The following is a 115343-nucleotide window of genomic DNA, read 5'->3' as shown; positions in this document are numbered from 1 at the left end:
ATATCCGTGTGGTGCGTTTTGCAGACAATATGAGAAACGTAGCAGTAACGGAAGGAGATAAGGTAGAGGCTCAGGTTAAATTCGGCTGGGAGATCGATGCTTATCCGGTGAATGAAGCTGCTGAGTATGTTCAGGATGTAAAAGCGGGAGATGTGTCTGCACTTGTGGAAGAGTATTATGACCGCTATGACATATTGCTGGATGGAAGAGATCCTGAGGAGTTTAAAAAACATGTGGCAGTTCAGGCGCAGATTGAGCTTGGATTTGAGGCATTCTTAAGAGAAAAGGATTATCAGGCGATTGTTACCCATTTCGGCGATTTAGGGTCCTTAAAACAGCTTCCTGGTCTTGCAATCCAGCGCCTGATGGAAAAGGGGTATGGCTTCGGCGGAGAAGGCGACTGGAAGACCGCAGCTATGGTGCGTTTAATGAAGCTGATGACGGAGAGCAAAAAGGATGCAAAAGGAACCTCTTTCATGGAGGATTATACATATAATCTTGTTCCTGGAAAGGAAGGGATTCTTCAGGCTCATATGCTGGAGGTCTGCCCATCCATCGCAGAGGGAAGATCAGCCATCAAAGTGAATCCATTGTCCATGGGTGACAGAGAAGATCCTGCAAGACTTGTATTCACTGCAAAAGAGGGCAGAGGAGTTGCTGCTTCCCTGATCGATTTAGGAACACGGTTCCGCCTCATTATCAATACCGTTCATTGCAAAAAGATAGACAGACCGATGCCAAAGCTTCCGGTTGCAACCGCATTCTGGACACCGGAGCCTAACCTGGTTACTGGCGCAGAGTGCTGGATCTTAGCCGGAGGAGCCCATCATACGGCATTTTCCTATGATCTGACTGCAGAACAGCTGGGTGACTGGGCGGAAGCCATGGGAATCGAAGCAGTTTATATTGATGAGAATACAAATATCCGGGATTTTAAGAATGAACTGAGATGGAATTCGGCGGTATATCGCTGATACTGATAGAAAGTTTGAGGGGGTTTCTATGGATAACGAAAAAATTATAGCAGCAATCCGGGAAGGAAATACAGCACTGGGAATCGAGCTTGGATCCACAAGAATCAAAGCAGTTCTGGTGGATGAAAATCATAATCCCATTGCTTTAGGCGGTCATGACTGGGAAAACCGCTATGAAAACGGAATCTGGACTTATGGTATAACTGATATATGGGAAGGTGTTCAGGACAGCTATCAAAAGATGGCTGAAGAGGTGAAGGAAAAATATGGGGTGACTCTTACTTCCATCGGTGCCATTGGTTTTTCTGCCATGATGCATGGATATATGGCATTTGACAAGAACGGGGATTTACTGGTGCCTTTCAGGACATGGAGGAATACCATGACGGAAGAGGCTGCCAGCCGCCTGACAGAGCTGTTTTCGTTCCATATTCCTCAAAGATGGAGTATCGCACATTTATACCAGGCAATTTTAAATGGAGAAAGTCACGTTTCTAAAATTGACTATCTGATTACCCTGGAAGGGTATGTTCACTGGAAACTTACCGGTAAGAGGGTTTTAGGTATCGGAGACTGCGCCGGAATGTTTCCCGTGGACAGTGATACAAAGGATTTTAATGAGCGTATGATTCATCAATTTGATAAACTGGTTTCTGACAGGAAACTGCCGTGGAGGCTGAGGGATATTATGCCTGGGGTGCTGACTGCTGGAGAGGAGGCAGGCACGCTTACAAAAGAGGGTGCCGCTCTTTTAGATGTAAGCGGGAATCTAAAGCCCGGTATCCCTCTGTGTCCACCGGAAGGGGATGCTGGAACTGGTATGACAGCAACCAATTCTGTGGCGAAAAGAACCGGTAATGTATCTGCAGGGACCAGTGTGTTCGCTATGGTGGTACTGGAGAAGGAGCTTTCCAGGGTTTATGAAGAGCTTGATCTTGTCACTACTCCGGCAGGAGATCCGGTTGCCATGGTACACTGCAATAACTGTACCTCTGATTTAAATTCCTGGGTTTCCCTGTTTGAGGAGTTTGCTGAGACAATGGGTATGAAGCCGGATAAGAATGAGCTTTTCACCGCACTTTATAGAAAGGCTTTAGAGGGCGATAAGGATGGAGGCGGTCTTTTGTCCTTTGGGTATTTGTCAGGAGAACACATTACTCATTTTGAAGAGGGAAGGCCATTGTTCGTCCGAACTCCAAACAGCAGGTTTAACCTGGCGAATTTCATGAGAGTTCATCTTTACACTGCATTGGGAGCTTTACATATAGGAATGGATATACTGTTTAAAGAGGGCGTGAAGCTTGATGTGCTTCTGGGGCACGGCGGTCTGTTTAAGACCAGAGAAACGGGTCAGAGGATTATGGCTGCGGCTGTGGGAGTTCCTGTCTCTGTAATGGAGACGGCTGGAGAAGGCGGAGCCTGGGGAGCAGCACTGCTTGCATCTTATCTTATCCGCAAGAAGGAAGGGGAGTCCCTGGACCAGTACCTTTCTGACCATGTATTTCAGGATATGGCGGGAGAAACCATGGAGCCGGACCCGGAAGATATAACCGGATTTGATGCATTTATGGAACGTTATAAAGACGGGCTGGCAATTGAACGCGCAGCTGTGGATTGTTTACACGCATAGAGAAAGGATTTGGTCGATAACATGCTGGAAGAACTGAAATTAAGTGTATATGAAGCAAATATGGAACTGCCGCGGAGAGGGTTGATAACCTACACCTGGGGAAATGTCAGCGGCATTGACAGGGAAAAGGGGTTGTTTGTCATTAAACCAAGCGGGGTGGATTACGATAAGCTGAAACCAGAGGATATGGTAGTCATGGATTTAGATGGCAACCAGGTGGAGGGGGAGTTAAATCCCTCCTCTGATACCGCCACTCATCTGGAATTATACCGGGCATTTGATGAAATTGGGGGGATTGTACATACCCATTCTCCAATGGCAACTTCCTGGGCCCAGGCAGGCAGAGCTCTGCCCTGCTATGGTACCACCCATGCGGATTATTTTTATGGAGAGATTCCGTGCGCAAGAAATTTAACGCAGGAAGAGATTGACGAAGGCTATGAAAAAAATACGGGAACTGTGATTATAGAGACCTTTAAAGGTCTTGATCCCATGCATGTTCCAGCGGTATTGTGCAAAAACCATGGTCCGTTCACATGGGGAACGGATGCAGCCAATGCAGTTCACAATGCAGTAGTGTTAGAAGAGATTGCCAAAATGAATTTAATGACAGAGTTGTTAAATCCGGCAGTGAAGCCGGCACCCCAGTCCATGCAGGATAAACATTTTATGAGGAAACACGGACCAGATGCCTATTATGGGCAAAAAAAATAGCAAGGAGTTTTTACAGTGTCGGACAGCGGAAAAACAAAGTATTTCGTATTAATGGAGGAACTGAAAAAAGAGATAATTTCCGGAGAGAAGAAGCCGGGTGACCGGCTTCCTTCGGAGAATCAGCTTTCGCAGGCCTTTCATATCAGCCGTCATACGGTGAGAAAAGCCCTGTCCATACTGGAACAGGAAGGCTACATTGAAGCGGAACATGGCAGAGGTACTTTTGTGTCAAGAAAAGCGGGAAGAAAAAAAGGGTCGGGCAATATAGCGGTGATTACTACCTATTTGTCCGACTATATTTTCCCGCGGCTGATACAGGGAATCGACCGTGTGCTGACAGAAAACGGTTACAGCATTATACTGAAAAACACGGGGAACAGCAGGTTAAAAGAGAGCCGGTGCCTGGAAGAGATACTGGAAAAAGATGTAGACGGGCTTATTATTGAACCGAGCAAGAGTGAGATTCTCTGCGGTCACAGGGGACTTTATGACAAGCTGGACTTTTATAAAATACCTTATGTTTTCATACAGGGGTATTATACCCAGATGAAGAGCAAGCCTCATATCAGGCTTGATGACTGCATGGGCGGATATTTGGTAACGAAGTACCTGATTGATCTGGGACATAAGCATATTCTGGGGATTTTTAAAGCAGATGACAGTCAGGGGAGAGACAGGCACAAGGGCTTTGTAAAAGCGCTTCAGGAAGGTGGGTTTTCTTATGATCCGGATCTGGTGATCTGGTATCACACAGAGGACCGGTCTGCCAAGCCGTCTGAAGTGCTGAGAATCATGCTGGAGGAAGGGATATTAGTGGATGGGATTGTCTGCTATAATGACCAGATCGCTTTTGAGGTTATTAAGACCATAGAAAAAGAAGGGCTGTCTGTGCCGGAAGAAATTTCGGTTACCGGTTATGACAATTCCTTTATAGCAGAGAATGGTAAGGTGAAGCTGACCACCATTGCCCACCCGCAGGAACGGCTGGGGGCAATGGCGGCAGAACTGCTTCTGGAAAAAATGAATGGAGTTCCCGACGAGGAAAGCAGGGTGGAACGGGTATTGAAACCGAAGCTGGTGATTCGGGAATCCTGCAAAGACCGGAGGAGGTAACCGGTCAATACTTTTTCAGTTTTCCCATGTAAAGCACACACCCTAAGATCAGGGATCCGGAAAGCAAAAAGAGAATCTGCATTCCGGTGATAGGAAGATTCCCCAGTTGGAAGGAAGGGAGTATGGTCAGCAGACTGGCACCTAAGAGAGTGGAGAAAAAGCCGCAAAGTCCTGCATAGGATGAATTGGCACTGACATATAAAACCCGTTTTTCTTCAGGCGCATAATGATACTGCAGGTTGAAAACGGATATTGCAATTCCGCCCCATGCTGCTCCTGATAAGGCCTGCAAAACCGGCTGAAGGGCGTAACAGGTATCAGGAGTCATAAAAAGCCAGCTGATATGGATGAATCCCAAAAGTCCCATGGAGAGCCTGCCTGCAAGAAGCCAGGAGGTGGCATCTGCCAGCTTTCCCCAAAGCCAGGCTGCAAGAATCCGTACGGTGGATGAAATCAGTCCCAGGAACGTGATATAGGTGTAATCCAGTTTCAGTCCTGTGACCATATATACACTGAAGAACGGGCCGGCAATCTGCAGCGCCAGATTCCAGAATATGTAGGTGATCATGACTTTCCTGTATTTCCGGTCAGCCATAGGGGCCAGGAGAGCATCTGTTAATTTCTGTCTGCGGGGAGTGCTTTCCGGTTCCCGTATGGACGACAGGCACCAGAAGTCCGTACATGCAATAAGAAGAACTGTAGCTCCCACTACGTAAAATCCGGTTTGTTCCATACTGCAGTTTCGAAACCAGTCCATGATTCTGCCCATAATAAGGCTTATAACAGTAGAGGCTGCAAAGGCAAAGGAATCCTTTTTCCCCAGATAATCTCCTCTGATATGCTGGGGTACCAGCTGGAGAATCCAGTTGCCGGTTCCGGTACCAATGGATGCTCCGAAAAAGTGGGCGATTCCATAAAGAACGACCACTGCTGTCAGGCGGATTAACGGCTGTACAATAAACAACGGCAGAAAGAACATCAAAGAGAGCAGCAGTCTGTGAATAAAGGAAAAACTGACAATCAGCCCTTTCTTTCTCCTTAAGTTTTCTAAAAGAATGGAAGAGAACATCTGCAGGCTGCAAAGAAGGATCGGAATGGATCCAATAATGCCATTTAAAGAGTCTTCAGCTCCCAGTGAACTGGCGTAACCGGAGAGAAAGGCACCTGTGGTGAGTGTAACGATTCCATTGGCGCAGCAACCTTCTGCAATAAAGAGATTTCTTCCTCTTGAAAAGTCAGCAGCTGTCATAGGTGCAGCTTCGTGGCTTGATAGTGCGTGTTTTTTTGTTATCAATTCTATAACCATATTTTCTAAACGGCAAATCTGCCGTATTCCCCTTTTCATTTACTCATAGATCTGCTATGCTTTTAACAGTAATAAAAATACTTTCTCTATATTGCCAGTATCATTGAAAGGTTACAAGAGGAAAAAGACGAGAAAAACTGGATGATTCCGACTTGAATACGACAAGGGGGCGGCACATGGAACATTACTTACATCTAAAGGCAGTTCTTCCAGTGAGGGCATTGAATGCAGGGTATCTGGTTACGGAGGGAAAGGGACGGCATGCAGACCGTGTCATGGATTCTTTTGAAATCATTTATGTGAATTCCGGTGTACTTGGAATTGCAGAAGAGGATGTGGAATATGAAGTGGAAGAGGGGGAAGCCCTGATTCTGTTTCCAGGCAGACATCACTGGGGGACCAGGGAGTTTTCTAAAGACTTGAATTTTTACTGGCTTCACTTTCATCTGGAGGAGAAGGCGGAAGAAACGGGAACAGACATCATGTCTCTTCCCCAGCTGATACGGATCGGAAAACCCCAGCAGTTTGAAGAATTGTTCCGCCGGTTTATTAAGAGACAGAATGTGTGCAGGGAAGACCGGACCATATTAAATCTGGTTCTTTTGGAATTGCTTTGTGAATTGAGCGATTCATTATCTCCTATGGAGATAAACGGGCAGAAGGTACTTCTTGCCAATCAGGCGGCACAGTATATCAAATACCATTTAAAGCAGCCATTATCAGCCTCCATATTGGCTGAGCAGCTGGAATGCAGTCCCGATTATTTAGGGCGTACATACCATGCCGTTTATGGAAAGACGCTGACGGAAGGAATTCACGAAGCCAGACTGAATAAGGCGTGTGGAATGCTGATTGAAACCAATTTAACCGGAAGTGAAATCGCCTACCGGTGCGGTTATGAGGATGTGGATTATTTCAGAAGAATTTTTAAAAAGTATATGGGAATGACGGCTAAGGAATATAGGCAGACGTATAGTGTAATTGAACGGTAGCTAAAAGGCGGCAGGGAGATGTTCTTACCTTGCCGCCTTTCTGTATTCAGCAGGAGAGACTCCGGCTGTTTTTTTAAATATACGGCTGAAATAGAGCGGATTCTCATATCCAATGATTCCTCCTATTTCACCGACGCTGTAATCAGTGCTTTCTAATAGTTCCTTGGCTTTTTTAATCCGTATTTCGGTCAGGTATCTTCCAGGAGGCATTCCCGCATATTCCCGGAAGCTTCGGATAAACCAGCAGGTACTCATATGGAGCTGCCTGGCATATGTCTCGATTTCGATATTATTTGCCAGATTCTCATGAAAATACCGGACTGTTTTTTCCATTTGTTTCTGGAGCTCTGTTTTTTTTACTCCGCCTTCCTCTCTGATCCGTCTCAGAAGGAGAAACAGCTGCTTTAAATAAAGGGCTGAGAGCTCCTCGAAGGAGGGGCGGGTAAGCTGCACTTCCCGGATTATGGACAGAAACAGTTCCTGGTATCTGGAGGAAATTCCGGTATACAGTAACCGGTTATTAAGAAAGCCGGCTTCTTTGGTGAGGGGCTGTGCTTCACTGCCGGTGAAATGGACCCAGTAAACTTCCGGTTTATTATTGATATAATAGGAATATTGCTGGGGGGTATGGGGGGGAAATAAAACCATGCTGCCCTCTGAAATTTCAGTAACGGTACCGTCTATGGTGAAAAAAGCTTTTCCTGCCGAAATATAAAGCAGCTGATAGTCTGAACGGCCAAGAGGACGAAAGGTTGACATAACAGGTAGAGAGACCAAGCGGTAAACGCCGCAGCTGTTGACTCTTAAGGGGATTATATTATTTTCCAGTTCATCTTCTGTTAAATTCATATAACCGGTGTTTGTATACATGGAAGGATTCTCCTTTCAGCTATAGAAACTATCTGTAACTTCCTGAAATAAATTATTTTCCCATATCTTTAGAATTGGTAGCTGATATTACTTCACCAGTATCAGAATTTATAAATTTCACAGTAATATTGTCAACAGCTGTTCCATTAAATACATGATACATTCCTCCATACATATAGAAAGCTAATACAGAAAAAGATTCTGCCATTGCTAATTCAGAAGATTTTGTGGTTATTTCGAATTCAGTAAAGTCTTCATTGGCTGTAACGTCAGTATAATTAGGGTAATCTTCAGAACCAACCATTTCTGCCATGGTTGAGTTGATTGTATTTTTTAATTCCTCCATCATTTCTTTGTGCTGCTGTTTGGTCAATACATATGTAGCACTTCCATCGTCGTTTAATGTAATGGATTTATACCCTTTTTCTTCACACATTTTATTTAGTTCTTGCTGCGTTTGCTCACCGACGAAATTAGCGGGTATGGTCAGCTCAACATTAAACAGGCCTTTTTCTACATCTACCTTTCCTACATCTTCCAGATCATTATTAGTTTCAACACTTACATTATTATTTGAATCAGCAATACTGGTTGTTTCAGATGTGGCAGATACTGTATTAGTATGTTTGCTGCAACCTGTGGATAAAAATAATGATGAGATAAGGAGTGCGGTAGTCAGTAGTTTTAATTTTTTCATAGTCATTAAGTCCCCTTTATAATGGTAATATTTTATTAATAGCCTTAGAGTGTCATTTATTATTATAGCTGATAAGTGATATTTTACAAGAAATAAAAAATAATTGAAGTTACCTCCTCATTTTTAATACCCAAAACGACAGTTATCCACAATAATGTGGAAACATTTGTGGATTAATTGTTAGTATCTGAAAATACGACATAAAACCACAAATTATTCCAGTATAAGTATCTCTAAATGTTGATGCTAGTCAGGCGCGGCTTAGATTTGCTTGAAAAAACGGAGGAATTGGTTTTGACTACATTTAAGTGGTAAAAGCTGGTGATACTAAAAGTCTTGAAAACCTCGGTTTTAAGCCATAAACCACCATTTTACAGGGAAAAATAAAATCAGCGGTATCATTTTGTGCATGTTTTGTCTAATCAAGGATATGGATTTTTCGCCCTGTTCTTCTATAATGAAAGATAAGAAAAAAAGGAGGAGTCGACTATGATCGTACCCAGACATTATGAAAATCTGCATCTGCTTCATGAAAATACAATGCCGTACAGAGCTTACTATATCCCTGCTTCTACAGCACAGTTTGATTTGACGGATAAAAGAGAAAAATCCGACCGGTTCTGCCTGTTAAACGGAAACTGGAAGTTTCAATATTATGACAGCATCTATGATGTAAAAGAAGAATTTTATCTGGAAGGTTATGATACATCCAGATTTGATGAGATTCTGGTGCCCAGCTGTTTTCAAAATTATGGCTATGATAAGCACCAGTATACCAACACCAGATACCCTTTCCCCATGGACCCGCCATATGTTCCTGCAGAGAATCCATGCGGCGCGTATGTCCATCATTTTGTCTATAAGAGAGAGGATGATGCTCCCAAAGCTTACTTAAACTTTGAAGGAGTGGATTCCTGCTTTTATGTATGGTTAAACGGCAGCTATGTGGGATACAGCCAGGTTTCACACGGAACCAGTGAATTTGATGTAACAGGTGTGATCCGAGACGGGGACAATACACTTTCCGTTCTGGTTTTAAAATGGTGTGACGGGAGCTATCTGGAAGATCAGGACAAATTCCGCATGACAGGAATCTTTCGGGACGTATATCTGTTAAAGAGACCGGAAGAAGGTATTTTTGATTACTTCCTCATCACATCTGTCAGGAATGGACAGGCTCATGTTGCGGCTGCGATTACCTTTATTGGAAAAGAGATTCCGGTGAAAGTAACCGTAACAGACAGAAACGGGAAGACGGTTGCCAGAAAAGAGGGAGTTGCTGCAGAAGGAAAGATAGAATTTAGTATTGAAAATCCTGTGCTCTGGAATGCAGAAAACCCATATCTTTATACGGTAGTATTTGAGACAGGCCAGGAAGTAATCGTTGACCGTCTGGGTATCAGGGAAATCACCGTTCGGGATGGCGTAGTGTATTTAAATGGTGAGAAAATTAAGTTCCATGGTGTTAACCGCCACGACAGCGATCCTGTTACCGGATTTACAATCAGCCTGGATCAGATGAAGCGTGATTTGCGTCTGATGAAGCAGCATAATGTTAATGCTATCCGTACCAGCCATTATCCCAATGCACCACAGTTCTATCAGCTTTGTGATGAGTATGGATTTTATGTCATTGATGAGGCAGATAATGAAAGTCATGGAACGGGGTACATCTATATGAAGACCCGTACCACAGAGGTATGGCGTGACCGCTGGAACCGTGCCATTGCAGACAATCCGGAATTTACGGAAGCGACCGTTGACAGGACAAAGCTTTTGGTTGAGCGGGACAAGAATCGTCCATGCGTTGTAATCTGGTCTATGGGAAATGAATGCGCTTATGGGTGCACCTTTGAAGCAGCACTTTCCTGGACAAAGTCATACGATCCCACAAGGCTTACTCACTATGAGGGTGCCAGATACATCGCTGTGGACAAAACTTATGATTTTTCGAATATTGATTTATTCAGCCGTATGTATCCCAGCCTGGATGAAATCATCGAATACACGAAGCGGGAGACAGCAAAGCCTTTCATTCTATGCGAATACAGTCATGCCATGGGAAATGGACCTGGGGATTTAGAGGGCTACTTCCAGGTGTTTGAACAGCACGACAGGGTTTGCGGCGGCTTTGTATGGGAATGGTGTGACCACGCAATTTATCAGGGCAGGACGATTGACGGAAAGCCTATGTATCTTTATGGAGGAGATCATGGGGAGTATCCTCATGACGGCAATTTCTGTATGGATGGTCTTGTATATCCGGACAGAAGACCGCATACGGGTCTGATGGAGTTTAAGAATGTAAATCGCCCGGTACGGGTCGTTTCCTTTGATCAGGATAAAAAAGAGCTGACGCTTCATAATTATCTTCACTTCACCAATTTTAAAGAATATGGATTTATTACCTATGAAGTGACCTGTGATGGAGAATTAAAGGCGAATGGAGTTGTGAAAGATGCAGATATGCCAGAGCTTATGCCCGGGCAGGAGTGCAGACTGCCGCTGAAGTTTGATGTCCCGGCAGCAGGTAAATGTTACTTAAAGGTTAGTTATTATCTGAAGGAAAGCAGCTTTCTTGTGGAAGCAGGAAGCCTTCTTGGTTTTGATGAAATTCTTCTGAAAAATGAAGATATGAGAAACCGGACGGCAGCAGCACTCTTAGAGAAAAAAGAAAAAGACGGAGCTTTTGAAGTATGCGAAGATGACCGTTATATTTATATTAATGGAAAAAGCTTTTTCTATACCTATAGTAAACTGACAGGAACGTTTCAAAAAATGAATTTTGAAAACCATTCCATATTGGAACGCCCCATGGAAATTAATATCTGGAGAGCACCTACAGATAATGACAGTGATATTAAAAGTAAATGGATGGAGGCTCACTATCACCGTGCTTCTTCCAGAGGGTATGAAACTAAATGGGAGGAAAAAGAAGGCTGTCTTCAACTATCCACTGTGATGTCTATGGCAGCAGCCCCCATTCAGCGGATCTTAATGATTGATGCACTATGGACCATTGGAGCGGAAGGCACTATAAGCGGAAGGCTGGATGTTAAGAGAGATACTGAGTTTCCGGAACTTCCCCGGTTTGGCCTCAGGCTGTTCCTTTCAAAACAGATGAATCAGGTGACCTATTTCGGACTTGGTCCTGTTGAAAACTATATTGATAAGAAAAATGCCAGCTATCATGGTCTGTTTTCTTCCAGTGTAAAAGAGATGCATGAGGACTATTTAAGGCCCCAGGAAAACGGAAGCCGCAGTGATTGTGACTTTGTAACCATAGCAGGAGATAATCTTTCGGTCACTGTTGCAGCAGATAAGGCGTTTTCCTTCCATGCATCAGAATATACACAGGAGGAGCTGACGGAGATAGCCCATAATTATGAACTGACTCCCTCAGGTTTAACAGAATTCTGTGTAGACTACCGACAGAACGGAATCGGATCGGAAAGCTGCGGACCGGAACTTCGGAAAGAATATATGTTTGACGAAGAAGAATTTACATTTGAGTTCACTCTGGTACCAGAAAGTAACTAAATAGCTCTATGAATAAAGTGTAAAAAAAGGGGAGATGCATATGCACCTCCTCTTTTGGATGAACGTATCAGTTTGTTCCAGCCAGAAATCATTGATATCAAAAACCCCGTTGATCATACCGCCTGATAAATCAAACAGGATTCCCTGCACAGGAACTGTAATAACAAACTTATTTTAACCAATTCATTTACCAATCAGCTGCCGGATATAGGTAAGCAGACCCAGCCTGCGGAGTGCTTCTAATAGAAATGCCGCAAACACGGTTCCGCATACGGTACTCATCAGAAAAGGGACCACAAAGAAGAACACAGCAACATCCTTACCAAGTATCATCATTGCAACCGGGTAGCTTAATAGTGCGCCGATCAGTCCTGTTCCTGTAATTTCTCCCACATAAGCTAAGAGAAGCTTCCCGGTCTTTTGAAACAGAAGCGCACTTAAGTATGCCCCTACTATACTTCCGGGGAAAGCAAGAAGCGTTCCGGTACCGGATAAGTTTCTGATGAGAGAAGAGACAAAAGCCATGGCAACACCGTAAGCGGGACCTAAAAATACTCCTGCCAGGACATTTACCAGGTGCTGAATCGGAAAGCATTTCGAAGCTCCAATGGGAATGGAAAAGCCGGAGAGTGAAACGGTGAGTGCCACCAGCATTCCACTAACAGTCAGTTTTTTTATGTAAACTATAGAAGGGGTGTGGGTGACAGCTGTCTTATTTAAATTAGTCTTTGAATTCATGATTTTTTCTCCTCCTGATTCAATATCATTCATCATAGATGCTGACAATTTCCCCGTCTAAAATCCGGTTCATATTTTTCATTGCGCAGAAATTACCGCACATGGAACAGGTATCTTCCTTTTCTGGTTTTGAAGATTCACGGTACCTTCTGGCTTTTTCCGGATCAATGGAAAGAGCAAACATTGCTTCCCAGTCCAGCCGTTTTCTTGCGTCACTCATCTGGTAATCCCATTCCTTTGCACCTTTAATGCCTTTTGCAAGATCAGCGGCATGAGCAGCAATCCGGGCGGAGATAATGCCTTCCTTCACATCATCGGCATCGGGAAGCCTTAAATGTTCCGCAGGGGTCACGTAGCAGAGGAAGGAAGCTCCGGCAGCGGCAGCAATAGCACCGCCGATGGCAGCTGTAATATGATCATAACCAGGTGCAATATCCGTAACCAGGGGCCCCAGTACGTAAAACGGAGCACCTTTACAGATTGTCTCCTGGATTTTCATATTGGCAGCGATCTGGTCAAGGGGCATATGTCCTGGTCCTTCAATAATCACCTGTACATCCTTTTCCCAGGCCCTGCGGGTCAGTTCCCCAAGGGTAACCAGTTCTTCAATCTGGGAAATATCTGAGGCATCAGCAATACAGCCCGGACGGCAGGCATCTCCAAGGCTTAACGTCACATCGTGCTCCCGGCAGATCTCCAGAATACGGTCAAAATGCTCATAGAAGGGATTTTCATTTCCCGTCATCTCCATCCATGCAAAGATGATGGAACCGCCTCTGGATACGATGTTGGTCAGGCGTTTTGCTTCTTTAAATCGGTGAGCAGTCTGCTTGTTGATTCCTACGTGAATGGTCATGAAGTCCACTCCGTCAAGAGCATGCATTTCCACAATCTGAATCCATTCCTCAGAAGTGATTTCCTTAAGGGGTTTATGATAATAAACAACGGCATCGTAAATGGGAACCGTGCCTATCATGGCAGGGCATTCGCCTGTCAGCCTTTTTCTGAACTTTCTTGTGTCACCAAAGGAACTTAAATCCATAATGGATTCAGCGCCCAGTGAAACGGCATCCTCTACTTTTTTTAGTTCCAGATCCATATCATTTAAATCTCTGGAAGTTCCAAGATTTACATTGATTTTTGTTTTCAGCATGGAACCAATGGCATTTGGCTCTAAACAGGTATGGTGTTTGTTGGCAGGAATAACTGCTTTGCCTTCAGAAACCAGCCTGATAAGCTCTTCCGGTTTGATTCCTTCTTTTTCTGCTGTAATTTCCATTTCCCGCGTCAGAATGCCCTTTCTTGCAGCATCCATCTGTGTGGTGTAATTCATATGTAGTCCTCCTTCATTATTTGAAGGGATTTACGGCTCAGGACAAAAAAAGAGCCCATACCAACAGGTACAGGCTCAGATAGATACATCCGTCTTGTATAAATCCCTACGTTGGCATTACCCAAATCAGGTTATAAAGGTCGAAGTTTGATAACTTCCTCTCAGCCCGCATACGAGCTCCCTCTTGTGGCACTAGTGTAGCACCGGTACAAATGGATGTCAAGTGAAAATTCACTCAGTGATAGCAGATTTCATTTGTCTTATGTAGCTGCAGATTGGCTCTACACAGTCTTTTCCATGCATGGCGGCCAGCTTCACAATGGCGCTTCCAACGATTATACCATCTGCATATTTACTTAATTCCTTCGCCTGTTCCGGTGTGGAAATACCAAAGCCGATAGCACAGGGAATATCTTTTGAATCCTTAACAAGAGAAACCATATCTTTGATATCAGAGGTAATTTCCTTTCTCACACCTGTTACGCCCATGGAAGAGACGCAGTAAACAAATCCCTCTGCTTTAGAAGCAATGGCTGTAATCCGTTCCTTTGAAGTGGGAGCGATCAGGGAGATTAAATCAATCCCGTACTTTTGACAGATGGGATATAGTTCATCCTTTTCCTCAAATGGCATATCTGGAACGATAAGAGCATCAATCCCGCATTCTGCCGCATTTTTAATGAAACGCTCGCTTCCGTATACAAATATTGGATTAATATAAGTCATAAAAGCCAAAGGGATATTTGTTTTTTGCCGGATTCGTGTGACAGTTTCAAAGATTTTGTCTGTGGTAGTGCCGGCTGCAAGGGCACGCTGGTCTGCTTCCTGGATCACGATTCCCTCTGCAACCGGATCAGAAAAAGGAATTCCCAGCTCTATGATATCAGCACCTGCCTCAGCCATGGCAGGAACCAGCTGCTCCGTAATCGAAAGGTCAGGGTCACCAGCTGTAATGAATGGGATAAATGCTTTTCCTTTTTTAAATGCTTCACTGATTCTACTCATAGATTTCTACCCCCTTGTAACGTGCAATTGCGGCTACATCCTTGTCTCCGCGTCCGGATAAGTTGATGACGATAACCTGGTCTTTTCCCATGGAAGGTGCAATCTTTCTGGCGTAAGCTATCGCATGGGCGCTTTCAATGGCAGGAATGATTCCTTCTTTTCTGGACAAATATTCAAATGCATCCACTGCTTCATCGTCTGTGACAGGAACATAATCTGCCCTTTTGGTATCAAACAGTGCTGCGTGCTCCGGTCCGATTCCAGGATAGTCAAGCCCAGCTGAAATGGAGTAAACGGGAGCAATCTGTCCGTATTCATCCTGGCAGAAGTAGGATTTCATACCATGGAAGATTCCTACGGTTCCGGTGGAAATGGTTGCGGCATTTTTATCAGTATCTATTCCGTGACCTGCTGCCTCACAGCCTACCAGCTTAACAGAGCTGTCACCAATAAAATCATAAAACAGTCCCATGGCATTGCTGCCTCCGCCCACGCAGGCGATCAGCATGTCAGGAAGCTTTCCTTCTGCTTTTAAGATCTGCTCCCTGACTTCCTTTCCGATGATGCTCTGGAAATCCCGCACAATGGTGGGAAATGGGTGAGGTCCCATAACAGAACCTAGGACGTAGTGGGTGTCCTCCACCCGGTTGGTCCATTCCCGAAGCGTCTCATTTACCGCATCTTTTAAGGTCTGTGTTCCGCTGGTAACTGGATGAACCCTTGCTCCCAGAAGCTCCATACGGAATACATTGAGTGCCTGGCGGTCCGTATCTTCTTTTCCCATGTAAATTTCACATTCCATTCCCATTAAGGCTGCAGCAGTTGCAGTAGCTACTCCGTGCTGACCGGCACCGGTTTCTGCGATGACACGGGTTTTTCCCATTTTCTTTGCCAGGAGAACCTGGCCAAGTGCATTGTTGATTTTATGAGATCCGGTGTGGTTTAAATCTTCCCGTTTTAAATAAATCTTTGCACCGCCCAGATCCTCTGTCATTTTCTCTGCATAGTAAAGCAGAGATGGTCTTCCGGTATAGGTTTCATGCAGTGCCTTTAATTCAGCCAGAAATTCTTCATCCTGCATGCAGGCATTGTAAGCCTTCTCCAGTTCCGTCACTGCATTCATCAGCGTTTCGGGGATAAATTGTCCGCCGTGCTGTCCAAATCTTCCTTTTGACATAATTTTCCACTCCTTACTGTTTGTATGATTTTTTTTATTTTTTCCGGGTCTTTTCTGCCGTTTGTTTCAGCCAGACTGCTGACATCCAGGCAGAATGCTTTCGTTTTAAGCGCTTCCTCTATATTTTCCATGCCGATTCCACCAGCAAGAAACCAGGGTTTATTAATCATCGGAATCATGGACCAGTCAAAAGATGTTCCGCTGCCGCCTTTCATTCCTTTGACATAAGAGTCCAGAAGAAGATAGTCTGCAGAAAGCTTTTCCGCTTCTGATATTTCCGCCGAGGACTTGACGCGGATTGCTTTTATAATGGGGACCGGTTGGTCTAATCTGTTTTTCAGTTCCCATATATCCGCCTCACTTTCCTCACCGTGAAGCTGAATCATCTGGATTACGTTACTTTTCACAAGGGAAATGATTTCGTCTGCAGGGCTGTTTACGAAGACTCCCACGGCGGGTATTGCAGGGAGAAGCTCATTTCTTAAAAGTTCCGCCTGTCTGAAATTAAGCTGCCGCTTTCCCGGAGCAAAAACAAACCCTGCGTAATCCGGCTTATAGCAGTTGACAGCCAGCACATCTTCTTTTCTGGTGAGGCCGCAGATCTTGATTTTCTTTTCAAAATTTATCATTGGCAGCCTTCCTCATTTCCAAAAGAATCTTTTTCTTGTCAGGAGAGCGCATCAGGCTTTCTCCGATCAGGACTCCGTTTACACCGGCCTGATACAGCCGCTTTACATCATCCGGGGTCTGTATTCCGCTTTCTGCAATGAACGCAGTCCCTGCAGGCACCAGGCTTCTTAAACGGATAGAATTTTCAAAGTCAACCTCGAATGTCTTTAAGTTCCGGTTATTGACTCCGATCAGTCGCGCTCCTGCAGAAAGTGCGCTGTGGATTTCTTTCTCATCGTGCGCTTCAACAAGAGCACTGAGCCCAAGGCTGTCACAGAGTTTGATGTATTCTTTCAGTTTTTCAGTATCCAAAAGAGCACAGATAAGAAGAACTGCCGAAGCACAAAGTACCTTTGCTTCCAGGATCTGATAAGGATCTACGGTAAAATCCTTTCTTAACAGAGGGAGGGAAACAGACCGGCTGATTTCGGTTAAATATTCCCCTTTTCCCAGGAAATATTCCGGCTCTGTCAGTACGGAAACAGCGTCTGCACCGGCTGCTTCATACTCCATGGCGATTTCCCTGTATGGAAAATCCGGTGCGATCATTCCCTTTGAAGGAGAGGCACGCTTCACCTCGCAGATAAAGGAGATTCCCGGAGAGGAGACTGCCCGTTCAAAAGAGAAATCAGATTCCCTTTGTCCCGCATCAAAAGCAGTGTATGCCATCTCCTCCATCTTATCGATTGGAATCACGTTTTTCGCCTCCTCCGCCCGTTTTTTAGAGGCTGCGGCCAGAGTGTCAAGGATCATAAAGCCACCTCATTCACTGCACTTACAAATTCTTCCAGTTTTGCAGCTGCCTTTCCGGAATCAATTAAGTCAGAAGCAGTCTGAATGCAGTCAGATATAGTGCAGTTGTCAGTGCCAAGATAAAGACTGAGGGCGGAATTTAAAACCACAATATCCCGTTTTGGACCGCGAAGTGTTCCGTCTAAAATCTCCTTTGTAATTTTGGCGTTATCTGCAGGAGTTCCGCCCAGTAAGTCGGAAAGGCTGCTGCGGCTTAAGGAAAACTGTTCCGGAGTAATTTCATATGGAATCAGTTCCCCGAAACGGATTTCACAGACATGGGTAGGGCCCGTTACGGTTGCTTCGTCCAGTCCGTCTGATCCGCAGACAACAAGCCCCCGCTTCACTCCTAAGTTGCTTAAAACCTGGGCGAGGGGTTCCACCAGCTTTTTATCGTAGACACCTAACAGCTGCATGGTGGCACCTGCCGGGTTTGATAAAGGGCCAAGTATGTTAAATATGGTTCTTACTCCCAGCTCTTTTCTGACAGGACCTGCGTACTTCATGGAAGAATGATGGACCTGTGCAAAGAGAAAGCACATTCCGGTTTCTTTTAAAACCTTGCCAGACTGCTCTGCGGTAAGGTTTAAGTTAACTCCCAGCTGCTCCAGAACGTCTGCAGCGCCGCTTTTGCTGGAAACGCTTCTGTTCCCGTGCTTTGCAACCGGGACGCCTCCTGCAGCCACTACAAAGGCGCTGGTAGTGGAGATATTAAAGGTTCCAGCCTCATCTCCTCCAGTACCTACGATATCAATGACGGGAAAATCCGGCTCCAGCTTCATCGCCTTTTCTCTCATAACTGTGGCGCATGCGGTGATTTCATCAATGGTCTCCCCCTTCATGCGCAATGCTGTTAAAAATGCTGCCATCTGGGCCGGAGTGGTTTCCCCGCTCATAATTTCATTCATAACCTCTCTGGCAGCCTGAAAGCTTAGGTCCTGACCTTCAATTACATCATGGATTGCTTTTTGAATCATTGGGTTTGCCTCCTTTATATAATGGTCATAAAATTTTTTAATATTTTCATTCCATCTGGTGTAAGTATGGATTCCGGGTGAAACTGCAGTCCGTAGACCGCGTACTCTTTATGTTTCACTGCCATGATCTCGCCGATTGAGTCGGTACCGATCACTGACAGGCAGTCAGGAAGGGAGTCCTTTTCGGCTATCAGGGAATGGTATCTGGCAGCAGGTATTTTATCTGGAAGTCCCTTAAAAATGGGATCTGTAGTATCAATGTCAATCAGGCTCTGTTTTCCGTGCATCAGTTTTTTTGCGTGGGTGATAGCTGCCCCGTAAACCTCACAGATACCCTGGTGCCCCAGACAGACACCAAGAATTGGAACGGTTCCGGCAAGCTCCTTTACCACAGCCTCGCATACACCGGCATCCTTTGGATATCCCGGACCTGGAGAGAGTACGATGTGGGCTGGATATAATAGACGGATTTCCTCCACAGTCAGTTCATCATTTCTTATGACTTTAATATCCGGTTCAAGGGAACCAAACAGCTGAACCAGATTATAGGAAAAGCTGTCATAATTATCAATCAGCAGTATCATCAGTCATTCACCTCCCCGGCCGTTTCAATTGCATGGATGACAGCCTTTGCTTTGTTTCCCGATTCTTCATATTCCAGCTCAGGAACACTGTCAGCCACAATCCCTCCGCCTGCCTGAACGGTTACCGTTCCATTTTTCTTTACAGCCATTCGTATGGCAATGCAGGTATCCATGTTTCCGGTGAAATCAATGTAACCCAGCGCACCTCCGTAGATACCTCGTGGTTCCCGTTCCAGTTCCTCGATAATCTCACAGGCGCGGATCTTCGGTGCACCGGAGAGAGTGCCTGCAGGAAGTACCGCTTCGATTGCGGAGAGTCCGTCACAGTCTGGTCTTATGTCTGCCTCAACCTGGGAACAGATGTGCATAATCCTGGAAAACCGGTGGATCATCTTATATCCGGTGACCTCCACGGTGGAAAACTTTGCTGTTTTCCCTAAGTCATTCCGTCCTAAATCCACAAGCATGTTGTGCTCGGACAGCTCCTTTTCATCGGCAAGAAGCTCTTCTTCCAGCTGTCTGTCTTCCTCCTCACTGCATCCCCGGGGTCTGGAACCGGCTACAGGGAAGGTAGTCAGTCGGCCATCCTTGAGACGGACTAAAGTCTCAGGAGAAGTGCTGATAATCTCTGTCTCATCCATGTGGAGATAGACCATGTAGGGGGAAGGGTTGGTGGTCCGCAGCACCCGGTAAGCATTTAAGAGGCTGTCGTGATATTCACTTTTAAACTGTCTGGATAAGACAGCCTGAAAAATGTCTCCGTCCACAATGTATTCCTTTGCTTTTTCCACCATTTGGCAGTATTCCTCTTTGGAAACATTGCATAGAAAATCTGGTCTGCTCTGTACGGCTGATTGTTTCAGGGGAGTATTTTCCCCGATCATCCGTGCGATATTTTCCAGTCTTGCACAGGCGGCTCCATAATTTTCCATAATCCGGTCGGTCTTCATATTTACCACGATGCTTATTTTCTGCTTCAGATGATCATAAGCAATCACTGTGTCAAACAGCATCAGATCAAAGTCGCTGCAGTCTCCCTTTTTTATGGACAGTACAGGTTCTGCATAACCAATCATGCTGTAAGCGAAATAGCCGACAAAGCCTCCCGTAAAGGGCGGAAGTCCGGGAATCTTCGGGGAACGGTATTCCTTTAACAGTTCCCGGAGAACCTCAAAGGGAGTATCCGATCTGAAAACCTCATCCTGCCCGGTTCCTGTGATGCTGTCATAACGGCGTATGGTGACCACATGGTCCTGGCAGCTGACTTTCAGGACAGGGTCATAGCCAAGAAAAGAGTAGCGTCCCCAGGTTTCGCCGCCCTCGATGCTTTCTAACAGAAAGTGTTTTCTGCTTAATGCCCCGATTTTTCTCAGCAGAGTGATTGGGGTTACAATGTCTGCGAAAATTTCCCTGCAGACTGGTATGACAGGGTAGGAAGCGCCAAGCGCTTCAATCTCCCTGCAATCCGGTGTGATAGTCATAATACTGGCTCCTTTCCTGAATAAAAATTTTTGTAATAAAAAAAGCTCCCGTCCCTCTTCCATAGTTCTATGGATAAGAGGGACGGAAGCTTGTAGTGACTCGTTCCGCGGTACCACCCTGATTGGAGAAGATAGACTTCTCCCGCTTATAACACACCAACATGTGCCTCCCCTTGATAACGGATAGGAAACCCGTCGGCATCTACTACCGGAGACGAACACCGGTTTCAAGCCGCCCTCGCAGGTCCATTCAGACCAGACATCAACGCTTCCTTTCACCAACCGGAAGCTCTCTGTGCATGATGAAGAGATCTTACTTACTCCTGCTCAACAGTTTATTACTTTGCTTTGCTACAGTATATGAGATCAAAAAGAAAATGTCAATACGTAATTTAAAATTTAATTTCCACGTCATTGACATTTGATAAAATGGTGTTAGAATGGTGCTAATCGATAGCAGTAAAAAAGCAGGAGGATATCAGATGGCGAAAATAGGAATCATTGGAATCGGAAATATGGGATATGCAATTGCAAAAGGTTTGCTGAAACAATATGAGAAAGAGGACATAGTCTTTACTGATGTAAATAAAGACCGCTGCAGGGAAGTATCAGAAGAACTGGGGATTGACTGGGTGGAATCCAACTGCGAATGTGCAGGTCTTGCAAAATATATCGTTCTGGCGGTAAAGCCCCAGTATATGGATCCGGTTTTGGCGCAGCTTCGGGATCTGGTAACAGAGAAGAATGTTATGATATCCATTGCGCCCGGAATCACCACCGACCAGTTACAGGAAAAGCTGGGAGAGGGGAAAAGAGTGGTTCGTGCCATGCCCAATACCCCTGCGCTGCTGGGCGAAGGCATGACCGGAGTCTGCTATGAAGAAAAAGCTTTCACAGAGGAAGAGAAAACTGCCATTGCCGGAATTTTCAGTTCCCTGGGCAAGATGAGGATAGTGGAAGAGCGTCTGATGAATGCAGTGGTCTGTGTCAGCGGCAGCTCTCCTGCTTATGTCTATATGTTTATTGAGGCTCTGGCTGACAGCGCCGTAAAATATGGTCTTCCGCGGGAGGCAGCCTATGAGATGGCAGCACAGGCAGTGGCAGGAAGTGCCAGAATGGTGCTGGAAACAGGAGAGCATCCCGGAGCACTGAAGGATAAGGTCTGCTCTCCGGGAGGAACCACGATTGTCGGAGTTTCTGCTTTAGAGGAATACGGGTTCCGCAATGCGGTCATTAAGGCCTCTGATGCCTGTTATAAGAAATGTGAGAAACTGTAGGACAAAGGCCGAAAGGAGATGCGATATGGATCAGATACCGGTAAAACGATTGGATAGAATCTTAAAATATGAGGGGAGCATTTTAAAGATTTACGAAGACACAGTGGATGCAAACGGGCATCTGGCGCACTGGGATTTCATTCATCATAAAGGGGCAGCAGCTGTTGTTCCGGTTACAAAAGATGGAAACCTCCTTATGGTCAGGCAGTACCGCAATGCATTGGACAGGTATACTCTGGAGGTCCCGGCGGGAGCGCTTGATTCTCCTGAGGAACCAAAGCTTGACTGTGCACACAGGGAGTTAGAAGAGGAGACCGGCTATAAAACAGAAAAACAGAAGATGGAATTTCTGATCAGGGTTAATACCACGGTTGCATTCTGTGATGAAGTGATTGATATTTTTGTGGCACGGGATTTAGAGCCTTCCAGACAGAACTTAGATGAGGATGAGTATATCGAAGTGGAGGAATGGGCAGTAAAGGATTTAGAGGAAAAGATCTATCAGGGTGAGATTACCGATGGAAAGACCATTGCAGCGATTTTGGCATATGCCAGAAAGTACTGTGTAAATTAAGGGAATAAACAGACCCTCTGCAGGCATAAATTATGACAAGACCTGTAGGGGGATTTTTATGGCTGGTTATATGCTGCGATTAAGATCCATACTAAAGAGGAGAGCTGCAGGAAGCAGCCGTTATATTCCTGTATCAACGGGAATCAGGGCAGATGACCGTTATCTGGTCTGCTTTTTTATCGGACTGATGGCCGGAACTGTAATTGCGAATTTCTGGTACTCTTCATTTGAGAATGAAGCCGTTTACTATTTAGGGCTGTTAGACAGAAGCAGAAGTGTCAGCGGACAGGAGAGTATCGGGCTTTTTGCAGCAGTCTTAAGGCAGAGACTGATTGAGATTTTTATAGCCTGGCTCATAGGCATGACTGCGTATGCCGTTATTTTATATTGCCTTCTTACGGCAGGGCTTGGATTTTCCATGGGATTTGTCATGTCTGTCATCACCGTACAAAAGGGTCTGATGGGGCTTCCCTTTTTCTTTATGACAGTGATGCCGCAGTGGCTCTGCTATCTGCCGCTATGGGTACTTATCCTGTATTGGGGAGTGCAGAAGGGAAAACGATTTCGTTCAGCTGCTCTTATTTTCATCCTGCTTTTTTCCGTAGCGGGAAGTGCCCTGGAAACCTGGATTAATCCCATTTTCGTAAAATACGTCCTGTAAACAGGGAAATCTAAAAAAAAATAAAGTAAAATGATTTACCGAAAGTTACCATATCTTGCGAAATTTGGGAGCATGCCACCAATATCTGGTATATATTATGTTAAGTGCTTTTTTTGCTAAAAAAATGTGTTTGATTTTATCGAAAATAGTCTATATAATGTTAGGAAGAAGCCTTATTTTAGGGCATTTTTTGAAACCGGAAGGTCAGGGGATATTGAAATGGTAGCCGAAATTAATCATTTTATAATTTATTTAAGAGATATCAAAAAAACATCAAAAAACACTGAGGTGTCATACCAGAGAGATTTAATTCAGATGGCTTCTTTTTTAGGGCAGCAGGGAATTAAGGAAGTGGACAAGGTGACGAAGACCAGTCTGAATTCCTATATTCTGTTTCTGGAAAAAGAAGGCAGGGCTACCACTACCATTTCACGCTGCCTGGCTTCCATGAAAGCATTTTTCCATTATGAGTGCAGAGAAGGATTGATTTCCAAAGATCCGGCTGAGCTATTAAAGGCTCCTAAGGTTGAAAAGAAGGCGCCTACCATATTGACTGTAGATGAGGTGAACTGCCTCTTAAGCCAGCCAAGCGGGGATTCTCCCAAAGAACTGAGAGACCGTGCCATGCTGGAGCTTTTGTATGCGACGGGGATTCGGGTATCAGAGCTGATTCATCTGACCAGCAATGATGTGAATCTGACTGTGGGCTATATTACATGCAGGGACGAGCATAAGGAGCGGATGATACCTTTTGGAAAGGTGTCAAAGCTGGCTTTATCTGCTTATATGGAACGGGGCAGACATGCTCTTTTAAAGGGACAGGAATCAGAGTGGCTGTTTACGAACTGCAGCGGGAAACCCATGAGCCGCCAGGGATTCTGGAAGATCATTAAGTTTTATGGAGATAAGGCTGGCATTCAGTCCGATATTACCCCTCATACATTAAGACATTCATTTGCCGCCCATCTGCTGCGCAACGGCGCGGATATTCACGCGGTACAGGCTATGCTTGGACATTCTGATATGGCTACGACGCAGATGTATATGAATTATGCCCAGAAGGAGACGGTACGCCGTACCTATGCCGGTGCGCACCCAAGAAGCTAGACGGAATATAATAAGAATATAAAACAATATTTGCCTGTAAAGACTCTTTGCGCTATAATAGGTAAGTCGGCGTGATAAGCTGCAGGAAAATTTATGATTATGAGGGATAAAAGATGAAGAAATTAGAAGATTATGTCACAAGCATTCCGGATTTTCCGGAGGCAGGAATTGTATTCCGTGATGTGACTACCATTCTGGAAGACCCGGACGGACTTTCCATCGCTGTGGACGGAATTCGTCAGATGTTAAAAGGAGTGGAATATGATTCTGTAATAGGGCCTGAGTCCAGAGGCTTTATTTTTGGTGTGCCGGTAGCCTATGCAGAACACAAGGGCTTTATACCTGTCCGTAAGAAGGGAAAGCTTCCGCGAGAAGTTCTTTCTGCTGATTACGAACTGGAGTATGGCAAAGCAACCGTAGAGATCCATAAGGACTCCATTAGACCAGGACAGAAGGTAGTTATCATTGATGACCTGATTGCAACCGGAGGAACCATTGAAGCCATCATTAAGCTGGTGGAAGAGCTTGGCGGTGAAGTGGTTAAAATCTGCTTTATCATGGAGCTTGCGGGATTAAAAGGCAGAGACAGACTGACGGGATATGATGTGGAAGCTATGATTACGTACGAGGGTAAATAATCACGTTATAAGAGAATTTAAGGTTTTTTGCTACCCGCTTTTACGGGGGAACAAAGGCTTTGGATTCTCTTTTTTTCAATCAAAATCTCCATACAACCTATTGCTTTTCTGATTTTGAGTGTGATAGAATGAGTTCAACACATTGAATTGTATACAATGTGCAACATAAAAACAATGGTACCGGAAAGAATGATAGAGATCACGAAAGAAAGGAAAATAAATTATGGCTGTACACGTTATTGACGAAGCAAACAGATGCCTGAACTGCAAAAAACCCTTATGTATGCAGGGCTGCCCCATACAAACAGCAATTCCCCAGATGATTCAGGCGTTCAAAGAGGGAAACTTAAACAAAGCAGGAGAGATGGTCTTTGAAAATAATCCCCTGTCTCTGGTTTGCTCCCTGGTCTGCAATCACGAAAAGCAGTGCGAAGGGCACTGCATACTGGGAAAGAAAGGACAGCCGGTTCATATCAGCAGTATTGAGAACTATATTTCCGATACTGTATTTGACCAGTTGAAGATTGAATGTATGCCGAAAAATGGAAAGAAGGTAGCGGTGATTGGTGCAGGCCCGGCCGGCATTACCATTGCAATCCTGCTGACAAAGAAGGGCTACAGCGTAACAATTTTTGATGCAAGAGATAAGGTGGGTGGTGTTTTACAGTACGGAATTCCGGAATTCCGTCTTCCGAAATCTATATTGGAACGATATAAGAAAAAGCTTCTGGAGATTGGAGTGAAGATACGTCCTAATACTGCGATTGGAACGGCACTGGAAATTAAGGACTTAATCCGTGATGGCTATCAGAGTATCTTTATCGGAACCGGTGTATGGAGACCAAAAACGCTGGGAGTCAAAGGGGAATCCCTGGGCAATGTCCATTATGCCATCGATTATCTGGCAAATCCTGACGCCTATCATCTGGGAGAAACCATAGCTATCATTGGAATGGGCAATTCCGCCATGGATGTAGCCAGGACAGCCATTCGCCACGGTGCCAGAAAGGTGACTCTTTATGCCAGAGGCATGTCAGGCACTGCCAGTGAACATGAAATGGCCTATGCCAGACTTGATGGTGCGGACTTCCAATTTGGTATGCAGATCGTGGAAATTACGGATGATGGCCCAGTCTTTACGAAAGTTCTCCATGATGAAGAAGGGAGACCGGCAGGACTTAAGGAAGAACGGGTTCAGATTTTTGCAGACTCCACCATAATTTCTGTCAGCCAGGGTCCAAAGAGCAAGCTTGTTAATACAACCGAAGGCTTAAAAGCCAGCCAGAACGGTCTTCTTATGACGGATGACAGGGGACAGACGACTATTCCCGGTATCTTCGCATCGGGGGATGTGGTGCTTGGTGCCAGAACGGTCGTGGAGGCCGTGGCTTACTCAAAGACAGTAGCAGAAGCCATGGATGAATATATGAAATCAAAAGAAGAGTGATAAATATGATAAATAGCAGTTTATTAAACCTGCAGGGTATGCTTTTTTTGCTGGTTGCGTGCGGAGTGGTTTTACGGAAACTGGGAATCCTTCCGGACAGTGCAAAACAGGTGCTGACAGATCTGGTTATTGATCTCATCCTGCCATGCAACATAATAAGTTCCTTTCTCATTGAATTTAATATGGATATTTTAAAGGGGTTCGCAGTCATACTGTTAATAGCCTCGCTGATTCAGTTTGGCTGCCTGATCATCGCAAATACCTTTTATATAAAAGAGCCGGAACGGCGAAAGAAAGTGCTTCAGTACGGAACTGTCTGCTCTAACGCAGGGTTTATGGGAAATCCGATTGCCGAGGGGATCTACGGGGCTGAGGGACTGATGTATGCGTCTATCTTTCTTGTTCCCCAGAGAATTGTTATGTGGTCCGCAGGAGTGTCTTATTTTACGGAAAGTCCGGACAGGAAGACGGTTGTGAAAAAGGTTCTTACCCACCCTTGCATCGTTGCAGTATATATCGGTTTGTTTTTTATGATTACCCAGCTGTCAATGCCGGTGTTTTTAGAAAATACCATTCGAAATGTGGGCAGCTGTACCACAACTGTTTCCATGGTGTTAATCGGAACCATTCTTGCAGAGGTGAAAGCAGGAAGTATATTTGATAAAGGGATTGTGAAATATACATTGATCCGTCTGTTTTTTATCCCTTTTCTTGTTTTTATCTTCTGCCGCCTGTTTCCTGTAAGTCCGCTGATATCCGGAGTATCGGTGCTGCTGACCGGAATGCCGGCAGGAAGCACCACAGCCATACTGGCAGCAAAATACGACGGAGACTATATCTTTGCCACTAAATGCGTGGTAGTGACAACCCTCTTGTCCCTTGTCACCATTCCTTTGTGGTGCCTGGTACTGTGATTTAATAAATGATAAAACGGCACCTTCTTTTTTGGAAGAAGGTGCCGTTGCTCTATAAATAGTCTTATTACAATTATTTAATGGGCCATAGTTCCATGTAGCCCCTTTTGCCGATAGGCTCTAACTGAATGTGGGGGTTTGATAAATCCCACTGTGCGCCGATGACAGAGGGGTCATATTTTTTAACGGCTTCCTGAACTTCTTTAATCGCCTGGCAGTAATCCTCTTCATCAAAAGGTTCCCCTTTAAATATAAGATATCTTGCGGCGGGAAGTTCAATTACATCTATGCCGTCTGGAATCATGCCGTCATAATCTGCCGGTACTTCCACTCCCTGTACATACTCAGAAGTTCCGGGAGTGATATAGGATTTAGGAAGCCAAAGGCAGACCGGTTCGCCGCTTATGGATTTAATACTCTGCAAAAGTCCCCATACATCACATCCCACCTCCTCACAATAGGCAAAATAATCGGCTGCCTTAATACCTCTTTTGATTAATACCTTCCGTTTTGGCTTTTCTATTTCCTGAATAAAGATCGTCTTCACAGTTTCCATTTGCTTCTCCCTTCTTAAGGCTCGATATTTAACACCGTATGGGGTAAACAGATAGAGAGGAACCGGTTTTTTCGCATAGTCTTTGGGATTACAGCCGAATTCCCGAAGGAATGCCCGCTGATAGCCGTCAACACTTCCGAATCCCAGTTCTAACGCTGTATCAATAATTCTGCAGGACTCATCCCTTAACTTAATTGCAGATATGGAAAGTCTTAATCGCCGGATGTAGCTGGCAGGCGTTAAATTCGTATGCTGTAAAAAAAGGCGATAGGAATACCACGGGGAAAAATAAGATACATTTGCCAGAGCGGCCAGTGTGATATCCTCTGATAAATGATCCGTGATATAATCCTGCATCCGTTGGACAGCTTCCAATTGTTCTTCCATCTTTTCACCACCTTACGATATTTATTCTACCTCCCAGAGGGAATTGTTTCTCGACTATTTTTGCTGAGGTGTTTTTATATTAAAACGTATAATCTTTCAGCTCCACTTTATCCGACTCCTGATAAGGTGCAAGAGTGGAAATCATTTTCACGCTGGTCTGAAACGGATTGAAGCAGTAATGGGTTTCTGTAGGTTCAATATGTATGAAATCTCCCTGTTTTAAGTGGTAGGTTACTCCGTCTACAACAATCTTTATCTCTCCTTCCAGGATAAAAAAGTTCTCTTCCATTACATTGTGGTAATGCGCGGTGAAATCCTCGCCGGGCAGAAACTGTACCACTGCAAAATTCATTCGTGGACCTTTCATCAAATATTTGGGTCCGCTGTCTCCGAAGCGGTATTCTTTTTCAGATTCATTTATTATATACATATTTGATTTCTCCTTTTCACGTCTCTTTACAGGCCTGGTGCAATCCACATATTTTTGGTAATCTTACGGTCGCAAAGTGTCAGCTGCGTGCGATAAAAATCTTTCCACGTTTCATAAATTTTCTCGTAGATTCTGTTGTTTTCCATATCTGGTGTCAGGCGTTGCTCTATGATAACAAGATTTTTCGCTGCCTGATTTATGTCCTGATACAAACCAATACCATAGCCTGCAAGAATTGCAGCGCCTAAGGCGGTGGCTTCCTTCACTTTCGGAATGTTAACAGGAATTCCCAGAACATCAGATAAAATCTGTGCCCAGAGACGGCTGTTTGCTGATCCTCCTGCAAAAGTAATTTCTTTTGGAAAATGTCCGGTGGTGCTTTTTACAAGTTCTAAATGCCCTTTTGTAATGAAAGCCGTGTTTTCCAGGATTGCCCGGTAAAAGGTGTAGTGATTAAATTTATCAGAATCAAGTTCAAAATTAGAGAAGGTAGGAGCTGCATGCTTCCAGTTGATAAAATTCATGATATCCGAAAATGCACACATCATGCCGTAACACCCTGGCGGTATTTTTTCGGCTTTTTCATTCATCAGATCATAAACTGATCTGCCGGATCTGGACGCAGCTTCTTTTTCTGCAAGACAGAAGCTGTCCCTGAACCAGCGCATTACCAGACCTGGCTTAAATGCCAGCGCTTCGTACTGCCAGAGAGAGGGAATGGCATGACAGTTGATCCGGACCCTGCAGTCAGGGTCCATAACAGGAGTGTCCGTATTGTATTCATACTGCCAGAAGCTTCCGCCAAATACTGCGGCATCTCCTGAATTTACAACTCCTACCCCGATACAGCCAAGCTGAGCATCCCCGCCTCCTGCTACGACGGGAATTCCCGCAGGAAGTCCGGCAGACTGCTCCAGTCCGGAAATGGTTTTTCCAATCACAGTACCGCATTCTTTTACAGGAGGAAACAAATCGGTCCGTAAGCCGCATCTTTGGTTGATGAAAGGATCCCATGTCCGGGATTTTAAGTTAAACAGTCCGGAGGTGGAACCGTTACTTGGCTCAACAGCAAGAATACCAGTTAATTTATAGCAAAGCCAGTCATTAAACATTCCTAAGTAAGCGGTTTTTTCGTAGATTTCCGGCAGCTTATTCTTTACCCAGAGTAGTCGTGGAACAGCGTCTAAAGCGAAAGACTGCCCGGATTCCTGGTATAAAAGACGTTCCAGTCCGGGATCATGGAGGATCAGCTGTTCTACTTCATCATTGCTTCTTGCGTCGACGTTGGCACAGGCCCAGAGTTCGTTGCCCTCTTTATTATAGAGAACAATGCCTTCTCTCATGCAGGTGGTGGATATTGCGGCAATTTCCCGGGGATTTACAGCGCTGTCGATTAAGACCCGGGAAATACAGGCACAGGCAAGTTCCCAGTTATGTACCCAGTCAAAATCCATGCTTCCAGGATAGAGTGGATTCTCTCTGTGTTCCCATTCCTCCTGAACACAGGCAATCTGTTGTCCTTTTTGATCAAACAATACAGCACGTACACTTCCAGTTCCAGCGTCAATAGCTAAAAGATAATTTGATGACATGCAGATACCTCCATTTTGTTTTGTTATCAGCCGGGATCTTCGGCCAGCAGGCTTAGAGCGGTGGCTTCATCCGTAATCAGTGTATTTAAATATCCACCATTTAAAGAAGCCTGGATTGCTTTTACCTTACTGGTTCCTGCCGCCACTCCGATTACGTTTGGCAGAGCGCGGAGTGTGGTTAAAGGGGTGCTTAAAAGCCGTTCTTCAATATCTGTCTCAACTGGATTCCCATCTTTGTCAATAAAATGACTTAAGAGATCACCGACAGCTCCCTGCATGGATAGATAAAGAAAATCATTTTGGGTGAAAATTCCATTTTTTATAATTGTTGCATCTTCGTTAAGTCCTCCGATGCTGATTACTGTCATCGAAGCCAGATTTACCATTCTGGATATTTCCTGAATGGAGGGCTCGCTTTGCATTGCATTACAAAGCTCCTTCGTTGATACAATTAATGGTGCAGGATACAAATATAGCTTTGCATTAAAGACGCTTGAAAAAGTATTAGGAAGATAATAACTGACTCCGCCGGTCAGAGATACTGCAGAAACAGGTGCTTCCGTTACTGTAGCCAAATGGTTTAAAACCCGGCTTAACGTGTCTCCGTAACCGATATTGATATACGTATTATCTGTGATCCGATCATTGATGTACATGGCTGCAGCTTTGGCAACTGTATCATTTGCAGAGGAATTATCGGGGGAAGCCGGTACTACAAATGCATCTTTTAAATTCCATTTCTTAATCAGTTCCTGTTCGGCTTGCAGGTGATGGCTGCGCTCCTGGGAAATTTTAAACTGTATTACCCCATTCTGCCGTGCTTTATCCAGGAGTTTTATTACTTTCATTCGGGATATACCAAGTCGTTCCGAAATTTTCTGCTGTGTCATATTCTCAATATAATAGTACCATGCTGTCTTGACGATAAGGGATTCTTCGTAATTCATTCTGTTCTTCTCCAGTTCCTTAGATTGTTACAAAAGTTGTTACATAAATAAAATGTTTGCAACTAAATGTAGTATAGCAATTTGCATATCATCTGTCAATAGTGCCGAATTAAAAATAAAAAAAACCAAAAAAACCAAATAAATAAAAATAAATGCATAAAAAATATAGATATAAGATGTAATATTAGTGAATAATCACTATGAATATCTTCGGAGCCTATTGACAAGCTGTATGTTATCATGTATGATGATGACTGTAACAAAAGTTTTTAGTGCAAACAATTATCTCGAAATAGTGGGTGAGGGAAATGACAAAACATTCAGAAGCAGCGTATCAGGATCAAAAACTGTTTGCTGCAAGCAAAATTATAAAAACGTTTGGCCTCAATTCTGTTTTAAAAGGAATTGATATAAGCGTAGGGGAAGGGGAAGTTCTGGCGCTGATCGGGGGAAACGGAGCTGGAAAGAGTACATTGATGAAAATAATCATGGGCATCTATCAGCCTGATGAAGGGAGTGTTTCCATTGCCGGAGAGAAAATGACTGTTTTCAAGCCAAGTTCATCTCTGGCAAAGGGAATCTATATGGTGCCACAGGAACCTTTATTGTTTCCCAATATGACAGTAGAGGAGAATATTCTGATTGGTTTGGGCGAAAAGCCTGGAATTCTTAAAAAGAGACTGAAAGAAATTATGGAGGAAATAAACTGGGATCTGGATATGGGAAGGAAAGCCATGAGTTTGTCCATAGCAGAACAGCAGCTGGTAGAGCTGTTAAGAGGGCTGATGAGACAGGCAAGAGTTCTGATCCTGGACGAACCGACAAGTGCACTTACCTTTGATGAGGTAGAAAGCCTGTTTAAGATCGTGGAAGACTTAAAGAAAAAAGGAATTGGCATGATCTATATCACCCACCGTCTGACGGAGGTGTTTCAAATTGCCACCCATGTGGCGATCATGAGAGATGGTGTTATTACACTGAATGGAAAGATTTCTGAATTCACCAGGGAGATGCTGGTTAAGGGTCTGCTTCCCGATGACTGTAAGGAAGCTAAAAGACAGGAGACAGAGGAACTTAATTATACCGGGCTGAAGCCTGTATTTGAACTGAAAAATTTTTCGGGTTATGGATTTTGGGATATCAGCTTAAATGTCTATCCTGGGGAAGTCCTTGGAGTAGCAGGGGTAGTGGGTGCAGGCCGGACAGAACTGGCTGTAACTGTGTTTGGCAAGGACAAGGTACTTTCCGGAACGGCCATCCTGGATGGCAGGGATGTGACAGGCCTTTGTACCAGGGAGATAATAAAGGCTGGTATTAACTATGTTCCGGAGGACCGCCGCCTGAATGGATTATTTGGAATCAGTGATGTGGCTGCCAATATAACCTCTGCGCTTATTGCCGGGAAATCAATGGGAAAAATATTTGTTAACAGAAAGGCAGAATACAAAATAGCCAGCAGATATGTTGATGATTTCAGAATTAAGATAACAGGACAGGATCAGCCAGCAGGCAGCTTATCTGGCGGAAACCAGCAGAAAATTGTTATTGGAAGGTCCTTAGCGACCAGTCCCAGACTGGTGATCTTAGATGAACCTACAAGAGGTATTGATGCAGCGGCCCGAAAGGATGTATACGGGATTATTCATAAACTTAAAAAACTGGGGGTAGCTGTTATGCTGATTTCTTCTGATATGGAAGAAATTGTAGAATTGTCAGACCGGGCTGTGGTAGTTTACCAGGGGCGGATCAGAGGGGAACTGAAAAAGCACGAAATTACCCAGTCCGGACTGATGTCAGCATCCTTTGGTGTGGGGGAAGGAAAGCAGGTGGAAGTATGAGGGAAATTCTGAAAAACAGGGAAATAAATAGTTTTATGTTCCTGGCAGTGCTGATTTTTCTGGTAGGTCTGATCAATCGAAGCTTCTGGAAACCGGAAACGATTATCAATTGTTTTAATGACAGTGTTGTATTCACTTTTCTTTCAGCAGGGATTGCATTTGTTATCCTGACAGGTGAAATTGATGTATCAATAGGTGCAGTGCTGGGGCTGTCATCTGCTGTAGGTGCCACACTGATGCGGGATGGTTATGGAATTGGAGCAGCTTTGCCTGCAGCAATCTTAGTGGGAGCGCTGGTGGGAATGGTGAATGGAATAGGAGTTGCAGTATTAAATATACCCTCTCTGATCTTTACACTGGGGGTAAATGGAGTTGTCAGGGGGATTATTTATGTATATACAAAAGGTGCCTGGGTAGAAAATCTGCCGGCTGATTTTACCATTTTTTCAAATCGTTATTTAGCAGGCAATGTTACATATTTTTATGGAGCAGCACTTGTTATTGTAGTGATTGGGCATTTGATTCTTACGAAAACCAGGAAAGGAAAATATTTTGTGGCAGTGGGAGACAATGCTGCAGGAGCCACGCTGGTAGGAATACCGGCAGATAAAACCAAGATTACTGCATATGTACTGTGCGGAGTGTTTGCATCAATGGCAGGTATGATTTATGCCTCCAGAATTGGATTTATCACGCCTACCGCAGGGAATGGATATGAGATGAAGGCAATAGCAGCCTGTGTATTAGGCGGCTTAAGCCTGAGCGGCGGTATTGGAAGTCTGTCAGGGGCAGCCATTGGTGCAGTCATCATGTCTTCCATTAGCAGAATTCTTGTGTTTTTGGGATTTTCATCTGATTATGACAATACCATTACAGGCTTTCTGCTGCTGACAATTGTAGTAATTAATACAGCTGTTCAAAACCGCGCAGCGCTAAAGAACCGACACGAAATTTTGTTTGCCAGAACTGCAAAAAAAGGAGGACAAAAGGCATGAAAACTTCTTTTTCCCTGAAAATGAATCAGATATGGAAAAAGTGGGAGTTTATTCTGTTTCTGGTGATTGTACTTGAAATTGTGATTTTTGCAGGTAAAAACAGTAAATTTTTAATGCCCAGAGTATTGTTCGGCAGCATGAATGATATTATTTCTATCTGCATCATTTCTCTGTTTGTAACCTTTGTAATGATTACTGGTGGCATAGATATTCAGGCGGGATCTATAGTTGGGCTGTCATCCATTATTCTTGGCGTTGCCTGGCAGGATGGGGGAGTAAATATCTGGGCAGCTTCTTTACTTGCAATGGCAGCAGCAGGAGTATGCGGTGGTGTTTCAGGCTTTTTTATTGCTTACTGCAACGTTCAGCCTATGGTGGTTACTCTGGGAGGAAGCTTTCTTTATACAGGAATCGGGCTTCTGGTTTCAAAACTGTCTGCAACAGAAAGCTATAAAGGAATTAATGGATTTCCGGAAAGTTTTCTTAGATTGTCCAAATTCAAGCTGTTTGGGGTTATTCCCAGTCAGGTCATAATTTTTTTGTTTCTTGCTGTTCTGGCATATTTCATTTTACATAAAACACGCTACGGCAGAGAAGTATTTTTGGTTGGTGTCAATCAAAATGCAGCAGAATATTCGGGAATCCACACAAAACTGATTATTATGAGTACCTATGTGCTGTCTGCAGTCAGTGCCTCTGTGGCAGGGATTATTCTGACTTCATATCTGGGGACAGCCAAAAGTGATATTGGGGCAACACTGACTTTACCTATTATTACAGCTGTAGTTCTTGGCGGAACGTTAAGTACAGGCGGGAAGGGCAGCGTCCCCGGTACGGCGCTGGCGGCAATTGCAATTGGGACATTAAGGTTTGGCCTTCCTCTTTGCTTTAAGGTGAGCCAGCAGTATCTGGATATACCGGTTGGAATTTTACTTCTGGTGATTATTATTGGGCGGGCAGTGTTCGGCAATCCCCAATTTAAAACGTTTCTTATGAAAAACAAATGGTACGGAAAGGGTAATTAGAGGGTTACGCCTCATTTATAAAGAGCTATATAAAAGAAGGAGGGTTTCTTATGAGAAAGGCAATCGCATTTGTAATGGCAGGAATTCTGATGGTAACTGCAATGACGGGGTGCAGCAAATCAGGAGGGGCAACACAGGCAGCAGCAAAGGCTGCTGATAAGGCTTCTGATATCACCGGAAAGACGGTGGTATTCATACCGAAACTGACTGGTAATGCATTTTTTGAATCAGCAGGAAAAGGAGCTCAGAAATACGGAAAAGAGTGGGGAATAAACGTAGATTACCAGGGAAGTCCCAATGCGGCTGTGGCAGATCAGGTTTCGGTAATTAATAACGCGGTGGCAAGCGGGGTTGATGCAATCTGCGTTTCCTCTGTAGATGCAACCGGACTTGACTCGGCACTGGAGGAAGCGTCGGCAGCAGGAGTGACAGTGGTTACCTGGGATTCTGACGTATCAAATACAGCCCGTACTCTGATGGTATCTCAGGGCACTCCGGACATACTTGGAAAGATGCTGGTTGATATGGGAGCGGATTCCCTGACGAAGAGGGGAACGGATATTAAAGCTGATAAGATTAAATATTGCTGGCATTATTCCCAGGCAACTGTAGCTGATCAGAATTCCTGGCAGGCAGCAGGAGAGGCGTATATTAAGGAAAATTATCCAAACTGGGAAAATGTGGCTCCTGATAATTACTACTCTGAGCAGGATGCAGAAAAGGCGGTTTCCATCGGCGCATCGATTCTGGAGGCTAATCCGGACATTGATCTGATTATCTGCAATGATTCCACAGCTCTGCCGGGACAGTGTAAGGCAGCTCAGAACAAAGGGCTTACAAAAGAGGATGTTACAATCACCGGATTCGCTTCTCCTATGTCCATTAAGGATTACTGTAATGCAGGAATCATCGAACAGTGGGGACTTTGGGATTGCCAGGTTCAGGGAGCAATTGGCAGCTACTTAGCAGCATACATATCAGCAGGAAATCAGTTAAAGGTAGGGGATAAATTAGACATTCCGAAGATCGGGACAGTGGAAGTACTGCCAAATGACTGTCTGGTAGACGGTGCATCGACCGGTGATGTAAATAACGGAGTTGTGCTGCTTCCGGAACGGACCGTATTTAACAAAGATAACATGAACAATTATGATTTCTGATTACCTGTCCTGTTATAAGGCAGAAAGAATAAAACGAGAAGGAGAAAAGAAAAATGGCAGATCTTGATGGCGTAAAAGTTGCACACAATTATTATACAGAAGTTCCCTTTAAAAATAATAAACCGTTCCACGTAAAAGGAGCAAACAATTTAGACTGGGGTATGAAAAAGCATCTGTCTAATATCTTTGATGAGACCAGCCAGAATACGGTCATGTTTGCATTTGACCATGGATATTTTATGGGAGCTGCCGCTGGATTGGAACGTCTTGATCTGGTTGTACCAAAGATTCTTCCTTATGTGGACGTTTTAATGGGTACCAGAGGGGCAATCAGAAGCTGTGTACCTGCTTCAGGAAAGAAAGGAATTGCTCTTAGGACAACCTCAGGCTCCTCTATGCTTGATGAAGATCTTTCCCATGAAATACTGGCGGTTGATATTGAAGATGCAATCCGTATGAATGCAGACTGTCTGGCCGTTCAGACTTTTATCGGAGCAGACGGACAGCTGTCCAGTCTTGACAATCTTTCAAAGGCAGTTAATTCAGGCATCCGCTACAGCATTCCTGTTATGGGAGTTGTGGCAGTGGGCAAACAGATGGAACGCACAGACCGGTTCTTTAAACTGGCTACACGAATTGTTGCGGAGCTGGGAGCAAATATTATTAAAACCTATTATTGTGAGAATTTTGAAGAGGTGGTTGCTGCCTGCCCGGTTCCCATTGTGGTGGCAGGAGGTAAGAAGCTTCCGGAAAAAGAAGCGCTTTTGCTTGCCTATCTTTCCATCAGTCACGGCGCAAAGGGGGTTGACATGGGAAGAAATATATTCCAGAGTGAAAATCCCGTTGAAATGTGCGCAGCAGTCAGGAAAATTGTTCATGAAGGCTTTAATGATAAGGAAGCCTTTGAATATTATCAGGAGATGGTGCATCATTAAAAAGGAAGAACTGTCCGGCAATTTGGGCAGTTCTTCCTTTTCCTTATCTGAAAAGAACGTGAGGCCAAAATAAATAATTGTTGCTTTCCTTATTATATGTTAGAATATTTTCATTAAATGAAGGAGGGATCAATTATGAAGCGACTGGAAACTGACCTCCATCTGCACCTTGACGGGTCCTTATCAATTGACGTGGTAAGGCTGTTAGCGGCGCAGATTGGATATGATTTTGAAGGACAAGATATCAAGGAATGTGTATCAGTGGGGGAAAATTGTGAAAGTCTTGTGGATTATCTCCAATGTTTTGATTTACCAGGGAAGCTTCTGCAGACAGAAAAAGCTCTTACACTGGCCTGTGAGGACTTGACCAGAAGACTGGCTGACCAGGGACTGATTTACAGTGAAATCCGTTTTGCACCTCAGCTTCATATGAAAAAGGGGCTTTCAAAGGAAAGGGCTCTGGAAGCGGTTATAAAGGGCATGAATAAGGGAATGGAAGGTACTTCCCTAAAAGCAGGACTTTTGCTTTGCTCCATGGTAAACGGATCGGATAAGGAGAATGAAGAGACCTTTGAACTGGCTTCTTCCTATCTTGGCAAGGGTGTGGTTGGTGTAGATATTGCAGGACCGGAAGGTCTTGTACCCATGGCTCATTTTGAACCTCTCTTCAAAAGAGCCGGACAGAAGAATATCCCCTTTACCATACACGCAGGAGAATGCGGAGACTGTGAGAACATTATAAAAGCGGTTTCCTATGGAGCCAGGAGAATCGGACATGGCTGTGCGGCAATTCAGTCTAAGTCCTGTATGGACCTCTTAAAAAAGGAAAAAATCACCTTAGAGATGTGCGTAATCAGTAATCTTCAGACGAAGGCGGTTTCATCCATTGAAACCCACCCGTTAAAAGCTTTTTATGACTGGGGAATCCCGGTTACCTATAATACGGATAACATGACTGTATCGGATACCACCCTGGAAAAAGAGGCAGAGCTGATAAAGAAGCATATGGGATTTACAGAAGCGGACTTAAGGCAGATGAACCGTTATGCGCTGGAAGCTGCCTTTATCGGAGCAGAAGAGAAAGAAAAAATAATTGCTTTTTTCGACAATCATACGTATAATGTATGATAACTACGTTTAAAAATCGGTGAAAACAGGAATGTTACAAAAAGGTGACGGTATATGGCAGATAATCCAATGATGGAAAATAACAAAGTGACTGAATTTGATAAAGAACATATAGTGATGAAGAAAGTAGATGTTGATCTGGAAGCACCTGCTGATTTTACAAGTCCGCAGGCGCTTTATGAAGAGCTGGTGGCAAGCATAAAGAGGTATCACCCATCCGACGATATCTCCATGATAGAGAAGGCCTATCATATTGCTGCAGAAGCGCATCAGGACCAGGTGCGCAAATCCGGAGAACCCTATATTATTCATCCTCTTTGTGTTGCCATCATTCTGGCTGATTTAGAGATGGACAAAGAAACAATAGCTGCAGGAATTCTTCATGATGTGGTAGAGGATACCGTCATGTCCTTAGATGAACTGAAAGCAGAATTCGGGGAAGAGGTAGCCCTTTTGGTGGATGGGGTCACCAAGCTGACCCAGATTTCCTGGTCTATGGATAAGATGGAGATCCAGGCGGAAAATTTAAGAAAGATGTTTCTGGCTATGGCTAAGGACATCCGTGTCATTATCATCAAACTCTCAGACCGGCTGCACAATATGCGGACGCTTCAGTATATGAAGCCTGAGAAACAGAAGGAAAAGGCGAAGGAGACCATGGAAATCTATGCTCCCATTGCCCACCGCCTTGGTATTTCCAAAATTAAGATTGAGCTTGACGATCTGTCTTTAAAATACTTAGAACCGGATACCTACTATGAGCTGGCTGAAAAAATATCACTAAAAAAAGGTGCCAGGGAATACTTTGTAAAGAGCATTGTAGATGAAGTGGATGAACATTTGAAGGAAGCCGGGATCGAAGCCAGAATAGACGGCCGGGTCAAGCACTTCTTTAGTATCTATAAAAAGATGGTCAACCAGAATAAGACACTGGATCAGATCTATGACTTGTTTGCAGTCCGCATTATCGTTGACAATGTAAAGGACTGTTACGCTGCCCTTGGTGTGATTCATGAGCTGTATAAGCCGATTCCGGGCCGCTTCAAGGACTATATCGCCATGCCAAAGCCCAACATGTACCAGTCCCTTCATACTACACTGATCGGCAACAACGGTCAGCCCTTTGAGATACAGATCCGTACGTACGAGATGCACAGGACTGCAGAATACGGAATTGCAGCCCACTGGAAGTATAAGGAGAGCGGCAGCGGTCAGGTTGCAGCAGGCAAGGAACAGGAGAAGCTAAGCTGGCTCCGCCAGATTTTGGAATGGCAGAAGGACATGTCCGACAACAAGGAATTCTTAAATATGGTCAAGGGTGATTTAGACTTGTTCTCCGACAGTGTTTACTGTTTCACTCCGTCCGGGGATGTGAAGAACCTTCCCAGCGGTTCCACTCCTATTGATTTTGCATATTCCATACACAGTGCAGTTGGAAACAAGATGGTGGGTGCCAGAGTCAATGGGAAGCTGGTAAATATTGAGTATGTGATTGAGAACGGGGACCAGGTGGAGATTATCACCTCCCAGAACAGCAAAGGCCCAAGCCGTGACTGGCTGAATGTGGTCAAAAGCACTCAGGCTAAGAATAAAATCAACCAATGGTTTAAGACAGAACTGAAGGAAGACAATATTCTCCGGGGCAAGGAGATGGTGGACCGCTACTGTAAAACCAAAGGGATCAATTATTCTGAGATCAACAAGCCGGAATATCAGGGGAAGGTTATGAAGCGATACGCCTTCCGCGACTGGGATTCTGTGCTGGCCTCCATCGGACACGGCGGGTTAAAAGAGGGCCAGGTCATCAATAAGATGGTGGATGAGAAGGATAAGAAGCTAAAGAAGGACGTAACGGACACTACCATATTGAATGACATTGAGGATATGGGAAGCAGATTGCCGCTTAAAAGACGTTCCGGCAGCGGAATTGTCGTAAAGGGAATCCACGACCTTGCGGTCCGTTTCTCTAAATGCTGCTCTCCTGTGCCTGGTGATGAGATTGTTGGCTTTGTTACCAGAGGAAGAGGGATTTCCATACACAGAACAGACTGTGTGAATGTTTTAAATCTTCCGGAAGATGAGAGAAACCGGCTGATCGATGCTGAGTGGCAGGAGCCGGAGGGAGAGAGCGCAAAAGAACGTTATTCTACGGAAATCAAAATTTTTGCCAATAACAGAATCGGTATGTTTGTTGACATTTCCAAGGTATTTACTGAGAGGCAGATTGATATCACTTCTATGAATTCCAGAACCAACAAACAGGGGAAAGCCACCATTACCATGACTTTTGAGACCCATGGAGTGGAAGAGCTTGGAAAACTGGTTGATAAACTGAGACAAATCGAAGGTGTAATTGACATTGAGAGGACTGCGGGATAACGCAGTTTTTCTCTTTTTAATCGGAAAGGTGTTGTGGATTGTGGTATATCCTGTGAAATATCTTCCACAGACAGTGAAAAGTTTAACCAGACTTACCATGCCTGTTACTGGCTCAGAGGAACGGTTTCCCTTTATGCAGATAGACAGGGACAGTTATATCGTGGGAATGGAGATACAGTCGGGATTAAATTTTAATATGGCTGAGGGGGTTCACTGCGTACAGATCGGGAAATATTGCGCGATGGCAGATAAAATCACATTTCTGGTGAATTTAAATCATAATTACAAATCGGTTTTTCAAGGGAGTCCGGCTTTTATGACGCTGCCGGTACCTGACCGGACGAAGAGAAAAGGCTCTGTGCTGATCGGAAATGATGTGTGGATTGGGAATGGAACAACCATTTTAAGCGGCGTTGCCATTCATAACGGAGCAGTAATCGGAGCGGAGAGCGTGGTTACCAAATCGGTGCCTGCTTATGCCATGGCAGCCGGAAACCCGGCTAAAATCATCGGCTACCGGTTTGAGGAAGAGACCAGAAGAGCCTTAAACCGAATCGGCTGGTGGAACTGGACGGAGGAAAAACTGGCTGAAAATCAAAAAGAGTTTCTTCTTCCTGTAGAGGCATTTACTCGGAAATTTGACCAGAAAGAAGACTGGGATCAGATACAACCAGCAATTACGCGATCAGAGAAAAAGACGATATTGCTGATTGCAGACGGTTTATGTCCGTTTCCCCTCTGGAAGAGGATCGTAACGGAATATGCGGCGTCAGGTCCTGACTGGAGCAGGCTTTTCATTTACATCAGTCCGTCTGACGGAGAGGAGAGCTGTCTGGAAGTATTAGAAGTGCTTAAGAATCTGGAAACGGGCGGCAGAGAGATTATGGTGAGAATGGGGAAAGCACAAGACGACGTAAGGTGTCTGTTTGCAGCAGCTGATTATTTTGTTACCACAAGAAGGGAAGACAACATTCTTTTTATGGAGTATGCAGATTATTATCAGGCGAAGCTTTTGTATGGGACCGATATTCCGGTATTTATCATATAATTCGGCAAGACACAGGAAACGATAGAGACAGGAGATAAAAATATGAGCGATTTCAGAATTAGAACATACCATGTAGGGCAGATTGGAACCAATTGTTATATTATTTTTCGGGAACAGTTAAAAAAGGCAATCATTGTAGATCCCGGAGATGAGGGTGCATATATTTTGGAGCAGTGCAGGAAACTGTCTGTCACACCGGAAGCCATTTTTTTAACTCACGGTCATTTTGACCATATTATGGCTGTGGAGGAGATTAAGCAGGCGTTTCCGGAAGTGATTGTCTATGCCGGTGAAGAGGAAAAAATGCTGCTTGCAGATCCGTCTGTAAATCTTTCCGACAATATTGGGAGACTCTGTTCCTTAGCTGCAGACCGGTACGTGGCTGACGGAGAGACCGTTGAAGCAGCAGGTATAAAAGCTGACGTAATTGCTACTCCGGGTCACACACAGGGCTGTGTCTGCTATTATATCAAAGAAGAAGATGTTTTAATCAGCGGAGATACCCTCTTTTTGGAATCGCTGGGGCGGACAGACCTGCCTACAGGAGACCAGTCTGCGATCATTCGTTCCATCAAAGAAAAACTGTTCCCCCTTCCTGGTGATACCATGGTTTATCCGGGACACGGGGACGTAACTACCATCGGTCATGAAAAATCGTATAATCCGGTGGCATTATACAGAGGATAGGGAATAAAAATGATAGGATTAATATTGGATAATCAATCCTTTGAACAGGACATCAGGGAACTGCTTATGGCATTCTATCCAGGAGAACGGTTCCTCCATGAGGAGAACCCGGATGAAGAGTTCCGGCTGATCGTACGAAGTGTGACGGGAGAGGATTTCTTCCAGCTGAGTCTTGAAGACAGGGAACATAAAATTACGAAAACGTCCGGTACAGAGGTGGACTTTTCCGACCGTTTTGAAACGAAAAACAGGATTAAGCGGATGCTTTATGGCATGGCGGGAGAGCTTACGAAAAAAGTCCTTCCATGGGGAACACTGACGGGGATCCGCCCGGTTAAAATAACCATGACAAAGCTGCTGTCCGGAAGCGGAGAAGCGGAAGTATCAGAATATATGAAGGATACGTATTTCACCAGTGATCAGAAGGCGGAGTTAAGCCTGGAAATTGCAAAACGGGAGTTAGAGCTTCTATCTTCCATTGACTATGAAAAGGGCTACAGCCTTTATATCGGAATCCCATTCTGCCCCACAACCTGTCTGTACTGCTCCTTTACCTCCTTTCCCATCAGCCAGTGGGAAAAACGTATGGATGAGTATCTGGAAGCCTTGTGGAAAGAGATGAAATTTACTGCCGGACGAATGTCTGGAAGAATTCTGGATACCGTCTATGTAGGTGGAGGAACTCCAACCTCACTCAGTGCCGGGCATTTAGAAACGCTGATGTGCAGACTGAAGGAAACCTTTGACTTTACAAACGTCAAGGAGTTTACTGTAGAAGCAGGAAGACCGGACAGTATTACAGAAGAGAAGCTGAAGGTATTAAAGAAATACGGGGTGACCCGAATTTCCATTAATCCCCAAACGATGAAGGAAGAGACGCTTAAAGTGATCGGACGCCGTCATTCGGTGGAGATGGTAAAGGACAGGTTTCATCTGGCCAGGTCTTTGGGATTTGATAATATCAACATGGATTTAATCATCGGACTGCCAGGAGAGGACATAGAGGATGTAAGACGAACCATGGAGGAAATCAAATCTCTGGGACCTGATGGAATCACCGTTCATACTCTGGCAATTAAACGTGCGGCACGTCTTAATATGTTTAAGGAACAGTACGGGGATTTAAAAATCACAGGAACCCAGGAAATGGTTGATTTAACAGCAGCCTGTGCACGCAGTATGGGACAGGAGCCTTATTATCTCTACCGCCAGAAGAACATGGCTGGAAACTTTGAAAATGTTGGATACTCGGTTCCTGGAAAAGCCTGTATTTATAACATCCTGATCATGGAGGAAAAACAGACCATAGCAGCATGTGGGGCAGGAACTTCCACCAAGGTGGTATTTCCAGCTGAAAACCGTCTGGAGCGGGTAGAAAACGTCAAGGATGTGGAGCAGTACATCTCCAGAATCGATGAAATGATAGAAAGAAAAGAAAAAATGCTTGCAAAATCAGAAATGTAATTTAAAATAGAAAGCATGATTTGCGATATCCATGATAGATAGAAAATAAAAAAACGGAGTGAAAAAAATGTCATTAAAAAAGAAACCGGTTACCGGAATGAAGGACATACTTCCCGCTGAGATGCAGGTACGGGAATATGTGATGAACCAGATTCGGGAGACGTACGGCGGATTTGGATTTAATTCCATTGAGACTCCCTGTGTGGAACACATTGAGAACCTGACCAGTAAGCAGGGCGGAGACAATGAGAAGCTGATATTTAAGATTATGAAGCGGGGAGAGAAGCTGAATCTGGAAACAGCCCAGGCGGAGAATGATCTGGCTGACAGCGGACTGCGCTACGATCTCACAGTTCCCTTATCCAGATATTATTCTAATAATGCGGCGGTTTTACCGTCCCCCTTTAAGTCCCTTCAGATGGGAAGTGTCTGGAGAGCAGACCGCCCGCAGAGAGGACGTTTCAGACAGTTTGTCCAGTGCGATATCGACATCCTGGGAGATCCCACCAGACTGGCGGAGATCGAACTGATCCTTGCGACCACCACACTCCTTGGCAAGATAGGATTTAAGGGATATACCGTAAGAATCAATGACCGGAATATCTTAAAAGGAATGGCAGCACATTGCGGTTTTTTGGAAGACTCTTATGATCAGGTCTTTATTATTCTGGATAAGATGGACAAGATCGGCATGGATGGCGTGGCACGGGAGTTAAAGGAAGCAGGTTATCCGGAGGAGAATGTGAGTAAATATCTGGCCCTGTTTGAAACTGTGACAAGGGATGCTGCCGGTGTAAGAAGCTTAAAGGATGCGTTGGAGGATGCCATGGATCCGGAAAAGGCAGAGAATCTGGCAGCCATCATTGACAGTGTAAGCCAGATTACAACCAGTCAGTTTAAGATCGAATTCGATCCTACTCTGGTTCGCGGAATGTCCTATTACACAGGAACCATCTTCGAGATTCTGGTGGATGGATTCCCGGGATCAGTCGGCGGCGGCGGACGTTATGATAAGATGATTGGTAAATTCACAGGTCTGGATACACCTGCATGCGGTTTTTCCATTGGTTTCGAGAGAATTATCACTATCCTTATGGAAGAGGGCTTTACCGTACCGGGAAGTGAAGAAAAGCTTGCATTCCTGATTGAAAAGGGAGTGAGCGATTCCGTTATGAATGAGGCTGTGAAAGAGGCCATGAGCGAACGCGCCAAAGGGAAAACTGTTTTAGTATCCCAGATGAATAAAAATAAAAAGTTCCAGAAGGAAAGCCTTCAAAAAGAAGGGTATACCCAGTTTAAGGAATTTTATAAAGAAGCACTAAAGGAAACAAATTAGGAGGAAGTTATGGCAGAGTCAATGTTGGGTTTAAAAAGATCCCATAGATGTACGGAAGTTACAACAGCCTGTGCAGGAAAAGAAGTTACAGTTATGGGCTGGGTTCAGAAAAGCAGAAACAAGGGCGGTATTATTTTCGTTGATTTAAGAGACCGTTCCGGTATTCTGCAGATCATCTTTGAAGAAAGCGACTGCGGATCAGAGGATTTCGCAAAAGCGGAGAAACTGAGAAGTGAGTTTGTTATTGCTGTTACCGGTATAGTGGAGAACAGAGCAGGCAGTGTGAATGAGAATCTGGCCACCGGTGCTATTGAAGTGCGGGCAAAGAGCCTGCGGATTCTTTCTGAGTCTGAGACACCTCCTTTTCCTGTTGAAGAAAACAGCAAGACAAAAGAAGAACTGAGATTAAAATACCGTTATCTGGATTTAAGAAGACCGGACCTTCAGAAGAATATCATGATCAGAAGCCAGGTTGCCACATTAACAAGAGCATTTCTTGCTGAAGAGGGCTTTTTGGAAATCGAGACCCCGACTCTTATTAAGAGTACACCGGAAGGCGCAAGGGATTATCTGGTGCCAAGCCGTGTTCATCCGGGATCCTTTTATGCGCTTCCCCAGTCTCCCCAGCTTTTCAAACAGCTTCTTATGTGCTCCGGTTATGACCGTTATTTCCAGCTGGCGAGATGCTACCGTGACGAAGATTTACGTGCGGACAGACAGCCGGAATTTACACAGATCGATATGGAGCTGTCCTTTGTAGACGTGGAAGATGTACTGGCAGTGAATGAAAGACTGTTAAAGAAGCTGTTTAAGGAAATCTGCAATTTCGATCTGGAGCTTCCGATTACACGTATGACCTGGAGAGAGGCTATGGACCGCTTCGGTTCTGATAAACCGGATATGCGTTTTGGAATGGAGCTTAAGAATGTTTCAGACGTAGTAAAGGATACAGAGTTTGTTGTATTTAAGGGAGCTTTGGAAAACGGCGGATCTGTTCGCGGCATTAATGCAAAAGGACAGGCTTCTATGCCGAGGAAAAAAATCGATGCACTTGTGGAATATGCAAAAGGCTTTGGAGCTAAGGGGCTTGCTTATCTGGCAGTGAATGAAGACGGAAGCTACAAATGTTCCTTCTCCAAATTCATGACAGAAGAGGAACTTGGAATACTGGCAAAAGCCATGGATGGGCAGCCGGGAGACCTTCTTTTATTTGCAGCAGACAGGGACAAGGTTGTTTTTGATGTACTTGGAAACCTTCGTCTGGAGCTGGCAAGACAGCTGGATCTTCTGAAAAAGGATGAATTTAAATTCTTATGGGTAACAGAATTCCCGTTACTTGAGTATAACGAGGAACAGGGACGTTTTACAGCCATGCATCACCCCTTCACCATGCCGATGGAAGAGGACTGGGCTATGATCGATACCGACCCGGGAGCAGTTCGTGCCAAAGCGTATGATATCGTGTTAAACGGTACGGAGCTGGGCGGCGGTTCTGTCCGTATCCACCAGGGCGATATTCAGTCCAAGATGTTTGAGGTACTGGGCTTTACCAAAGAACAGGCAAACGAACAGTTCGGCTTCCTTTTAGATGCATTCCGTTACGGAGTACCTCCTCACGCAGGACTGGCTTATGGTCTTGACCGTGTCGTTATGCTGATGGTTGGTGCTGACAGCATCCGTGACGTTATTGCATTCCCTAAGGTAAAGGATGCTTCATGCTTAATGTCTGAAGCACCGGCTCCTGTAGATCCCAAGCAGCTTGATGATCTGGGGATTCAAGTCAGCGAAGAAGAATCATAAAAAATACAGAACTCTCTGCATAACGAAATGTCGGATGCAGAGAGTTTTTTTATCGAAAAAAAGTATCAGATAAAAGGAAAATATTAACATTATAATATGGAAATTTTACATTGATCTGCTATAATATAGAAAAAAGCATATGTTAAAGGAGGATTCAAGCAATGAAAGGAAGTACTAAAAGAAAGTTTCTGTCTCTTTTTCTGTCCTTGCTCATGGTTTTATCTCTTACTGCCGGCTTCTCGATTCCGGCCAGTGCAGCAGACCAGGACATCGTGATTCTCTATACCAACGACGTTCACTGCGGCATTGATGACAAGATTGGGTATGCAGGTCTTGCTCTATACAAAAAAGAGATGCAGGCCCAGACACCCTACGTGACGCTTGTTGACGCAGGAGATGCCATTCAGGGAGCCCCCATCGGAACTCTTTCGGACGGCGGATATATCATTGACATCATGAATCAGGTGGGTTATGACTTTGCTGTGCCGGGGAATCATGAATATGATTACGGTATGCCCCGTTTCTTAGAGCTGGCAGGTAAATTAAGCTGTGGCTACTACTCCGGCAACTTTATGGATTTAAAAACCAATACCCCGATATTTGCTCCTTACAAAATGTTTACATACGGCAGCACAAAGGTCGCTCTGGTAGGAGCCACCACACCGGAAAGCTTCACCAAATCAACACCTGCCTATTTCCAGGATGGAAGCGGCAATTACATTTACGGATTCTGTGAAGATGAAACCGGCAAAAAACTTTACGACCAGATTCAGCAGTCTGTTAACAGCGCCAGAGCAGAGGGTGCCCAGTTCGTGATTTTAGTGGGGCATTTAGGAGAAAATGGCACAACAGACCGGTGGACCTCTGATAATGTTATTAAGAATACAAATGGAATTGATGTGGTAATCGACGGTCATTCACATGAAGAATACACGAAGGATTTAAAGAATAAGGATGGAAAGGATGTACTCCTTACCCAGTCCGGAACCAAATTAAGCAAAATCGGAAAGCTGACCATACATACAGACGGCTCCATTGCCAATGAACTGGTTGCCCAGGTTCCTGTGACTGCAGTGTCCAGCACCTACACAGTAAAAAAAGGCGATTCTCTCAGCCGCATTGCAAAAAGAGAGTTAGGTTCCTATGACCGCTGGAGAGAGATCTATAACGCCAACCGGGACAAGGTGAAGGATCCGGACGTTCTTACTTTGGGAAGTCAGCTTGTTATACCGGGAAAAACCGCAGTATCAGAGGATGGAAAAGCCCTGGATTATGATACTGACCAGTTTATTAAGAATATTCAGGCCCAGTATCAGGAATCCTTAAAAGCAGTTCTGGGTCATACAGATGTGGATCTCACCATCATCAATCCTGCAACAGGAGAACGGGCTGTCAGAAACGGAGAAACCAATTTGGGTGATCTTTGTGCAGATGCCTATCGCCAGGTGCTTGGGGCAGATGTCGGTATTGTAAATGGAGGCGGTGTCCGCGCAGGGATTAAGCCTGGGAATATTACATATAACGATACCCTTACCGTACACCCCTTTGGAAACATGGGGTGCGTGGTAGAAGCTACCGGACAGCAGATTAAGGATGCCTTAGAGATGTCTTCCCGTAATTATCCTAAGGAAAACGGTGGATTTTTACAGGTATCCGGTTTGACATATACCATTAAGACCTCAGTTCCATCCAGTGTACAGTTAGATGAAAAAGGCAACTTTGTAAAAGTAGCCGGTGCATACCGGGTAGCAGATATCAAAGTAGGAGATTCCCCTCTTGATCCTGCCAAAGTGTATACCGTAGCTTCCCATAATTACATGTTAAAGATGGCTGGTGATGGTATGACAATGTTTAAAAACAGCAAGGTGCTCCGTGATGATGTTATGACCGATGTGGATATACTGTCTGCCTTTATTCGCAGTAACTTAGGCGGTAATGTAGGTGCAGATTATGCAAATCCGTCAGGACAGGGAAGAATCACCATTCAGTAATACCGCAGCAGCAGCTCCATAAGTGAATTAATGCTTATGGAGCTGCTGCTTTTTTCTTGTCTGCAAAACCAGGAGATCCGTGGTACAATGGTTAAAAAAGAAAAAATACGGGAGATAAGAAATGCTGATTGAGAAACAACAGAACTATTTTGAAGAAATATATGCAATCTACCAGGCATCATTTCCTGACCAGGAACGACGCACGAAGGAAGGGCAGTGGGATACCTTTTTCAATCCACGCTATCATATCCGGGCTGTAAAGGAAGGCGGTAAGATCGTGGCGTTTCTTGGATATTGGGATCTGCCCGGCTGTGTATTTTTTGAGCATCTGGCTACGGCTGAGATCTCCAGGGGGAAGGGTTATGGAAAACTTCTGGTGGAAGAAACGGTGTGGGAGACAAAAAAACCAATATTTCTGGAAATTGAACCGGTAACGGAAGATAATCCAATAACAGGCAGGAGGGCTGTGTTTTATGAGCGGATGGGATTTTATATCAATCGTTTTTTCTACCAGCAGATGCCCTTAAAGTCCCAGGATAGTCCCATGCAGCTGTGGGTTACCAGCTATGGGAAACCAGTTTCCGAGGAAGAATTTCTGCCCTATAAAAAAGAGATCTACCAAATCGTATACGGAGTGAAACTAACGTAATCAGGACCAGTTTGTCTTATTTCTATCACAGGACAGGCTTTTTTTGCATATATTGTATCTAGCAATCAGTATATTCTAAAGGAGTTGGTTTGATTGAACCGATATAAGATATGCGTTTATGCGATCAGCAAAAATGAAGAGCAGTTTGTGGACCGGTGGATGGATGCGGTATCTGAGGCAGATGAAGTAATTGTAACAGATACGGGCTCCACAGACGGCACCGTTGAAAAGCTCAGGGCAAGGGGAGCAACTGTTTATGAAGAAACCATTTCCCCATGGAGATTTGACACTGCACGCAATATGGCTCTCAGTCATGTACCGGAGGATGCGGACATCTGTGTATCCAATGATTTAGATGAAGTATTTGTACCAGGGTGGAGAAATATACTTGAGTCTGCCTGGAAACCAGACCAGACCCGTGCCAGATATCTTTTCACATTTTCCTTAAATCCTGACGGAACACCAAAGAAACAGTATCCTATGGAGAAGATTCATAAACGCCATGGCTTCCGCTGGGTCCATCCGGTGCATGAAGTATTGGAATACAGTGGATCAGAGCCTGAAAAAATAGCCTGGGTAAACGGAATTGTGTTAAATCACTATCCCGATGAGTCTAAGCCCAGAAGTCAGTATCTGCCCCTTCTGGAACTATCCGTGCAGGAAAATCCCTTAGATGACAGAGCCGTGTTCTGGCTTGGAAGAGAGTATGTGTTCCATGGGAAATTGGATGAGGCCATACAGACCCTGAATAAACACCTTTCCCTGCCAACTGCAAGATGGGCAGAGGAACGAAGTGCCTCCATGCGATTTATCGCCCATTCTTATAGTCAAAAGGGAAATAAAAGAGAAGAACTGGTCTGGCTTTACCGGGCTCTTGCTGAATGCCCGGAGGTAAGAGAGCCTTATCTGGCCCTGGCGAAATTCGGTTATCTGGAATCCAACTGGGCGTTATGCTTTGCTACGGCTTTAAAGGGCCTGACAATAAAAGAAAGCACGGGAAGCTATCTGGTGGATCCGGCAAGCTGGGGGTATGCATTGTACGATTATGCAGCAATCAGCGCTTACCGGCTGGGAATGTATGAAACAGCTGAGGAATATGCTGCCTGGGCAATAAAAACAGCTCCGGAGAATAAACGGCTTCAGAGCAATCTTTTACTGATTCAGCAGAAAAGCAGAAAACAGACAGCTGAGGAGGAGACCTCATGAAAAAACTGAAAATCTGTGTTTATGCAATCTGTAAAAATGAAGCTTCCTTTGTAGACCAATGGATAGACTCTATGAGCGAGGCTGATCTCATCGTTGTGACTGATACCGGTTCAGAGGATGATACGGTAGAAAAGCTGAAAAAACGGGGCGCTGTGGTTTATATTGATGTAGTAAAGCCGTGGCGGTTTGATGTGGCAAGAAACATTTCCCTGGATCATGTGCCGGAGGATGTGGATATCTGCGTCTGTACAGACCTTGATGAGAGGTTTGAGCCAGGCTGGAGAAGCCGCCTGGAGGAAGCATGGCTGAAATATAAGCCGCGCAGTAAGGGGGCAGTGGCAAAAACCGGCCGTTATCTTTACAACTGGAGCCTAAAGAAGGATGGAACACCGGACATACAATTTTATTATTTTAAAGTCCATGAGCGCAGGGATTTCCGGTGGAAATGCCCTGTTCATGAGTTTATCCAGTACTGCGGGAAAAAGCCCCTCGAAACGGTATATATCGAAGGAATGGTATTAAACCATCATCCGGATCCCACCAAATCCAGAGGTTCCTATCTGCCTCTTCTGGAACTGGCAGTAAAGGAGGCACCGGACGATGAGAGGATGCGGTACTATCTGGGCAGAGAATATATGTATAAGAGTAAATGGCAGGAAAGCATTAATACACTGATGGAGTATTTACAGCTTCCAACCGCCAGATGGTGTGATGAGCGGTGTGCAGCTATGCGCTGGATTGCCAAATCCTATTACAGAATGGGAAGCAGTAAGGAAGCATACCGGTGGTATTTTAAAGCAATTGCAGAGGTCTCGGATATGCGGGATTCTTATGTGGAATTTGCCAAAATGTGCTATGAGTTAAAGGATTGGCCGATGGTTTACTTTTTGACACTGGAAGCTCTGAAAATAAAACAAAAGTCAAGAACCTTTGTGAATATGGGCTATTCCTGGGACTATACACCAGAAGATCTCTGCGCCATAGCATCCTACCGTCTGGGATTGTTTACTGAATCTCTGGAACATGCGAAAGCAGCGCTTTTGACCGCCCCTGATAATGAACGGCTGAAAAGTAATTTAAAACTGATTCAGGCAGCACAAATCAAATAGAAACAGCATTCCGGATGGAAGACACAGGTTTCAAAACAGGGAATTTGTGTCTTTTTTCTGGAATTTTTTTAATTGTTTAAATTTTGACAAATACTTTATAACGTAAGCAACGGAATCAATGAGATCTCCGCAGTCGTCCAGAGCAATGCAGCAACCGCTCAGGAAAGTTCCGCATCCAGCGAGGAATTATCCGCTCAGGCAGGACTTCTGCAAAAAGAAGTGGATAAATTTAAAATAATCCAATAAGATGTTGAATTAAAAACTGCCTTATGATACCATGAAGGTGGTCAGTTATTTCAAATACAAATAAGGAGGCTTTTAATAAATGGATATTCGTTACTCTGCAAATCAGAAAGATTTCAAACGTTATACAACAGAAGAAACCAGAAACGAATTTTTAATTGAGAACTTATATGTTGCCAATGAAGTGGTAGCTGTTTACTCCCATGTGGACCGTATGGTGACACTGGGCTGTATGCCAACAACAGAAACTGTTTCTATTGACAAAGGAATTGATATCTGGAAAAACTTTGGTACAAGCTTTTTCCTTGAAAGACGTGAGATCGGTATCTTTAACATCGGCGGATCCGGAAAGATCAAGGCAGATGGAGAAGAATTCAGCATGGGATATAAAGACTGTTTATATATCACAAAGGGAACCAAAGAAGTATTATTCTCCAGTGATGATGCATCAAACCCTGCAAAATTCTATATGGTAAGTGCTCCGGCTCACAAGTCCTGCAAGACAACCTTTATTCCCATCGAAAAGGCTGCCAAGAAGCCGCTGGGTGCAATGGAAACTTCCAATAAGCGCGTGATCAACCAGTTCATCCATCCGGATGTACTTGAGACTTGCCAGTTATCCATGGGAATGACCGTTTTAGATCCGGGCAGTGTATGGAACACCATGCCGTCTCATACTCATGAAAGACGTATGGAAGTTTATATGTACTTCGAGATTCCGGAGAACAATGTGGTATTCCACATGATGGGCGAAGGCAATGAGACCAGACATATCGTTATGCAGAATGAGCAGGCAGTAATCAGCCCATCCTGGAGCATCCATTCCGGAGCAGGTACAAGCAATTATACCTTCGTATGGGCAATGGGCGGTGAGAACCAGGCATTTGATGATATGGACACCATTCTTACAACTGAATTAAGATAAAAAATAATTGGACAGGCAGATGCTTTTATATGGGCATCTGCCTGTTTTTTTCATTTCAGGAAGGAAATTGGCAAATGGTGTGAAATCTCTGTGAAAATGTAGATATTCTGCTATCAATTTGGTACAATATGTTTCAGAAATACTGGAAAACAGTTGAGATCTGATTTCGGGAGGTTTTTATGGAACAGTTAAAAATATTAGTGGTAGATGATGAAGCCAGAATGCGAAAACTGGTTAAGGATTTTCTCAGTGTAAAAGGATTTACCGTTGTAGAAGCAGCCAATGGAGAAGAAGCTGTTGACATATTTTTTGAGCAGAAGGATATTGTGCTGATTATCCTGGACGTGATGATGCCCAAAATGGATGGGTGGGAGACCTGTAAGACCATCCGCAAATATTCCCAGGTTCCCATCATCATGCTGACAGCCAGAACAGAGGAGCGTGATGAGCTTCAGGGCTTTGAATTAGGCGTGGATGAATACATTGCAAAACCGTTCAGCCCCAAGATCCTGGTTGCCCGTGTAGAGGCCATATTAAGGCGCAGCAATGCTGTTAATACAGATTCTGTGGAAATCGGCGGCATCTGCATTGATAAGGTGGCTCATCAGGTTACAATCGATGGAAAGGACATTGAATTAAGCTATAAAGAATTTGAGCTTCTGGCATATTTCCTGGAAAATCAGGGAATTGCTTTATCCAGAGAGAAGATTTTAAATAATGTATGGAACTATGATTATTTTGGTGATGCAAGAACCATTGATACCCATGTAAAGAAGTTAAGAAGCAAAATGGGAGATAAAGGAGATTACATCAGGACGATCTGGGGAATGGGCTATAAATTTGAGGTAACATAATCGTTAGAGGTGAGTGAATGAAGCATTCCATAAAAGCACGTTTCGCCATCGTGTTTGTCTGTCTGATGGCATTTGTCCTTCTGTGCACCTGGTGTGTGAATAACTTGTTTTTGGAGAGTTTCTATACCAGAGCCAAGGTTCATATACTGGAGATGGCCTACACAGAGATCGACAAGGTGGTTGACCAGGCCAACGAAAGTGGGAAGGGGATCATCCAGTATTACTATGATTCCTATGATCCTGATTACAAGAATGAGGGTCCAGTACAGAAGATGTTCCGGACTATGGGTGAAAAATACAATTTAATGATGGTTTTAATTGACAGCACCACCGACAAGTTCCTGATGTCCACAAGCGGAGACCCCCAGTTCTTAAAAAACAGGGTGGAGGATTATATATTCGGTAAAGATATGCCCCAGGCCAGCGTGTTAAAAAAACACGAAAATTATATTATTCAGAAAGCCTACGACAAACGTTCGGATTCCTATTACCTGGAAAGTTGGGGATATTTTTCTGATAATAAAACTATTTTTTTGATCTCCATACCGTTGTCTAGCATCCGGGACAGTGTGGCTTTGTCAAATCAGTTCCTGGCTTATGTGGGGTCTATAGCTTTGATTATAGGCAGTTTATTTATCTATTTTACGACAAAGCGGATCACAACCCCCATCCTGCAGCTGGCAAATTTATCCGAGAAGATGTCTGGTCTGGACTTTGAGGCGAAATATACCGGCGATGAAAAAGATGAAATCGGTATTCTGGGCAACAGCATGAACCAGCTGTCCGATCGGCTTAAAGATACCATCGGACAGCTTCGCAGTGCCAATGAGGAATTGCAGAAGGATATCGAAGAGAAGGTAAAGATCGATGAGATGCGGAAGGATTTCATTGCCAATGTCTCCCATGAGTTAAAAACCCCAATTGCCCTCATTCAGGGATATGCGGAAGGCTTAACAGAGGGAATGGCAGAAGATCCGGAGAGCAGGGATTATTACTGTGAGGTAATCATGGATGAGGCCAATAAGATGAATAAAATGGTCCGCCAGCTGTTAAATCTCACAGCTCTGGAATTCGGCAATGATGATCTGCAGCTGGAATGCTTTGATTTAACAGAACTGATTCGTGGAGTGATTGGTTCTTCCGGAATATTGATTCAGCAAAAAGAGGCGAAGGTGAAACTGGAGACCTTTGATAAGATCCGGGTTTGTGCGGATGAATTCAAAATAGAAGAAGTAATCACCAATTATATAAATAATGCACTCAATCACCTGGGCGGAGAGCGGGAGATTATTATTACCGCAGAAGAAAACGGAAAAGAGGCACTTGTAACTGTATTTAACACAGGACAGAACATTCCGGAAGAAGATATCCCCAAACTCTGGACGAAATTTTTCAAAGTCGATAAGGCTCATACCCGGGAATATGGTGGCAGCGGCATCGGGCTTTCCATTGTAAAAGCCATTATTGATTCCCATAATAAAACCTGTGGTGTCCGCAATGTAAAAGGCGGGGTAGAATTCTGGTTTACCCTGGACTGCTATCAGGAAAAGGGATAATGACTTATGTGCTGAGTGAAAAATGCCGATATAAATAGTGTTGAACCATGATTTCTTAAGACATGCGATGTGAAAGGAGAATGATATGGATATTGCAGCAATGAGTATGCAGCTAAGTTCTGCTAAGCTTCAACAGAGTGCCAGCTTAAGTGTTACCAAAAAGGCAATGAATAACCAGGAAGCACAGGCAGCCGATCTTTTAAAGATGATGGATGCGGCAGCTCCAAACCAGATTAAGGCAACTGGTTTAGGACAGTATGTTGATGTAAGAGTGTAAAGAAGTATCAGCCGTTAAGGAGTTGGACCAGTGAACCGGTCTGGCTCCTTAACGGCTTTTTTAGTTGAATAGAGGGGGCGGTTACCCCTGTTTTTCACAGATTAGGAAATAGCGGTCCAGATGTTCCGTATAACCGCCTTTTTGTTCTTTTGGCGGTGTAGCGTCCAGTATGGCTCTCAGCTGGGGCTTTAAACTGAGGCTGTTAAGCAGTGACATCAGCTCCTGAAGATTAATGAGTAACAGGGAAGGTTTTCCATTTAGCAGCCTTTCTTCCGCCATCTCCTGTTTCAGATGGAAGGCGTAGGGATTTGCCATATAGAAATACATGATTCCGCCAGTTTCTAAATGCTCCGAGCATGTGCCAAGAAGCTCCTTGTAATTAGGATAAAGGGATAAATCTCTGCCCAGGCTGATATAGTTGTATCTGCCTTCCGGAATCTGTTTATGTGTTTCAAAAATGGAAGGAGACACATAAACAGGGCTGTGAAATGGACGCAGATCATCTGCAAGAGCAGCGTCATTGATAAGGAAGGTAAAGGAGCTCTCTTTTTTCATTCTCCTGAACTGGGTTTTTAGCTGCAGCACATCTGCACCATAGCCGGGATCAATGGCGAGCATGGATATATTCTCCGGCTGCTGTGCAATGGTAGGTTCTATATGAGTCAGCTGGTAAGGGTCATAACAGAAGTTATTTCCCCATGGATCGAGATTGTATTTAAACTGAAACAGAGCCCGCCCGTTAAAAATAGAATGATGGTGGACCTGGTCCTCTTTTCCGGTAACACTGCCAAAATGGTAGCACCACGTGTCCTTGCAGAGAATCTGCTGAAATCCCGCCCTTCTTGCCCGCAGGCTGAAATCATCATCCCAGAATTCCATGGTATGAAAATACCGGTCTGCAAATCCAATGGTATTCACTTTCTCCACATCATACAATGCGATCACAGGCATGAGTCTGCATTTTTCCTCCCAAAGGTATGGACAGGTCTGATTATGGCTTTTGGCTGTCGCCTCTGCATTTTCCGGTTTAAAATCAGCGATCATCCCCTGGCGGTTGCTGGTATTTGGAGTGCTGGGAACCGCCATGACAGCATTAGGGTAATGCTGCAGGCAGGTGAACAGATTATCCAGCCACCTTTCTGTAAGAATGGTGTCGTTGTTAACAAATGCAGCATATCTGCCTTCGCATACGCGGTATAACAGAGTAAAGATCATTGCTTTAACATTCTCTTTTAGTGTTATAACTTTTGTGATTCCAAGGCTTTCAAAGTATTCCTCTGTTCCATCGGTGGAACCGTCGTTTAACAGGATTAGTTCACATGGGTATTTGGTTAAGTCTGTATTCCGGAAAAGACTGTCCAGACATTTTTTGGTATATTCCAGTTTGTTGTAAACGGGTATCATGATGGAAATCAGGTATTTTTCTCCTCTGTCGCTGTACGTGTTTTGGTGGTTCTCAGCAAATTCGGTATTATAGTATTCATTCATTTTTGCTTTATCCGGATAGATGATCATCCAGAAGTAGGTGTCTTCCAGCCATTCCTGAAGAAATGGAATCAGCTGATATTCAGTCAGCGCTGCAGCCTTTTCCCTGTTGTTGATTAGGACTAGTGTTGTGAGTTTGTCGATTGTCCAGCTTATGTTGTGATACATGGCCTGAAAGGAGATCGGGATTTTTTGCAATGCCGGGTCGTTTAATGCGGGTTCTAAATCAGCCAGCAGGGACTTAATAATCTGAAACTGGCTTGTCAGGAGGCGAGTCTCCTGACTGGGCAGTGTGGGGAGCAGTGTTGTGGCTATATGCAGCAGGAATTTCTGGTTCTGAATCACCCGCTTCCATGAATTTAAGGGGTCATCGGCAGATATCCTATCTAAGGCTAAAAATTTGTGCGTCATAATGGGTTCCTTCTTAAATTATAGGCGGCATCATGCAGGAAAAACGGACTGATGGTGCTGCCTGGTATGCGGTGTCACTTTATTATATGGCTGATGTCCGGATTCTTTGAATGAAACAAAAAATATTTAAAAATTTACAAAAAATGACTTAACTTTTTAAGCTATCGACTCGATAAAGTATGTGAAAGGAAGATGTTGGTGAGCTTCTTCTGCAAAGAGGGTTTTTCCTGATTTTGTAGCGGCAGTTCATTGGACAGGCTTCTTGCAGACACAAGTGTCAGATTTTTACGAAACCCGCCACGCGGCTGGTACCCCGCAGAGGTTTCAAATATCTTTAACGCTTATCTGGAAACCAGTAAGCGTCCTATCATCCAGGGAAAAGGATTTCCCTGATACATATTCAAGGAGGAAAAACACATGAGAATTCAGCACAATATCGCAGCTTTAAACTCTTACAGACAGTTAGGAAGTAACAACACATCCGTAGCTAAGAACCTTGAGAAATTATCTTCTGGTTACAGAATCAACCGCGCAGGTGATGACGCAGCTGGTCTTGCTATTTCTGAGAAGATGAGAGCACAGATCACAGGTCTTGAGACAGCACAGAAGAATGCAAACGATGGTATCTCTTTAGTTCAGACAGCAGAAGGTGCTTTAACAGAAGTTCACTCAATGTTAAACCGTATGACTGAGCTTGCTACCCAGTCTGCAAACGGAACTTATCAGGATAACGTTGACCGTGAGAATCTTACAAAAGAGGTTAATTCCTTAAAAAGCGAAATCGACCGTATTTCTGAAGGAACTAACTTCAACGGAATTAATCTGTTAGATGGTAGCCTTGGTAAGTCAACTGGTGTACCAGGTACAGCTATGGTAACTACCGGAGATGCCCTTGGTGCTGCAGCAACTGTTTTAGAAGCATCTGGTGCTTCTATTGCACCTAATCAGGACGTATCAATTGCCGATGCTACAGGCGGAAAGATTTCAGTTACAGTTACCAATACTGACGATGGTTCTGCTAAGACAACAGTTATTGATCTTGCAGAGGTAACTAAACGTACAAATGGTACAAATACAGGAGCAGCTTTAGGAGGAACAGATACTTTGGCAGCAGGTGAAACAGCTACCATTGATCTGACCAGTGTAGGACTTGGTAAAATTGATATTGTCGGTAACGGCGGGAATGCAGCAGCTCTTGCTACTGGCTTAGCAGGTACGATTTCCGGTGTGGGAACACCTGTAGGAGGTGGAACTGGAACTGGATTGGCATTGCAAATTGGAGATACTGGTGATGATTTCAATAATCTGACTGTTAGCGTTGGTTCCATGAGCTCTAAGGCACTTGGTCTCGATTCTATAGATGTGAGCACTCAAAGCGGTGCAAAGAATGCTATTAAGACAATTAAAGATGCAATCAATACTGTTTCATCTACTCGTGGTGATTTAGGTGCTTTACAGAATCGTCTTGAGCATACTATCAATAACTTAGGTGTAACCTCTGAAAATATGTCTGCAGCAGAGAGCCGCATCCGTGACGTTGATATGGCAAAAGAGATGATGAACTATACTAAGAACAACATTCTGGTTCAGTCTTCTCAGGCTATGCTTGCTCAGGCAAATCAGCTTCCTCAGGGAGTTTTACAGTTATTAAAATAATATAATTGTTTAATTATCTTGATTTATATCCCTCGAAAGGCTTAGTTCCTTTTGGGGGATATTCTATATAAATGAAAAGAGGTTTATCTTTTATGATTCGTAATGTGCGGTTATCTCAATGCATGATAGTTAAAAACGAGGAAAAAAACATAAGAAGAGCTCTGGAGTGGGGGAAAGGAACTGTCTTTGAACAAATTGTTGTTGATACAGGGTCTGATGACCACACTGTTGAGATTGCCAGGGAATTGGGGGCAACTGTTTTCCAGTTTCCATGGATTGATGATTTTTCGGCTGCCAAGAATTTTGCGATAGACAAGACAAAAGGGGATTGGATCGTATTTTTAGATGCGGACGAATATTATACATCTGAAAGTGCTGCAAAGATAATTCCTATTCTGCTACAAATAGAAAATGGGCATTATGAAACGGTGAAACCTCATGCAGTAAGAAGCTTGTTAATTAATTTAGATGACCAGGGACAGGCTATTTCAACTGGTAATCAGGAACGGATTTTTCGTAATACTTCTGTTTTACGTTATCATAATCGAATACATGAAACGTTATATATATCAGATGGTAATGAGTTAGTTATTGTAGATGCCTCTAAAGATCTAAAAATTTGTCACACTGGTTATACGAGACAGATTTATCAAGAAACCGGTAAACGCGAACGTAATATACGAATACTTCAACATGAGGTGGAGGAGTGCCCGGATAATTATAATGCATGGTCATATTTAGGGGATGCCTTGTTAGCCTTGGAATCATATATGGAGGCGGAACAGTCTTATTTACATGTAATTAAAAATGCGGATAGAGTTCTTTCTAAGGCAAGAATGGAAGCAGCATTTTGTAATTATTTAAAATTGAAGTTTTTATGCGATACAGGTACGGAAAAGGAACTATTTGATATATATCATGCTGGTAAAGCCTCTGGGTGTGAATCTCCTGATTTGGAATACTGGTTTGGATATTGGTATTATAAACGAGATAATAAAAAGAATGCAGTTGTATATTTTGAAAAAGCATTAAAAATACTAGATCAATATAATGGCAGCAGCTTTTTGGATATAGCGGGTGGTTTATTGGAAGTTTATCAAATGCTTTTTTGTGCTTACAAAGAGTTTGGAATGATTTCTGAAATGATGAGGTATGGAGTGCTGGCACTTAGACTTAATCTATACTTAATGCCAATTATTCAGGACATACTGCATCTTTTTAAATTGGAAAAAGGAGAGGCTCTAACCGGGGATATAACTTTTGAATTTTTGCAAAAGCTCTATCAACCTGTTTCTTTGAAAAATAAATTGTTTTTATTGAAAGCATCTAAGATGGCGGATTTTCCTGCATTGGAGAACAAGATATATGGTTTGTTTTCGGCAGAAGAACTAAATGCTTTGGAGAATAATAATTAAATCTTAACATATGCATTACTGACGATTAAGGTCAGCTTTGCTTCTGTCGGTGGTATATAACGTTCTTAAAAGCCACTATTATCTAGCTATATATAAACTACATTAGTTATCGTGTAATTTACAATACATTTTATTATCAGGAAGGTGATTATAATGTTAACTCCTTATATTTGTAGTAACGATATTTTTAGACTTTTGAAACAACAAAAGGCTAAACGTATCTTGTATATTAATGAATCGGGGAAAAAGAATGATGAATTATTCATTTTCTTGTCAAATAATTTGGGGCGTTCTGTCAAAATCGATACAATTTCATTTTCACATAATGATAGTACAAAGCTAACGTATGGATGGCATGTTATATTAATCAGAGGTGAAATACTTAGTAAAAATCAAAATATAAATGAAATATTAAAAAATTTAATAAACTACGCCAAACAGTCAGTTATGGTTGTTTCCCCTGTTTATATATGCGATAACGGTGAACCTGCAGATTTAACAAGTGGTATACGTTACTTATATCCAACCCGTTTTCACGAATTTGATTTTACATATCAAGAATATTATGATGAAGTAAATGAAAAAAAATGGCAAATATATAATTTTTATACGCAGAATGATTTCAAATCACCTTTATCTTTTGACAAGATTTCATATACAGAAGATACTTTTTTAAATAGAAAATTAAATATAGTATATGTTCTACCGCACCTTAAGCTTACCGGTGGATTAAAATATCTTTTAACTCACGCTAAATTTTTATTTGAAAGAGGACATAATGTTTATTTGATGTATTTAGGTGGTGGAGATGCAATTCCTTCATGGAGTGAATTAAGTCAAGAAAATATAACTGGACAAATATGTGTATCTACAGATGAAGAAATTTCTGTTTCTTTGAAAAAGCATAAGATTGACGCTATTGTAGTTGGCTTTTATACACAATTGAATCGGATGGTGAACTTTGAAGTACCTATTCTTTATTGGGAACAAGGCTCTGAAAATTTATTTGGTGATTGGGGAACCGTACAATCACATAATAGTCCTTCATTAAATGAAATCCGTAACATATATCGTTTGCCAATTGCAATAGCTTCTGTCTCACCTATCGTTTCTAGTGTTTTAAAAGCACGTTATGGCAGGTTTTCGCCATTATTGTATACAGGGATCGATACAGAATTCTACAAACCCCTCAATGAAAACTGTGAAAAGCAACATGATGGATTTTTGAAAATTCTTCTTGTAGGGCAACCAGGTCTATTATTCAAAGGATTTTTTATGATAGTAGAAGTTCTAAGACAATTATGGAACAGTGGATATAGGTTCCAAGTTACTTGGGCTTCACAGGTTGAATTTACAATAAATGCTCCTTATCCAGTTGAAATATTAGTAAATACATCTCAAATTGCCTTGACCGAACTTTATCGTGAAAGTGATATTTTAATTAGTGGTTCTGTTTATGAATCTTTTTCAATGCCACCTATGGAAGCGTTCGCATCAGGCACTGCTGTTGCATCAACTGATAATGGGGGGATTCGTGTTTATGCAAAACCAGGTGAAAATATTCTGTTAGCTGAACAAGGAAATTTTTTTGATTTATATACTGCTATCGAATATCTGATTAGATATCCGGAAATTAGAAATAAATTAGCTAAGGAAGGGAGAAAGGATTCATTAAGTTTTTCGATTAATAATTCTATTGATCAATTGGAAAATATTTTATATCATATTGTATCTCATCATTATAAAGAAGCTGGCACTTCGTCAAGTATAGATATTTCCTGATATTATAAAACATTTAGCGGCTCCCTAGAGGTTTAATTTTGATAATCTGCCAAGATATTTCTATATAGAGGCGACAATTCTATCAGCTGGTCACTTTCCGGCTGATTATTTTTGTGTTAACATTTCCACCGTATACACAGGAAGATTTATACGTAAAGGCTTCTAATTACAAAGTGCGGATATTGTTATACGCGTAAAATTATCGTAAAAATTAATAAAAATGTTACAAATGTCAATATAATAGAATAATATAATTGGAAAGAGTAACTGAAAAACGTTTAAAATGAGCAAAATCTGCCAATAAATTAACCCATACTTACCCACCTCCCATAAAAATCATGATAAAATTTAGCTTTCCAAATCCCAGAAAACCCCGTAAACACGGGGTTTTTCACAATTTCATAAATTTTCCTTACGAAAAACCGTGTCGAATCCTTATAACTTTCTTGACAATATTTGTAATAAAATGTAAAATGGAGTAAGAAAATTACAAAAAATGAATGATTTTGCATTTGACTGTTAAAATTTAACTATTTTTTCCATTTTGTAACAGTCTGAATACGTCATAATGGCAGATTGCCGGAAGAAATGAAAGTGAGGAACAAATCCGATGAATGCAATTTTTGGGAACAGCATTTCCATGGCGGAAAAATCTCTGGATTATTTGTGGGCAAAGCAGCAGACGACACTTAATAATATCGCCAATGGCGAGACCCCCGGCTATAAAGCCAGATATGTGACTTTCGAAGATGAATTTCGCAGCAGGCTTTGGGCAGCGAAGAGGGGAACTTCTGCAGATGTCGGTAAGGCAATTAATGGCTCCAGATATTATGTGCGAAATACCAATGAGGAATCTGCAAGGCTTGATGGTAATAATGTCAACATGGATGTAGAGAACGTGGAACTGGCAAGGACTACTCTGCAGTATCAATATGAACTGAATTCATTAAACAGTGATATCAGCAGACTTCGTACGATAATTAAAGGTTAAAACAGGAGGCATATAAGATGGAACAGATGTTCATAACACCCATTCGCACATTGGACTCCATTGCGGATATAGGAACAGCAAAAAAGGTAGGATCCGGACAGAATGCGGGTCCTGCATTTCAGGATATTTTTAAAGAAGCAGTTGAGAATGTAAAAACAACGGAATCAGACTTAAGCAGACAGCAGTACCTTTTGTCAACCGGACAGATAGATGACGCACATACAGTGCCTGCTGCAGCGGCAAAAGCCCAGTTATCCGTAGAACTTTTAACGGCGCTTAGGAATAAGGCATTGGAAGCTTATACGGAAATTATTCGTATTAGTATTTAAAACAGATAGCAGGGCGGACGTACGGGATGGAAAAAATTAAGGATTTATTGGGTAGACTGAGTGATAAGACGAAGAAGATTATTATTGCGGCAGTAATTGGCGTGGTGGTAATAAGCGGTGCAGTGTTTGCAGCACTGTCCATGCGGCAGAAGCCGTATGAAGTTATGTTTACCGGGGTGAGTAGTGAAGAAGCAAAACAGATTATTGGAAAACTGCAGGAGGACGGGATTGATTACCAGTTTGACGACGGTGATATAAAAGTTCCGACTGAGAATATGGACACCACGAGAGCGAAACTGGTGTCAGAAGGATATCCCAAGAGCGGTTTTACATACGATGTTTTTAAAAACAATGTCAATCTTATGACTACAGATTCCGATCGACAGACATTTAGGCTGTACGACCTGGAGACAAGAATTGGATCTACGATTCAGATTTTTGATGGAGTAAAAGAAGCATATGTTACAATAGCCCTGGGAGATACTTCTAAATATGCATTGTCTGAAGACAGCGCGAAGGAAGCAAGTGCCCAGGCTGTTGTCGTTATGAAAGACGGCGGAGCTCCGACGGAAGAACAGGCCAATTCCATTCAGCTTTTAATATCAAGAAGTATTCCGGGAATGGTTATTGACAATGTATCTGTTTTTGACGGCAACGGACGTGAAGTATCAACCAAAGCCGGAGATAGTGATTCCGATTCCGGTAAAGCGGCAGATGAGATAGAAAAGCTGATTGAAGATCAGATTTCAGCAAAAGTAATGAACGTACTGGGACCGGTCTATGGCAATGGCAATGTCCGGGTATCTGTAAAAGGTACCGTTAACATGGATAAACTGATCCGGGAAAGTATTGTCTACAATACACCGGAAAAGATCGACGAGAAGGATAAAACAGGTCTTACTTCTGAAGAATCCATTACCAAGGAATTTTCAGGAGATGGGCAGGCAGCATATGGAGTTGCCGGCTCAGAAGCCAATGCTGACATTCCCCAGTATAATGCCGGTGGACAAAATGCGGATAATGCATATGCCTCAAGCAGCTTAAATAGAAAGTATTTATTAAATCAGATCAAAGAACAAGGGCAGATAAATCCCGGAAGTATTGAGAATCTTACCGTATCCGTTGTGGTGAATGGAAACGATTTTGGTTCGCTGAATATAGAGGATATACGCAATCTTGCAGGAAATGCTGCGGGAATTGCCCAGGCTGACAGGGCGGAAAAAATTACTGCTGTAGCGGCACCGTTCTATACCATTGATGTTCCCAAAGAACTTGAGGAACCTGCAGAAGCAAATACAAACGGCATACTGATTAATCAGTGGATTCTGATTGGAGCACTGGCTGGAATACTCCTCCTGCTGCTTATTATCATTCTTGCTGTACGGCGCAGAAGAAAGAAAAAAGCGCTTGCAGAAGGGCTGGAAGACAGTCAGGAAGATGTACCGGGCATTCTCCCTATGCCTGGGAATGAAGACCAGGAAATGGAGATTCTTGTTCCGGAAGAAGACAAAGTTGCAGAACTGCGAGACAACGTTCGTGAATTTGCAGAGCAGAATCCTGAAATTTCAGCACAGCTATTAAAGACCTGGTTAAATGGAGGAAACAATAATGACGACTAATCTAACGCCGGAACAGAAAGCGGCAACAGTTATTGTTTCACTCGGCGTGGATAAGGCTTCCAAAATATATAAGTATCTGAGTGAAGATGAGATAGAGAAATTAACCGTCGAAGTTGCAAAGCTCGGACATGTTGAGTCAGAAACCACACAGGCCGTATTGGATGAGTTTTATAAAACCTGTTTAACTCAGAAGGTGGTAACAGACGGCGGACTGGAATATGCAAGAACTGTTCTGGAAAAGGCATTTGGGGAAAGTACTGCCAACAGCCTGCTCCAGAAAGTCACCCAGTCCCTTAAATCCAGATCCTTTGGCTTTATCCGAAAGAGTGATTCCAAGAATCTTTTCTCAATTCTCCAGCATGAGAGAGCACAGACCATTGCACTGGTATTATCCTATACCAATGAGGAGATGACAGCGCAGCTGATATCGGAGCTTCCTCCTGAGAAGCGGCTTAAGGTGGTGGAATCCATTGCAAGAATGGAAAGTGCTTCTCCGGAAGCTATTAAGATAGTAGAGAATGAGATTAAGAAGAAGTTCTCCGGTATTCTTACAACTGATTACACAACAGTTGGCGGTATCGATTACATAGCAAACGTAATGAACCATATGGACAGAGGAAACGAAAAACTTATCTTCGACGAGTTGGGAAGAAAAGACGCAGAACTGGCAGATACCATCCGCAAGAAGATGTTCGTTTTCGAAGACATTATTACGATGGACGACAGATCCATTCAGCGTTTTATCCGCGAATGCGATATGAAAGATATGGTTTATGCGCTTAAGAATGCAAATAAACAGATTACAGATGTTATTTTCTCCAATATGTCAACCCGTATGAAGGAAAGTATTCAGTCCGACATGGAAGTTACAATTAATGTCCGTCTGAAAGATGTCGAAGAGGCACAGCAGAGAATTGTTAGTATTATCAGGCGTCTGGAAGAAGAAGGCGAGCTGATAATCAGCAAGGGCGGAAAGGATGATATCATTGCCTAATATTATCAAAGGTCCCCAGGCTGCAGATCTGGTTCTGGAATATGGATTTCAGCAGAAATTTGAAGATGTAGTGGTGAAACAGGAAACAGCCGGACCGGAGGAAGAACAGCTGCATCCGGAGCATGAAGATAACAATATTCGGATCGAAGAGATATACGAAGAGGCGTATAACCGGGCAGAGGACATTGTGAAACAGGCAAGGGAAGAAGCCGAAAAGATACTGGCAGATGCCAGAGAAAACGGTTATCAGCAGGGCTATGAGGCCGGATTGCAGGAAGGACGCACAGCTGCGTACGAAGAGCATAAGGAAGAACTGGATTTACGTATGAATGAATTCCGTGAATCCATCCGGTCAACCATAGAAAGTGTTACAGAAGAGAAAAACAGGATTATTGAGACATACATTGATGATTTAAAACGGGTAACTTTAACCATAGCGGAAAAGGTGATACAGACCAGCTTAAAATCAAGCGGTGAGATCATTAAACGTATGATAGTGGCTGCAGCAGGTAAACTGAAAAAAACGCAGTGGGTGAAGATTTATGTATCTCAAAAGGACGCAGGAATGATGATCCAGGGAGATGTGGGACTGTTAAATGAACTTTCCCATATATCAGGCAATATCAAGATCGTTGCTATGGAACATTCCGAAGAGGGTACATGTATTATAGAGCTTCCAGAAGAGATTATTGATGTCAGCGTAAATACCCAGATCGAAAATATTAAGGGAATCCTTAATAACGCAAGACTGTAGCAGGAGGAATCCGTATGTTCAAAGATTTATCGGACTTAATCAGGAAAACAGAGACCATAGACCATATCGGCAAGATTGAGAATATTGTTGGTATGTCTATGGAAGCCTCCGGTGGAAAGGCCAGCATTGGAGATATTGCCTATATTTACAATGAGGACAGAAAAGAACAGATTCCAGTGGAAGTGGTTGGATTCAAAGATGATAAGATTCAGCTTATGGCCTATGAGAACATGAGCGGAATTGCTGCGGGAAGCTTTGTAAGAAATACAAGAAGACGTTTGAAGATACCAGTAGGGGATTTTTTAAGGGGACGGATTATTGATGCAAAGGGAGAGCCCATGGATGGGATGGGACCTTTTGAAAATCCCAGATATTATTATGTGGAAAATCCCTACATTAATCCAATGTCCCGGCCGCCTATTACAGATACATTGGAATTCGGCGTTAAGGCAATTGATGGCATGAATACCATCGGCAAGGGGCAGCGTATCGGTATCTTTGCAGGCAGCGGTGTCGGAAAAAGTACATTGCTTGGAATGATAGCCAGGAATGTAAAAGCCGATATTAATGTTGTTGCACTGGTGGGAGAGCGTGGCCGGGAGGTAAGAGAGTTTATTGAAAAGGACTTAGGTCCGGAAGGAATGAAACGCTCGGTTTTAATTGTTGCCACATCGGATCAGCCTGCCATGCTTCGTATGAAATGTCCGCTTGTTGCCACCACGATTGCAGAGTACTTTAAAAATCAGGGAAAAGATGTACTCCTTATGATGGACTCCCTGACCCGTTTCGCCATGGCACAAAGAGAGATCGGCCTAGCCATTGGAGAGCCGCCTGTAGCCAGAGGTTATACTCCTTCTATCTATGCGGAATTTCCAAAACTACTGGAAAGAAGCGGTAATTTTAAAGAAGGCTCCATTACTGGAATTTATACCGTTCTGGTAGAGGGAGATGATACCAATGAACCCATTGCCGATACAGTGCGGGGTATTGTAGACGGTCATATTGTACTGAGCAGAAAACTGGCCAACGCCAACCATTTTCCGGCAATCGATGTAAGTGCCAGTATATCCCGACTTATGACTAACATTGTATCGGATGAACACAGGAAGATGGCTTCTGAAATCAGAGATATTTTAAGTTTGTATGAAAAGAATGAAGATTTAATATCAATTGGCGCCTACAAATCGGGGACCAATCCCAAATTGGATGTTGCCATTGCCAAGATAGAAAAGATCAATCAGTTTTTGTGTCAGGGGATCAATGAGAATGACAGCTATGAAGAAACGCTTGAGAAAATGAGACTAATTTTAAAGTAAACTTTGTGAAAGAAGGCTGAAGATGAAAAAATTCAATTTTCCTCTTGATACTGTTTTAAATTATAAGGATCAGGTACTGGAAAATCTCAAAACAGAGCATGCACAGATTCTTGCTGGGATAGCACAGCAGGAACAGCGGATTGAAGAGCTGATGGTTAAGAGCCGGCTTGCGGCTGTAAGGTACAGAGAAGATACACTGTGTGGAGTGACTGTTAATATCATGAGAGAATATGAGCGCTATATCACTTTCATTCAGCAAAGAATTATTACGGAACAGGGTGTCCTCTTAAAGATGAAGAAAAAAGAGGAACAAAAGCGCACAGAAGTGATTGAGGCCAAAAAAGAAAAGGCGTCCATTGATAAATTAAAAGAGAAGAAGATGGACCAATACAACAAGGATATGCTAAAAAGTGAAGAGCTGTTTATTGAGGAATTTGTTTCCAATACCATGTCAGTTCGCAGCAGCAGGTAGTCCTGCCGGATTCATACACGGCAGTTACCATAAAATCAATGCCTTAAGGCAGAACAGAGAAAGGGGGGAAAACAATGGAGATGAAAACAAACAGTGTAGATCTTATAATCAGACAGATGCCAAAATCCCAGAAGACGGAAGAATCATCAACAAGTGACAGATCCGGATTCAAGAAGATGATGAGAGAAAAAGATTTAAAGAAAGACACTGGAAACAAAGACAAAAAGGATTTAAACAAGGAGCTGGAAACTGCAGCATCGAGTGCAGGGGTACCCCAGGCGCCACGGGATCAAAAGTCTGATGCAGCAGAATCTAAGGATCAACAGGAAAAAGATGCAATGATCCAGGGCCTGAAATCGTTAAACGGTCAGATGCCAGATGTATTGAAGTCAAAGGAAGATGCTGCAGATACAAAAGCAATGGATTCTTTTCAGCTGCTTAAGGAGTTTCGCCTTAAGAACTGGAACCCGAAAGATGATAGTACTCTGATTCAGGAAAAGTTAGACTTCAATATATTAAATAGTCAGATGCCCAAAAAGACTGTACCTGATTCCCAATTAGGGCTGGAGGTTCAAGGCAACCCTCTTGCACTTCCAAAAGATGAAGAAAAGAAGGAAGTGAAGGGACCTGGAGAAGCTCTTATGAAAATGAGCGAACAGAAAGGACCTGGATCAGAGAAGTTACTTTCTGAGAAAGGACCAGGAGTATTGACAGCAAAAAAAGGAATACATGCAGATGGACCTGGATACCGTTTAAAAACAGATGAGAAAGACAATCTGACAGACGAAGATGCCGCACAGGAAAAATTCCCTGGTATGCTTCAGGATAAGCTTATTGAGCCAGGACATATGTCTGAAATGAGTACTCATAAAACCCAGTCTGCTGATGTTACCTTACCGGTTCAGAATCTGGAAGAACTGAATGCAAAACTCTCGGAACAAATCATGTCACAGATTAAGACGGACAAAAAAAGTCTGGAAGTTCAGCTGGAGCCTCATAACCTGGGAAAGATCCTCATTAAAGTTGCTTATGAGAAAGATCAGATGAGTGTATCCGTCGTCTGTACAGAGAGCAAAACCTTAAAACTATTGTCCCAGTCAGCCGGAGAATTAGGCAACATTCTGGAGAACAACCTGGAGCGTCCGGTTCATGTAATCGTAGACAAGCATCAGGCGGATTACTTAAATAGCGGACAGGAACATCAGGGAAACGGAAGAGAGCAGCAGGAGCACCGGCAAAATCAATCCGATGATGTAGGGGATGATTTTATCCAGAAACTGAGACTCGGTATTTCAGATCTGGATTCTGATGATATGAATGAGTGATTTACGATAAGGAGATAAATAATGGCTAGTACGGATGCAATAGGCGGAGCTGGAAATCTGTTATATAACTCGGCTGCGACTGGTACGGATTCCAATGTGGAAACGAAAAAAAACAGCGAAGTATCTATAGAAGGTTTTTTTAAACTTCTGGCTGCGCAGCTTGAGAACCAGGATATGTCCAACCCAATGGATAACTCTGAGATGATGACTCAGATGACTCAGATTGCCATGATGCAGGCAATGGATAATTTCTCCACATCAATGGATGACTTTGCCCAGGTTAATACAATCAATTACGGCACCTCCATGATGGGAAAGACTGTATTAATCGGATCATTAGACAAGAATGGTAATATGGAAAAACATAATGGTACGGTAACCCGTGTAGATATTTTTAATGGTATTCCGACTCTTTATCTGGATGATGATACGACGACAGGATATCCGGTATCTGGTGTAATGTCTGTTTATGAAAAGGGACATGCTCCGGCTGATGATAAGCCTGGGGACGGAGATACAACTACGGGAACAGAGGATAAGCCTGCGGGCGGAGATTCGACTACGGGAACAGAGGATAAGCCTGCGGGCGGAGATTCGACTACGGGAACAGAGGATTAGCCTGTGGACACAGTTCCTTCTGACAGTACAGAGGGTAAAACTGCTGTTTAAACAGATGATATGGTTGGTGATTGAGGATGATAGGAAAAATAAATCAGTATGAAGATGTCCGGCAGCTAAAACTGCGGAGTGCAGCAGCGGTATCGGAATGCAGCAGCTTCAGCGATGTTCTTAACAGCCGGATCGGAGAAGAAAAACTTCATTTTTCCAAGCATGCCACAGAACGGGTGAATCAACGGGGAATTGATGTAACTCCTTCATTTTTAGATGATTTACAGTCTGCTGTGGAAAAAGCCCGTTTAAAAGGTGCGAAAGATGTTGTTATTATCAGTGAGCGAGGGGCATTCATTGTCAATGTACCCAATAACACAGTGGTAACAACGATGTCAGGAAATGAAATGAAAGAAAATATTTTTACCAATATTGACAGTGCCGTTTTATTATAGCCGGACCATTTTATGGAGGCGCAGCCTGTATGTCTGACTGACATCAGGTGACGGCAGTTTCAAAAGAGAAAGGATAAAAATTATGGTTAGATCAATGTTCGCTGGTGTTGCAGGTCTAAGGGCACATCAGGCAAAGATGGATGTTATCGGTAATAATATTGCAAATGTAAATACATGGGGGTACAAGGCAGGGAGCATGTCTTTTAAAGATGCCATGTACCAGAACACCAGCTCCGGATCAGGTGGAAATACGGAAGCTGGTGGAGTTGGTGCGGTGAATGCCAACCAGGTAGGCTATGGTGTTACAACAGGTGCGATAACATATGATTTTTCTAAAGGAAGTATGGCACCTTCCGCAAGTGGTCTGGATTGTATGATAGATGGAACCGGGTTCTTTATAGTAGGGCCTATGCTGGATTCACCTCTTTCTTTGAGCGGTGAAGATGCAGTAAAATCAAGTGGTCTTTATTTATCAAGAGTTGGTAAGTTTAAGGTAGATCCAAATGGTTATCTGACTGATGACAGTGGTAACTATGTATATGGCTTTAGCTATAATCAGGATGATGATACATATGATACTGCAACATTAACACCGTTAAAATTACCATCGAAAGCGGATTTAGCGAGTGCTGCAAGTAAGCAGAATGGTGAAAATGTAGCGAAGGCTTTAAAGGCTTTAAACGATGCTAAAAATGCATATAACACACAGAATTCCGCTTACGTTGCGGCTAAAGATGCGTACATAGCTGCTCAGAAAGATTATGATTATATATCTACTACAGCAGGAATTGATACACAGAAAACTATAGTTACTGATAAAAAGAAAGTAATGGATGATTTTTATGCTGCATGGCAAAGTGATCTTACAAATGTAACTAAAAGGGAAGATTATTATACGGCATCAAATGAATACGAGGAGGCAAATTATAAGCTTATTCGATTACAGGCTCAACTACAGGCTCCTAAAGCTTTGGCTAGCTATACATCACCAGATCCGGAAACTGAACTCACCAAATATTATACGGACTATTTAAACGATTTGACGACATTAAGGAATACAGATAAAGTTACAAATCCAGGGGGGTATGAAACTGCCAAGAACAATTTGGACGCAACGAAAGCCACATGGCAGAATGCTCAGAACAAACTCTCAGAGTTGGAAGATGATTCACCCCTAAGTATACGTGATGCAGCCAAAATTTCAGTTGATACACAAAAGGCTAAGCTATCTGCAGCATCTGTTGCTGTTGATAAGGCGCAAGCTTCATTAGATGCAGCTCAGAAAACAGCATCTAATTCAGAAAAGGATAACTCCAAATCAGATGATTCACTGGGCGAATTCTCCGGTTACACGATCCAGCAGGATGGAACGATTGTGGGTATATCTGCTGATGGCATAAAAATGGTCATAGGAAAAATAGCCCTTGGTAGTGTTCCGAACTTAGGAGGTCTTGAAAAAGATTCCGGTTATTATTACACACCAGGTGCCAGTGCTGGAAATGTAAGTGTATATGAGGCCGGAGGTACGGAAGGCCGTATCATGGGAAATTACCTGGAGATGGCAAAGGTAGACCTTGCCACAGAAATGACAGATATGATTACCACACAGAGAGGTTTCCAGGCGAACTCCAAAATCATCACTGTTACCGATCAGATGCTGGAAGAACTGGTTAATATGAAACGATAATTAGTTTTATTGTAATCCGGGGAGGCATGACTCCGCCTCCCTGGACTTAAGGAGAGGCATTATATGATTCGTCTTACAAGACTGAATGATGAGGAATTCATTATAAACTGCGCACAGATTGAGCGGGTGGAATCCATACCGGAATCCAATGTTATCCTGGTAAGCGGGAAGCATTATGTAGTGAAGGAAAGTGTTGAGGAAATTATAGAACGGGCGATAGATTACAATGCCCGAATCTATGCACGCGGGAAGAATATGAAAGATTAATCCGGGACATGCCTGGACGGTTGGAGGTTATTCATGGACATATCGTTGATTGTAGGCTGGGTAGTTGGTTTTGCTCTGATAATAAATGGAATTGGCATGGCTAAGCTGGGTAATTTTATTGATATTAACAGTGTAATTATTGTAATAGGAGGCACAATTGCTGCACTGGTAGCAAGTTTTCCGTTTAAAACGCTGGCACAAATTCCCAAGCACATTGCAATCATGCTCAATCCAAAAAGATACGATTCTGAAAAAGTTATTGATACTATGGTTGACATGGCAAAGACAGCCAGAAAAAAGGGATTACTGGTTCTGGAAGAGCAGGCCAATGGCATTAAGGATCCATTCTTAAAACAGAGTATTATGCTGATTGTAGATGCAATGGATGCGGAAAAGATAAGAGAGATGCTGGAAAGTGAAGTTTCAGCCATGTCAGAGCGTCATGATCAGGACGTCAGCGTGTATGAAAAAGGAAGCTCACTGGCACCTGCTTTCGGTATGATTGGAACCCTGGTGGGACTGGTAAACATGCTGAAAGGTATGAACATGGATGGCAACGGATCCAGCAGTATAGGAGCGGATATGTCAGTCGCCCTGATTACCACGTTCTACGGCAGTGTTTTATCAAACCTGGTATTCGTGCCTATGGCCAAGAAACTTCGCCTTAGAAATGAAGAAGAGCTATTGTACAAGCAGATCATTATTGAAGGGGTTTTATCGATCCAGGCAGGAGATAATCCTAAATACCTGGAGGAAAAGCTTTTATCTTATCTTTCCCAGGCACAGCAGAATAAGATCTTAAAGAAACGGTCAGGCGGAGGCAGCACAAGCAGTGATGCAACCTGATGAGGCAATAAATATTACAGCAGTAATTTTTATAGGGAAACAGGTGGTGAATGATGAAGAAAAATAAAAAGCCGGAAGAGCTTGGAAGCTGGATGGATACATATGGAGACATGGTTACATTGTTACTGTGCTTTTTCGTTCTTCTGTATTCAATGTCCTCCATCGATCAGACGAAATGGAAGATTCTGGTTCAGAGTTTTAATCCCAGCGCTGTTCAATCATCAGATCAGATTGTGTTAGATGCCGATGCCTCGGAGAATAACAGTGACTTACAGGGAAATCCTCCGCCTGACAGTGGAGAAACTACAGATTTTGATGATTTGTATCTGATGCTGAAAAAAATAGTAGAAGATCGAAATATGCAGGATAATGTCGAAATTACCAAGGGAGACGGCTTCACATTTATATCATTTCGTGATAAAGTATTTTTTGACGGAGACAGTTCTGTCTTAAGGCAGGAAGGTAAAGATATTCTGGGTGAGTTTGCAGCGGTAATGGCGCAGGCGAATAACAGTATTAAGGAAGTTCAGGTTTTGGGACATACCTCTCAGGGCAGTCCGGAAAGACCGAATAATATCCGGAATGACCGAATGCTGTCTGCTCAGCGTTCCGCAGAGGTTATTATCTATCTGCAGAGTAAGAATGCTGTCACACCGGAAAAACTGGTTGGAATGAGTTTTGGACAGTTCCGCCCAATTGCACCATTTAATACAAATGAAGGACGTGCAAAAAACCGTCGTGTGGAGATCTTAATAACTAAAAATGATACGGTTGAAAAGTCCCTGGAGGAATATTACAATCAGGTGTATCACAACGATCAGACTGATGCGGGCAATTAAATAAAAAGCGGGAGTGAAACAAATGGCTGAAGTATTATCCCAAAGTCAAATCGATGCGCTTCTCAATTCCCTGAGCGGAAATGATGAGCCTATTGAGGAGATAGAGAAAAAGGAAAATGAAGCAAAATACCGGAAATATGATTTTTACAGTCCGAAGAAATTTACAAAGGACAGACTGAAAATTTTAAAAAGTATATTCGACAATTATTCCAGAATAGCAGGCTCCCAGATCAGCAGTTTATTTCGGACTACCAGCGAATTGTCCGTAGTTACAGTGGAAGAACAGCGGTATTATGAGTTCGGTAATGCACTTAGCGATAATGACGTTCTTACAGTTGTCAACGTAACGCTGCCAAATAACAGTAAAAATCCTCCGCTGCTTATTAATGCAAGTATGACACTGATGCTCAATCTGATTGACCGTATGCTTGGAGGCATAGGGGAGGATATAAATATTGACGGGTCCTATACATATACTGAAATCGAGATAGCGTTATACCACAGAGTCATTCAATATATTATTGGTGCTTTGAGAGATTCCTGGTCCAGCTATATCAACTTAAACTTTGAACTGACCAGGCTGGAAGAGAATCCAAGTATGTTTCAGGAAATTGGTGTGGATGAGACCATCGTTATTGTAGTGATGGATGTAGATATGAAGGAGTGCTCAGGAAGACTGAATGTATGCATTCCCGGCTCCCTTCTTACGAATATATTTGACATTATGGATAAGCGCAAACACAGCGCCCTGGGTGAAGAGGCAAACAGTCAGGATAATAAGAGAGAGATTATGCAGAGCATTAAATCCTCAGATTTACTTGTCCAGGCACAGCTGGGTGATACCATAATTTCACTTGATGATGTATACAATCTTCATGTTGGAGATGTAATCAATTTAAATACGCCCAAAGATTCTGATGTCAAGCTTTATGTAGAAGGTCAGCCATGGTTCAAAGGCCAGCTGGGTGTTCATAAGCGGAATGTGGCTGTTAAAATTGATGAAATGGCTGAGAATGGAAATTACCAGACCAGTGAAAGCTGAGTCAGGGATTACATAAAGAATTATAGGATAATAAAGGAGATGTAGAAAATGGCAAAAATATTATTGGTAGATGATGCGGCATTTATGAGAATGATGATCAAGGACACGCTGACAAAGAACGGATATACCGATCTGTATGAAGCAGCTGACGGCGCTCAGGCTGTTCAGATGTTTACAGAGATAAACCCGGATCTGATCATCATGGATATTACCATGCCGAATATGGATGGACTGGAAGCATTAAAGGCTATCAAGGCAAAGGATCCCAATGCAGTTGTGGTTATGTGTTCAGCGATGGGTCAGGAAAGCATGGTAATTGAAGCGATTAAATCAGGAGCAAAGGATTTTATTGTTAAGCCATTTAAACCAGACAGAATTTTAAAGACAGTAACTGGCATTATCGGTTAATCTGATTCATTGAGGAGGGTACAAATGTCGTTTTTAAGCTCGATGAATATCAGTGCGTCTGCTATGACTGCGCAGCGTCTCAGACTTGATATTGCATCACAAAATATCGCCAATATCGATACCACCAAAACGGCTTCCGGTGACCCGTACCGCAGAAGAATGGTGGTACTCGAAGCGCAGAATGAAAACAATTTCCGCAGAACTCTAATGAATGCAGCAGGAAAAAGCCGCCAGCAGAGTGTGGGCGGAGTCAGGGTATCTCAGGTCGTGGAAGATACCAGTCCTTTGAAATCCGTTTATGACCCGGAACATCCGGATGCAGATGAGAATGGCTATGTCCAGATGCCAAATGTGGATTTAATAAAGGAAACGGTAGACAGCATGTCTGCGACCAGGTCCTATGAAGCCAATATAACCGCATTTAATGCCATAAAAATGATGGCTTCCAAGGCATTGGAGATTGGGAAATAAGGGAAAATATGGCATAGAGGGCTAAATGAGTATAAAGGGAGAGAAGTTGTATGGATTCGAAGAATTTTAGCGCATTTGAGATTGATGCCATAGGTGAAATACTAAACATAAGCCTGGGAGCCTCAGCCACTGCAGTATCTACCATGCTCAATGCCAGAGTTGATATTACCACACCTGTAGTAAGGGTATTGACGAAAAGTGAGTTTGAGATATCAAACCTGGAACCGGCAGTAGGGGTGGAGATTACTTATATTGCGGGTCTTAGCGGAAGCAATATTATGCTCCTGAAAAAGCATGATGTTAAGGTTATCGTAGATATGCTGATGGGAACAGAAACCCCGGAAGTGGATTTTGAATTAAATGAATTAAATATCAGTGCAATCTGTGAAGTAATGAATCAGATGATGGGTGCTTCAGCAACAGCTCTCAGCGAGTTTTTAAGCAAAGCGGTTAATATCTCAACTCCGAGTTCTTTTGAGATTGAAGATGTGGGAGACTTTAAAGAAAAATATTATCATGACGAAGATTTAATGGTTGTAGTTGGCTTTAATTTAAAAATAGCGGATCAGATGGCAAGTGAATTTATTAATGTGATGCCGCCTACTCTTGCGAAAGAGCTTGTGGCAGGTTTCTTTCCTCAGGAAAGCGGTGAATCTGTGGAAGAAACGCTACCGGAGGCAGCACCAGAACCTGATACTTCTCCGGCACCGTCAGGCGGCCTTTTATCTCAGGAAGAAATTGAAAAGCTGCTGGCCGGAAGTTCAGAACCCGCCCCCCAGCCTCAGCCGGAAGTTAAGCCGGAACCTCAGACACCGCCGAAACAGGAGTCCGCAGGAGGGATCTTGTCTCAGGAGGAAATAGAGATGCTCTTAAACGGAAGTATGGCTGCGGATACTGCGCCAGCACCTGAACCGGCACCTGCACCTGCAGTACCACAGCCGGCAGCTACAGAACCTAAAACAACGAGTCAGATGGAGAATACAGACAATTCTGCGATTCAGCAGATGATGAACCAGATGCAGATGCAGCAGCAAATGATTAACCAGATGCAGCAGATGATTCTGCAGATGCAGAATTCTCAGATGAATATGCCGAAAAAGGATGCTCCGGAACCAAAAACCATCAATGTGAAACCAGTGCCTCAGAATATTCTGACAGAAGGTCAGTTAAGCTTTGAGGAACAGGAAGAAAACCGGGAGCTGATTATGGGAGTACCGCTGGAGGTATCTGTTGAAATCGGCAGAACCAGAAAGCTGGTAAAGGAAATACTGGAATTTACCAAAGGTTCTCTTGTTATATTGGATAAACTGGCTGGAGAGCAGGTCGATCTGTATGTAAACGGCAGATGTATTGCAAAAGGTGATGTAGTAGTAGTTGATGATAATTTTGGTATTCGTGTTACGGAGATAATCAAAAGGAACGTAGAATAGAGAGGAAGTGCCTGTAGATGAACAGTGTGATCAGTCTGGTGTCGGTACTGATTGTTACCATTCTCATTCTGTACTTGAGTTATATTTTTACGAAAAGTATTGGAAAAGGGTTTGGCTTAAAACGCGGGGGGAATTATATGCAGATGTTAGACAGGCTTCCCCTTGGGCAGGATAAGGCGATTGCGGTTGTTCGTGCAGGCAGTCATTATTTTCTTATTGGTATTGCTTCTTCACAGATTACAGTTCTGGCAGAACTGACGGAGGAGGATATTCAAAATAGCCTGAATATCCCAAATCCTCAAGACAAAGATGGATACCCGGATTTCATCAGCATTCTGAAAAAATATACAGATAAAAACCGGAAAGACAGTTAGGAGGAGCAGAATGAATACAGATGCCTTAGTTAACATAAATGGAGGCAGGGTGCCTACCCTGGAGCTTTTCCTCATTCTGACCATCATATCACTGATGCCTTCTATTCTGGTTATGATGACTTCCTTCACCAGAATCATCATTATCCTTTCTTTTACAAGGAATGCCCTTGGGGTTCAGCAGACGCCGCCTAATATTGTCCTTGTTGGCATTGCGTTATTTTTAACGCTGTTCATCATGGATCCGGTTATAAAGGACATCAATACACAGGCTTACCAGCCTTACATAAAAGAAGAGATAAACCAGACTGAGGCGCTCAAACGGGCCCAGTTACCCATGAAGCGTTTTATGCTGAAACAGACCGAAACAAGTACACTCAATCTGTTTATTGATTTATCCAATACAGAGAAAGCGGAAAATATTGAAGATCTGCCAATGACAGTCATTATACCATCATTTATGACATCGGAATTAAAACGGGCTTTTACAGCAGGCTTTATGATATTTCTGCCATTTATGCTGGTGGATATTGTTGTTTCCAGTACATTGATGTCAATGGGTATGGTGATGCTGCCGCCTGCCATGATATCACTCCCATTTAAGCTGCTTTTGTTTGTTACAGTGAATGGCTGGGAGTTACTATTTACAAACCTTGTTAAAAGCTTTCACTAAGGACAGGAGGAATTCTTATGACAGACGTTGCACTCAGCAGCCTGATGTATGAAATGTTCGGAGCGGCTGTTAAACTGGCTGGACCGGTTTTGGTGGTCAGCATGATCGTTGGTATCCTTATCTCCATACTCCAGGCAGCAACTCAGATTCATGAACAGACCATTACCTTTGTACCAAAGCTGTTTGTTATAGGGCTCATGCTTTTGATGCTGGGCAGTAATATGATGAAAACGCTTAGCGATTTCACAATACGTATATTCAACACCATGCTGGGGTGAATTCGGACAGATGAAAGGAAAAATTAAATGCCGGATATAGGACAGATGATGCTTTTCTCTCTGATTCTCATGCGGATGTCAGGTTTTATACTTCTGAATCCCATTTTAGGAAGACGTAATATACCCGGTTATGTGAAGGGCGGTTTTGTTATGGTATTCACCCTTCTTTTATATTCGTTTTCTTCTGCACAGGTCCCGGAACCAGTTACTTCGGTGGAATATGCAGTACTTCTTATCAGAGAATTTGCCATGGGGTACGCCATTGGTTTCGTCATGGAACTGTTTGTCATGGTTATTACATATGCAGGAGCCATTATCGATTTCCAGATGGGACTTTCCATGGCTACGGTATTTGATCCGCAGAGTAACGCTCAGGTAGCAATTACAGGAAGTATCTTTCATGCATATTTTATTTTACTATTTTTTGCGGTAGATGGTCATTTGGCACTCTTTAAGCTTCTGATCCAGTCATCGGAACTTGTGCCTTACGGGCAGGCTGTGATTGGGACAAAAGTTGCATGGGCGATTCTTGAAGTATTTATTCAATGTATCGTAATGGCACTGAAATTTGCTTTTCCGATCATGGCAATTGAGTTTATAACGGAAATGGCAGTTGGAATTCTCATGAAAGTTATTCCACAGATTAATGTATTTGTAGTTAACATTCAGGCGAAGGTTTTAATTGGTTTATTGATGCTCGTATTCTTATTTTCTCCAATGTCTGATTATGTGGGTGTCATTATCAGTCAGATGCTTCTGGCAGTTGAAAGTATGATCAGAACTTTATAACGCAAAGGATGTGATGAACGGAAATGGCAGGTGATTCAAAAACCGAGAAGGCCACACCGAAAAAGCGGCAGGACGAACGAAAAAAGGGTCATGTTGCAGTCAGTAAGGATGTGGTCATGATCGCTACTCTTCTTGGTACTTTCATAATGCTGAAAGCGTTATTTCCGCTTATGTACCGGACCATGCGGGATTATATGATCAAATATGTGAGTCTGGCTCCGGCAGCAGATACATTGTCAGATTATACAACAGGTGTTTACTGGGACACGGTGATTGCTGTTTCCAAAGCAGCTATTCCAATTATTCTTGTTTCTACCGTATTGGCAATTCTTGGAACAGGAATACAGACAAAATTTTTGTTTACGAAAAGTAATATGGTTCCCAAATTTGAAAGACTGAATCCAATTAAAGGGATTAAAAATCTTTTTTCTTTAAAAAGTCTGGTGGAACTGATCAAGAATCTGATTAAAATTACCATTCTTTCTATAATTTTATATCAGATCATAAAAAGTGATTTAAGAGCAGTGGCCAGAACCATTGATAAGAATATAATGGATTCGGCAGTTTTCGTTTTAGATTCCATTATGGATATGGTAGTAAAGGTATCAATTGTATTTTTGGCAATAGCCGGCTTTGATTATTTCTACCAGTGGTGGGAATATGAACGTCAGATTAAGATGTCAAAGCACGACATGAAAGAAGAATACAAACAGACAGAAGGAAATCCGGAAATTAAAGGGCGGATCCGGAACTTACAAAGAGAAAGAGCCCGCAGCAGAATGATGCAGTCAGTTCCAACTGCAGACGTCATTATTCGTAATCCGACCCACTACGCAGTAGCACTGCGTTATGACATAGAAAAGGACAGCGCGCCTGTTCTGGTTGCCAAGGGTCAGGATGAACTTGCTTTAAGGATTGTAGCCGTAGGCGATGAACATGGAGTTTATGTGCTGGAAAACAAGCCTCTTGCAAGAGGAATTTTTGCCAGTACCAAGGTGGGGGAATCTATCCCTTCGGAATATTATGGTATGGTCGCTGAGATTCTGGTATACGTATACCGTATGAATAACAAGATCATAGAGTAGAAAATGCTGCATAGATACTTGAAAGAAATGGTGTAAAAGAATGAAGACTTTACTGAAGAATTCCGTTGTAGTATTTGTCATTACAATTGTGCTTCTCTTGATCATCCCATTGCCTCCGTTTTTTATGGATGTAATGATTATAATAAATATTTCCCTTTCCATGATTATTCTTTTGATAACCATGAATATTAAGGAGCCGCTGGAATTTTCCATATTTCCATCGTTGCTGCTGGTTACCACACTGTTACGTCTGGGTCTTAACGTTTCTTCCACCCGTAACATCTTAACAAGAATGGGATCTTCAGGTCTTGTAATTAAAGCCTTTGGTGATTTCGTATTACAGGGAAATGTTGTAGTTGGTTTTATTATATTCCTGATTATTGTTTTAGTTAACTTTCTGGTTATTACAAAGGGTACGGAGCGTGTATCTGAGGTAGCAGCAAGATTTACGCTGGATGCCATGCCAGGTAAGCAGATGGCCATTGATGCGGATTTAAGTTCCGGTCTGATCAATGAGCAGGAAGCAAAGTTAAGACGTTACAAAATCCAAAAAGAAGCAGACTTTTACGGTGCCATGGATGGTGCCACTAAATTTGTAAAAGGTGATGCAATTGTTTCTCTGATTATTACTGCTATTAACTTTATTGGCGGTGCGATCATTGGTATGCTTCAGTCCAATATGCCTTTCAATGAGGTACTGACTGTATATAGTATTGCAACGGTAGGTGACGGGCTGGTATCCCAGCTCCCCTCGCTTATGATAGCGGTAGCAACCGGTATGATTGTAACCAGAGCAGTATCAGACGGAAGCTTAAATGAGGATGTATCCGCTCAGTTTCTGGCCCAGCCAAGAGCCATAATGCTTACAGGCGCTGTTATGGCAGTGCTCATGATGGTTCCGGGTATGCCGAAATTCCAGCTTGGCCTAATGGCAATTCTTCTGGTAGGAGTCGGTTTTCAGCTGGAACGAAAAGTTAAGCAGGCGGCCATCCGGGAAGTGGTTTCGCAGCAGAACGCGTTAATGGAAGATACCAGTCAGCAGATGCCTTCCGATGAAGAATCCTTTTACAGAGATGTAAACAATGTTTACTCCCTGATTAGTGTAGAACCAATTGAACTGGAATTTGGCTACAGTTTAATCCCTCTGATAGATGAAGGCAGTGGAGGAAAAATGATTAACCGTATTGTCATTTTCAGAAGACAGTACGCACAGGACATGGGATTTGTCATTCCCTCCGTCAGACTGAGAGACAGCTCCAGCCTAAATACTAACCAGTATGTTATTAAAATCAGAGGCGAAGAAGTTTCAAAGGGTGAAATTCTTGTAGATTACTATCTTGCACTGGAGCCGCCGGTTCTTTCCGGAGAAGTGGATGGAATTGAAACTGTGGAGCCGGCATACGGAATTCCAAGTAAATGGATCCGCCCGGAGAATAAAGAAATGGCGGAGATCTATGGCTATACAGTCATTGACCCTCTGTCAGTTATGCTGACCCACTTATCGGAAACCATTAAGCGTCATGCATATGAGCTTCTTGGAAGACAGGAAGTAATGCAGCTGTTAGATAATGTTAAAAAACACTCCCCAGAACTTGTAGAAGAATTGTTTCCTGGTCAGTTATCCTATGGTAACTTTCAGAAAATACTCAACAGCCTGTTGAAAGAGGGAGTGCCTATTAAAGATATGGAAACCATTTTGGAGACCATTGTGGATTCTATTTCAACCACCAGAGATATTGATCTCATTACTGAGAATATCAGAATTGCATTAAAGAGGACCATTACCAGAATGTTCTGTGATGGAGGTCAGATGAAAGTTCTGACTCTGGATTCGGATCTGGAGAAAAATATTATCAGCAGCATGGCAAAAGGGGAACAGGGTGTCTATCTGGCACTTAGCCCTGATATGATGCAGTCTGTGATCGGGCAGCTGGGGGAACAGTTAAAGAAGTTCAACGACCTGGAACAAAAACCTGTGATTCTTACAAGTCAGGTAGTCAGGCTGTATTTTTACCGTCTGATCGAACAGTTCTATCCCAATGTCTATGTTCTTTCATTTAATGAGATCGCAAATAATATTCAGATCCAGGCAGTCGGAAATATTACCGTTTGACAGGATTTAATGTCAGAAAGGCAGTGTTAATCGGAATGGAACAGGAGTTAAGCCAATATACCAATGAAGATTTACTAATTAAATATAAGCGTACTAAGGATATTAATATCAAGCACGAGCTGGTTATGCGTTATATGTATATGGTGAAGAGCATTTCTATTCAAATGCGTGATGTCTATTTAAGCTTTGCTCAAATAGAGGATATCGTTAATGAAGGTGTATTGACGATCATGAGCGGGATTGAAAAATTTGATCCTGATATGAATGTGAAGTTTGAAACATATATTTCCAAGCGGATTCGTGGTATGATAATTGATATGGCAAGAAAGCAGGATTGGATCCCCAGAAGCGTCAGAAAGAATGCCAAGGAACTGGACAATACAGTTATGGAATTATGCAACCGCCTGGGGCGTTTTCCAACATCAAAAGAAACTGCCGAGTATATGAATGTATCATTGGATAAATATCAGGAAGCTTTAGGAAAGACCAATGTTTACAGTGTGATTTCTCTTGATATGGTGTTAGAAGGAAGCAATGATAACAAGAAAACAGTCCAGCTGCCTTCCATCAGTGAGAATGACCAGCCGGAATCCCATTATCTTCAGGAAGAATTTAAGCAAATACTGGTATCTGCCATAAATAATTTAAAGGAAAATGAGCAAAAGGTTATTTCCTTGTATTATATGGACGAATTAAATATGAAAGAGATTGCCAGGATCATGAATGTCAGTGAACCAAGAATTTCACAGATCCATTCCAATGCGATACAAAAGCTGAGACTGAATCTGACTAATTTTATAAATGGGAAATAGGAAAGGGGAAAATTGGGATGTTTCAAGGATTTTATAATCTGGCTTCCGGTATGCTTTATCAGAACCGGAATTTAAATACCATCAGTAATAATATGGTAAATGTAAGTACTCCTGGTTTTAAATCAGATCGTATGACCAGCACCACATTTAAAGATGAGATGCTTTACAGGAGCGGGAATATCAATAAACGCAATCCTGTGCAGGTGGGCACTTCTTCCATGATGCGTACAGTTGCAGGTGTGAAGACCAGTTTTGATCAGGGGAATGTAGAAGAAACAGGAGGGAACTTAGATTTTGCTTTAACTAAACCTGGATTTTTTACCATTGAAGATGCTGGTGGAAACCGTCTCTATACAAGGAACGGTTCTTTTGATATTGATCAGGATGGATATCTTTGTTTATCTTCACTTGGAAGAGTGCTGGGGGAAGATGGTAACCCTATTGAAATGACATCGAACCATATTACAGTTGATAAGTCTGGTAATATATACGAAATGCCGTTAAAAGGACTCGGCTCTGAAGAAGACGGCGGTGATGGGGAAGACCAAGAACCAACGATCCTGGGGAAAATAGGAGTCGTGAATTTCGATGACTACACTCAGCTGGTAAAAGAAGATAATGGAACTTTCTCCTCACAGGCAGAAGCAAAGGAAGTGGACGGAGGAGTGATGTGGAAATCTGTGGAACGGTCCAATATTGATCCCATTGAACAGATGACATCCATGATGACCAGTCAGAGAGCTTCCCAGAGTGCGGCACAGGTCCTTAAGATGTACGATCAGCTCATGGGTAAAATAGTTTCTGATATTGGAAGAGTATAAGGGAGGTACAGCGGATGAATCAATCCTTTTACATAGGCGCATTAGGAGCCAGGAATCAGCAGACCAAGCTGAATGTTGTATCAAATAACATTGCGAATGTCAACACAGTGGGTTTTAAACCGGAATACAGTGTATTTTCCGATCTTGTATACACACAGACACGGAACGCCCTTGAGGATGTCAACGTTAAGACAGGAAATGGTTCCAAGGTAGATGAGGTAAAAACAAATATGGCAGCTATGCCATATCAGACTACAGGTCTGGAAAATGACTATGCGGTGCAGGGTGATGGTTTCTTCATGCTGAAGGATCCTGTTTCCGGAGACATTACATATACCAGAGACGGGCGTTTTCAGCTGGCAAAGACAACCGACAAATTTTACCTTGTGAATGTAGACGGCAAGCGGGTTCTTAATATGGACCAGGAAGAAATTTCTTATGACGTAAAGCCGACTTCCTATCCTTCAGAAGAGCCGGAGGAAGAGGAAGAGCCGGAAGAACTGCAGGAAGGGGAACATGATCCTCATGCGATAGGGGTATATACCTTTGCAAACACCAATGGAATGCAACCAATAGGAGACAATGTTTTTGCTGCTACAGCTCAAAATGGGGACCCCATACTGTTAGAGAAGGCAAAAGTGGTGAGTGGATCGCTGGAACAGTCCGGCACTGATTTCGCATTGGAAATGACAAGAATGATGGAGGCCCAGAGAGCATACTCCTATGCTCTTAAGATGGTACAGACTTCTGATGAAGTTGAGTCGACAATTAACTCTCTGCGATAAATAGCAGAGTTCGATGAGAGAGGGCGAGCATATGAAAATTACACGTTATGACGAAATGAATGGACTTGGACTGGATCTGATAAAGGAAATCGGCAGTATCGGTACGGGCAATGCGGCTACCGCACTTTCCTCCATGTTGAACAAGACCGTCCGTATGACACTTCCGGATGTTCAGATTCTTGGATATAATGAAGCCATCAAATTCCTGGGAGATCCGGAGGAAATTGTGGCTGCGGTTCTGGTGAAGATGACCGGAGAAATCAACGGTTTAATGCTGTTTATTTTAAAAATGGATTTCATCAATGAGGTTTTATCCAGTGTTATGCAGCAGGAAATTGAAGATTATTACCAGCTCAATGTCCTGGAGACTTCGGCTCTGGAGGAAATTGGCAATATTATTATCTCATCTTATGTAAACGCAATGTCAACACTTAGCGAGGTTACAATCAATTTATCAGTCCCGGATATTGCAGTCAATATGCTGGGAGGAATCTTAAGCGTCCCCATGGTGGAATTCGGATATCAGACAGATAAGATGATGATGATAAGCGGACAGTTTGTAATAGGAGGGAAAGTCCTTCACAGTGACTTACTGATGATGCCGGATATCATGTCATTGAACTTTTTAATGGAAAAGTTGGGGATTGTAAATGGATAAACAGATAACAGTAGGAATTGCGGACATGAAATTTGCCCGGCAGGAGGGGACACTGATCACCTACGCTCTGGGGTCCTGCATTGGCATCAGTTTATACGATCCCATGATAAAGCTGGGCGCTCTGGTACATATTATGCTTCCTGAGGTATATGGGACAGCAGATGTTAACGTATTTAAATATGCGGACACCGGACTGGCTGAGACATTCAGAAAAATTGAAATTCTTGGAGCCAGAAAGCCCAGGCTGATTGCGAAGATTGCAGGGGGGGCAAAGATGTTCGAATTACAGGGGAATAGTACGCTCGGTAATATCGGTGCCCGCAATATTGTAAGCGTAAAGCAGATTCTTCAAAAAGAGGGCATCCGGCTTGCTGCTTTGGACGTAGGCGAAAATTATGCCCGCACTATGTCTGTGGACGTCAGCACAGGGCAGGTTAAAATCAGAACTTACGGCAGAGCAGAAATTGTTTTGTAGACATTATGAACTGGCAAAAAGATGCCGATAAATTAACAGGCAGTTGTTTTTGCTGGATTATATTGGGATAAAGGAGAGAAAGTATGGCAGAAACAGAGATTTTATTAGAATCAGGGACGAATGAAATTGAAATAATGGAATTTACCATTTACGGTGAGTTGTATGGAATTAACGTTGCGAAAGTACGTGAGATCATGATGTCAGATAAGGTGAAGCCCATCCCCCATGCCCATCCATCCGTAGAGGGTATTTTTAAACCAAGGGATCTTCTTCTTACAGTAATCGATCTTCCTTACTACCTGACTGGCAGTAAAGGCGAAAAACAAGGTAAGGATCTTTTTATTATAACCAATTTCAATAAGCTGCACATCGCTTTCCGTGTTCACAGTGTAGTTGGTATCAGCCGTATTTCATGGAAGAATATCCAGAAACCAGATGATACCATAAGCCGTGGAGATGAAGGCGTAGCGACCGGAATTGCTCAGTGCGGAACTGATCTTGTTACAATCCTTGATTTCGAAAAAATTGTTGCTGACATCGCTCCCGAGACCGGAATCCAGGTTGATGACATTAATAAACTTGGAAAGAGAGAGTCTGTTACAAAACCGATTCTGATTGCAGAAGACTCCATTCTTTTAACAAAAATGATAGAGGCTGCACTGATAAAAGCAGGTTATGAAAATCTTACTTTTAAGAATAACGGGCAGGAAGCATGGAATTATTTAAGCCAGATTCGGGATGATTCCGATTTAGATGAAAAGGTGAGCCTGATTATCACGGATATTGAGATGCCCGAGATGGATGGACATCGTCTGACAAAGCTGGTAAAAGAAGATAAAAAGCTGAAACATATTCCTTTGGTAATATTCTCTTCCATGATTAATCAGGAACTGATGATAAAGGGAAAACAGCTGGGTGCAGATGAACAGCTGAGTAAGCCGGAAATCGCCCATCTGGTGGAAGTGATCGATCATTTACTTCAGAGGAGGAATACGAATGGATAAGTATGTCACCCGGCAGCCGATTAAGGCGCTGAAGGAGGACAGGATTATCGGCTATGAAGTTTTGTTTCAGAAGGATTATGATTCTCTATACAGCAGCTCCGATGTAGCAGCAGCTGATACCATTGCAGGATTCCTGATGCAGAATACAGAAAGCATTTTTCATGATAAGCTGACTTTTGTTACATTTACTCCTTCATTGCTGTTTCGGAATACACCGAAGATTTTTGATAAAGAAAAGATGGTGATTCAAATTGAAGATCATGTCATGATTCATCCTTTGTCTCCAACTATTATAAGAAAATACAGGGCGGAAGGATTTGTATTTGCGATCAATGACTTCCAGTTTTCACCCAAATATTTTTCCATGCTTGACTATGTTACTTACATAAAGATAGATATTAGGAATAAGCAGGAAGGAAAAGAGCGGATCTCTCTCAAAAACCTGATTAATACAATGAAGGGATTTGATAAGAAGTGTATTGTAACGGGAGTCAGCTCTAACGAGGATTACGATCTGGCAATCGAAGTAGGTGCTGATTATGCAGAAGGAAGCTACGTTGCGGAAGCCATGGCCGGAAAAGTAAACCGTATGGAGTTTTTGGAAGGAAACTTCTTCCAGCTGGTAGTCGAGGTATCCAAAGATGAACCGGATATAGAAAAGATTGAAGAAATTATCAACAGAGATGCAGCATTAAGCTATGCTCTTCTTAAGATTGTTAATTCCGCATACTTTGCTCTTCGCCGCAGAGTTTCATCCATACGTCAGGCACTGGTTACCATGGGAATCAGTCAGTTGAAGCAATGGGTATATTTGTTAAGCTTCAACAATGACATTGATAATGAAGAATCCTTAGAAGCGATGATGAAACTATCCTTCCTCAGGGCAACATTTGCAATGACAATTTCCGATCACATACAGGACCTTCCCATTATTCGTTCGGAAGTCTATATGATGGGAATGTTTTCTACCCTTCAATACATGATCAATGCACCTCTGGAGGAAATCCTTGAAGAGGTTCCGGTTGCTCAGGAAATAAAAGATGCATTGATACGCAAGGAAGGGGTTTGTGGTGATCTGTATGAATTAATTCTCAGCTATGAAAGCGCGGAATGGAAGAAAGTCAAGCAGCTTTCAGATAAACTGAATATACCTTCCGGACAGCTTGCGCAGACATATATGGATTGCGTGGAAGCAGTAAATGAGATCTGGAATGGATTAACCAGCACTGCAGAGCAGGAAACTGAAGTTCCTTTAAGTAAGAAAACCCACACCTAATGGTGTGGGTTTTCTTTTACTATAAGGCAGGATTTTGTCAACTCTACAATTACCTGGGGAGCAAAACGGCTGGAATAAAAATTCAGCATGGGAGATGCAGCAGGAGGTTCTACCACAACATATTTTGGAGAAAGTTTATTAAGCGTCAGAGCAGTGACATCAGCAATGCAGTGTTCGCAGGTACACCCTCCAAGGCGGTCCATATATTCTCTGGCAATATTATCCACAACATGTTCCATGACATTTAAATATTTAAAGTTAAGCAGGGCTGGAGCAACAGGATCTAATGCAGGTGTCATATCAGATTGAACCGGTTCCTCAGTATTCGGACTATCGGAATCATTCTCTTCGTCCGGATTTTGTATATCAGTGTCAATATCGATATTCGCTGGGTGTTCAGACGGCTCAAGCATTTCCTCTGTTAATTGTGGTTCATCGGTGCCTGCTGTTAATACTTCTTCCAAATCAGCTTCTTCAGTGTCAATAACAGGACTATCTTCAGTTTCCCCTATTGCATTGTTCTCATCCTGAGGTATCTCTTTTGGTTCTTCTCTTTTTTCGTCTTCCTCAAGCTGCTGCCGGATCTGTTCAGCCACTGGATCCGGTACGGAAGAGGAAAGATCAATGATAGAAATAGGACTGGGAGACAGAGGTCCGTCCTGCATTTGTATGGAGGCCTGCTGAGCCAGCACGGTCAATTCATTGATAGTTCCCTTTGACTCGGCTGCCTGGCTGGCAGCATGATTTTCTTTAGCAGCTTCCGTTTTGGAAGATTCAGACTCACCTCCGGACAGAAGATTCATGACATGAGCTGTTTTGCTGCTTTTCCTAGCCATCGTTTATGTGCTCCTCTCAAGATAATATTATTTTAATTTTTTGATCAATTCAAGAACTTCCGTTACCAAAGCTTTATAATCCTGAGCAGGATTGGATCGTGGAGCATAATCCAGCAGACTTTCTCCCTGGGCTGGAGCTTCGGCGACACTGACGCTGGCTCTTATATGAGTTTCAAACACACGTGTCCCGATCTGGGAGGCAATGCTCTGAGCCATCTCCTTCACTTCCCTGGACAACAGCGTTCTTGGGTTAAATTTATTCAGAAGGATTCCCAGCACAACCAGATTTGGATTTACAGAGGAACGGACTGTATTAATGGTATCCTTAATCTGGGAAACTCCAAGGAGACTTAAAATCTCCGGTACCATGGGAATAATCAGATAATCGGCAGCGGCATAGGCGTTCACTGTTAAAATATTCAGCGCAGGAGGTGTATCAATGATAATAAAGTCATAATATCCTGCAACTGTGGAAAGTAAATTTTTCAACATACTTTCCCTCTGCTTTCCCGTAAACTCCAGCTCCGCTCCGCTTAAAAGAATATTAGATGAAATCACATCGCAATATTTGGCAGGACGAATTGCCTCCTGGAGGGTGGCAGTGCCCTGGAAAACCTCATATATCGTCGCACAGTTTTCAATCTCCAGTCCCAGGCTGAATCCAAGGTTACCCTGAGGGTCTAAATCGACTGCCAGTACTCTTTTATTGTTCATGGCAAGACCGCAGGCAAGAGAACAGGAAGTGGTTGTTTTGCCTACGCCGCCCTTTTGATTTGTAATAGTAATTACAGTTGACAAATTGTATTCCTCCATTCGTAAATTAAGATAATACTATTATCTTTAGTATACAATATGACGATAAATAAGTATAGCAAAAACATGAAAAAAACCGATTTTTGGCGAAAATTGGATTATTTAGATAGTTGAGAAAGGAGTTATTTGTATGGCATCAGCATTGAATAGCATTAAAAATGGTTCAGCCTCTACTATACGGGGGTACGGCGGTCTGGCAAGTGGACTGGACAGAGATACTCTGATTGAGGGAATGACAGCTTCCACAAAAGCGAAGATTGCAAAACAGCAGAAGAAGAAACAGACTTATGCATGGACACAGGAATCTTATCGTTCCATTAGCTCGAAGCTTGTTGAGTTCTCTAAAAAATACACCTCTTATACGAACCAGTCTACCAATTTATCCAGTCCGAGTTTCTGGGCCAGAAGCAGTATCACACCTGTGGGGGCTAACAGTAGTTATGTTAGCGTATCCGGCAGTTCTGCTCTTTCTGATTCGATATCTATTGTTGGGGTAAAGCAGCTTGCTAAGAATGCATCTATGTCCTCTAAAACAGCAGTATCGGATAATAGTCTCACAACTGGCAGTATCAATCTGGGAGAGAGCCAGGTAAGTAATCTGGAAGGCCAGTATCTTTATTTTAAGTATGGAACAAAGTCATATTCTGTATCTTTAAAAAGCGGTACTACTACAGATGGTTATACTTATGATTATTCCAATGGTAAAAACGCTCAGGAATCCATAACAAGATCTCTAAAAGAGGTCTCTATTGGTAATGGTAAAACTCTGGCAGATGTGATAAAAGTATCTGCGGACCAGGATGGAACTCCTTTTAAGCTGAATTTCAAATCAACGGATACAGCGGGTAATACTATCCTTTTTGATGGCGGTAGTGATACAGCTATTAAAGCGCTCGGGTTTGAAAATTTTGATAAATTAAGTGCGGAAGATCGCACCATCTCCGATACAGGCTTCACTGAAGATTTTATGAATAAGCAGTCCTTTTTCGAAACAAAGACATTTGCCCAGCGTGTAGGCGGAACGAACCTGAGCTTTTCTTATAATGGTACTACAAAGTCGATTGCGTTTGACAGCGCTGCAGATGTTCAGAAGATGATAACCGATGCTGGGGGAGATGAAGCGGCACTTAAAGCCATAGCGGGTGACCTGGAAGGGAAACTGGCCAAACAATTTGGAACAGGTAGAATAAAAGTTGATACTCAGGTTAACGCAGCAGACGGTGGTTATCAGCTTGTATTTAAAACTATGGATGCGGCAACAGGTCTGGAGGATAAAACATCTATTTTAGCTTTAGCAGATGCAGATACCGGAGTGCTTGGTAAAAATGGTGCCTTAAGAGTTTCAAGTGGTGAATCAAACCGTCTGAATCTGAATGCATCACTTGCGGATTCAGGTCTGAATAATATTGAGGCAAATCTTCAGGCAAAAGGAAAGTTAAATCTGGATACTACCTACTTTGCCGGATCTGTGAAAGCTCAGGCTGCGATAGAGGGACTTGGGAGTTTAATAGATGACAGCACCAGCATTGATGATCTCAAACAATTGATTGCCACACACAATCCATCTATGTCAGATCAGGATTTAAGTAGCATCAATAATGCAATCGATTATTTTAAAGTCAATGAGTCTGCGACCAATGTCGGGGAACTGAACACCAAAATGGGTGATTATGTAGACAGCCGTGAAATGAAACTTAAAATTAATGGTGAGGATATTAAAGGTCTGACTTATAATGCTACAATCACTGATATCATGAATAAAATTAATAGTTCGGATGCTGGAGTTTCCATCAGCTATATGAAGAATGCAGATAAATTTTTAATACAGTCAACTGTAGGCGGAGTAGCCGGCGATGTGAAAATCGAGGGTGATGATGCGGAGATGCTCTTTGGTGCAAAGGATACGAACTATACGGTTACTCCGGGCCAGGATGCCATTGTCAGTGTTAAATATGAAGGTTCGGACGATGTGGTTAATCTGACCCGTGAAAGCAATACATTTAATCTGGATGGTCTGAATGTTACAGTGAACGGGACGTTCGGCTATAGCGGAGATACGTTGATTGAAGGTACGGAGCCAGTTAAATTTAATGCCAAGACAGATTCTGACAGCATTGTAAAGGCTGTTACTGATATGATTAAAGATTACAATGATATGATTGAACTGGTAAACAAAGAAGTCTCAACCAAACCAAACCGTAGTTATGAGCCCCTAACAGATGAGCAGAAAGCGGACATGACAGAGGACCAGATTAAAAAATGGGAAGAAAAGGCAAAAGCAGGTATGCTTTTTAATGATTCGGACTTAAGAAGTCTATCTGACAGCATGAGGTTTATTTTTGAAAGCGGTTCTGCAGATAAAGCAGCCTTGGCTTCATTTGGAATATCTACCAGCTCTGATTATGGAGATAATGGAAAACTGGTTCTTGATGAAACAAAATTCCGGGCAGCACTGGAATCAAATTCCGCAGATTTACAGAAATTGTTTACAAGAACTGCGGATGCAGCGTCAGGTGACAAAGGCGGTGTCATGGCAAGGTTATCAGATATTACTAACAAGTATGCAGGTACGACTGGGGCGACAAAGGGTATTTTGATTGAAAAGGCAGGTTCCGTTTATGCACCTACCAGTATCCTGAGGAATTCGTTACAGAAGTCGATGGATAGTCTGGATACAGTAATTGACCGGCTTAATGATCAGCTGAAGACAGAGACAGATAGATATATCAAGCAATTTACCAATTTGGAAACACTGATCTCCCAGATGAATTCTCAAAGCAGCTGGTTGAGTCAATCCTTTGGTTCATAAGAAACGGAGTAAAAGATGGCAGTAAACGGATACCAACATTACAAGGAACAGACCGTAAATACCATGACGGCAGGCGAGATGCTCAATCTTTTATACGATGAACTTTTAAAGCGGCTGACCAGATCAGAGCTGGCACTGGAAAATAAAGATTATGAGCTTTTTGAGCAGTCAATACAACGGTCAATGGATATTGTTACATATTTAAAAGATACTCTTAATTTTCAATACGAAATTAGTAATGAATTAAAAAGGCTTTATGACTTTTTCCTTTATGAATTAGTTCGAATCAAAGCAGGCAGAAATTCCGCAGTTATATCGGAAATAAGGCCTTTGATTATGGATCTGCGTGACTCCTTTAGGGAAGCACAACGGATTGGAGGTTAATTATTTCGGGCTGGAGATAACGTTTCTCCAGCCGTAATAATATGCAGACAGGAGGAGGTACAAATGGAGGATTCCATACTTTTGGAGATTCTAAAAGAGATGCAGAAAAAATATCAGTGTATGGCAGAGATAGAGCGAATTACCCGTGAAATGGGAGAATTTCTTTCCCGCAACGACCAAACTTCAGTGCAAATGCTTTTGGGAATGCGGCAGGATGAGATGGATCAGGCAGATACTTTTGATAAGAATATAAAATGTCTTATATCTGTTTTATCCGCGGAAGAAGCAGTTTGTGTGGAAGCGTGGCTGAAAGGACAAGAGTATGGAAAACCGAAAGGGCAGATCGCAGAAATGGCAATACAAAAAGGAAAGAATATCCAGCAGATACTGAAACGTACTATCGAATTCGATAAACGTATCAATACTCGTATTGCAGGTACCCATTCCTTTTATAATTAATAAAAAATTTTAGTTTGAAGGAGCAATAGCCCAAAGAGGTCCTCCGTTAGAGGCACGGTAATTCAATTCACCAAGTATCACTGAGGGATCCCAATTGATCTTTGTATTATCATAATTATTAGAATCTGCAATACGCAGTGATCCGTCTGCATTATAGTTTGTTATGATGATAAAATGACCCTGTTGAGTAAAATGCCCCTTCCTCATCAATGCGATAACCAGATGTCCGGAATCCAATGCGTTTCTAATTCCTTCTGCGGTATAGCTTTTAATCGGTCTAGATATAAGACCATAAGCAGATGCGCTGTCTTGTATGAGACGGTGATAGGAACCTTGTCCGGGACACCAGCCGTTGTTGTTGGCAGCCCAGTTTGCCATATCAGTAGGCAGTACCTGGTTCCCAGTCAGACTGGTAACAATCATTGCCATAACAGTGGGACCGCATCCATAAGTAACTAAAGGGTCTCTCCCCCCCCCACAGATAATTACTCCATCTGGCATCTGCCTGATTATAATAAGTGAGAGGGCCACAAACGCTGTCTAACATAACGTCGTATCTGCCTTCCTGTGGGATCTCAGCATCAATTGTTTGAGGCTCTATTGTAGTTGAAGATTGGACTCCAGCAGCGGCTGATCCCTCAATCTGACAATTAAAAGAAAAAATCGCAAACGGGATGACGATTACGAACAGGGGCTTGAAAAGTGTATTAAATAATCTGTTCATACGGCTCACCTTTATTTTTAATGTTATATCTTATTTATCGGACAGACTTGCGGTAAAGTTAAGATCGCATTTAAAAAGTGGATATGGGATTTAGTTAAGGATGGAAAAGTGAATGATTAAAGGTTACGAAGAACGATATTTACTAATATTATTATCTGCAGTGATGAATCAGAAAACTTCACCAGAACCGATACGATTAATTGATTGGGAAAAGATGTTTCGGTTAGCAGACTATCATGGTGTGGCACATGCAGTACATTATGGTATATTGGGGCTGGACCAGGAAGTGCCCCAGGCTGTGAGGCAGCAGTTTTTTGATAAATATTTGGAATCTGTTTATCGGGTAGAACGTTTGCAAAAAAGTGAGAAGCAGATAGTTGCACTGATGGAACATGAAAAAATCAACAGCTTTTATCTTAGTTATTCAGATATTGTCAAAAATTATCCGATTGAAGAGATGTGTTGTCGTGATTCCATTGAAATTGGTTCCAGTAAAAAGAGCACCCGTGTTATATGGGAAATTTTAAGAAAAGTAGATTTTGAAAATCGTAAGACAGATGAGTTGGGGACGGTATATTATCGTATTCCGGGGATAAGAGTACTTAATTTCGACCATACTCTTTTCTTTAGTGCATCTATGCGAAGATTTTTCAAAAATTTACTCAAATTATCACCAATTGAGAATGAGAAAAATCATATAGGAGAGCTACCTCTTGATGAAAGATATCTGTTTTATATGTGCAGACTGACAGATAGTTATGCCAGAGGAAATATCAGTTTAAGCCAAATCATGGATTTTTGGATCTTTTATAAAACTTATGCAGAAAGCTTTCATTGGCCTTATATATATGGAAGACTTAAAAAATTAAAAATCGCCGACTTTGCAGAGCGCCTGGAACATTTAATCCTTAGATGGTTTGGAACGGGTGCAGTAATTGAAAACGTAGAGATCTATGAAGCCATGGAATCTTACATTCTTTCAAAAGGTACAGAGGGAAGAGAGGTTAGTTCCAAGCTGCTGCCTTTGATTAAGTCTGTCGCAGATTGCTATGCAAGAAACCGAAGGCTGGAGGAAGTGAAAAAAATGATTTCCTGGCTGTTTCCTGATCGCAGATACATGGAGACAATATATCCATTTTTAGGAAAATCAGGGATTTTATTGCCTCTATTCTGGGTATTGCGGTTATGGAGATATCTAAGCAGATTATGTATGAATCGTATACGGAATAAAATAAATCCAAAGTTAAAAGGTCTTTTTAAAAAGAATAGAAAAACATCGAATGAGAGTGTAGAGGAGGAATCAAAAGAAACAGCGGAAATACCTAAGTAAAATCAGGTATTTTCGCTGTTTTTCTGTTGCTCTGAAAAAAACTCTTTTATTTTAGTAATTGACCCGGCATTCAGAGGGAGAGAAACTGCTTCCTGATTTGCAGAAACTGCTTCTACCAATTCTGATCTTAATATAGATACATCTCTGGGTGCATCAATTGCTAACTTGACCCAATCATTTCCAATATCCAGAACAGTAATAGAAATGTTATCGCCAATGTTTAAAGCCTGTTCCTTTTTTCTCTGAAGTATCAGCATATTATTTCTCCCTTCTCATAAAGTCTTTGATCGGATGACGAAATTTATAAAGAGGGTTATCAAGAATTATCTGCTTTGCTTCTCTTGTATCTGTATTGACAGCGATGGGAGCCTTTAAATTAACTGTGCTTTCATCCATATTATCATGTATTACACAGATAACGTAATAAGATATATTTTTTTCGTCATAAGAAGCCTTTAACATACTGCTGTCGTCTGCAGATAAAACGGGAGTATATTCAGAGTATAATTGAAACGGGTTCATAAGTATAAAAGATATTCTGTCATCATCAATTGATTGCAGAGATATCATCGCGTCACTATTATCCTGAAATGCGAGAGGTACATAATTTTTTAAATGGGAAAATCCAAACAATCCATCAGAAAAGTGAATTAGTTCCCCTTCAGAATAAGGAATGGTACCAAAATATTGCGTTTTTATTTCCATTCATACCTCCAAATATTGAATTAAGCCAAGACATCAATGGGTGCGTGATCAAAGAATTTAGCAGCACTGGGAGGAACGTACATTGGTTTGCCAATGTATTCTATTTCTACGTCCGGCATCTGTGTGATAGAAAATTCAATGGTGCCGGGGATAAATTCAAAATCTCCTTTTGCTGCACGGATATCAAAACTCAGCTTATCCATTTGATATTTAATATTAAGATCAGGGGCTGACCACTCAAGATCGGGACCTGTAGTGGGGATAAAAGCTAAACCGAACTCTCCAGTAGGCATTTGGGCACGCTGACGGAAAATCTGATCAAGTGGATTTGGAACTTTTGCATCTAACAATAGTGCAGCCTCCTCTGTATAAGTAGCAGCAGCCTCAGATGCAGCCTCCAGCCCGGAAGCAGCGGCCTGACGGACGCTTTCCATGGTGGTGGGGGTAATCGAGCTGCGAGCTTCATAAGTATCAATATAAGATTTAATCGGTTTGCTGTTAATATCCAGCCCTCCGTTTTCTTTATTGATTAATACTTCTGATTTAGATTTTGCATACCGAAGTTCAGCCTTCTGTATTTTCATCTCATATTTTAATGGTATGGTTTTTATCTGAAGCAATGGTTCCATATAAAATCCCTCCTAAAGCTTAGCGCATAAAATCAATGAATGACGAGGATAAAATGCTTGTTCCAACTTTTAATGCAGAATTGTATGCGTATTGATCCCACATGTAATTGGTAATAGCTTCTGCCATGTCAACCCCTTCTACACCGGACATCTGTTCCTGTATGGATATATCAGCATTATCTAGTCTGTCTTTTGTAGTAGTTAGAAATTCTGATTTAACGCCCAATTCTGTAATTTGGTTCATTAAATTAGTACCTAATGTGTCAAACTTATTCATAAGATCACGGAACTGGTCTGCATCAAATGTCTCAGCCTCTAATGAGTCTGCAAGTTTACCGGCCATTACAACTATATTATTGCTCATTCCTTTTTCATCAACACCATACCCAATGGCATTAATACCAGGGAGAGACATATTAAAAGCACTGGAAGATACAACCTGGTCAAAATCATCCATTGATAATCCCATTCCCAGATCAACATACAGATTTTCGTTTGACAAAGTTTTTAACTTATCATAATCAGCGGACCCCTTTGCTGAATTAACATCAATTCCACGGTAATTAAGTGTACCATCTGAGGTTAACTCAAAAGGAGAGTTCTTTCCATCAGAACCAGCGAAAAGAAAGGTTTCCTCATAGGATGAATTCAGACTCAGTACCATGGATTGCTGAAACTGGCGGATCGCTGAAGCATAACTCTGTCGCACTTCTTTTGTTTGATTAGTTCCATTTAATGCCTGTATATTATAGTTTTTACTAATATTTTTAACCATATCAGAAATTTGTCTCAGCGCATCTTCCTGACCATCCTGTCTGGCTTGTACCTCCTCCAACATCTTTAAATTATCCTGATTCTTATAATATTTACGATGCAGCTGAGAGGCTCTGGCAGCAGAAGCAGGATCTTCAGCAGTGCTATTAAAACTGCGTTGTGTCATAACATGAGTTCGAGATACATTTAAATTATTGATTGAAGCAGAGAGATTGGCTTTATAATCTCTTATGATGGCACTTGTGGTAATTCTCATTTCTTTCCCTCCTTTTATCTGCCTACTACGCCAGTGTTATTGATCAGAGTATCGAGAGCCTGATCCAGAGTTGTCATAAAACGTGCAGCTGCACTGAATGATTTCTGAAAATGCATCAGATTGATACCCTCTTCATCCAAAGATACACCAGAAACGGCATCCTTATTATTGGCAGTCTGTTGTACTACTGATACATGATTGTCCAGTATTGCCTTATTTTTGGAACTGTCAATACCCTGATTGTTCTCAAGCGTTGAATAACATTGAGAATAGCTGCCGGAATAAAATGATATGGATTTGGAAGTTTTATTGCCTCCGCTGTCTACTACGGTATATTCATATTTAAATTCTCTTGTATCAGTTAATGATTTTAACATCTTAAGAATATTGTCATTGGCTGTAGACCCTGCATCCGGGTCGTGGGAGGCGATAATATGAATGGAGTTATTCATCCAGTCATCGTTTATTTTAATATTGGAAGCAGTGAATTTCTTGCTGCCGTCAGATGTACTAAATAAATCAAAGCTTTTTACATTGTTAGGATTTGCTTTGTATGTGAAATTAATTGCAGTATCATCTGAATACTTTATACTGTCTTTTGTAATATTTATCCCGGCGCTCATGGCAGCAGTGCTGGTCCAAGTCATCTTTTTACTGGCGGCATCGTAATTCCATTGTCCGGCAATAGGAGATCCTTCAACATTTAAACTTGCAAAGTTTGTATTCAGATTACCTTCCAGATTCTTCAGACTTTTATCCAGGGTATCACCTATTTCAATAGTACCTCCGGTACCATCTCCAAATGTGTATACCGTACCATTAAACTTAATAGTTTCACCAGCCAAGAAATTTCCAGTGGTATTAGCGAAGCCGAATGAAAATTCAGCATGCTCTGTTCCGGTGGTGGTCATAGGCTTGGCAGCGCCAGAAGCTGGCATAACATTGGCACCTGTATAGGGCTGTATATTACCATTTAAATCATTAAAGTTCTTTGCAAAGGTCTGCACAAAGGTATCAAATACCTTCTCGTAATACCCGAGACCTCTGAAATCCGTAGCAGGATCATCAAGTTCTCCTGATTTGTTTAACATATCCACAGTGCCTTTTATAGAGCCTTCTTTTAAATAATCCGTAATATCTGTCTTAAAAGAAGACACATCTACACCCTTGGGATAATCAGTTGCAGGAATAATAGAAATACGAACCGTCCCATCAGGATTCCCGTCTGTGCCCTTATGCTGTTCAATCCCAAAGGAAGCAAAATTTTCTCCATGTTCTCCAGCAGTGAGTTCATAACTCATACCGTCAGAGCCGTTTAATGTTACAACAGGATAATTATATTTTTCACTTGTGCCAATGGTAACCTCTTTGTAAGTTACGCTGATAGGAAGATAACCAGCCAGTTCATCCAGCTTATTATTTCTCTGATCCATCAGCTCCAGGGAAGGATTGCCTAATATCTGACCTTTCCATATGGTATCATTTAATTCTCCGATATCGGAAAGGAGGCTGTTAACAGTTTTAATATCTGTGTTTTCCAGACCATATATGGTTTCTTCCCGGGTGGTTTTTAAATCTGCAGATTTCTGATGAATATAATTTAAGAGGACCTGGCATCTGGAACGGACAATGCTGTCAAATTCGCTGTTGTTTGCATTAGAAGATAATTGGTCTAAGCTGCTGCTTAAATCACTGAGAGCCTTTTTTAAAGCATCTTTGTCCGTCTCGTCAAATATATCAGCCAGCTGATCTAAGACTGCCTGTCTGGCATCTGAAGTGCCTACTTTTGCAATCTGGTTACGGTATTGAACATCAAGAAATGGATCTCTGATCTGGGAGATTCCAGTAATTTCAACACCATACCCGATTTTAGATCCAGGACCAGTGCTGGTTGGATCAGCACCCCTTAAATTCAGGCTTACAAGGTCGACCTGCTGTCTTGTATAACCCTTCGTGTTAATATTGGCAATATTCTGACCGGTAACATCAAGGGCACGCTGACTGGCCGACATAGCAAGCTGAGCAATTGTAAAACCGGAAAATGTAGATCGTGTCATATGAGACCCTCCCAATTCTTTTTATCCTTTGAGTTTTCCTGATGGGTGCGGGAAATGGCTTTGTTAATATTATGTAAGCTTATTTCCAGCATAGCCCGGGCACTTTCGTTTGTATCCTGAAAAAGACTGACATGATAGGAGAGCGTGTCAAACAGCTGACGAAGACGGCTTTGTTCATCCCCTGTTGTGCTTTCAAGAATCTGCTGAAAAGTATACCCTTCGAAACCCATGTTCTTCTGGCAGGTCTCCCGTTTCTTATCAAGACCTCTCAGTTTTAAGACTGCAGCCTGTTCCTTGTTCATGCAGTCCTCCACATAAGTTACCATGTTCTTCTTTACAGCTTCTATTTTTATCTGTTCGATCTGAGTCAGCTCTTTGAAGAGCTCAACCAGATCTTCCATGATAGTTGTAAACTCATTCATTAATATCGGCTCCTTTGTGCCAGAGAATCTTCTCTGCGATCTTGTTAGCATCTACCTGATAGGCACCGCTTTCCATTCGTTCCTTTAACAGATTCAGCTTTTCGTCAGACGCTGGGTTCTTGATTTCATTCATGAGCATATTCTTTAGCTTGGCAGCAAATTTTGAATCCATATCTTCCTGGGAAGCAGAACGTATGGTGATTTCATCGTAATTTGTTTTTGCTGATTCATTAGCCGGGCTGCTGGTTGAGTCCTGATTTTGTCGTATCATGGATGTATTATACAGCGTATTAAGATAATTCGATGAGATACGCATGAAATTACTCCTTTCTGAGAGCTTTGAGAAACTTTGTATTTTTATATCACAGTTATAATATCGTCATTTAATAAGAAATATTAACTTTTTATCAGGGTTTTTCTTTATTTTAATGAGTATAAATAATTTAAAAGTACATTGGAAATGTTCGGGCAGGAAACCTGGGTCTTCACAGCTCCGATGTTAAATGCAACCATGGGCATACCGTACACTACACAGCTCTCCGCATCCTGTCCAATGGTAAAAGCACCTTTCTTTTTCATACTGAGAAGACCATCTGCGCCATCACGGCCCATACCGGTCATAATAATACCGACAGAGGAAGCACCTGCGGAGTCCGCAACAGACTGAAACAGTACATCAACAGAAGGTCTGTGACCGCTTACCTTTTCGCCGGAATAGCAGTTTACACTGTAACGGCTTCCCATACGAACTACTTTCATCTGATAATCTCCCGGTGCGATCAGGACCTGCCCACGTTCAATTGCATCACCGCTTTGTGCCTCCTTTACTCTCATGTGGCAGAGACGGTTTAAACGGTCTGCATACATTTTGGTAAATCCTTCTGGCATGTGTTGGGTGACCACTATTCCGGGTGTGTCTGCAGGGAGATCTTTTAAAACCTGAAGCGTGGCTTCTGTTCCGCCGGTTGACGCTCCGATTGCAATGACCGTATTATAGGCATTGAGACCGAAAGTCCGATTCCCACCTAACGCTGCGACAGGAGCTGTCTGAGGGATTACTTTTGCAGGAACCTTGATTTTAGCTCTGGATGCAATAAATATTTTACTCATCAATGTATTTAAAAAGGTATTGGCAGTAATGCTCATAGACATATCTGGTTTTCGGACAAAATCAACCGCTCCTGCTGAAAGAGCCTCAAATACATTTAAGTTAAGAGAGGACACAAGTATTACGGGAACCGGATAAATCGGAAGTAGTTTTTTTACAAATTCAATGCCGCTTACACGTGGCATTTCTACATCTACTGTCACAACATCAGGCTTCACGGAAGGGATCTTGCGTTCTGCATCAAATGCATCAATGGCATACCCAACTACTTCTATATTTGAATTCTGTGAGAGATTATCAATTAAAACCTTACGGAAAAGCATGGAATCGTCTACTATAAAAACCTTAATTTTTTCATTCATAATATACTCCATTCTTTGCTGCTGCAATTTATATAGTCAGAAAATGATTTATGGTTATCTCTATTATATGAATAAATCTGTGTAATATAAAATCCATTTACCAGATTTTACACTGGTAAATAGATTTTATATTAGGCAGATTATTCTTTTCGGTATGTAGCTGGCATGAGATATTTGTAAGGTGTTTTTTCTTTGTTAATTGTCTCCGAGTGACCTATCAGTAAATAGCCTCCTGGAGACGTCGCATCGTAGAAACGCTGGATTAAAGCATCTTTAGTGCTTTGGTCAAAATAAATCATAACGTTTCTGCAGAAAATAACATCGAATTTTAAACGGAATCGTATGGGATCCATTAGATTGAATGTCTGGAAAATAACGTTGGATCTAATGGACGGAGACACAGAATAAATTCCTTTTTCTGCTGTCTTAACAAAATATTTGGATATCCATGCAGGTGATAAATTTTTGAGAGATTCCTCGTCGTATACTGCTTCCTTTGCAGCCCGCAACGCGTTCTGGGATATGTCGGTAGCCAGAACCCTGGTATCCCAGAGGGCGGCCTGCGCCCCCAGGGTTTCCTTAATTATCATTGAAATGGTATAGGGTTCCTCACCGGAAGAACAGCCAGCACTCCATATACTTAAAACCTTGTTTTTCTTGGTTGCTAATAAATATGGGAGAATAGTTTCACGGAAAAAATTGAAATGTGCTTCTTCCCTCATAAAATAAGTATAATTTGTTGTAAGCTTATTCAGCATTACTTCCAGGTCGGCGGGATTTCTTGATGAAGTTATCTGGTCGATATAATCCGTAAAGGAAGTGTATCCCATAGAAATAATCGTATTGGATAACCGGCCCATAATCAGCTGCATCTTTTTAGAAAGATCAATCCCGTAATTTTTTTTCACAAACTGAACCAGCCGTGTGAAGTCTTGCTGTGAGAGTGTTAACATAGAGCCCCGTCCTTTATGAGTTATTAACTAGTGTTACGCTATCCAGAAGCAGAACCACTTTGTTGTCCGGCATGGATATCATGCCGCTGACCAGTTCTTCCCGGTTGCTTGCAGGGACAGACGAAATTCTGGAATAATCTATATCCAGAACCTGTTCCACTGCATCTACGATAATTCCGATATATACAGAATCAACATTTAAAACAATGACGCAGGTAGTGCTTGTGTATTCGATTGCCGGTTTTCCCAGCCGCAGCCTGATATCAATAATTGGTACAATCTGACCTCTTAAATTGATAATGCCTTTTACATAGTTTGGCATCATAGGCATGGCGGTAATAACATGATTGGTAATGATTTCTATTATGTAGTTTGTACTTACTCCAAAAATTAAATTATCGGTGCGAAATGTAAGATAACGCTCCATGGCTTCTGATACCTCAGAAGTAAAATCGTCATGTGATAAATAATCCGCACCACTCATAGCTGTTTTAGTACTTTCTGCTGACATTTGTATTCCTCCATTTCTAATTAAACTTAATTATGAGCTGCAGCATACAGATTTAAAACGTCTAATATGATGCTGATATTGCCGTCACCAAGAATGGTACATCCGCTGATACCGGAATCCTTGATATTAAAGCTGTTTAAGTAAACAGGAAGTGGCTTCACTACCACCTGCTGTTCCCCAAGCAGGTCATCAACGAACAGACAATAGGATTTGTCTCCGGATTCAACCCATACCAGGATACCATCTTCAATATTGGTTATTTCTGTTTCAATATTATAAAGTCTGTGAATCCGGATAATCGGATAAAACTGGTTCATACATCTGATAATTTCATTTCCTTCTGTATCGTAGATAACTTCATCGTTCTTCACTTTAAAGGACTGGCGGATGTTAGCGATCGGAATGGTAAATACAGATTTACCTACAGATATTTCCATACCGTCAACAATTGCCATGGTAAGCGGGATCTTTAAGGTGGTGCACATTCCTTTTCCAAGCTCGCTTGTAATGGTGATAGTTCCGCCTATGGATTCCACGTTTTTCTTTACAACATCCATTCCAACACCACGGCCTGAAAACTCAGTAACAGTTTCATTGGTGGAAAAGCCTGGGGCTAACAGGAGAGAAAGGATCTCTTTCTGGGTGTATTCACTTTCCGGTTTCGTAAGAAGTCCGTTCCTTTTTGCTTTGGCAAGGACACCGGCAGGGTTCACGCCCCGTCCGTCATCGCGTATGGAAATAATGACTTCATTGGTGGTATGGCTGGCAGAAAGAATAATTTCACCCTGAGGATTTTTACCTGCTCTGATACGTTCTTCGGCAGTCTCTTCGATTCCATGATCCATGGAGTTACGTACAATATGCATAATCGGATCACCAATGCTGTCCACAATGGACTTATCTACTTCCGTATTCTCACCCACAATGGTCAGCCGCACATCTTTTTTCAGCTTCTGTTTCATATCCCGGACAATACGATTCATCTTCTGGAAAACGCCGGAAACGGGCACCATGCGCAGAGACATAACGATATCCTGCAGATCATCTGTCAGTTTTCTGAGCTGTCTGGTTGCTTTTAAGAAACTATCCAGATTCTTCAGATTCTGAATTTCGGGGGAAGAGGTTACCATGGATTCGGTAATAACAATTTCACCTACAATTGCAACAAGATTATCAAGTTTTGCTAAATTCACACTGATCAGATTCTGCTTGCTTGGCATCTGATGTCCGGTGCTGGCGGCAGGTGTATTGGCAGGCACAATGTTTTCCGGGTTAGCGGGTGCAGCGGCTGCCTGTGGTGTCTTTTCCTCAGCTGCGTTCTTTGCCCGTGCATTCTGAATCAACTCATAAGAACGTATGTTATTCATGTTGTTAATCTGAGCGATTGCCGTATCAGCAGACTCGCGGGAATCAATAGCGATATAGAATCCCTTTTCAATAATAGACACGGTGCTCTGGCTGTTGGTTTCCACGTCTCCGGGGTAGAAATTAAATTCCAGTCCGGATTCTTTCAGTGAGCTGATCAGCATAAATGCGCGCAGATTTTCCATTCCGCAGCCCTCATCAAAAAAGATACGAAGAAAATAGGCAGCGTTATCCTCCGGACACTCTGCAAGATCCATCCGCACTTCGTTCAGATCAACTGCAGCCGGCGCCGGTTTGGTACTTTCTTTTCCTGCAGGCTTTTCCTGCTTCTTTGTTCCCGCGGGCGTATCTTTATTATCCTTACTGATTTTTTTCAGGAAACTATTAATTTCCTGGGTCAGATTGTCGACATTATCACTAAGTGGCTCATTATTCTGAACCTTTGCAACTTCAGCACGAAGTAAATCGGTGGAACGAAACATCAAATCAAAAAGGGTGCTTTTGTGAGAACTTTCAAGTGAATCCAGGCCGTTCTCACGGATAAAAAAGAATAAATCTTCAATGTGATGAGCGATCTGCATCAGAGAATTGAACTCCATCATTGCAGAAGAACCTTTAACGGTATGCATGATTCGAAAAATTTCATTCACATCATCCACCGTAAAATCTCCTGCTTTTTCGGCTTCTATCAGGAGTTCATCCAATTGCTCCAGTAGAGAATTGGTTTCAAAGAGATACATATCAAGCATATTATCCATGCCGTTATCCATAATATTTACACCGCCTTGTCTAGTATAGTATATAATTATTTATCGGTATGGCTGGAAAAAAAATAATAGTAAATCAAACAACCTTTTGAAAAAATATATGAAACACCACTTGTATGGAGGCACAGTATGGCAGATATTCTGAAAGTAACAACTCCAATGTCCGGATATGATAATTCAACGATTAAAAATAACCCCCAGGCAGGACAGGGACCACAGATACAAAATCCTGTAGATCCGTCAAAAGTAATGCGGGGGGATAACAGGACTGATTCCGGAGGAAACCAGGAACAACAGCTGGCATTTCAGTATCGTTCCAATTTTGGCACATTTCTCAATATGATAAAAAATTCGCCAGATATCACGCGAATATTTTCTGATATATTTTTCCAGGGGGAAGAGATGCTTACTGGTGGTGTAATGGGAGAAGAAGCACAAAAACAAATTGCTTCTTTTTTTAAAGCAACCCAGATGCAGGAAGAAGATGTGCTGGGATTCTTAAAAGAGCAGGCGGAATCGTCCGTCCGCTTCAACGGGGGAATCTTTGACCAGTTAAGACAGGTCATGGCTGATACCGGTTCTGTGGATTTAAAATCGGACATATTAAATTTTATTAAAAAATTTAACGATATGTCTTCCGGAAAGCATATTCTTCATGATATATTTAATACAGTAAAAGATATGGAAGGGTATGTATTTAAGCAGACTGCCGCACAGCTTGAGGAGATGTTAAAAGAATTGGATATGTCTGCAGCAGAAGGTGATACCGATAAGAACAGTTCGCTGCTGAAGGAAAAAATGCTTCCTTTTATGGGACGCTATATTTCGGCCAATCATGACATGGGTACCGTGCGCGACAAGATCTCCCTTCTGACTGTGCTTATGGCCAGATATGAGAATGGAAACAGGCAGGAAGTTTTACAGGCATTTACAAAACTCACCGGATACCAGGGATTCAGAAGACATTTTGGCACTACGACTGCAGAAGAATTTGGTGAACTGCTTGGACAGGTAGATATGGAACAGGCAGCAGGAAAGAACCAGTGGTCAGATAAATTAATTGATTTCTTAAGAACAGGAGTAAACGGTGGGACCGGTCTTGAAAATAAGCAGACGTTCTTAAATATCATTCAGTCTCTGGTTGTGAATGAAAGTGTTTATATGCCGCTTCTCCATCTCGCGTTTCCTATGGATATTAATGGAAGAAAGATGTTTACTGAAATGTGGGTTGATCCGGACGAAGAGGGCAGCAGCACTCAGACAGGAGTCGAGCGAGTTGCCAGAATTTTTATAAAGTTTGAAATAGCAGAGCTTGGACAGTTCAAGCTGCTAATGCTTTATGGAGACAACAGTTCTGCTTTACAGCTTTACTATCCGGAGAAGTTGAGAAAATCCGAAGTAAGTATCCAGAAGGGAATTAAGGGTATTCTTGATAAAAATCATATCCGGGCGGACCGTGTAATCCTGCAGTCGGGAGAAGGACCTTCTTCTCTTGTAGCGGTATTTCCTAAAATACAGGAAAGGATGAATTCAGTCGATGTCAGAATTTAAAAGTACGCTTAATAAGAAGGCGGTTGCCTTAAAATATGATGATTCAAAAAACACTTCACCTGTAATCGTTGCATCCGGAATGGGGTATACAGCAGAAAAGATTGTGGAGATGGCAAATGAGAACGGGATTCCGGTTTACGAGGATAATTCCCTGGCAACCATGCTTACGCAGCTTGAATTAGGGAGTCAGATCCCGGAGGAATTGTATCAGACAATTGTAGATATATACCTGTATTTTCTGGATTATGTACCTGGAAAACAAAAGAACGAAGCAGCAGAAGATGTGAATGAGGCAGAGGAAGAAGAAATAAATATAGAAGAAACGGTGGAATGATTTATGTTAAGGGAATGTGATAAGGCTTGTATTTATTCTTTAGATGGTGTTTTTCTGGCGGAGGTAAAAGTGATTGATACCGATAAGGAGAATCTGGCACTGATCTTTGAGGAAGAAGATATGGATAAGGTTAATACGGAATCGGTTATTGTATTCTACGACGGCATACAAGGGCTTGTAACGTGCAAATGCAGCTTATCTGCCAGAGTCAAAGTTGTTGGAACAGAGAGCGGAGACATAGGTAGATCCATTTATAAGGTTCCCTGCAGAATTGATGAATTGATTGGTGTGGAGCAGAGAAGAAGAGATTTAAAGGTAAGGGTATCTCTCTCTTCCATGCTGGAAACCAGTGATGAAAAGGGAAATGTAATCCACTTGCCGGCGAAGATCAAAGACATCAGCGCAGGTGGGATTGGATTTGAATCTTCGGAGAAGCTTAAGGAAAATCAGATCTTTTCCTTTCTATTTGAAACAGATGCAGGAGATACCAGATTAAAAGCAAGTGTTCTATGGGTAAAAGAGGTGGCCGAGAATGGAGCAGAGCCTTTTTACCGTTATGGAAGCCGTTATTTTGATTTATCCAAATATCAGGAGTCCATGGTTCGTAAATATACATTTCAGGAGCAGCTGAAAAGGAGAAAAATCCAGTAATCGCTTATGACTTTAGCTTTATATGCCGATACATACTTTATAGGCTTTATTCAGCATAAAGTTATAAGTAAAGGAGCGATTGAATGAAACAACAGAGGAAAGCTTTGGCAGTGGGCATTCTAAGCGCACTTTGTCTGTGTCTTACTGCTCAGAAGGTAACGGCTACGGAGGCCATAAACTCAGTCAGTGTAAAAGTCTCACTGAATATTGAAGCTGGAGACCGTCTGCCGGATATAAAGATTAATCAGGCAGACGGAGAGTGTTATGTAACCGCCAGTGACAAAAAATATACGATACGAGATGCGGAGTGGGTCACTTCCACCTCAAAGGATATGACCATTGGAGAAGAACCTAAGATGAGTGTCACACTGACACCGTCCGATGAGTATGATGCTTACTTCAAATCCTCATACGAAGCCACTAAGGTTAAAGTGAGCGGCGGGACATACGTAAGCGCCAGGCGGGATGGCAGTGACCTGGTTGTTACGCTGAGAGCCAAGCCGATCAAAGGGCTGTATGCGGAACCGGAGGATATTGGCTGGAAGGATACGAGACTTGGACAGGCGATTTGGTCTAAAGGGGATAATACCTCAGGGGCTTATGAATTATGGTTATACCGTGGCAAAAAAGTAATTTTGAAAAAAGAACAGGTAAAAGCCACCACCTATAATTTTTATCCGTATATGACAGAGGAAGGCACTTATTCCTTTAAGATCCGATCAGTTCCATTTAAAGCAGATGAACTTAAGAATGGTAAAAAAAGCGGTTGGGTAGAGTCAGATGAGCTGGTCATCAGAGACCGGGATGTTTCTGATGGAACCGGAAAAAAGTCAGATACAGTTACCGGCAACACAACCAATATAGAAAAGAAGACCGGCTGGGAAGAGCAGTCGGGCGTCTGGCATTACCGGTATGCGGACGGAAGTGTTCAGGCAAATTCCTGGCTTATGCTGGATGATGTATATTACTGCTTTGATGGAAGCGGAAAGATGATAACCGGCTGGTTTGTCACAGACTCTGATATATATTATATGAGTTCCAGTGGCGCCATGGTAACAGGCTGGAATAAGATCAATAACACCTGGTATTATTTCTATCCGGATAATGGGCACGAAGCACCTATGGGTGCAGCGGCAACCGGCTGGCAGGTAATTAATGGTTATCATTATTTTTTTAATAACAAAGGAGCCATGCAAACCGGTTGGATTAATCAGGTGGATAGATGGTATTATCTGAATACGGTACAGGCAAATCTGGAGGGGGCCATGCTAAAGGGACTCTTCACCCGGGAAGGAAAGACATACTATACGGGAGAAGATGGCGTTATGCTGACCGGCTGGCAGAAAGTGGACGGACTATGGCGTTATTTTAACCCGGAGGATGGAGTGATGGCTGTCAGCACAGTAATTGATGGCTATCAGGTAGATGAAGATGGAGTATGGAAATAATGATAAGTTTAAGAAGAAGAAAATTAATCTATATGATAACAGCTGTTTTTGTCGCAGTAGTGCTGCCAGGTATTACTGCTGGCAGAATCCATGCAGAAGAATCAATAGTAATACGCAGTGTCAATTTGAAATTCACCAGTCAGTTTGGTGATCAGGAGATTCTGATGCCGGAAATAACTACTACAACTACAGGCGCAGGTGTTGACGATACTGTCTGGAAACGAGATATCAGCAACTGGAAGGCTGCAAAATCTGAGCGGGTCAGTGTATTTTTAACCTCATCTGATACGATTTTTAAAGAAGCTTATAACCGGTCAGAATGTAAAATAACCGGTGCAAAATTTGTCTCAGCAAAAGCATTAGATAATCATACGCTGGAAATTAAAGTGGATTATACCCCGGTTGTAAAGCTTGGGAATACGGCACGCGCCGGCTGGACTGACAGCAGGAAAACGAAAGCAGTATGGGATAAAGTAGAGTTTGCAACAGGCTATCAGGTTGCTCTCTATGCGGACGATAAATTAAAAAAGAGAGTTTCTGTTAATACCAACACGGTAGATCTGTCCGATAGTATGGATAAGAACGCTGTTTATTATTATGAAGTCCGTGCCATTGGCTACACAGCAGATGACCGCAAGTATATGAAAGCGGGAGATTATGTTACCTCAGAGGACATTACTATGGAGTATGAAGGAAGTACGACTGGTACATGGAAGGGCAGCAGCTATGTAGAAGAAGATGGAGGTAAACCCAGAAACAGCTGGAAGCAGATTTTAAATGACTGGTACTATTTTGATGGAAACGGCGCGCGCCAGACAGGCTGGGTTCAGACAGGAGTCAGGTGGTATTATTTAAACCCTGCAGACGGCAAGCTGCTGACTGGCTGGCAGTTTGTTAATGGAAAATGGTACTTCTTAAATCCCACAGGCGGAGAGATGCTGACAGGCTGGATTCAATCACAGCCAGGAGTATGGTACTATATGTATTCAGATGGAAGTATGGCAAGCAGTACTACCATTGACGGCTATCAGGTTGGTGCTGACGGAAAATGGATTAAGTAGAGGCGATAGTAACAGGAGGATGAAAAGTGGCGACGATCGATCAGTTGCAGATGATGGCATTAGGCAGAGCGCAGGCTTTGGAAAAACAACAGACTGCAGGGGGATCCACAGGGAATTTTAAAAAGATTCTCAAGTCTGTGCAGGAAGTTCCTCAAAATTTGGAATCCATTTTTTCAGAGGCTTCCCGAACCTATGGGGTTTCAAAGCAGTTGCTGAAAGCAGTTGCAAAGGCTGAATCAAATTTTAATCCGGCAGCGACTTCGCCTAAAGGAGCAGCCGGAGTGATGCAGTTAATGCCAGCTACAGCCAGATCATTAGGAGTTTCAGATCCTTATGATGCGCGTAGTAATATATTGGGTGGCGCCAAATACTTAAGAGAACATCTGGATCATTATAATGGAAATGTAAAGCTTGCTCTTGCAGCATATAATGCAGGAAGTAATAACGTGAAAAAATATGGAGGGATTCCTCCCTTTAAAGAGACTCAGGAATATGTTAAGAAAATAATGAAAGATATGGGAGAATCAGATAATCAGGAGAATACAGATTTATACGCCTTAGGCTATTCCGGCGATTCGGTTTCTGATCCTTCCGGCTATTACCAGGATTCACTTAACAGCTATGGGTCTCAATGGATTGATTTATTAAAATCAATCGCAGGGAAAGCGGACGGGACCAACGTTGATCTCACATCGCAAAAAACAAGTTCTTTATATCTGATTGAGCTTATGAAGCTGAGAATGCAGATGGCCTCGGGCGGAATATCTGGTCAATTTGATGTAAATGATTCCAGTGATGGTAGTTTATTGTAGGGGGCAGAAGGAACGTTTCCACCTTAAAATTGTATAACAAAACACGCCATCGATTGTGTATCCGCAATCGATGGCGTGTTTTGTTATGCACTGAATGAAGCTTTATGAGTCTGTAACTAATAAGTACTGACTTTTTTTAGAGACTCGATAAAAAATGATTGGTTAATGGGCTTAAAGACAAAAGGTATTGCAGGCCCCAATTCTTTAACGACCTGGATTGTTTTATCATATACAAGAGAGCTGATAATAACGATTCCTGCATTTGGATATTTCTCAAGAATACGTTTGGAAGTTTCCAATCCATCGATTCCTGGCAAAATGATATCCATAGTAATGATATCAGGATTCGTTCTCTCATATGTATCCAGAGCTTCTTCTCCGCTTCGGCACTGACAGATTATTTCAAAATCTGTTCCTTCAATTATTTTTTCGATTTCATTCCTTATCAGAATGGAATCATCTACAATCATAATCGTTTTTTTCATAATCTTCCCCTTTCAAAGAACTAATTAGTTCCTATGGTAATCTCACCTTCGCTGTTTTTATATATTACACTGCTGGAGCATTCCTCCTGAATTAAAAGGCTGGAGGAACCTATTCGAACGCGGACTACCGGTAAAAGCTGCCTGCATTTTATCAGACCGATCTGTTCCGCATCGTCGGGTGCGATTACATTCAATCGATTATTTATTTCCTGTTCTCTGATATTGAGACAATCTGCAGCCTGTATTAAACTTTCAAGCAGGTGCTGCTTGTCAGGTCTTTGTGCGGCTTCCAGATAAGTGATATTTTTCGTGATTTCCGAAAGGTTATGATGAAGCTGTTCTAATTCCCTGGTAAGCCGGGTAGATTCCTCAACGTTTTTTGGAACATTTGCAATGGTTAATTCCGTAATCAGCCGGCGTACTTTTGAACCGATGACATTTGCATTAATATTGCTGGCAGCAAGCAGAGATCCTCCAATAATGACACCGATACCAGATGTCACCATAATTTCATCTCCGCTTTGTACTTTGGAATTGATAATGCTTTCTGCGTAAACATTTCCTCCGGCCTTTACAGTACAATGTTCCAGATAGCGGCATTTGATATATGAATCAGAGGTAAGGGATCCCCGTCCGTTCCCAGACATTCCGCTGGCGATTGTAATCGGTCCCTGTGCTGTAAGTTGAGCACCTTCTACAGAACCGCGGATATCAATACCTCCGGTGGCCTTTACGATAAAACCATTTCTTACATCACCTGAAATAAAGATATCACCGTCATAATCCAGATTTCCTGTGCTATTATCAATATTTCCGTTTATCTTCAGCAAGGGATCGACCTGAAATTTCCCATTATTAAAGGTAACATGTCCTGTTTTCTGGGAAATCAGGAGAGTGCCGTCTTCTGTCGGTTGTGTGTTACGTCCTGAAGGTACGGGGATGGGAATTCCTTTTATTGTACAGGGATACTTCTGACCCTCTACAGTCATTCCATCTTCTCCGGGAATGGCAGGAGTTATCTCGCATATGACTTCTCCCTCTTTGACGGACTGTATATTGTTCAAAGTTTTATAATCAACAGAACCGTTTTCATCTTCTTCAAATTCTAATTGTACCACTCGTTCAAAATGATCTTTTATAGTACCGTCGATACCATTTTTGGCAAGAACACCTTTGGCAATCAGCAATACCTGATCGTATATATGATCTTTAACAATCGATTTCACTGTCTCTTCCAATATTCCAGTTTTGATACGATCCTGGGCAAGGGCAGAACGAAGATTTTCTTCACTGATATCCGAGCCACCATTCATTGGAGGAATAACGTATATCCAGGCTGCCATACAGTCTCTTGAGATAAATAATTGGGGCTGTGCGGCTTTGGGTTCTGGTTTATCTGTAGTTTCTATGGTGGTGTCATCCTTAGATTCTTCAGTAGTTTTAACGACAGCTTCAGCATTCTTTTTATAAATATTAGAGAGCGTTTTCATCTTCATGGCAAATTGTCTCCGCTCAATTTCCAGAAGTTCTTCATTAACCCGAAGAATCTGAGGATCATCAGAAGGTTCCCAGATTGCAACAAGTGAAGAAATCTCTTTTTCATCTGGTTCGTCAGCCTGCTCAGAATCGTGGGGTAAATTGGAGGTTGGTGTTGTATTATTATCGTTAACCTCGCTTTCTTCACTTTGTGATGAATCATCCGGTTCGGATTGAGGTGCTTCGTTCTCTTCCAAATTTTCTACATTTCGCTTTGCATGTTGAAAAAGGCCAAAGAAACCTTTTCTGTTCTTATCTTTCATTTTTTTCTCCCCTAACATATGGACTACCGGTCAACTTGTCCGGTGTCGGCAAATAGAGTATAGTATAGTCCCCTTAAATGCGCTTTTATTAAGGAAAGCATCTTTAAGCATGCAATCCCTTCATAACATTATATAACATTTGCCGGCTAAATAATATTTAATGATTGTAACAGTTTCGTATTATGCCTGGATTAGTTTCGGGATAACGGATACAACTGTTTCACCCAGACAAACCGGTAACAGGGAACACCTCCTTCTTTGTACAATTATAAATATATATCTATATCGGCAGTTTCTACTAATAATATAACACATAAGTTGGTTTTATGGTTACTTTAACGGTGAAAAACATAGTTTGAAACCAAAAAAAGTTATCGACAAAATATCGACAAAAATTGTTGACTTTTGTCGAAAGCTTTGGTATGATATACCTCGCCGCTGAAAACGGCGGCAAACTTCTTCAAAAAA

At 42.5% G+C, this 115343-nt stretch carries 111 protein-coding genes, 1 riboswitch and 1 other annotated feature (1 of these 113 running past the window's edge); of the genes, 77 read left to right on the top strand and 34 right to left on the bottom strand.

Annotation, left to right across the window (positions count from 1 at the left end; translation table 11 throughout):
* The 4 genes in view from araA to RZO55_RS11570 are tightly spaced (at most 28 nt apart) and all read left to right on the top strand, a layout consistent with a single transcriptional unit that may run on beyond the window.
* Positions 1-974: the 3' portion of an L-arabinose isomerase gene (araA, locus tag RZO55_RS11585; protein WP_318064439.1), read on the top strand. The gene continues 520 nt to the left of window position 1, outside the view; only the last 974 of its 1494 coding nucleotides appear in the window; the start codon falls outside the window, past its left edge; its stop codon occupies positions 972-974.
* Positions 975-1002: 28 nt separating this feature from the next.
* Positions 1003-2604 (top strand): xylulokinase, encoded by a 1602-nt coding sequence (locus tag RZO55_RS11580; RefSeq protein ID WP_318064438.1) that lies wholly within the window; start codon positions 1003-1005, stop codon positions 2602-2604.
* Between the two features lie 21 nt (positions 2605-2625).
* Positions 2626-3318, top strand: coding sequence for an L-ribulose-5-phosphate 4-epimerase (locus RZO55_RS11575; RefSeq protein WP_318064496.1), 693 nt, complete (start codon positions 2626-2628; stop codon positions 3316-3318).
* A gap of 15 nt (positions 3319-3333) precedes the next feature.
* Positions 3334-4431, top strand: a complete 1098-nt coding sequence (locus RZO55_RS11570; RefSeq protein ID WP_336624287.1) for a GntR family transcriptional regulator — start codon at positions 3334-3336, stop codon at positions 4429-4431.
* A gap of 4 nt (positions 4432-4435) precedes the next feature.
* Here the strand turns inward: RZO55_RS11570 and RZO55_RS11565 are convergent, their stop codons facing one another.
* Positions 4436-5737, bottom strand: coding sequence for an MFS transporter (locus RZO55_RS11565; protein WP_318064437.1), 1302 nt, complete (start codon positions 5735-5737; stop codon positions 4436-4438).
* Between the two features lie 176 nt (positions 5738-5913).
* On the opposite strand from RZO55_RS11565, the gene RZO55_RS11560 reads away from it, so the two are divergent.
* The gene (locus RZO55_RS11560; RefSeq protein ID WP_318064436.1) at positions 5914-6729 is read left to right on the top strand and encodes a helix-turn-helix transcriptional regulator; all 816 of its coding nucleotides are present in this window, start codon (positions 5914-5916) and stop codon (positions 6727-6729) included.
* A gap of 24 nt (positions 6730-6753) precedes the next feature.
* On the opposite strand, the gene RZO55_RS11555 is transcribed toward RZO55_RS11560, so the two are convergent.
* Entirely contained in the window at positions 6754-7599 is an 846-nt protein-coding gene (locus RZO55_RS11555) for a helix-turn-helix domain-containing protein (RefSeq protein WP_318064435.1), read from the bottom strand.
* 52 nt (positions 7600-7651) lie between these two features.
* A complete protein-coding gene (locus RZO55_RS11550) occupies positions 7652-8296 on the bottom strand; it encodes a hypothetical protein (RefSeq protein ID WP_318064434.1) in 645 nt (214 codons plus the stop codon).
* 489 nt (positions 8297-8785) lie between these two features.
* On the opposite strand from RZO55_RS11550, the gene RZO55_RS11545 reads away from it, so the two are divergent.
* Positions 8786-11836, top strand: a complete 3051-nt coding sequence (locus tag RZO55_RS11545) for a glycoside hydrolase family 2 TIM barrel-domain containing protein (protein WP_318064433.1) — start codon at positions 8786-8788, stop codon at positions 11834-11836.
* A gap of 183 nt (positions 11837-12019) precedes the next feature.
* Here the strand turns inward: RZO55_RS11545 and thiW are convergent, their stop codons facing one another.
* From thiW to RZO55_RS11500, 9 genes are all read right to left on the bottom strand, one after another.
* A complete protein-coding gene (gene thiW, locus RZO55_RS11540; protein WP_318064432.1) occupies positions 12020-12574 on the bottom strand; it encodes an energy coupling factor transporter S component ThiW in 555 nt (184 codons plus the stop codon).
* A 25-nt stretch (positions 12575-12599) separates the two neighbouring features.
* Positions 12600-13907 carry a phosphomethylpyrimidine synthase ThiC gene (gene thiC, locus RZO55_RS11535; protein WP_318064431.1) on the bottom strand — a complete coding sequence of 436 codons (1308 nt, stop codon included), beginning with the start codon at positions 13905-13907 and terminating at the stop codon, positions 12600-12602.
* An 85-nt stretch (positions 13908-13992) separates the two neighbouring features.
* Positions 13993-14101, bottom strand: a riboswitch (TPP riboswitch).
* A gap of 37 nt (positions 14102-14138) precedes the next feature.
* The gene (gene trpA, locus RZO55_RS11530) at positions 14139-14912 is read right to left on the bottom strand and encodes a tryptophan synthase subunit alpha (RefSeq protein ID WP_318064430.1); all 774 of its coding nucleotides are present in this window, start codon (positions 14910-14912) and stop codon (positions 14139-14141) included.
* Entirely contained in the window at positions 14905-16089 is a 1185-nt protein-coding gene (gene trpB, locus RZO55_RS11525; protein ID WP_318064429.1) for a tryptophan synthase subunit beta, read from the bottom strand. The genes trpA and trpB overlap by 8 nt, the downstream gene beginning before the upstream one ends.
* Positions 16035-16718, bottom strand: coding sequence for a phosphoribosylanthranilate isomerase (locus tag RZO55_RS11520; RefSeq protein WP_318064428.1), 684 nt, complete (start codon positions 16716-16718; stop codon positions 16035-16037). The genes trpB and RZO55_RS11520 overlap by 55 nt, the downstream gene beginning before the upstream one ends.
* Positions 16705-17511, bottom strand: a complete 807-nt coding sequence (trpC, locus tag RZO55_RS11515; protein WP_318064427.1) for an indole-3-glycerol phosphate synthase TrpC — start codon at positions 17509-17511, stop codon at positions 16705-16707. Before trpC ends, RZO55_RS11520 begins: the two co-directional genes overlap by 14 nt.
* Positions 17508-18527 (bottom strand): anthranilate phosphoribosyltransferase, encoded by a 1020-nt coding sequence (gene trpD, locus RZO55_RS11510; protein ID WP_318064426.1) that lies wholly within the window; start codon positions 18525-18527, stop codon positions 17508-17510. The genes trpC and trpD overlap by 4 nt, the downstream gene beginning before the upstream one ends.
* A gap of 14 nt (positions 18528-18541) precedes the next feature.
* Positions 18542-19111, bottom strand: coding sequence for an anthranilate synthase component II (locus tag RZO55_RS11505; RefSeq protein ID WP_318064425.1), 570 nt, complete (start codon positions 19109-19111; stop codon positions 18542-18544).
* The gene (locus tag RZO55_RS11500; protein WP_318064424.1) at positions 19111-20592 is read right to left on the bottom strand and encodes an anthranilate synthase component I family protein; all 1482 of its coding nucleotides are present in this window, start codon (positions 20590-20592) and stop codon (positions 19111-19113) included. The genes RZO55_RS11505 and RZO55_RS11500 overlap by 1 nt, the downstream gene beginning before the upstream one ends.
* Positions 20593-20667: 75 nt before the next feature.
* Positions 20668-20932 (bottom strand) — a binding site (T-box leader).
* Positions 20933-21074: 142 nt separating this feature from the next.
* Here RZO55_RS11500 and proC point away from each other — a divergent pair.
* The 7 genes from proC to RZO55_RS11465 all read left to right on the top strand — a co-directional run bounded on the left by proC (position 21075) and on the right by RZO55_RS11465 (position 27210).
* Complete coding sequence (proC, locus tag RZO55_RS11495) at positions 21075-21869, top strand: pyrroline-5-carboxylate reductase (protein ID WP_318064423.1); 795 nt, start codon at positions 21075-21077, stop codon at positions 21867-21869.
* Positions 21870-21894: 25 nt separating this feature from the next.
* Entirely contained in the window at positions 21895-22443 is a 549-nt protein-coding gene (locus RZO55_RS11490) for an NUDIX hydrolase (RefSeq protein ID WP_318064422.1), read from the top strand.
* 58 nt (positions 22444-22501) lie between these two features.
* The gene (locus RZO55_RS11485; protein ID WP_318064421.1) at positions 22502-23104 is read left to right on the top strand and encodes a stage II sporulation protein M; all 603 of its coding nucleotides are present in this window, start codon (positions 22502-22504) and stop codon (positions 23102-23104) included.
* A 219-nt stretch (positions 23105-23323) separates the two neighbouring features.
* The gene (locus RZO55_RS11480; protein ID WP_318064420.1) at positions 23324-24211 is read left to right on the top strand and encodes a site-specific tyrosine recombinase; all 888 of its coding nucleotides are present in this window, start codon (positions 23324-23326) and stop codon (positions 24209-24211) included.
* 113 nt (positions 24212-24324) lie between these two features.
* Positions 24325-24849, top strand: a complete 525-nt coding sequence (locus RZO55_RS11475) for an adenine phosphoribosyltransferase (RefSeq protein WP_318064419.1) — start codon at positions 24325-24327, stop codon at positions 24847-24849.
* A 223-nt stretch (positions 24850-25072) separates the two neighbouring features.
* On the top strand, positions 25073-26296 hold the full coding sequence (locus RZO55_RS11470; RefSeq protein ID WP_318064418.1) for an NAD(P)-dependent oxidoreductase: 1224 nt from the start codon (positions 25073-25075) through the stop codon (positions 26294-26296).
* A gap of 5 nt (positions 26297-26301) precedes the next feature.
* Positions 26302-27210 (top strand): AEC family transporter, encoded by a 909-nt coding sequence (locus RZO55_RS11465; RefSeq protein WP_318064417.1) that lies wholly within the window; start codon positions 26302-26304, stop codon positions 27208-27210.
* Positions 27211-27283: 73 nt separating this feature from the next.
* Here the strand turns inward: RZO55_RS11465 and RZO55_RS11460 are convergent, their stop codons facing one another.
* The 4 genes from RZO55_RS11460 to RZO55_RS11445 all read right to left on the bottom strand — a co-directional run bounded on the left by RZO55_RS11460 (position 27284) and on the right by RZO55_RS11445 (position 31122).
* Positions 27284-28153 (bottom strand): helix-turn-helix domain-containing protein, encoded by an 870-nt coding sequence (locus RZO55_RS11460; RefSeq protein ID WP_318064416.1) that lies wholly within the window; start codon positions 28151-28153, stop codon positions 27284-27286.
* 79 nt (positions 28154-28232) lie between these two features.
* Positions 28233-28583: a cupin domain-containing protein gene (locus RZO55_RS11455; RefSeq protein ID WP_318064415.1), complete on the bottom strand. Its 351-nt coding sequence runs from the start codon at positions 28581-28583 to the stop codon at positions 28233-28235.
* 26 nt (positions 28584-28609) lie between these two features.
* Complete coding sequence (gene lsrK, locus RZO55_RS11450; RefSeq protein ID WP_318064414.1) at positions 28610-30175, bottom strand: autoinducer-2 kinase; 1566 nt, start codon at positions 30173-30175, stop codon at positions 28610-28612.
* A 26-nt stretch (positions 30176-30201) separates the two neighbouring features.
* Complete coding sequence (locus tag RZO55_RS11445; protein WP_318064413.1) at positions 30202-31122, bottom strand: sugar-binding transcriptional regulator; 921 nt, start codon at positions 31120-31122, stop codon at positions 30202-30204.
* Between the two features lie 308 nt (positions 31123-31430).
* Here RZO55_RS11445 and RZO55_RS11440 point away from each other — a divergent pair, with 308 nt between their 5' ends.
* The 20 genes from RZO55_RS11440 (at position 31431) to RZO55_RS11345 (ending at position 55727) form a co-directional block, all read left to right on the top strand.
* Positions 31431-32960, top strand: coding sequence for a sugar ABC transporter ATP-binding protein (locus tag RZO55_RS11440; RefSeq protein WP_318064412.1), 1530 nt, complete (start codon positions 31431-31433; stop codon positions 32958-32960).
* Positions 32957-33955, top strand: a complete 999-nt coding sequence (locus tag RZO55_RS11435; RefSeq protein ID WP_318064411.1) for an ABC transporter permease — start codon at positions 32957-32959, stop codon at positions 33953-33955. Before RZO55_RS11440 ends, RZO55_RS11435 begins: the two co-directional genes overlap by 4 nt.
* Positions 33952-34980 carry an ABC transporter permease gene (locus tag RZO55_RS11430; RefSeq protein ID WP_318064410.1) on the top strand — a complete coding sequence of 343 codons (1029 nt, stop codon included), beginning with the start codon at positions 33952-33954 and terminating at the stop codon, positions 34978-34980. Before RZO55_RS11435 ends, RZO55_RS11430 begins: the two co-directional genes overlap by 4 nt.
* Positions 34981-35030: 50 nt before the next feature.
* Positions 35031-36140, top strand: coding sequence for a substrate-binding domain-containing protein (locus tag RZO55_RS11425; protein ID WP_318064409.1), 1110 nt, complete (start codon positions 35031-35033; stop codon positions 36138-36140).
* Between the two features lie 53 nt (positions 36141-36193).
* Entirely contained in the window at positions 36194-37075 is an 882-nt protein-coding gene (gene lsrF, locus RZO55_RS11420) for a 3-hydroxy-5-phosphonooxypentane-2,4-dione thiolase (RefSeq protein WP_318064408.1), read from the top strand.
* Positions 37076-37210: 135 nt separating this feature from the next.
* Entirely contained in the window at positions 37211-38203 is a 993-nt protein-coding gene (gene add / locus RZO55_RS11415) for an adenosine deaminase (protein ID WP_318064407.1), read from the top strand.
* Between the two features lie 117 nt (positions 38204-38320).
* Entirely contained in the window at positions 38321-40582 is a 2262-nt protein-coding gene (locus RZO55_RS11410) for a RelA/SpoT family protein (RefSeq protein WP_318064494.1), read from the top strand.
* Positions 40557-41630, top strand: coding sequence for a CatB-related O-acetyltransferase (locus tag RZO55_RS11405; protein WP_318064405.1), 1074 nt, complete (start codon positions 40557-40559; stop codon positions 41628-41630). Before RZO55_RS11410 ends, RZO55_RS11405 begins: the two co-directional genes overlap by 26 nt.
* 42 nt (positions 41631-41672) lie before the next feature.
* Positions 41673-42317: an MBL fold metallo-hydrolase gene (locus RZO55_RS11400; protein ID WP_318064404.1), complete on the top strand. Its 645-nt coding sequence runs from the start codon at positions 41673-41675 to the stop codon at positions 42315-42317.
* Positions 42318-42326: 9 nt separating this feature from the next.
* Positions 42327-43781, top strand: a complete 1455-nt coding sequence (gene hemZ, locus RZO55_RS11395; RefSeq protein WP_318064403.1) for a coproporphyrinogen dehydrogenase HemZ — start codon at positions 42327-42329, stop codon at positions 43779-43781.
* A 67-nt stretch (positions 43782-43848) separates the two neighbouring features.
* The gene (gene hisS / locus RZO55_RS11390; RefSeq protein WP_318064402.1) at positions 43849-45117 is read left to right on the top strand and encodes a histidine--tRNA ligase; all 1269 of its coding nucleotides are present in this window, start codon (positions 43849-43851) and stop codon (positions 45115-45117) included.
* Between the two features lie 9 nt (positions 45118-45126).
* Positions 45127-46917: an aspartate--tRNA ligase gene (aspS, locus tag RZO55_RS11385; RefSeq protein ID WP_318064401.1), complete on the top strand. Its 1791-nt coding sequence runs from the start codon at positions 45127-45129 to the stop codon at positions 46915-46917.
* Positions 46918-47078: 161 nt separating this feature from the next.
* Entirely contained in the window at positions 47079-48908 is a 1830-nt protein-coding gene (locus RZO55_RS11380) for a 5'-nucleotidase C-terminal domain-containing protein (protein WP_318064400.1), read from the top strand.
* 121 nt (positions 48909-49029) lie between these two features.
* Positions 49030-49557 (top strand): GNAT family N-acetyltransferase, encoded by a 528-nt coding sequence (locus tag RZO55_RS11375; protein ID WP_318064398.1) that lies wholly within the window; start codon positions 49030-49032, stop codon positions 49555-49557.
* Positions 49558-49650: 93 nt separating this feature from the next.
* Positions 49651-50763 carry a tetratricopeptide repeat-containing glycosyltransferase gene (locus RZO55_RS11370; protein ID WP_318064397.1) on the top strand — a complete coding sequence of 371 codons (1113 nt, stop codon included), beginning with the start codon at positions 49651-49653 and terminating at the stop codon, positions 50761-50763.
* Positions 50760-51872: a tetratricopeptide repeat-containing glycosyltransferase gene (locus tag RZO55_RS11365; RefSeq protein WP_318064396.1), complete on the top strand. Its 1113-nt coding sequence runs from the start codon at positions 50760-50762 to the stop codon at positions 51870-51872. The genes RZO55_RS11370 and RZO55_RS11365 overlap by 4 nt, the downstream gene beginning before the upstream one ends.
* A 325-nt stretch (positions 51873-52197) precedes the next feature.
* Positions 52198-53040, top strand: coding sequence for a 5-dehydro-4-deoxy-D-glucuronate isomerase (gene kduI, locus RZO55_RS11360; RefSeq protein WP_318064395.1), 843 nt, complete (start codon positions 52198-52200; stop codon positions 53038-53040).
* A gap of 179 nt (positions 53041-53219) precedes the next feature.
* The gene (locus RZO55_RS11355; protein WP_318064394.1) at positions 53220-53894 is read left to right on the top strand and encodes a response regulator transcription factor; all 675 of its coding nucleotides are present in this window, start codon (positions 53220-53222) and stop codon (positions 53892-53894) included.
* 17 nt (positions 53895-53911) lie between these two features.
* Positions 53912-55450: a sensor histidine kinase gene (locus RZO55_RS11350; protein ID WP_318064393.1), complete on the top strand. Its 1539-nt coding sequence runs from the start codon at positions 53912-53914 to the stop codon at positions 55448-55450.
* Between the two features lie 85 nt (positions 55451-55535).
* Positions 55536-55727, top strand: coding sequence for a YjfB family protein (locus tag RZO55_RS11345; RefSeq protein WP_097004778.1), 192 nt, complete (start codon positions 55536-55538; stop codon positions 55725-55727).
* Between the two features lie 81 nt (positions 55728-55808).
* Here the strand turns inward: RZO55_RS11345 and RZO55_RS11340 are convergent, their stop codons facing one another.
* Complete coding sequence (locus tag RZO55_RS11340; RefSeq protein WP_318064392.1) at positions 55809-57623, bottom strand: glycosyltransferase; 1815 nt, start codon at positions 57621-57623, stop codon at positions 55809-55811.
* A gap of 417 nt (positions 57624-58040) precedes the next feature.
* On the opposite strand from RZO55_RS11340, the gene RZO55_RS11335 reads away from it, so the two are divergent.
* The 34 genes from RZO55_RS11335 to RZO55_RS11170 all read left to right on the top strand — a co-directional run bounded on the left by RZO55_RS11335 (position 58041) and on the right by RZO55_RS11170 (position 89470).
* Positions 58041-59279 carry a flagellin N-terminal helical domain-containing protein gene (locus RZO55_RS11335; RefSeq protein WP_318064391.1) on the top strand — a complete coding sequence of 413 codons (1239 nt, stop codon included), beginning with the start codon at positions 58041-58043 and terminating at the stop codon, positions 59277-59279.
* A gap of 92 nt (positions 59280-59371) precedes the next feature.
* A complete protein-coding gene (locus tag RZO55_RS11330; RefSeq protein WP_318064390.1) occupies positions 59372-60694 on the top strand; it encodes a glycosyltransferase family 2 protein in 1323 nt (440 codons plus the stop codon).
* 153 nt (positions 60695-60847) lie between these two features.
* Positions 60848-62476, top strand: coding sequence for a glycosyltransferase family 4 protein (locus RZO55_RS11325; protein WP_318064389.1), 1629 nt, complete (start codon positions 60848-60850; stop codon positions 62474-62476).
* Between the two features lie 610 nt (positions 62477-63086).
* On the top strand, positions 63087-63467 hold the full coding sequence (gene flgB, locus RZO55_RS11320; protein WP_318064388.1) for a flagellar basal body rod protein FlgB: 381 nt from the start codon (positions 63087-63089) through the stop codon (positions 63465-63467).
* Between the two features lie 17 nt (positions 63468-63484).
* Positions 63485-63796: a flagellar hook-basal body complex protein FliE gene (gene fliE, locus RZO55_RS11315; protein ID WP_318064387.1), complete on the top strand. Its 312-nt coding sequence runs from the start codon at positions 63485-63487 to the stop codon at positions 63794-63796.
* A 26-nt stretch (positions 63797-63822) separates the two neighbouring features.
* On the top strand, positions 63823-65415 hold the full coding sequence (gene fliF, locus RZO55_RS11310; protein ID WP_318064386.1) for a flagellar basal-body MS-ring/collar protein FliF: 1593 nt from the start codon (positions 63823-63825) through the stop codon (positions 65413-65415).
* Positions 65405-66409, top strand: a complete 1005-nt coding sequence (gene fliG / locus RZO55_RS11305; protein ID WP_318064385.1) for a flagellar motor switch protein FliG — start codon at positions 65405-65407, stop codon at positions 66407-66409. Before fliF ends, fliG begins: the two co-directional genes overlap by 11 nt.
* Positions 66402-67163, top strand: a complete 762-nt coding sequence (locus RZO55_RS11300; RefSeq protein ID WP_318064384.1) for a FliH/SctL family protein — start codon at positions 66402-66404, stop codon at positions 67161-67163. The genes fliG and RZO55_RS11300 overlap by 8 nt, the downstream gene beginning before the upstream one ends.
* 14 nt (positions 67164-67177) lie before the next feature.
* Positions 67178-68479, top strand: coding sequence for a flagellar protein export ATPase FliI (fliI, locus tag RZO55_RS11295; RefSeq protein WP_318064383.1), 1302 nt, complete (start codon positions 67178-67180; stop codon positions 68477-68479).
* Between the two features lie 22 nt (positions 68480-68501).
* Positions 68502-68951 (top strand): flagellar export protein FliJ, encoded by a 450-nt coding sequence (gene fliJ / locus RZO55_RS11290; protein WP_318064382.1) that lies wholly within the window; start codon positions 68502-68504, stop codon positions 68949-68951.
* 74 nt (positions 68952-69025) lie between these two features.
* Entirely contained in the window at positions 69026-70276 is a 1251-nt protein-coding gene (locus RZO55_RS11285; protein WP_318064381.1) for a flagellar hook-length control protein FliK, read from the top strand.
* A 21-nt stretch (positions 70277-70297) separates the two neighbouring features.
* Positions 70298-70894: a flagellar hook capping FlgD N-terminal domain-containing protein gene (locus RZO55_RS11280; RefSeq protein ID WP_318064380.1), complete on the top strand. Its 597-nt coding sequence runs from the start codon at positions 70298-70300 to the stop codon at positions 70892-70894.
* A gap of 77 nt (positions 70895-70971) precedes the next feature.
* Positions 70972-71340, top strand: coding sequence for a TIGR02530 family flagellar biosynthesis protein (locus tag RZO55_RS11275; protein WP_318064379.1), 369 nt, complete (start codon positions 70972-70974; stop codon positions 71338-71340).
* Positions 71341-71422: 82 nt separating this feature from the next.
* On the top strand, positions 71423-73027 hold the full coding sequence (locus RZO55_RS11270; protein WP_318064378.1) for a flagellar hook-basal body complex protein: 1605 nt from the start codon (positions 71423-71425) through the stop codon (positions 73025-73027).
* A 63-nt stretch (positions 73028-73090) separates the two neighbouring features.
* Positions 73091-73294, top strand: a complete 204-nt coding sequence (locus RZO55_RS11265; RefSeq protein ID WP_318064377.1) for a flagellar FlbD family protein — start codon at positions 73091-73093, stop codon at positions 73292-73294.
* Between the two features lie 33 nt (positions 73295-73327).
* A complete protein-coding gene (locus RZO55_RS11260; RefSeq protein WP_318064376.1) occupies positions 73328-74140 on the top strand; it encodes a motility protein A in 813 nt (270 codons plus the stop codon).
* A gap of 50 nt (positions 74141-74190) precedes the next feature.
* Positions 74191-74979, top strand: coding sequence for an OmpA/MotB family protein (locus RZO55_RS11255; protein ID WP_318064375.1), 789 nt, complete (start codon positions 74191-74193; stop codon positions 74977-74979).
* Positions 74980-75001: 22 nt separating this feature from the next.
* Complete coding sequence (locus tag RZO55_RS11250; RefSeq protein ID WP_318064374.1) at positions 75002-76021, top strand: flagellar motor switch protein FliM; 1020 nt, start codon at positions 75002-75004, stop codon at positions 76019-76021.
* A 48-nt stretch (positions 76022-76069) separates the two neighbouring features.
* Positions 76070-76429 carry a response regulator gene (locus RZO55_RS11245; RefSeq protein ID WP_097004760.1) on the top strand — a complete coding sequence of 120 codons (360 nt, stop codon included), beginning with the start codon at positions 76070-76072 and terminating at the stop codon, positions 76427-76429.
* 24 nt (positions 76430-76453) lie between these two features.
* Positions 76454-76900: a flagellar basal body rod protein FlgC gene (flgC, locus tag RZO55_RS11240; protein WP_318064373.1), complete on the top strand. Its 447-nt coding sequence runs from the start codon at positions 76454-76456 to the stop codon at positions 76898-76900.
* A 50-nt stretch (positions 76901-76950) separates the two neighbouring features.
* A complete protein-coding gene (gene fliN / locus RZO55_RS11235) occupies positions 76951-78330 on the top strand; it encodes a flagellar motor switch protein FliN (protein WP_318064372.1) in 1380 nt (459 codons plus the stop codon).
* 17 nt (positions 78331-78347) lie between these two features.
* Positions 78348-78704 carry a flagellar biosynthetic protein FliO gene (locus tag RZO55_RS11230; protein WP_318064371.1) on the top strand — a complete coding sequence of 119 codons (357 nt, stop codon included), beginning with the start codon at positions 78348-78350 and terminating at the stop codon, positions 78702-78704.
* Positions 78705-78714: 10 nt separating this feature from the next.
* Positions 78715-79374, top strand: a complete 660-nt coding sequence (gene fliP / locus RZO55_RS11225; protein WP_318064370.1) for a flagellar type III secretion system pore protein FliP — start codon at positions 78715-78717, stop codon at positions 79372-79374.
* Between the two features lie 17 nt (positions 79375-79391).
* Positions 79392-79652, top strand: coding sequence for a flagellar biosynthetic protein FliQ (locus RZO55_RS11220; RefSeq protein ID WP_318064369.1), 261 nt, complete (start codon positions 79392-79394; stop codon positions 79650-79652).
* 27 nt (positions 79653-79679) lie between these two features.
* Positions 79680-80441, top strand: coding sequence for a flagellar biosynthetic protein FliR (gene fliR, locus RZO55_RS11215; protein ID WP_318064368.1), 762 nt, complete (start codon positions 79680-79682; stop codon positions 80439-80441).
* Positions 80442-80464: 23 nt separating this feature from the next.
* Positions 80465-81526 (top strand): flagellar biosynthesis protein FlhB, encoded by a 1062-nt coding sequence (gene flhB, locus RZO55_RS11210; protein WP_318064367.1) that lies wholly within the window; start codon positions 80465-80467, stop codon positions 81524-81526.
* 40 nt (positions 81527-81566) lie between these two features.
* A complete protein-coding gene (gene flhA, locus RZO55_RS11205; protein WP_318064366.1) occupies positions 81567-83639 on the top strand; it encodes a flagellar biosynthesis protein FlhA in 2073 nt (690 codons plus the stop codon).
* Entirely contained in the window at positions 83636-84451 is an 816-nt protein-coding gene (locus RZO55_RS11200) for a sigma-70 family RNA polymerase sigma factor (RefSeq protein WP_318064365.1), read from the top strand. Before flhA ends, RZO55_RS11200 begins: the two co-directional genes overlap by 4 nt.
* A 17-nt stretch (positions 84452-84468) precedes the next feature.
* Positions 84469-85272: a flagellar hook-basal body protein gene (locus RZO55_RS11195; RefSeq protein ID WP_318064364.1), complete on the top strand. Its 804-nt coding sequence runs from the start codon at positions 84469-84471 to the stop codon at positions 85270-85272.
* A 14-nt stretch (positions 85273-85286) separates the two neighbouring features.
* On the top strand, positions 85287-86057 hold the full coding sequence (locus RZO55_RS11190; protein ID WP_318064363.1) for a flagellar hook-basal body protein: 771 nt from the start codon (positions 85287-85289) through the stop codon (positions 86055-86057).
* A gap of 31 nt (positions 86058-86088) precedes the next feature.
* The gene (locus RZO55_RS11185; protein ID WP_318064362.1) at positions 86089-86715 is read left to right on the top strand and encodes a chemotaxis protein CheC; all 627 of its coding nucleotides are present in this window, start codon (positions 86089-86091) and stop codon (positions 86713-86715) included.
* Complete coding sequence (locus tag RZO55_RS11180) at positions 86708-87190, top strand: chemotaxis protein CheD (RefSeq protein ID WP_318064361.1); 483 nt, start codon at positions 86708-86710, stop codon at positions 87188-87190. Before RZO55_RS11185 ends, RZO55_RS11180 begins: the two co-directional genes overlap by 8 nt.
* Positions 87191-87273: 83 nt before the next feature.
* On the top strand, positions 87274-88194 hold the full coding sequence (locus tag RZO55_RS11175) for a chemotaxis protein (protein ID WP_318064360.1): 921 nt from the start codon (positions 87274-87276) through the stop codon (positions 88192-88194).
* Entirely contained in the window at positions 88187-89470 is a 1284-nt protein-coding gene (locus RZO55_RS11170) for an EAL and HDOD domain-containing protein (protein WP_318064359.1), read from the top strand. Before RZO55_RS11175 ends, RZO55_RS11170 begins: the two co-directional genes overlap by 8 nt.
* Here RZO55_RS11170 and RZO55_RS11165 read toward each other — a convergent pair.
* Entirely contained in the window at positions 89467-90306 is an 840-nt protein-coding gene (locus tag RZO55_RS11165; protein ID WP_318064358.1) for a late competence development ComFB family protein, read from the bottom strand. The two genes, RZO55_RS11170 and RZO55_RS11165, sit on opposite strands and share 4 nt — an antisense overlap.
* Before the next feature lie 27 nt (positions 90307-90333).
* Positions 90334-91104, bottom strand: a complete 771-nt coding sequence (locus tag RZO55_RS11160; protein WP_318064357.1) for a ParA family protein — start codon at positions 91102-91104, stop codon at positions 90334-90336.
* Positions 91105-91249: 145 nt separating this feature from the next.
* Between RZO55_RS11160 and fliD the strand changes: the two genes are divergently transcribed.
* The 3 genes from fliD to RZO55_RS11145 all read left to right on the top strand — a co-directional run bounded on the left by fliD (position 91250) and on the right by RZO55_RS11145 (position 94771).
* Entirely contained in the window at positions 91250-93928 is a 2679-nt protein-coding gene (gene fliD / locus RZO55_RS11155; RefSeq protein WP_318064356.1) for a flagellar filament capping protein FliD, read from the top strand.
* A gap of 15 nt (positions 93929-93943) precedes the next feature.
* Positions 93944-94312: a flagellar export chaperone FliS gene (gene fliS, locus RZO55_RS11150; RefSeq protein ID WP_318064355.1), complete on the top strand. Its 369-nt coding sequence runs from the start codon at positions 93944-93946 to the stop codon at positions 94310-94312.
* Positions 94313-94375: 63 nt separating this feature from the next.
* The gene (locus RZO55_RS11145; RefSeq protein ID WP_318064354.1) at positions 94376-94771 is read left to right on the top strand and encodes a hypothetical protein; all 396 of its coding nucleotides are present in this window, start codon (positions 94376-94378) and stop codon (positions 94769-94771) included.
* Positions 94772-94780: 9 nt separating this feature from the next.
* Here RZO55_RS11145 and RZO55_RS11140 read toward each other — a convergent pair whose 3' ends face one another.
* A complete protein-coding gene (locus RZO55_RS11140) occupies positions 94781-95200 on the bottom strand; it encodes a C39 family peptidase (protein ID WP_500683307.1) in 420 nt (139 codons plus the stop codon).
* Positions 95151-95495: a hypothetical protein gene (locus RZO55_RS11135; protein WP_318064502.1), complete on the bottom strand. Its 345-nt coding sequence runs from the start codon at positions 95493-95495 to the stop codon at positions 95151-95153. Before RZO55_RS11135 ends, RZO55_RS11140 begins: the two co-directional genes overlap by 50 nt.
* Positions 95496-95607: 112 nt before the next feature.
* On the opposite strand from RZO55_RS11135, the gene RZO55_RS11130 reads away from it, so the two are divergent.
* Positions 95608-96825 (top strand): nucleotidyltransferase family protein, encoded by a 1218-nt coding sequence (locus tag RZO55_RS11130; RefSeq protein WP_318064353.1) that lies wholly within the window; start codon positions 95608-95610, stop codon positions 96823-96825.
* A gap of 2 nt (positions 96826-96827) precedes the next feature.
* Here RZO55_RS11130 and RZO55_RS11125 read toward each other — a convergent pair whose 3' ends face one another.
* The 11 genes from RZO55_RS11125 to RZO55_RS11075 form a co-directional block, all read right to left on the bottom strand.
* Positions 96828-97082, bottom strand: a complete 255-nt coding sequence (locus RZO55_RS11125) for a carbon storage regulator (protein WP_318064352.1) — start codon at positions 97080-97082, stop codon at positions 96828-96830.
* A 1-nt stretch (position 97083) separates the two neighbouring features.
* Positions 97084-97530, bottom strand: a complete 447-nt coding sequence (fliW, locus tag RZO55_RS11120; protein WP_318064351.1) for a flagellar assembly protein FliW — start codon at positions 97528-97530, stop codon at positions 97084-97086.
* A gap of 20 nt (positions 97531-97550) precedes the next feature.
* Positions 97551-98159, bottom strand: coding sequence for a DUF6470 family protein (locus RZO55_RS11115; RefSeq protein ID WP_318064350.1), 609 nt, complete (start codon positions 98157-98159; stop codon positions 97551-97553).
* Between the two features lie 19 nt (positions 98160-98178).
* Positions 98179-99189 (bottom strand): flagellin N-terminal helical domain-containing protein, encoded by a 1011-nt coding sequence (locus RZO55_RS11110; protein WP_318064349.1) that lies wholly within the window; start codon positions 99187-99189, stop codon positions 98179-98181.
* Between the two features lie 14 nt (positions 99190-99203).
* Complete coding sequence (gene flgK / locus RZO55_RS11105) at positions 99204-101246, bottom strand: flagellar hook-associated protein FlgK (protein WP_318064348.1); 2043 nt, start codon at positions 101244-101246, stop codon at positions 99204-99206.
* Positions 101243-101668, bottom strand: coding sequence for a flagellar export chaperone FlgN (gene flgN / locus RZO55_RS11100; protein WP_318064347.1), 426 nt, complete (start codon positions 101666-101668; stop codon positions 101243-101245). Before flgN ends, flgK begins: the two co-directional genes overlap by 4 nt.
* Complete coding sequence (locus RZO55_RS11095) at positions 101661-101984, bottom strand: flagellar biosynthesis anti-sigma factor FlgM (RefSeq protein WP_318064346.1); 324 nt, start codon at positions 101982-101984, stop codon at positions 101661-101663. Before RZO55_RS11095 ends, flgN begins: the two co-directional genes overlap by 8 nt.
* Before the next feature lie 104 nt (positions 101985-102088).
* On the bottom strand, positions 102089-103138 hold the full coding sequence (locus RZO55_RS11090) for a protein-glutamate methylesterase/protein-glutamine glutaminase (RefSeq protein WP_318064345.1): 1050 nt from the start codon (positions 103136-103138) through the stop codon (positions 102089-102091).
* A gap of 140 nt (positions 103139-103278) precedes the next feature.
* The gene (locus RZO55_RS11085) at positions 103279-104091 is read right to left on the bottom strand and encodes a CheR family methyltransferase (RefSeq protein WP_318064344.1); all 813 of its coding nucleotides are present in this window, start codon (positions 104089-104091) and stop codon (positions 103279-103281) included.
* 13 nt (positions 104092-104104) lie between these two features.
* Positions 104105-104602 carry a chemotaxis protein CheW gene (locus RZO55_RS11080; RefSeq protein ID WP_318064343.1) on the bottom strand — a complete coding sequence of 166 codons (498 nt, stop codon included), beginning with the start codon at positions 104600-104602 and terminating at the stop codon, positions 104105-104107.
* A 26-nt stretch (positions 104603-104628) separates the two neighbouring features.
* Positions 104629-106737: a chemotaxis protein CheW gene (locus RZO55_RS11075; RefSeq protein ID WP_318064342.1), complete on the bottom strand. Its 2109-nt coding sequence runs from the start codon at positions 106735-106737 to the stop codon at positions 104629-104631.
* Between the two features lie 126 nt (positions 106738-106863).
* Between RZO55_RS11075 and RZO55_RS11070 the strand changes: the two genes are divergently transcribed.
* The 6 genes from RZO55_RS11070 (at position 106864) to RZO55_RS11045 (ending at position 112591) form a co-directional block, all read left to right on the top strand.
* Positions 106864-108285, top strand: a complete 1422-nt coding sequence (locus tag RZO55_RS11070; protein ID WP_318064341.1) for a hypothetical protein — start codon at positions 106864-106866, stop codon at positions 108283-108285.
* The gene (locus tag RZO55_RS11065; RefSeq protein ID WP_318064340.1) at positions 108272-108619 is read left to right on the top strand and encodes an EscU/YscU/HrcU family type III secretion system export apparatus switch protein; all 348 of its coding nucleotides are present in this window, start codon (positions 108272-108274) and stop codon (positions 108617-108619) included. Before RZO55_RS11070 ends, RZO55_RS11065 begins: the two co-directional genes overlap by 14 nt.
* 3 nt (positions 108620-108622) lie before the next feature.
* Complete coding sequence (locus tag RZO55_RS11060; RefSeq protein WP_318064339.1) at positions 108623-109270, top strand: PilZ domain-containing protein; 648 nt, start codon at positions 108623-108625, stop codon at positions 109268-109270.
* Positions 109271-109353: 83 nt separating this feature from the next.
* A complete protein-coding gene (locus tag RZO55_RS11055) occupies positions 109354-110718 on the top strand; it encodes an N-acetylmuramoyl-L-alanine amidase family protein (protein WP_318064338.1) in 1365 nt (454 codons plus the stop codon).
* The gene (locus RZO55_RS11050; protein WP_318064337.1) at positions 110709-111779 is read left to right on the top strand and encodes an N-acetylmuramoyl-L-alanine amidase family protein; all 1071 of its coding nucleotides are present in this window, start codon (positions 110709-110711) and stop codon (positions 111777-111779) included. The genes RZO55_RS11055 and RZO55_RS11050 overlap by 10 nt, the downstream gene beginning before the upstream one ends.
* A 26-nt stretch (positions 111780-111805) precedes the next feature.
* Positions 111806-112591 carry a lytic transglycosylase domain-containing protein gene (locus tag RZO55_RS11045; RefSeq protein WP_318064336.1) on the top strand — a complete coding sequence of 262 codons (786 nt, stop codon included), beginning with the start codon at positions 111806-111808 and terminating at the stop codon, positions 112589-112591.
* 116 nt (positions 112592-112707) lie between these two features.
* On the opposite strand, the gene RZO55_RS11040 is transcribed toward RZO55_RS11045, so the two are convergent.
* Together RZO55_RS11040 and RZO55_RS11035 are read right to left on the bottom strand one after the other, a co-directional pair.
* Positions 112708-113076, bottom strand: a complete 369-nt coding sequence (locus tag RZO55_RS11040) for a response regulator transcription factor (RefSeq protein ID WP_318064335.1) — start codon at positions 113074-113076, stop codon at positions 112708-112710.
* Positions 113077-113096: 20 nt separating this feature from the next.
* Complete coding sequence (locus RZO55_RS11035) at positions 113097-114875, bottom strand: flagellar assembly protein A (protein ID WP_318064334.1); 1779 nt, start codon at positions 114873-114875, stop codon at positions 113097-113099.
* Positions 114876-115343: the final 468 nt, after the last annotated feature.

This window comes from Clostridium boliviensis (assembly GCF_033342255.1).
GTDB classification, from domain to species: Bacteria; Bacillota; Clostridia; order Lachnospirales; family Lachnospiraceae; genus Lacrimispora; species Lacrimispora boliviensis.
The sequence above is the reverse complement of the archived record's forward strand: the minus strand, read 5'-3'. Positions and strand labels throughout refer to the sequence as shown.

Coding starts and splice junctions, on each gene's coding strand:
- RZO55_RS11400 (WP_318064404.1), top strand. CDS start 41,673: ATGAGCGATTTCAGAATTAGAACATACCATGTAGGGCAGATTGGAACC.
- RZO55_RS11125 (WP_318064352.1), bottom strand. CDS start 97,082: ATGCTGATACTTCAGAGAAAAAAGGAACAGGCTTTAAACATTGGCGAT.
- RZO55_RS11085 (WP_318064344.1), bottom strand. CDS start 104,091: ATGTTAACACTCTCACAGCAAGACTTCACACGGCTGGTTCAGTTTGTG.
- fliN (WP_318064372.1), top strand. CDS start 76,951: ATGGATTCGAAGAATTTTAGCGCATTTGAGATTGATGCCATAGGTGAA.
- RZO55_RS11110 (WP_318064349.1), bottom strand. CDS start 99,189: ATGAGAATTACCACAAGTGCCATCATAAGAGATTATAAAGCCAATCTC.
- fliR (WP_318064368.1), top strand. CDS start 79,680: ATGCCGGATATAGGACAGATGATGCTTTTCTCTCTGATTCTCATGCGG.
- RZO55_RS11440 (WP_318064412.1), top strand. CDS start 31,431: ATGACAAAACATTCAGAAGCAGCGTATCAGGATCAAAAACTGTTTGCT.
- RZO55_RS11575 (WP_318064496.1), top strand. CDS start 2,626: ATGCTGGAAGAACTGAAATTAAGTGTATATGAAGCAAATATGGAACTG.
- RZO55_RS11275 (WP_318064379.1), top strand. CDS start 70,972: ATGATAGGAAAAATAAATCAGTATGAAGATGTCCGGCAGCTAAAACTG.
- RZO55_RS11260 (WP_318064376.1), top strand. CDS start 73,328: ATGGACATATCGTTGATTGTAGGCTGGGTAGTTGGTTTTGCTCTGATA.
- RZO55_RS11460 (WP_318064416.1), bottom strand. CDS start 28,153: ATGGAAGAACAATTGGAAGCTGTCCAACGGATGCAGGATTATATCACG.
- RZO55_RS11285 (WP_318064381.1), top strand. CDS start 69,026: ATGGAGATGAAAACAAACAGTGTAGATCTTATAATCAGACAGATGCCA.
- proC (WP_318064423.1), top strand. CDS start 21,075: ATGGCGAAAATAGGAATCATTGGAATCGGAAATATGGGATATGCAATT.
- RZO55_RS11455 (WP_318064415.1), bottom strand. CDS start 28,583: ATGTATATAATAAATGAATCTGAAAAAGAATACCGCTTCGGAGACAGC.
- RZO55_RS11170 (WP_318064359.1), top strand. CDS start 88,187: ATGGATAAGTATGTCACCCGGCAGCCGATTAAGGCGCTGAAGGAGGAC.
- RZO55_RS11555 (WP_318064435.1), bottom strand. CDS start 7,599: ATGTATACAAACACCGGTTATATGAATTTAACAGAAGATGAACTGGAA.
- RZO55_RS11545 (WP_318064433.1), top strand. CDS start 8,786: ATGATCGTACCCAGACATTATGAAAATCTGCATCTGCTTCATGAAAAT.
- RZO55_RS11130 (WP_318064353.1), top strand. CDS start 95,608: ATGATTAAAGGTTACGAAGAACGATATTTACTAATATTATTATCTGCA.
- thiW (WP_318064432.1), bottom strand. CDS start 12,574: ATGAATTCAAAGACTAATTTAAATAAGACAGCTGTCACCCACACCCCT.
- thiC (WP_318064431.1), bottom strand. CDS start 13,907: ATGAATTACACCACACAGATGGATGCTGCAAGAAAGGGCATTCTGACG.
- RZO55_RS11520 (WP_318064428.1), bottom strand. CDS start 16,718: ATGATAAATTTTGAAAAGAAAATCAAGATCTGCGGCCTCACCAGAAAA.
- flgB (WP_318064388.1), top strand. CDS start 63,087: ATGAATGCAATTTTTGGGAACAGCATTTCCATGGCGGAAAAATCTCTG.
- RZO55_RS11065 (WP_318064340.1), top strand. CDS start 108,272: ATGTCAGAATTTAAAAGTACGCTTAATAAGAAGGCGGTTGCCTTAAAA.
- flhA (WP_318064366.1), top strand. CDS start 81,567: ATGAAGACTTTACTGAAGAATTCCGTTGTAGTATTTGTCATTACAATT.
- RZO55_RS11410 (WP_318064494.1), top strand. CDS start 38,321: ATGAAGAAAGTAGATGTTGATCTGGAAGCACCTGCTGATTTTACAAGT.
- RZO55_RS11430 (WP_318064410.1), top strand. CDS start 33,952: ATGAAAACTTCTTTTTCCCTGAAAATGAATCAGATATGGAAAAAGTGG.
- RZO55_RS11075 (WP_318064342.1), bottom strand. CDS start 106,737: ATGGATAACGGCATGGATAATATGCTTGATATGTATCTCTTTGAAACC.
- flgC (WP_318064373.1), top strand. CDS start 76,454: ATGTCGTTTTTAAGCTCGATGAATATCAGTGCGTCTGCTATGACTGCG.
- add (WP_318064407.1), top strand. CDS start 37,211: ATGAAGCGACTGGAAACTGACCTCCATCTGCACCTTGACGGGTCCTTA.
- RZO55_RS11250 (WP_318064374.1), top strand. CDS start 75,002: ATGGCTGAAGTATTATCCCAAAGTCAAATCGATGCGCTTCTCAATTCC.
- fliD (WP_318064356.1), top strand. CDS start 91,250: ATGGCATCAGCATTGAATAGCATTAAAAATGGTTCAGCCTCTACTATA.
- RZO55_RS11475 (WP_318064419.1), top strand. CDS start 24,325: ATGAAGAAATTAGAAGATTATGTCACAAGCATTCCGGATTTTCCGGAG.
- RZO55_RS11230 (WP_318064371.1), top strand. CDS start 78,348: ATGAACAGTGTGATCAGTCTGGTGTCGGTACTGATTGTTACCATTCTC.
- flgN (WP_318064347.1), bottom strand. CDS start 101,668: ATGAATGAGTTTACAACTATCATGGAAGATCTGGTTGAGCTCTTCAAA.
- RZO55_RS11445 (WP_318064413.1), bottom strand. CDS start 31,122: ATGAATTACGAAGAATCCCTTATCGTCAAGACAGCATGGTACTATTAT.
- RZO55_RS11470 (WP_318064418.1), top strand. CDS start 25,073: ATGGCTGTACACGTTATTGACGAAGCAAACAGATGCCTGAACTGCAAA.
- RZO55_RS11335 (WP_318064391.1), top strand. CDS start 58,041: ATGAGAATTCAGCACAATATCGCAGCTTTAAACTCTTACAGACAGTTA.
- RZO55_RS11095 (WP_318064346.1), bottom strand. CDS start 101,984: ATGCGTATCTCATCGAATTATCTTAATACGCTGTATAATACATCCATG.
- fliJ (WP_318064382.1), top strand. CDS start 68,502: ATGAAAAAATTCAATTTTCCTCTTGATACTGTTTTAAATTATAAGGAT.
- RZO55_RS11220 (WP_318064369.1), top strand. CDS start 79,392: ATGACAGACGTTGCACTCAGCAGCCTGATGTATGAAATGTTCGGAGCG.
- RZO55_RS11480 (WP_318064420.1), top strand. CDS start 23,324: ATGGTAGCCGAAATTAATCATTTTATAATTTATTTAAGAGATATCAAA.
- fliS (WP_318064355.1), top strand. CDS start 93,944: ATGGCAGTAAACGGATACCAACATTACAAGGAACAGACCGTAAATACC.
- fliG (WP_318064385.1), top strand. CDS start 65,405: ATGACGACTAATCTAACGCCGGAACAGAAAGCGGCAACAGTTATTGTT.
- RZO55_RS11255 (WP_318064375.1), top strand. CDS start 74,191: ATGATGAAGAAAAATAAAAAGCCGGAAGAGCTTGGAAGCTGGATGGAT.
- RZO55_RS11350 (WP_318064393.1), top strand. CDS start 53,912: ATGAAGCATTCCATAAAAGCACGTTTCGCCATCGTGTTTGTCTGTCTG.
- RZO55_RS11565 (WP_318064437.1), bottom strand. CDS start 5,737: ATGGTTATAGAATTGATAACAAAAAAACACGCACTATCAAGCCACGAA.
- RZO55_RS11485 (WP_318064421.1), top strand. CDS start 22,502: ATGGCTGGTTATATGCTGCGATTAAGATCCATACTAAAGAGGAGAGCT.
- RZO55_RS11435 (WP_318064411.1), top strand. CDS start 32,957: ATGAGGGAAATTCTGAAAAACAGGGAAATAAATAGTTTTATGTTCCTG.
- lsrK (WP_318064414.1), bottom strand. CDS start 30,175: ATGTCATCAAATTATCTTTTAGCTATTGACGCTGGAACTGGAAGTGTA.
- RZO55_RS11325 (WP_318064389.1), top strand. CDS start 60,848: ATGTTAACTCCTTATATTTGTAGTAACGATATTTTTAGACTTTTGAAA.
- trpD (WP_318064426.1), bottom strand. CDS start 18,527: ATGATTCAAAAAGCAATCCATGATGTAATTGAAGGTCAGGACCTAAGC.
- RZO55_RS11365 (WP_318064396.1), top strand. CDS start 50,760: ATGAAAAAACTGAAAATCTGTGTTTATGCAATCTGTAAAAATGAAGCT.
- aspS (WP_318064401.1), top strand. CDS start 45,127: ATGGCAGAGTCAATGTTGGGTTTAAAAAGATCCCATAGATGTACGGAA.
- RZO55_RS11425 (WP_318064409.1), top strand. CDS start 35,031: ATGAGAAAGGCAATCGCATTTGTAATGGCAGGAATTCTGATGGTAACT.
- RZO55_RS11050 (WP_318064337.1), top strand. CDS start 110,709: ATGGAAATAATGATAAGTTTAAGAAGAAGAAAATTAATCTATATGATA.
- flhB (WP_318064367.1), top strand. CDS start 80,465: ATGGCAGGTGATTCAAAAACCGAGAAGGCCACACCGAAAAAGCGGCAG.
- flgK (WP_318064348.1), bottom strand. CDS start 101,246: ATGACACGATCTACATTTTCCGGTTTTACAATTGCTCAGCTTGCTATG.
- RZO55_RS11180 (WP_318064361.1), top strand. CDS start 86,708: ATGGATAAACAGATAACAGTAGGAATTGCGGACATGAAATTTGCCCGG.
- RZO55_RS11035 (WP_318064334.1), bottom strand. CDS start 114,875: ATGAAAGATAAGAACAGAAAAGGTTTCTTTGGCCTTTTTCAACATGCA.
- RZO55_RS11505 (WP_318064425.1), bottom strand. CDS start 19,111: ATGATACTGCTGATTGATAATTATGACAGCTTTTCCTATAATCTGGTT.
- lsrF (WP_318064408.1), top strand. CDS start 36,194: ATGGCAGATCTTGATGGCGTAAAAGTTGCACACAATTATTATACAGAA.
- fliP (WP_318064370.1), top strand. CDS start 78,715: ATGAATACAGATGCCTTAGTTAACATAAATGGAGGCAGGGTGCCTACC.
- RZO55_RS11115 (WP_318064350.1), bottom strand. CDS start 98,159: ATGGAACCATTGCTTCAGATAAAAACCATACCATTAAAATATGAGATG.
- RZO55_RS11340 (WP_318064392.1), bottom strand. CDS start 57,623: ATGACGCACAAATTTTTAGCCTTAGATAGGATATCTGCCGATGACCCC.
- RZO55_RS11345 (WP_097004778.1), top strand. CDS start 55,536: ATGGATATTGCAGCAATGAGTATGCAGCTAAGTTCTGCTAAGCTTCAA.
- fliE (WP_318064387.1), top strand. CDS start 63,485: ATGGAACAGATGTTCATAACACCCATTCGCACATTGGACTCCATTGCG.
- RZO55_RS11195 (WP_318064364.1), top strand. CDS start 84,469: ATGTTTCAAGGATTTTATAATCTGGCTTCCGGTATGCTTTATCAGAAC.
- RZO55_RS11500 (WP_318064424.1), bottom strand. CDS start 20,592: ATGACTATCACACCGGATTGCAGGGAGATTGAAGCGCTTGGCGCTTCC.
- RZO55_RS11375 (WP_318064398.1), top strand. CDS start 49,030: ATGCTGATTGAGAAACAACAGAACTATTTTGAAGAAATATATGCAATC.
- RZO55_RS11090 (WP_318064345.1), bottom strand. CDS start 103,138: ATGAATGAAAAAATTAAGGTTTTTATAGTAGACGATTCCATGCTTTTC.
- RZO55_RS11330 (WP_318064390.1), top strand. CDS start 59,372: ATGATTCGTAATGTGCGGTTATCTCAATGCATGATAGTTAAAAACGAG.
- RZO55_RS11465 (WP_318064417.1), top strand. CDS start 26,302: ATGATAAATAGCAGTTTATTAAACCTGCAGGGTATGCTTTTTTTGCTG.
- RZO55_RS11165 (WP_318064358.1), bottom strand. CDS start 90,306: ATGGCTAGGAAAAGCAGCAAAACAGCTCATGTCATGAATCTTCTGTCC.
- RZO55_RS11055 (WP_318064338.1), top strand. CDS start 109,354: ATGAAACAACAGAGGAAAGCTTTGGCAGTGGGCATTCTAAGCGCACTT.
- fliF (WP_318064386.1), top strand. CDS start 63,823: ATGGAAAAAATTAAGGATTTATTGGGTAGACTGAGTGATAAGACGAAG.
- RZO55_RS11185 (WP_318064362.1), top strand. CDS start 86,089: ATGAAAATTACACGTTATGACGAAATGAATGGACTTGGACTGGATCTG.
- trpB (WP_318064429.1), bottom strand. CDS start 16,089: ATGTCAAAAGGAAGATTTGGACAGCACGGCGGACAATTTATCCCCGAA.
- RZO55_RS11175 (WP_318064360.1), top strand. CDS start 87,274: ATGGCAGAAACAGAGATTTTATTAGAATCAGGGACGAATGAAATTGAA.
- RZO55_RS11145 (WP_318064354.1), top strand. CDS start 94,376: ATGGAGGATTCCATACTTTTGGAGATTCTAAAAGAGATGCAGAAAAAA.
- RZO55_RS11550 (WP_318064434.1), bottom strand. CDS start 8,296: ATGAAAAAATTAAAACTACTGACTACCGCACTCCTTATCTCATCATTA.
- hemZ (WP_318064403.1), top strand. CDS start 42,327: ATGATAGGATTAATATTGGATAATCAATCCTTTGAACAGGACATCAGG.
- RZO55_RS11280 (WP_318064380.1), top strand. CDS start 70,298: ATGGCTAGTACGGATGCAATAGGCGGAGCTGGAAATCTGTTATATAAC.
- RZO55_RS11270 (WP_318064378.1), top strand. CDS start 71,423: ATGGTTAGATCAATGTTCGCTGGTGTTGCAGGTCTAAGGGCACATCAG.
- RZO55_RS11040 (WP_318064335.1), bottom strand. CDS start 113,076: ATGAAAAAAACGATTATGATTGTAGATGATTCCATTCTGATAAGGAAT.
- RZO55_RS11135 (WP_318064502.1), bottom strand. CDS start 95,495: ATGAACAGATTATTTAATACACTTTTCAAGCCCCTGTTCGTAATCGTC.
- RZO55_RS11080 (WP_318064343.1), bottom strand. CDS start 104,602: ATGTCAGCAGAAAGTACTAAAACAGCTATGAGTGGTGCGGATTATTTA.
- RZO55_RS11355 (WP_318064394.1), top strand. CDS start 53,220: ATGGAACAGTTAAAAATATTAGTGGTAGATGATGAAGCCAGAATGCGA.
- RZO55_RS11560 (WP_318064436.1), top strand. CDS start 5,914: ATGGAACATTACTTACATCTAAAGGCAGTTCTTCCAGTGAGGGCATTG.
- RZO55_RS11070 (WP_318064341.1), top strand. CDS start 106,864: ATGGCAGATATTCTGAAAGTAACAACTCCAATGTCCGGATATGATAAT.
- trpA (WP_318064430.1), bottom strand. CDS start 14,912: ATGAGTAGAATCAGTGAAGCATTTAAAAAAGGAAAAGCATTTATCCCA.
- RZO55_RS11265 (WP_318064377.1), top strand. CDS start 73,091: ATGATTCGTCTTACAAGACTGAATGATGAGGAATTCATTATAAACTGC.
- RZO55_RS11190 (WP_318064363.1), top strand. CDS start 85,287: ATGAATCAATCCTTTTACATAGGCGCATTAGGAGCCAGGAATCAGCAG.
- RZO55_RS11580 (WP_318064438.1), top strand. CDS start 1,003: ATGGATAACGAAAAAATTATAGCAGCAATCCGGGAAGGAAATACAGCA.
- hisS (WP_318064402.1), top strand. CDS start 43,849: ATGTCATTAAAAAAGAAACCGGTTACCGGAATGAAGGACATACTTCCC.
- kduI (WP_318064395.1), top strand. CDS start 52,198: ATGGATATTCGTTACTCTGCAAATCAGAAAGATTTCAAACGTTATACA.
- RZO55_RS11060 (WP_318064339.1), top strand. CDS start 108,623: ATGTTAAGGGAATGTGATAAGGCTTGTATTTATTCTTTAGATGGTGTT.
- fliI (WP_318064383.1), top strand. CDS start 67,178: ATGTTCAAAGATTTATCGGACTTAATCAGGAAAACAGAGACCATAGAC.
- RZO55_RS11245 (WP_097004760.1), top strand. CDS start 76,070: ATGGCAAAAATATTATTGGTAGATGATGCGGCATTTATGAGAATGATG.
- RZO55_RS11490 (WP_318064422.1), top strand. CDS start 21,895: ATGGATCAGATACCGGTAAAACGATTGGATAGAATCTTAAAATATGAG.
- RZO55_RS11380 (WP_318064400.1), top strand. CDS start 47,079: ATGAAAGGAAGTACTAAAAGAAAGTTTCTGTCTCTTTTTCTGTCCTTG.
- trpC (WP_318064427.1), bottom strand. CDS start 17,511: ATGATCCTTGACACTCTGGCCGCAGCCTCTAAAAAACGGGCGGAGGAG.
- RZO55_RS11140 (WP_500683307.1), bottom strand. CDS start 95,200: ATGGCAATGATTGTTACCAGTCTGACTGGGAACCAGGTACTGCCTACT.
- fliW (WP_318064351.1), bottom strand. CDS start 97,530: ATGGAAATAAAAACGCAATATTTTGGTACCATTCCTTATTCTGAAGGG.